Annotated in this window: 110 protein-coding genes, 1 tRNA gene and 1 pseudogene (2 of these 112 running past the window's edge); 50 read left to right on the forward strand and 62 right to left on the reverse strand. The window is 38.5% G+C overall.

Going from position 1 to position 115343, the window contains the following annotated elements:
- From ACOKFG_RS01570 to ACOKFG_RS01590, 5 genes are all read right to left on the reverse strand, one after another.
- Positions 1–301 carry the 5' portion of a DUF1801 domain-containing protein gene (locus ACOKFG_RS01570; RefSeq protein ID WP_298792248.1) on the reverse strand. The gene continues 128 nt to the left of window position 1, outside the view, so the window shows 301 of its 429 coding nt (coding positions 1–301); the start codon lies at positions 299–301; the stop codon falls past the left edge of the window.
- 5 nt (positions 302–306) lie between these two features.
- Positions 307–963, reverse strand: a complete 657-nt coding sequence (locus tag ACOKFG_RS01575) for a hypothetical protein (RefSeq protein ID WP_422861742.1) — start codon at positions 961–963, stop codon at positions 307–309.
- A 47-nt stretch (positions 964–1010) separates the two neighbouring features.
- Positions 1011–1451, reverse strand: a complete 441-nt coding sequence (locus ACOKFG_RS01580) for a GNAT family N-acetyltransferase (protein ID WP_422861743.1) — start codon at positions 1449–1451, stop codon at positions 1011–1013.
- 115 nt (positions 1452–1566) lie between these two features.
- Positions 1567–2277, reverse strand: coding sequence for a metallophosphoesterase family protein (locus ACOKFG_RS01585; protein ID WP_422862176.1), 711 nt, complete (start codon positions 2275–2277; stop codon positions 1567–1569).
- Entirely contained in the window at positions 2278–2547 is a 270-nt protein-coding gene (locus ACOKFG_RS01590; protein WP_422861744.1) for a hypothetical protein, read from the reverse strand.
- Positions 2548–2691: 144 nt separating this feature from the next.
- Here ACOKFG_RS01590 and ACOKFG_RS01595 point away from each other — a divergent pair, with 144 nt between their 5' ends.
- Positions 2692–3441, forward strand: a complete 750-nt coding sequence (locus ACOKFG_RS01595) for an NIPSNAP family protein (RefSeq protein WP_298792255.1) — start codon at positions 2692–2694, stop codon at positions 3439–3441.
- Positions 3442–3826: 385 nt separating this feature from the next.
- Here the strand turns inward: ACOKFG_RS01595 and ACOKFG_RS01600 are convergent, their stop codons facing one another.
- From ACOKFG_RS01600 to ACOKFG_RS01630, 7 genes are all read right to left on the reverse strand, one after another.
- Entirely contained in the window at positions 3827–4900 is a 1074-nt protein-coding gene (locus ACOKFG_RS01600; protein WP_422861745.1) for a hypothetical protein, read from the reverse strand.
- A 311-nt stretch (positions 4901–5211) separates the two neighbouring features.
- Positions 5212–6717, reverse strand: a complete 1506-nt coding sequence (locus tag ACOKFG_RS01605; RefSeq protein ID WP_298792257.1) for a serine hydrolase domain-containing protein — start codon at positions 6715–6717, stop codon at positions 5212–5214.
- Between the two features lie 37 nt (positions 6718–6754).
- Complete coding sequence (locus ACOKFG_RS01610) at positions 6755–7510, reverse strand: hypothetical protein (protein ID WP_298792258.1); 756 nt, start codon at positions 7508–7510, stop codon at positions 6755–6757.
- Between the two features lie 5 nt (positions 7511–7515).
- The gene (locus ACOKFG_RS01615; RefSeq protein WP_298792259.1) at positions 7516–8064 is read right to left on the reverse strand and encodes a hypothetical protein; all 549 of its coding nucleotides are present in this window, start codon (positions 8062–8064) and stop codon (positions 7516–7518) included.
- Positions 8065–8097: 33 nt separating this feature from the next.
- On the reverse strand, positions 8098–8544 hold the full coding sequence (locus ACOKFG_RS01620; RefSeq protein ID WP_298792260.1) for a nuclear transport factor 2 family protein: 447 nt from the start codon (positions 8542–8544) through the stop codon (positions 8098–8100).
- Positions 8545–8806: 262 nt separating this feature from the next.
- Positions 8807–10189 carry an alpha/beta fold hydrolase gene (locus ACOKFG_RS01625; protein WP_298792261.1) on the reverse strand — a complete coding sequence of 461 codons (1383 nt, stop codon included), beginning with the start codon at positions 10187–10189 and terminating at the stop codon, positions 8807–8809.
- A gap of 60 nt (positions 10190–10249) precedes the next feature.
- On the reverse strand, positions 10250–11104 hold the full coding sequence (locus ACOKFG_RS01630; protein ID WP_298792264.1) for a helix-turn-helix domain-containing protein: 855 nt from the start codon (positions 11102–11104) through the stop codon (positions 10250–10252).
- 235 nt (positions 11105–11339) lie between these two features.
- Here ACOKFG_RS01630 and ACOKFG_RS01635 point away from each other — a divergent pair, with 235 nt between their 5' ends.
- The 5 genes from ACOKFG_RS01635 to ACOKFG_RS01655 all read left to right on the forward strand — a co-directional run bounded on the left by ACOKFG_RS01635 (position 11340) and on the right by ACOKFG_RS01655 (position 16449).
- Complete coding sequence (locus tag ACOKFG_RS01635) at positions 11340–12749, forward strand: amidohydrolase family protein (protein WP_298792266.1); 1410 nt, start codon at positions 11340–11342, stop codon at positions 12747–12749.
- Positions 12750–12836: 87 nt separating this feature from the next.
- Complete coding sequence (locus ACOKFG_RS01640) at positions 12837–13895, forward strand: helix-turn-helix domain-containing protein (protein ID WP_298792268.1); 1059 nt, start codon at positions 12837–12839, stop codon at positions 13893–13895.
- A gap of 741 nt (positions 13896–14636) precedes the next feature.
- A complete protein-coding gene (locus ACOKFG_RS01645) occupies positions 14637–15602 on the forward strand; it encodes a fatty acid desaturase family protein (protein ID WP_422861746.1) in 966 nt (321 codons plus the stop codon).
- A gap of 105 nt (positions 15603–15707) precedes the next feature.
- Complete coding sequence (locus tag ACOKFG_RS01650; protein WP_298793534.1) at positions 15708–15902, forward strand: cold shock domain-containing protein; 195 nt, start codon at positions 15708–15710, stop codon at positions 15900–15902.
- A 202-nt stretch (positions 15903–16104) separates the two neighbouring features.
- Complete coding sequence (locus tag ACOKFG_RS01655) at positions 16105–16449, forward strand: hypothetical protein (RefSeq protein WP_299170624.1); 345 nt, start codon at positions 16105–16107, stop codon at positions 16447–16449.
- A gap of 331 nt (positions 16450–16780) precedes the next feature.
- Here ACOKFG_RS01655 and ACOKFG_RS01660 read toward each other — a convergent pair whose 3' ends face one another.
- From ACOKFG_RS01660 to ACOKFG_RS01720, 13 genes are all read right to left on the reverse strand, one after another.
- A complete protein-coding gene (locus ACOKFG_RS01660) occupies positions 16781–17629 on the reverse strand; it encodes a prohibitin family protein (protein ID WP_422861747.1) in 849 nt (282 codons plus the stop codon).
- 700 nt (positions 17630–18329) lie between these two features.
- Complete coding sequence (locus ACOKFG_RS01665; RefSeq protein ID WP_298792276.1) at positions 18330–18896, reverse strand: D-alanyl-D-alanine carboxypeptidase family protein; 567 nt, start codon at positions 18894–18896, stop codon at positions 18330–18332.
- Positions 18897–18981: 85 nt separating this feature from the next.
- The gene (locus tag ACOKFG_RS01670; RefSeq protein WP_298792278.1) at positions 18982–20067 is read right to left on the reverse strand and encodes an alanine/ornithine racemase family PLP-dependent enzyme; all 1086 of its coding nucleotides are present in this window, start codon (positions 20065–20067) and stop codon (positions 18982–18984) included.
- The gene (locus ACOKFG_RS01675) at positions 20064–21143 is read right to left on the reverse strand and encodes a DUF1611 domain-containing protein (protein WP_298792280.1); all 1080 of its coding nucleotides are present in this window, start codon (positions 21141–21143) and stop codon (positions 20064–20066) included. The genes ACOKFG_RS01670 and ACOKFG_RS01675 overlap by 4 nt, the downstream gene beginning before the upstream one ends.
- A 247-nt stretch (positions 21144–21390) precedes the next feature.
- Entirely contained in the window at positions 21391–21723 is a 333-nt protein-coding gene (locus ACOKFG_RS01680) for a cupin (protein WP_298792283.1), read from the reverse strand.
- A 728-nt stretch (positions 21724–22451) separates the two neighbouring features.
- Complete coding sequence (locus ACOKFG_RS01685; RefSeq protein WP_298792285.1) at positions 22452–23012, reverse strand: helix-turn-helix domain-containing protein; 561 nt, start codon at positions 23010–23012, stop codon at positions 22452–22454.
- Between the two features lie 286 nt (positions 23013–23298).
- Positions 23299–24165: a sigma-70 family RNA polymerase sigma factor gene (locus ACOKFG_RS01690; RefSeq protein ID WP_298792286.1), complete on the reverse strand. Its 867-nt coding sequence runs from the start codon at positions 24163–24165 to the stop codon at positions 23299–23301.
- Positions 24166–24181: 16 nt separating this feature from the next.
- Positions 24182–24916 carry an NYN domain-containing protein gene (locus ACOKFG_RS01695; RefSeq protein WP_299487347.1) on the reverse strand — a complete coding sequence of 245 codons (735 nt, stop codon included), beginning with the start codon at positions 24914–24916 and terminating at the stop codon, positions 24182–24184.
- A gap of 4 nt (positions 24917–24920) precedes the next feature.
- A complete protein-coding gene (locus ACOKFG_RS01700) occupies positions 24921–25115 on the reverse strand; it encodes a 30S ribosomal protein S21 (protein WP_298792292.1) in 195 nt (64 codons plus the stop codon).
- 766 nt (positions 25116–25881) lie between these two features.
- Positions 25882–25953 (reverse strand) — tRNA-Arg (locus ACOKFG_RS01705).
- A gap of 40 nt (positions 25954–25993) precedes the next feature.
- Positions 25994–26380 (reverse strand): response regulator, encoded by a 387-nt coding sequence (locus tag ACOKFG_RS01710; protein ID WP_298792294.1) that lies wholly within the window; start codon positions 26378–26380, stop codon positions 25994–25996.
- 93 nt (positions 26381–26473) lie between these two features.
- Positions 26474–26887: a DUF6691 family protein gene (locus ACOKFG_RS01715; RefSeq protein ID WP_298792296.1), complete on the reverse strand. Its 414-nt coding sequence runs from the start codon at positions 26885–26887 to the stop codon at positions 26474–26476.
- Between the two features lies 1 nt (position 26888).
- Positions 26889–27446 carry a YeeE/YedE thiosulfate transporter family protein gene (locus tag ACOKFG_RS01720; RefSeq protein ID WP_298792298.1) on the reverse strand — a complete coding sequence of 186 codons (558 nt, stop codon included), beginning with the start codon at positions 27444–27446 and terminating at the stop codon, positions 26889–26891.
- Positions 27447–27540: 94 nt separating this feature from the next.
- On the opposite strand from ACOKFG_RS01720, the gene ACOKFG_RS01725 reads away from it, so the two are divergent.
- On the forward strand, positions 27541–28419 hold the full coding sequence (locus tag ACOKFG_RS01725; protein ID WP_298792300.1) for a sterol desaturase family protein: 879 nt from the start codon (positions 27541–27543) through the stop codon (positions 28417–28419).
- Here ACOKFG_RS01725 and ACOKFG_RS01730 read toward each other — a convergent pair.
- From ACOKFG_RS01730 to ACOKFG_RS01750, 5 genes are all read right to left on the reverse strand, one after another.
- Positions 28416–28787, reverse strand: coding sequence for a rhodanese-like domain-containing protein (locus ACOKFG_RS01730; protein ID WP_298792302.1), 372 nt, complete (start codon positions 28785–28787; stop codon positions 28416–28418). The two genes, ACOKFG_RS01725 and ACOKFG_RS01730, sit on opposite strands and share 4 nt — an antisense overlap.
- Positions 28788–30197, reverse strand: coding sequence for an MBL fold metallo-hydrolase (locus ACOKFG_RS01735; RefSeq protein ID WP_298792304.1), 1410 nt, complete (start codon positions 30195–30197; stop codon positions 28788–28790).
- 46 nt (positions 30198–30243) lie between these two features.
- Complete coding sequence (locus tag ACOKFG_RS01740) at positions 30244–31977, reverse strand: SulP family inorganic anion transporter (protein ID WP_422861748.1); 1734 nt, start codon at positions 31975–31977, stop codon at positions 30244–30246.
- A gap of 82 nt (positions 31978–32059) precedes the next feature.
- Positions 32060–32947 (reverse strand): sugar phosphate nucleotidyltransferase, encoded by an 888-nt coding sequence (locus ACOKFG_RS01745; RefSeq protein WP_422861749.1) that lies wholly within the window; start codon positions 32945–32947, stop codon positions 32060–32062.
- A 15-nt stretch (positions 32948–32962) separates the two neighbouring features.
- Positions 32963–34042, reverse strand: a complete 1080-nt coding sequence (locus ACOKFG_RS01750; protein ID WP_422861750.1) for a mevalonate kinase family protein — start codon at positions 34040–34042, stop codon at positions 32963–32965.
- A gap of 124 nt (positions 34043–34166) precedes the next feature.
- Between ACOKFG_RS01750 and ACOKFG_RS01755 the strand changes: the two genes are divergently transcribed.
- Entirely contained in the window at positions 34167–35207 is a 1041-nt protein-coding gene (locus ACOKFG_RS01755; protein ID WP_422861751.1) for a substrate-binding domain-containing protein, read from the forward strand.
- A 153-nt stretch (positions 35208–35360) separates the two neighbouring features.
- Positions 35361–35891: a hypothetical protein gene (locus ACOKFG_RS01760; protein WP_422861752.1), complete on the forward strand. Its 531-nt coding sequence runs from the start codon at positions 35361–35363 to the stop codon at positions 35889–35891.
- Positions 35892–35973: 82 nt separating this feature from the next.
- On the opposite strand, the gene ACOKFG_RS01765 is transcribed toward ACOKFG_RS01760, so the two are convergent.
- The 3 genes from ACOKFG_RS01765 to ACOKFG_RS01775 all read right to left on the reverse strand — a co-directional run bounded on the left by ACOKFG_RS01765 (position 35974) and on the right by ACOKFG_RS01775 (position 40674).
- Entirely contained in the window at positions 35974–36459 is a 486-nt protein-coding gene (locus tag ACOKFG_RS01765) for a hypothetical protein (protein ID WP_422861753.1), read from the reverse strand.
- 89 nt (positions 36460–36548) lie between these two features.
- Positions 36549–37913 carry a DUF5689 domain-containing protein gene (locus ACOKFG_RS01770; protein WP_422861754.1) on the reverse strand — a complete coding sequence of 455 codons (1365 nt, stop codon included), beginning with the start codon at positions 37911–37913 and terminating at the stop codon, positions 36549–36551.
- Positions 37914–37944: 31 nt separating this feature from the next.
- Positions 37945–40674 carry a TonB-dependent receptor gene (locus tag ACOKFG_RS01775; RefSeq protein WP_422861755.1) on the reverse strand — a complete coding sequence of 910 codons (2730 nt, stop codon included), beginning with the start codon at positions 40672–40674 and terminating at the stop codon, positions 37945–37947.
- A gap of 107 nt (positions 40675–40781) precedes the next feature.
- On the opposite strand from ACOKFG_RS01775, the gene ACOKFG_RS01780 reads away from it, so the two are divergent.
- Both ACOKFG_RS01780 and ACOKFG_RS01785 read left to right on the forward strand, forming a co-directional pair.
- Positions 40782–41819, forward strand: coding sequence for an endonuclease/exonuclease/phosphatase family protein (locus tag ACOKFG_RS01780; RefSeq protein WP_422861756.1), 1038 nt, complete (start codon positions 40782–40784; stop codon positions 41817–41819).
- A 133-nt stretch (positions 41820–41952) separates the two neighbouring features.
- Entirely contained in the window at positions 41953–42537 is a 585-nt protein-coding gene (locus ACOKFG_RS01785) for a hypothetical protein (protein ID WP_422861757.1), read from the forward strand.
- 123 nt (positions 42538–42660) lie between these two features.
- On the opposite strand, the gene ACOKFG_RS01790 is transcribed toward ACOKFG_RS01785, so the two are convergent.
- The 8 genes from ACOKFG_RS01790 to uvrC form a co-directional block, all read right to left on the reverse strand.
- Positions 42661–43098, reverse strand: a complete 438-nt coding sequence (locus ACOKFG_RS01790; protein WP_299487325.1) for a hypothetical protein — start codon at positions 43096–43098, stop codon at positions 42661–42663.
- Between the two features lie 87 nt (positions 43099–43185).
- Positions 43186–45900 (reverse strand): TonB-dependent receptor domain-containing protein, encoded by a 2715-nt coding sequence (locus ACOKFG_RS01795; RefSeq protein WP_298792327.1) that lies wholly within the window; start codon positions 45898–45900, stop codon positions 43186–43188.
- Between the two features lie 167 nt (positions 45901–46067).
- Positions 46068–47705, reverse strand: coding sequence for a glucose-6-phosphate isomerase (gene pgi, locus ACOKFG_RS01800; protein ID WP_298792329.1), 1638 nt, complete (start codon positions 47703–47705; stop codon positions 46068–46070).
- Between the two features lies 1 nt (position 47706).
- Complete coding sequence (locus tag ACOKFG_RS01805) at positions 47707–48990, reverse strand: peptidoglycan DD-metalloendopeptidase family protein (RefSeq protein ID WP_299170654.1); 1284 nt, start codon at positions 48988–48990, stop codon at positions 47707–47709.
- A 5-nt stretch (positions 48991–48995) separates the two neighbouring features.
- Positions 48996–49958, reverse strand: coding sequence for a tryptophan 2,3-dioxygenase family protein (locus tag ACOKFG_RS01810; protein ID WP_298792333.1), 963 nt, complete (start codon positions 49956–49958; stop codon positions 48996–48998).
- A gap of 5 nt (positions 49959–49963) precedes the next feature.
- Positions 49964–50743 carry a DUF3108 domain-containing protein gene (locus ACOKFG_RS01815; protein ID WP_298792334.1) on the reverse strand — a complete coding sequence of 260 codons (780 nt, stop codon included), beginning with the start codon at positions 50741–50743 and terminating at the stop codon, positions 49964–49966.
- 365 nt (positions 50744–51108) lie between these two features.
- On the reverse strand, positions 51109–53379 hold the full coding sequence (locus tag ACOKFG_RS01820) for a patatin-like phospholipase family protein (protein WP_298792336.1): 2271 nt from the start codon (positions 53377–53379) through the stop codon (positions 51109–51111).
- 3 nt (positions 53380–53382) lie between these two features.
- Positions 53383–55173, reverse strand: a complete 1791-nt coding sequence (uvrC, locus tag ACOKFG_RS01825; protein ID WP_298792338.1) for an excinuclease ABC subunit UvrC — start codon at positions 55171–55173, stop codon at positions 53383–53385.
- Between the two features lie 376 nt (positions 55174–55549).
- On the opposite strand from uvrC, the gene ACOKFG_RS01830 reads away from it, so the two are divergent.
- On the forward strand, positions 55550–56110 hold the full coding sequence (locus ACOKFG_RS01830) for a 5-formyltetrahydrofolate cyclo-ligase (protein WP_422861758.1): 561 nt from the start codon (positions 55550–55552) through the stop codon (positions 56108–56110).
- Here ACOKFG_RS01830 and ACOKFG_RS01835 read toward each other — a convergent pair.
- The 4 genes from ACOKFG_RS01835 to ileS all read right to left on the reverse strand — a co-directional run bounded on the left by ACOKFG_RS01835 (position 56107) and on the right by ileS (position 61210).
- Positions 56107–56742: a lipoprotein signal peptidase gene (locus ACOKFG_RS01835; protein WP_298792342.1), complete on the reverse strand. Its 636-nt coding sequence runs from the start codon at positions 56740–56742 to the stop codon at positions 56107–56109. The genes ACOKFG_RS01830 and ACOKFG_RS01835 overlap by 4 nt on opposite strands.
- Positions 56743–56774: 32 nt before the next feature.
- Entirely contained in the window at positions 56775–57332 is a 558-nt protein-coding gene (locus ACOKFG_RS01840) for a hypothetical protein (RefSeq protein ID WP_299487317.1), read from the reverse strand.
- A gap of 92 nt (positions 57333–57424) precedes the next feature.
- Positions 57425–57808 (reverse strand): TraR/DksA C4-type zinc finger protein, encoded by a 384-nt coding sequence (locus ACOKFG_RS01845; RefSeq protein WP_298792346.1) that lies wholly within the window; start codon positions 57806–57808, stop codon positions 57425–57427.
- A 3-nt stretch (positions 57809–57811) separates the two neighbouring features.
- Positions 57812–61210: an isoleucine--tRNA ligase gene (ileS, locus tag ACOKFG_RS01850; protein WP_422861759.1), complete on the reverse strand. Its 3399-nt coding sequence runs from the start codon at positions 61208–61210 to the stop codon at positions 57812–57814.
- Positions 61211–61391: 181 nt separating this feature from the next.
- Between ileS and ACOKFG_RS01855 the strand changes: the two genes are divergently transcribed.
- Positions 61392–61733: a hypothetical protein gene (locus tag ACOKFG_RS01855; RefSeq protein ID WP_298792350.1), complete on the forward strand. Its 342-nt coding sequence runs from the start codon at positions 61392–61394 to the stop codon at positions 61731–61733.
- 50 nt (positions 61734–61783) lie between these two features.
- On the opposite strand, the gene ACOKFG_RS01860 is transcribed toward ACOKFG_RS01855, so the two are convergent.
- From ACOKFG_RS01860 to ACOKFG_RS01875, 4 genes are all read right to left on the reverse strand, one after another.
- On the reverse strand, positions 61784–64216 hold the full coding sequence (locus tag ACOKFG_RS01860; RefSeq protein ID WP_298792352.1) for a TonB-dependent receptor: 2433 nt from the start codon (positions 64214–64216) through the stop codon (positions 61784–61786).
- Positions 64200–64919 (reverse strand): DNA repair protein RecO, encoded by a 720-nt coding sequence (recO, locus tag ACOKFG_RS01865; RefSeq protein ID WP_298792354.1) that lies wholly within the window; start codon positions 64917–64919, stop codon positions 64200–64202. The genes ACOKFG_RS01860 and recO overlap by 17 nt, the downstream gene beginning before the upstream one ends.
- Before the next feature lie 132 nt (positions 64920–65051).
- On the reverse strand, positions 65052–66395 hold the full coding sequence (gdhA, locus tag ACOKFG_RS01870; protein ID WP_298792356.1) for an NADP-specific glutamate dehydrogenase: 1344 nt from the start codon (positions 66393–66395) through the stop codon (positions 65052–65054).
- A 131-nt stretch (positions 66396–66526) separates the two neighbouring features.
- The gene (locus tag ACOKFG_RS01875; RefSeq protein WP_298792358.1) at positions 66527–67681 is read right to left on the reverse strand and encodes a cystathionine gamma-synthase; all 1155 of its coding nucleotides are present in this window, start codon (positions 67679–67681) and stop codon (positions 66527–66529) included.
- 86 nt (positions 67682–67767) lie between these two features.
- Between ACOKFG_RS01875 and ACOKFG_RS01880 the strand changes: the two genes are divergently transcribed.
- The 6 genes from ACOKFG_RS01880 (at position 67768) to ACOKFG_RS01905 (ending at position 71464) form a co-directional block, all read left to right on the forward strand.
- A complete protein-coding gene (locus ACOKFG_RS01880) occupies positions 67768–68511 on the forward strand; it encodes a DUF3298 and DUF4163 domain-containing protein (protein WP_298792360.1) in 744 nt (247 codons plus the stop codon).
- Between the two features lie 53 nt (positions 68512–68564).
- Positions 68565–68894, forward strand: coding sequence for a helix-turn-helix domain-containing protein (locus ACOKFG_RS01885; protein WP_299170666.1), 330 nt, complete (start codon positions 68565–68567; stop codon positions 68892–68894).
- Between the two features lie 195 nt (positions 68895–69089).
- On the forward strand, positions 69090–69782 hold the full coding sequence (locus tag ACOKFG_RS01890) for an aspartate/glutamate racemase family protein (protein ID WP_298792363.1): 693 nt from the start codon (positions 69090–69092) through the stop codon (positions 69780–69782).
- Between the two features lie 87 nt (positions 69783–69869).
- Positions 69870–70211, forward strand: coding sequence for a hypothetical protein (locus tag ACOKFG_RS01895; RefSeq protein WP_298792365.1), 342 nt, complete (start codon positions 69870–69872; stop codon positions 70209–70211).
- A 9-nt stretch (positions 70212–70220) separates the two neighbouring features.
- Positions 70221–70574, forward strand: a complete 354-nt coding sequence (locus ACOKFG_RS01900) for an ArsC/Spx/MgsR family protein (RefSeq protein WP_298792367.1) — start codon at positions 70221–70223, stop codon at positions 70572–70574.
- The gene (locus ACOKFG_RS01905; RefSeq protein WP_299487305.1) at positions 70571–71464 is read left to right on the forward strand and encodes a DMT family transporter; all 894 of its coding nucleotides are present in this window, start codon (positions 70571–70573) and stop codon (positions 71462–71464) included. Before ACOKFG_RS01900 ends, ACOKFG_RS01905 begins: the two co-directional genes overlap by 4 nt.
- Before the next feature lie 48 nt (positions 71465–71512).
- Here the strand turns inward: ACOKFG_RS01905 and ACOKFG_RS01910 are convergent, their stop codons facing one another.
- Entirely contained in the window at positions 71513–71986 is a 474-nt protein-coding gene (locus tag ACOKFG_RS01910) for an acyl-CoA thioesterase (protein ID WP_298792371.1), read from the reverse strand.
- A 116-nt stretch (positions 71987–72102) separates the two neighbouring features.
- On the opposite strand from ACOKFG_RS01910, the gene ACOKFG_RS01915 reads away from it, so the two are divergent.
- The 6 genes from ACOKFG_RS01915 to ACOKFG_RS01940 all read left to right on the forward strand — a co-directional run bounded on the left by ACOKFG_RS01915 (position 72103) and on the right by ACOKFG_RS01940 (position 76169).
- The gene (locus ACOKFG_RS01915; RefSeq protein ID WP_298792373.1) at positions 72103–73080 is read left to right on the forward strand and encodes a nitronate monooxygenase; all 978 of its coding nucleotides are present in this window, start codon (positions 72103–72105) and stop codon (positions 73078–73080) included.
- 21 nt (positions 73081–73101) lie between these two features.
- Entirely contained in the window at positions 73102–74061 is a 960-nt protein-coding gene (locus ACOKFG_RS01920) for an alpha/beta fold hydrolase (RefSeq protein WP_299487302.1), read from the forward strand.
- A gap of 142 nt (positions 74062–74203) precedes the next feature.
- A complete protein-coding gene (locus tag ACOKFG_RS01925) occupies positions 74204–74683 on the forward strand; it encodes a c-type cytochrome (RefSeq protein WP_298792376.1) in 480 nt (159 codons plus the stop codon).
- 186 nt (positions 74684–74869) lie between these two features.
- On the forward strand, positions 74870–75223 hold the full coding sequence (locus ACOKFG_RS01930; RefSeq protein WP_299487299.1) for a YciI family protein: 354 nt from the start codon (positions 74870–74872) through the stop codon (positions 75221–75223).
- Positions 75224–75231: 8 nt separating this feature from the next.
- Complete coding sequence (locus ACOKFG_RS01935; protein ID WP_298792380.1) at positions 75232–75822, forward strand: DinB family protein; 591 nt, start codon at positions 75232–75234, stop codon at positions 75820–75822.
- An 89-nt stretch (positions 75823–75911) separates the two neighbouring features.
- On the forward strand, positions 75912–76169 hold the full coding sequence (locus ACOKFG_RS01940) for a hypothetical protein (RefSeq protein WP_299487296.1): 258 nt from the start codon (positions 75912–75914) through the stop codon (positions 76167–76169).
- Between the two features lie 9 nt (positions 76170–76178).
- Here ACOKFG_RS01940 and ACOKFG_RS01945 read toward each other — a convergent pair whose 3' ends face one another.
- The 3 genes from ACOKFG_RS01945 to ACOKFG_RS01955 form a co-directional block, all read right to left on the reverse strand.
- A complete protein-coding gene (locus tag ACOKFG_RS01945; RefSeq protein WP_298792384.1) occupies positions 76179–77759 on the reverse strand; it encodes a SulP family inorganic anion transporter in 1581 nt (526 codons plus the stop codon).
- A gap of 126 nt (positions 77760–77885) precedes the next feature.
- On the reverse strand, positions 77886–78320 hold the full coding sequence (locus ACOKFG_RS01950) for a Dabb family protein (RefSeq protein ID WP_298792386.1): 435 nt from the start codon (positions 78318–78320) through the stop codon (positions 77886–77888).
- 116 nt (positions 78321–78436) lie between these two features.
- On the reverse strand, positions 78437–79408 hold the full coding sequence (locus ACOKFG_RS01955) for a phytanoyl-CoA dioxygenase family protein (RefSeq protein ID WP_298792387.1): 972 nt from the start codon (positions 79406–79408) through the stop codon (positions 78437–78439).
- Between the two features lie 147 nt (positions 79409–79555).
- Here ACOKFG_RS01955 and ACOKFG_RS01960 point away from each other — a divergent pair, with 147 nt between their 5' ends.
- Entirely contained in the window at positions 79556–80419 is an 864-nt protein-coding gene (locus ACOKFG_RS01960) for an AraC family transcriptional regulator (RefSeq protein ID WP_298792388.1), read from the forward strand.
- 128 nt (positions 80420–80547) lie between these two features.
- Here the strand turns inward: ACOKFG_RS01960 and ACOKFG_RS01965 are convergent, their stop codons facing one another.
- Positions 80548–81462: a nicotinic acid mononucleotide adenyltransferase gene (locus ACOKFG_RS01965; protein WP_299487290.1), complete on the reverse strand. Its 915-nt coding sequence runs from the start codon at positions 81460–81462 to the stop codon at positions 80548–80550.
- A 124-nt stretch (positions 81463–81586) separates the two neighbouring features.
- Here ACOKFG_RS01965 and ACOKFG_RS01970 point away from each other — a divergent pair, with 124 nt between their 5' ends.
- A complete protein-coding gene (locus ACOKFG_RS01970) occupies positions 81587–82588 on the forward strand; it encodes an NAD(P)H-dependent glycerol-3-phosphate dehydrogenase (RefSeq protein WP_422861760.1) in 1002 nt (333 codons plus the stop codon).
- Positions 82589–82590: 2 nt separating this feature from the next.
- On the opposite strand, the gene ACOKFG_RS01975 is transcribed toward ACOKFG_RS01970, so the two are convergent.
- Entirely contained in the window at positions 82591–83343 is a 753-nt protein-coding gene (locus tag ACOKFG_RS01975; RefSeq protein ID WP_422861761.1) for a LytR/AlgR family response regulator transcription factor, read from the reverse strand.
- Positions 83344–83464: 121 nt separating this feature from the next.
- Between ACOKFG_RS01975 and ACOKFG_RS01980 the strand changes: the two genes are divergently transcribed.
- On the forward strand, positions 83465–84790 hold the full coding sequence (locus ACOKFG_RS01980; RefSeq protein ID WP_422861762.1) for a serine aminopeptidase domain-containing protein: 1326 nt from the start codon (positions 83465–83467) through the stop codon (positions 84788–84790).
- On the opposite strand, the gene ACOKFG_RS01985 is transcribed toward ACOKFG_RS01980, so the two are convergent.
- The 3 genes from ACOKFG_RS01985 to ACOKFG_RS01995 all read right to left on the reverse strand — a co-directional run bounded on the left by ACOKFG_RS01985 (position 84787) and on the right by ACOKFG_RS01995 (position 87207).
- Positions 84787–86454 carry a glycerol-3-phosphate dehydrogenase/oxidase gene (locus tag ACOKFG_RS01985; RefSeq protein ID WP_422861763.1) on the reverse strand — a complete coding sequence of 556 codons (1668 nt, stop codon included), beginning with the start codon at positions 86452–86454 and terminating at the stop codon, positions 84787–84789. The genes ACOKFG_RS01980 and ACOKFG_RS01985 overlap by 4 nt on opposite strands.
- 81 nt (positions 86455–86535) lie before the next feature.
- The gene (locus ACOKFG_RS01990) at positions 86536–86850 is read right to left on the reverse strand and encodes an antibiotic biosynthesis monooxygenase family protein (protein WP_422861764.1); all 315 of its coding nucleotides are present in this window, start codon (positions 86848–86850) and stop codon (positions 86536–86538) included.
- Positions 86851–87207 carry a hypothetical protein gene (locus ACOKFG_RS01995; RefSeq protein WP_299170693.1) on the reverse strand — a complete coding sequence of 119 codons (357 nt, stop codon included), beginning with the start codon at positions 87205–87207 and terminating at the stop codon, positions 86851–86853.
- A gap of 61 nt (positions 87208–87268) precedes the next feature.
- Here ACOKFG_RS01995 and ACOKFG_RS02000 point away from each other — a divergent pair, with 61 nt between their 5' ends.
- The 6 genes from ACOKFG_RS02000 to ACOKFG_RS02025 all read left to right on the forward strand — a co-directional run bounded on the left by ACOKFG_RS02000 (position 87269) and on the right by ACOKFG_RS02025 (position 92099).
- The gene (locus ACOKFG_RS02000; RefSeq protein ID WP_422861765.1) at positions 87269–87781 is read left to right on the forward strand and encodes a CvpA family protein; all 513 of its coding nucleotides are present in this window, start codon (positions 87269–87271) and stop codon (positions 87779–87781) included.
- A 243-nt stretch (positions 87782–88024) separates the two neighbouring features.
- On the forward strand, positions 88025–88549 hold the full coding sequence (locus tag ACOKFG_RS02005) for a CAP domain-containing protein (protein WP_299170696.1): 525 nt from the start codon (positions 88025–88027) through the stop codon (positions 88547–88549).
- 106 nt (positions 88550–88655) lie between these two features.
- Positions 88656–89195: a 3-hydroxyanthranilate 3,4-dioxygenase gene (locus ACOKFG_RS02010; protein WP_422861766.1), complete on the forward strand. Its 540-nt coding sequence runs from the start codon at positions 88656–88658 to the stop codon at positions 89193–89195.
- 2 nt (positions 89196–89197) lie between these two features.
- On the forward strand, positions 89198–89569 hold the full coding sequence (locus ACOKFG_RS02015; protein WP_298792411.1) for a DUF1304 domain-containing protein: 372 nt from the start codon (positions 89198–89200) through the stop codon (positions 89567–89569).
- Between the two features lie 73 nt (positions 89570–89642).
- The gene (locus ACOKFG_RS02020; RefSeq protein ID WP_422861767.1) at positions 89643–91196 is read left to right on the forward strand and encodes an aldehyde dehydrogenase family protein; all 1554 of its coding nucleotides are present in this window, start codon (positions 89643–89645) and stop codon (positions 91194–91196) included.
- A 369-nt stretch (positions 91197–91565) separates the two neighbouring features.
- Complete coding sequence (locus ACOKFG_RS02025; protein ID WP_422861768.1) at positions 91566–92099, forward strand: hypothetical protein; 534 nt, start codon at positions 91566–91568, stop codon at positions 92097–92099.
- Here the strand turns inward: ACOKFG_RS02025 and ACOKFG_RS02030 are convergent.
- Entirely contained in the window at positions 92096–92821 is a 726-nt protein-coding gene (locus ACOKFG_RS02030) for a metallophosphoesterase (protein ID WP_422861769.1), read from the reverse strand. The genes ACOKFG_RS02025 and ACOKFG_RS02030 overlap by 4 nt on opposite strands.
- A gap of 206 nt (positions 92822–93027) precedes the next feature.
- On the opposite strand from ACOKFG_RS02030, the gene ACOKFG_RS02035 reads away from it, so the two are divergent.
- The 3 genes from ACOKFG_RS02035 (at position 93028) to ACOKFG_RS02045 (ending at position 98233) form a co-directional block, all read left to right on the forward strand.
- Positions 93028–96717: a T9SS type A sorting domain-containing protein gene (locus ACOKFG_RS02035; RefSeq protein WP_298792419.1), complete on the forward strand. Its 3690-nt coding sequence runs from the start codon at positions 93028–93030 to the stop codon at positions 96715–96717.
- 96 nt (positions 96718–96813) lie between these two features.
- Positions 96814–97242, forward strand: coding sequence for a hypothetical protein (locus tag ACOKFG_RS02040; protein ID WP_298792421.1), 429 nt, complete (start codon positions 96814–96816; stop codon positions 97240–97242).
- A gap of 46 nt (positions 97243–97288) precedes the next feature.
- Positions 97289–98233, forward strand: a complete 945-nt coding sequence (locus ACOKFG_RS02045; RefSeq protein WP_298792422.1) for a carbohydrate kinase family protein — start codon at positions 97289–97291, stop codon at positions 98231–98233.
- 14 nt (positions 98234–98247) lie between these two features.
- On the opposite strand, the gene ACOKFG_RS02050 is transcribed toward ACOKFG_RS02045, so the two are convergent.
- The 3 genes from ACOKFG_RS02050 to ACOKFG_RS02060 are packed head-to-tail and all read right to left on the reverse strand — an operon-like array spanning position 98248 to position 101024.
- Positions 98248–99384 (reverse strand): ATP-binding protein, encoded by a 1137-nt coding sequence (locus ACOKFG_RS02050; protein WP_298792423.1) that lies wholly within the window; start codon positions 99382–99384, stop codon positions 98248–98250.
- Positions 99381–100142 carry an SDR family NAD(P)-dependent oxidoreductase gene (locus tag ACOKFG_RS02055; protein WP_298792424.1) on the reverse strand — a complete coding sequence of 254 codons (762 nt, stop codon included), beginning with the start codon at positions 100140–100142 and terminating at the stop codon, positions 99381–99383. Before ACOKFG_RS02055 ends, ACOKFG_RS02050 begins: the two co-directional genes overlap by 4 nt.
- Before the next feature lie 9 nt (positions 100143–100151).
- The gene (locus tag ACOKFG_RS02060) at positions 100152–101024 is read right to left on the reverse strand and encodes an aldo/keto reductase (protein WP_298792426.1); all 873 of its coding nucleotides are present in this window, start codon (positions 101022–101024) and stop codon (positions 100152–100154) included.
- Positions 101025–101181: 157 nt separating this feature from the next.
- On the opposite strand from ACOKFG_RS02060, the gene ACOKFG_RS02065 reads away from it, so the two are divergent.
- The 13 genes and pseudogenes from ACOKFG_RS02065 to ACOKFG_RS02125 all read left to right on the forward strand — a co-directional run.
- Positions 101182–102183 (forward strand): AAA family ATPase, encoded by a 1002-nt coding sequence (locus ACOKFG_RS02065; protein WP_298792428.1) that lies wholly within the window; start codon positions 101182–101184, stop codon positions 102181–102183.
- A gap of 70 nt (positions 102184–102253) precedes the next feature.
- Complete coding sequence (locus tag ACOKFG_RS02070) at positions 102254–103120, forward strand: DUF58 domain-containing protein (RefSeq protein WP_298792431.1); 867 nt, start codon at positions 102254–102256, stop codon at positions 103118–103120.
- Positions 103120–104757 (forward strand): BatD family protein, encoded by a 1638-nt coding sequence (locus ACOKFG_RS02075; protein ID WP_298792433.1) that lies wholly within the window; start codon positions 103120–103122, stop codon positions 104755–104757. Before ACOKFG_RS02070 ends, ACOKFG_RS02075 begins: the two co-directional genes overlap by 1 nt.
- On the forward strand, positions 104758–105756 hold the full coding sequence (locus ACOKFG_RS02080; RefSeq protein WP_298792435.1) for a vWA domain-containing protein: 999 nt from the start codon (positions 104758–104760) through the stop codon (positions 105754–105756).
- Positions 105757–105759: 3 nt separating this feature from the next.
- Positions 105760–106805: pseudogene (locus ACOKFG_RS02085) on the forward strand (VWA domain-containing protein).
- 19 nt (positions 106806–106824) lie between these two features.
- Positions 106825–107676 carry a tetratricopeptide repeat protein gene (locus ACOKFG_RS02090; RefSeq protein ID WP_299487262.1) on the forward strand — a complete coding sequence of 284 codons (852 nt, stop codon included), beginning with the start codon at positions 106825–106827 and terminating at the stop codon, positions 107674–107676.
- Entirely contained in the window at positions 107676–109460 is a 1785-nt protein-coding gene (locus tag ACOKFG_RS02095; protein WP_422861771.1) for a BatD family protein, read from the forward strand. Before ACOKFG_RS02090 ends, ACOKFG_RS02095 begins: the two co-directional genes overlap by 1 nt.
- A 2-nt stretch (positions 109461–109462) precedes the next feature.
- On the forward strand, positions 109463–110221 hold the full coding sequence (locus ACOKFG_RS02100) for an SH3 domain-containing protein (protein WP_422861772.1): 759 nt from the start codon (positions 109463–109465) through the stop codon (positions 110219–110221).
- Positions 110222–110313: 92 nt separating this feature from the next.
- Positions 110314–110586: a hypothetical protein gene (locus ACOKFG_RS02105; RefSeq protein ID WP_422861773.1), complete on the forward strand. Its 273-nt coding sequence runs from the start codon at positions 110314–110316 to the stop codon at positions 110584–110586.
- Positions 110587–110665: 79 nt separating this feature from the next.
- Complete coding sequence (locus ACOKFG_RS02110) at positions 110666–112258, forward strand: SulP family inorganic anion transporter (protein WP_422861774.1); 1593 nt, start codon at positions 110666–110668, stop codon at positions 112256–112258.
- 11 nt (positions 112259–112269) lie between these two features.
- The gene (locus ACOKFG_RS02115) at positions 112270–113082 is read left to right on the forward strand and encodes a universal stress protein (RefSeq protein WP_299170731.1); all 813 of its coding nucleotides are present in this window, start codon (positions 112270–112272) and stop codon (positions 113080–113082) included.
- 5 nt (positions 113083–113087) lie between these two features.
- Positions 113088–113714 carry a carbonic anhydrase family protein gene (locus ACOKFG_RS02120; RefSeq protein ID WP_298792448.1) on the forward strand — a complete coding sequence of 209 codons (627 nt, stop codon included), beginning with the start codon at positions 113088–113090 and terminating at the stop codon, positions 113712–113714.
- 111 nt (positions 113715–113825) lie between these two features.
- A protein-coding gene (locus ACOKFG_RS02125; protein WP_422861775.1) for a SulP family inorganic anion transporter crosses the window boundary here: on the forward strand, positions 113826–115343 show its 5' portion. 336 nt of this gene lie beyond the right edge of the window; 1518 of the gene's 1854 nt are visible here — the first part of the coding sequence; the start codon lies at positions 113826–113828; its stop codon lies beyond the right edge, outside the window.

The raw sequence follows: 115343 nt of genomic DNA on the forward strand, positions 1-115343 counted from the left end.
TAAACGTTCTTCCATAGACCATTTTAAATGTGGAAACCAGCATGCTGCTACATTGAAAATAGAACGCATACTGGCTGGGTTTTTTGGCCTTCCAGTCCATTCGAAGCGTACTGCCTTTTGGTGCTATGTAACTAGGTTCGCCCCATTTTAGGGTTTCTTCGAGCTTGGTGATCTCTGGAGTTTCTTGTGCCACTTCCAAGACCAATTGTCGTAGCTTTTTCATTTGCTCCTGTACCGTGTCAGGATAATTTTTAAAAACAGTGGTGACCTCAGGGTTGGAGTGTAACTGGAGGTTCTTCATGAGACCTAATCCATTTCTAGATACGCTACCAATTGGGCAACATCATTTGTATTGCTGATCTTGGTTTTGTGCTCTTTTATAAAGGCTTTGCCCAAACTTTTCTTGTCGCCATACAGTTTTAGTAATTGGTTCAGGTTTTTAAATTGGTTAAGCTCACCATCTTTCTTAATCCAATAATGTTGATATGGTTTGGTTTTGTAACCGCTGGGCAGCGCCAATTCATACATAGTTCCTTGGATAGAAGCTTGTGAAAACGATTGATTGGAAGACGTTTGGGAAGTCTGCCCAAAAGCCCCGACATTTCCTGGATATTTAATATCACATTTATACTGTACATACAAATCATAGTCTGATTGATGCGCCAACTCAACAAACATCTCATTCAACCTAAAAAACTTTCTGCCCTTTATATAAACGGTATCTACTTGAGGTAATTGGGCATCCGCTATGGCCTTTTTGCCTTGGCCATCCTCAAAAACCACCTCTTCGAGGATAGAATGATAATTGAGCAATGCAGCATTCTTTTCCCCTGATTTCATGAGTACAAAGCCTGCGGAAAATTCTGGAAATACATAGTGCGAAAGTTCTATCGTCTTGCTGCTCTGGGCATTTATTGAGCTAAATGCTACGCTTAGCACTAGCGCATAAAAAATAGGTTTCATATTATGGTTTTTGATTGTATGAGGCACTAAGTTACTCAAAACCCGTGTTACATTTCTCCTTGATTTAGTTTTATACGGTACATACCGCTCTCCGATTTTACAAACCCCAATTTGGTATATAAGCGGATGGCGCTTTGCCTATGGTTGCCTGTAAAGAGCAATACCTCGGTTAACCCTTTTTGTTCAGCTATGCTGAGCAGTTCCTCCATAAGTTTACGGCCGAGGCCCTTACCTCGGGCGTTGACATCCACTACCACATCTTCTACCAAACCTTTACTGCCTGAAAGTACGCTGTAAGTAACCATGGAGGCCATCCCTATAATTTGGCTGCCCTCAAGGCAATATACTAAGCTCAACTGGTCTCGTTTTGCCATGATCTTGGCCAAAGGGTTGAGTTGTAGGTCAGGATTTAACTGCTTGAACAGGTTTATCATTTGGTTTTCCATATTAGCGGTCACGTCTTCTGGGGTTAGGAGTTTGATGGTCATTTTTTGACTTTTCTATTCTAAAAATACCACTAATAGATAATAACACCTGGAAGTTTTGAAAAGATTGAGATGTAGATTCTGGCAAATACCTGAAAGGGGCAATGTTATTGCCTGTTTATTCATCCGGTGTCTTTCCCATTTCGTTCAAAATCCCTTCCATTTTTAAATGGGTAATTATAGGTTCCTGGGCCATTCGCACCAGGGTAATATGGTCAAAAGAAAGGGAGTCTGTTGGATTTTGTCCACCTCCCGTTGTGCCCAAAATGGTATAGTTTTGACCATGCCGTTCGCGATATGAAAAGGAATGAAAATGTCCGTTGATCACGGTATAGGAGCGATCGGCCAAGACGGTCTCCAATGGTCCCAAGCCTTTATTGTCTTCACGCATCCATAGCGGTTTATGCATCAACACAAAAGTCCATCTTACGTCTGGATATTTTTGTAAGACCTCGGTAAAGTAGTCCAGTTGAGCTGTGTTCATTCCACCCACTCGGCGCTCCTGCATATGAAAGTATTCGGTTTCCTCGAATTCACCTTCCACTGCTCCGTCAAGCACTTTAATGGCCCCGGCCCGGGCCTTATAGATTTGCAGCATGCGTTCTTCCTCATAATCTTCGGAATCCAACATCAAGAACAGCACATTTTCATACACAAAATGATAGTAACGAGGCCCCAATCGGTTTTTCCAAAACTTGCGCATAACAGGGTTGGTAAGATCGTGATTGCCACCCAAATAAAAGAAAGGCATGTTCAACTTGGCGGTGCGTGCGTCAAAAGAGTCCCATTCTTTGGTGAGTTGTTGGGTGTCTTCGGTTCCACCATCGATTCAATCGCCAACGCTGAGCACAAAAGTCGGATCCAAACGGTTCAATTGGGCCACAGCTGTGCTATAAACACCTTCACGTTCCCCGCCATTAAGATCAGAAATAATCCCAAAGGTGAAATCTTCTTCCTCTAATTCAAATTCATCACTGGTCCAGGGAGTAGGACCTTCGGTAATATCGTGTTCAAATTTAGGTTGGGTAACAGGTTCGGGATTGGTTTTGCAGCCAACCAAGCAAAGCAGTGCAAGGCCAAAGGTCAGAGAAGTTTTCATGTTTGTTTTGGTTTTGGATTGACGTATATAAACCTAGCCAATAAAGCAAGGATATGCAACAAAGAATGAATTGTTTGACCAGAATGGTATTTCGACATCTCGCTATTAATCATTACTTTATTGGACTCAATCAATTTTTTTAGTATGAAAATCCGAATATTCTCTGCCCTCGTCATCGTATTTCTTTGCCTCCAAACCACCTATGCCCAAGAAGAGGTGTATGAGTTCCGAACTTATGAACTCGAATTTTTTAGATCAGCGGATGTGCTGCATAACTATTTTAAGGATGCTTTGATTCCTGCTTTGAACAGGCAAGGCATTGAAAATGTTGGTGCATTTGAAGAAGTCGGTGATGCTTTGCCTAAAAAGATATATTTGCTGATTGCCTATGCCAATATTCAAGCATTTCAAGACAGCCAGGATGCATTGGCCCAAGATACGCAGTACCTAAAGAATGCGCATGATTATTTAGTGGCAGGAGATGATGTTATTCCATATAAGCGCATATCCACAAGTCTTATCCGGTCGTCCACAGGATTTCCAAAAATGGTGAAGCCCAATGATGAGGCAAACCTTTTTGAGCTAAGAATCTATGAAAGTGCCAACGAGGACGCCTTGCGAAGAAAGGTAAAGATGTTTAATGACGCGGAGTTTCCCATTTTTGCGGATGCAGGACTTCCCATGCTATTTTTTGGAGTCAATATTGCAGGGGAGCAGATGCCCTGTCTTACCTATATGCTTGCACTAAAAGATATGGAAGCGCATGCCGAAGGTTGGTCCAAGTTTATTGTGCATCCTGAATGGCTTCGGATCATAAAGGTGGAGGAATATGCCAAATCCATGAACGATATTACCCGTGTTTTTCTTAAACCATTACCTTATTCGAAGCTTTAGGATATGAAGTGTGCTCATGGTTGGTAAAAAGTAGCCCCGGCAAGAATAGGATTTCTGCCTTAGCATCCTAATTTAAAAAGGTTTTCAATGTTGACGATTTGTGAACTTTTTTGGTGATTTTCCCTTAATTCTTGTTGGGATAGTTTCATTTCATCTTCGCTAATTTGACCCAACACAAAGCTCAAGGTGTTTCGTTGTGTCCTTTGGTTCTGTGATTGGATGATCTCCGCATTTTTTTCTTGGTTCCACCCATTGGGGTAATGTGAGCTTGAAATTGTAAAATCTGATATTGCGGCAGGAAGTTACTACAAGTAAAATGTCAGATTTGCATTATCTAAACTTGGATTTAAGCAAAAATTTTATCCATAAACGTAAGGGCGTTGTTCTAATCTATAAACATTAACTCATTCCTTTTAAATGAAATGAATGTTTTTTGTTTAGAGAGTATCGGATAACCAATAAGTCCATCCAAGCTAACATTATAGCTTTTATTCAGGTGCGAGATGTCACCAAATAACGTGGGTGAGTCCTTAAAATCTTTATCCCCAATTTTTATTGTTTTTATCTGTCCTTTTTTGACCGTTTTAGGGTTATCGCCAGCTCCTACTAGCTCTTCGATTATAATGTTAGCAACTTCTTCCTCCAAAGTATTGAACAAGCCTTTGTTTATAAGATTGGATTCAGCACCAGAATCTATGCCTAGCTTTAATTCTTTTCTACCAATCACTGCCGTTATGGTTGGAATGTGTCTTTCCATTTTAAAAGAAACAATTTTTAATTGGCTGTTCGCTAGTTCAACCTTCAAGTACTCTTCAAAATGCTCTGGATCAACAAGTGTTAACATCTGGTTGCCATAATCAAAAAGTATATCATAATTTTTTATCAACTCGTACCCTATAAGTCCATAAATTTCATACTCTAATTCCTCTTCTAAATGACTTAAGTTTAAAGTAATAACCTTTTGATTATTTAATTGAATGCCCACGAAATCGAGTTGTTCCACTTCCTCAATATCCATTCCGTTTATATTTCCGCTTACGCCTGTTGAAGAAGATATGGACCTAGGAGAGGTGCCCTTTATTGACAAGTATTTTGAATTGACAATTACTCTTGGAGCCCCGCTATCCAATAAAAACTTCCTTTTCTTTCCATTTAATAGTACATCGACGGCAATAAGTTTACCTGCCATCTCAAATGGGATTTCGATAACCTTATGAGCACTTCTCTCTATTTTACTTTCTTGCTCTAATCTTTTGACTTCCATTTTAAAAAGATGGAGGTCTTTTAATAAGTTGTTTGCATTAAAAATGAAGATAGCTTCCTTTACTCCCATTTTTTGATACGCTATGCTGTATTTTAGTTTAAGTTCATCCTCAGACCTGATTTGGTCTATTTCTTCATGGGATATTACCGTTTCTCCCATTTGGGAAAGAAGTTTGTTTAATACCAACTTTGCCACACTGCCCTGTTGACCAGCTATTGTAAAGTCGTTCGCGAGCAATGGGATTAACTTATCCGCAGAATTATTATTAATTGATTGAATTGTTTGTTCGATAACTTTTCTGCATTCCGTAATGTCTTGGGCAAAAGTTAATTGAGATAGAATGAACAATACTAGAAAAAAAAGGACCTCATCTCGATATTCGGATTTTTACGTTTTATTTGAACTTGAACATCCCATTATTGTTAATAACAAGCAAATAGAACATAATTCTATTATTTTTTTCATGACATATTTATTTCACCGTTGGGTGTTATGATGAAGGGTTTTTACTCAAACCCTTCTTTAAGAAAAACATCACCTTGATTTACAGCAGCCATAGTCCCTTTAGAATTGGATATAAAAAGAATGTTCTCTCCTCTTAAATTTTTAAATTCAACTCGTATTGATTCATCGTTCGATGATGGGCTAGCAATAGCTTCACTAATGCCCAATTTGGCTTTAATGTTTCCTTTGCCATCTGTTGTTATAATTAAATCCCCAAGATGCTTGTTTCTATAAATTCCTATATAATTGTCAAAATCGTGCATTAAAGTCCAACTGCGCTTGGCCATCCTTTCTTGACCTTTTCTATAACCTGCTTGTAATTCGGCAGCTCTTTCTACAACCTCATTTACTTTATCGGAATATTCTGAAGCAGAATTGATATTGCCCAACATTAAATCATAAATAAAAGACGTAACTAAATCTGAAACGTTATCTCCCAGATGGTTCTCATTGGTTAAAGTAACAACTCCCATCTTTTCTTTAGGCAAGAATGACATATAAGAACGAAAACCATCATAACTACCACCATGATAATTCACAACTTTATCATCAAACAAACCTGTATGCCAGCCTAACCCATAGCCCTCTGACTTGAAAAGATATTTTCTTCCATTGGTTTTAACATTTGGTTTAATAGATGTTTGAATGATTTCTTTTTTAAAAAGAATCTTATTATCTAATGCACCTTCATGTAAATACAACAGCAAGTACTTTTCCATGTCTTGAATAGAAGAAATCATACCACCAGCAGCCTGAAAAGTATCATCATTTTTTTGCGTTGAAACTTCTCTTGGCAGTTCTTCATCATTAATTGATGCATAGGGAATCGCTAAATTCCAGTGTTTCTTTCTAGCTTCTGAAATATTTGCACTTGTATGTTTCATTTTAAGTGGCTTAAATATTTCTTTCTTTAATAAATCCTTCCATGACAAACCAAACTCATCTTTAAGGATTAAATCAAATACATTATATCCAAAGTTATCGTAACGATATTTTTTGTTGCTTCGAGCTTCAGTTTTTACTTCTAAAAGTTTATACATATGCTCGTAATCATATTCTCCAATACTTGCAAACTTCGCAGTCAAGTAAGCGTTTTCAATACCACTGGTGTGGGAAAGTAAATCTCTGATGGTAACGCCCTCAAAAAGAGACCTATCTTTAAAGTCTTTTATAGGTTTATAGTCTACAATTGGCTCGTCTAAATCTATAATACCATCAGCATCTAATTTGGCAGCCAGCAGCCCTACAAATGACTTTGTCATTGAGGCAATGTAATATGACGTTTCTGGAGTTGCTTTGGTTTTTGCTTCAACATTAGAATACCCATAAGATTTCATAAAAAAAGGCTTTCCATCTTTCTGCACCGAAATTGATAGACTTGGTATTTCTTTGATTTTTTGAAGTGTGCTTGTAATAAAGTCATCTATAATCTCCTTTTGATTGTTGTCTTGACTGTAACTATTACTAAACAGTAGTACTGTTAGCAAGCAGGTAATTACTTTTTTCATTTTAAAATTGTTTGTGTTTTTTAATCTATGATTTGCCTTAATAATCCAAATACCATTTATAATTTGTATTTGCATCATAGATTTGGGCATCAAAATGATTTTTAAGTTTGATGTCGAAATAAAACTCTTCCAATCGTTTTTTGCCTTCTACGTAAAAAGTAACTTTTTGCTCCACAAACCCTTGCCCAAGTGGCTTAAAGTTGTCATAAACCACATCCACGGTTTTATCATCATCAGTCGTGTAAATTCTTCGCATACAATAAAAGTTATTGGCATGTAACCAAATTTGGTTCTTTTCATTGCCAATCACATAGACGGCTTGTTCCTTGAATTTGTCTTTGCGAAATGCATTGGTATCATAGCCATACTTTTGCAGTTTATCCAAAGACTCTTCCAATGAAATAAAGTACAGTCCTCCTTTAAAGACTAGATGGGCGGCTGGTTTTGCAATTTTGCTAAAAAGAGTATCCTGTCTAAAATTATATGTAGAATCGTTTCTGTAAATGGTATAAATATTTTCTTTAATATCTCTATCAATTCTAAAATGATAGGGGTAACTAACCGATTCGTACCAAACCGTCGAATCGGTTTGCTGTCCATTTTCATCAAATCGTAAAGTGTGTTGCTTAAAGGTGAAGTTTTTATACCATGAATTATCATTTTTAATCTTCATTGCCCTGAAAAGGTCTTTGGTATTATTAAGCTCAACTTCTTTGTTCTTACAAGATGAAAGTGTATATCCAAAAAGAACTAATAGTAGTAGATTGGCTAAAAAAGGTTTATAGATTTCCATGATTCTTAATTCTTAGGTAAGTATTTTTCCGGTATAGGATTCTCTTCAGATTCTTGGGTAAAATAAATGTTCATGACAACCCATCTTTTACCGGTATACATCAATTGCATGCTATTAATACCTCGCATAAAGGGTTCCGTATCATCTTTACTATTAAAACATTCGTAGGTGGAAAAAACATGAGCTATTTGTCCAAACCGTTCAGTCACTCTGTGCAACTCATTTTCAAAAAATCCGTTTTCCAGCATCCATTTTAATGATTTATCAACATAATCGTCCATAGTTACATATCGTGCACCATAATTGCCATTCTTTCGTTTTCCAGAGGCAATAAATTTTGCTTCTGGATGAAATAAATAGCGAAGCAGCTCATCATTTCTTTGTTGCCCTTTAGGTCCTGAAATGACTTCATACAAAGTTTTAACGGTGCTGTCCAAAGTGGCTACCTTGCTTTTATATTTTTTATCCGCAACCTCATAATCTTCTTTATTGTTTTGCGCTATGGTTATAAAACTCACAGATATTAAAAGGAGGAATGGAATTGATTTCTTCATGTTTGTTTCTTTTGGTAGTTATATGCTCACACATTAGTGTTTCTTATCTTCTCTTTTTTTGAATTCCCAAAACACGTTTATAATTTTCCAGTTCCCATCTTGTTTTACAAGATGAATATTTTCGGTCCATTTAAGTCTCGGGTATCCGGTTTTTAGACTAGCACTAGCCATATCTCCATAGACGATAATGTTTTCGACAATATTTTGTTGATGTTCTATGTCAAATTTTGGCTTCGTTAACATAAGTTCTTTTAATTTCTCTGGCGGAAAATCCTCACTTAACGTACCGTCAGGATTTAGGCCTCTTTTCGCTAGTCTCGGATGCAACGATGCATTCATCGCATCAAAATTGTTTTCAAAAAAATTTTCTATGTAGTTTAAAATTGATTTTTCGATGGCGGTGTTCTCATCCATTGTCAATTGAGCATGAGAATCTATAACAGAAATTAATGCGATGATTATGATAAATACTTTTTTCATTGTTGAGGGTTTAATTTTTCGAATTAATTTTATTAACATTATTGCTGTCGGGTTACAAATACTGATAAACTTTTCTTTTTTCCTGAAAAGATTTGATAGTTTCCAAATTGGAACCTGTGCCCAATTTTAAGGGAGCAGTTTTTAATGAGGCTTAATCAATCAAAAAATAATCAATACATCAAAACTTAACTCCCTTGGGATTGAGCCTTCCCATACAAAATCAAAAAACAAATACAAATACTTTTTTTAAAACTCATCTTCATTAATTGATGAGTTTTTTCATCCACTTTATACTATGTTCAGCTACTCTCGGACTGTATTTTGTTTTTAGAGCCTGATTATATGTACCATTAGTAAGCGCCTTAATATTTTCAGCCATACTGGAGAACTCTAAAAAAACATGATCTGTCTTAGGGATGATCTTGAACGTAGCATTTCCTTTGTTCGCATTTACATTTGATGCTATTAATTTGGCGTATTTGGAATTGATTGCCTGGACATCGTACTCGCCATGCATTACAAATACATTTGTTGAAACGTTGGACCATTCTTTTGGTATATCAACATCCCCTAAGGTTTGCCAAAATGTATAATGTCGAGCGAGATAATATCCCTTTTTTAATCCTTCTACGATGCGTTGATTATTCAAATAATCGCTGTACAAAGGATTATTGATCATCTCTGTATTGGACTTTTTATTCATCATCAAATCGGTGAGAAAAGGAAAACTCTGTTTGGAGTTTTCCGTCACTTGTTCTCTTGTTGACCCAAACAGTATTTGTTGCTCTGTAACAACATCTTTCATGTAATCGTACCATTTTTTGCCCACGGTGCCGAAAACCAATACTCCTTTCGGACTTATTTGCTGCGCCAAAATCGGTGCAATTATTCCACCCATAGAATGTCCGAACAGAAAGACATTGTCAGAATCTATTTTACTGTTCTTCCAGAGATTACTATAGGCAACTGAAAATGCTTTAAGCTCTTGCGGAAAATCAATTTCAGCACACCCAAGTTTACAATCGCTATCTCCTAAACCTGGTTTTTCAACTAAATAAACTGCAAATCCATTTTTTATCCAATCGTTGATTAATTTTTTCATTGGCATAAATGGCTGATACTCTATAGACTGGCAGGTATACCCTTGAAGATAAAACACAACGGGCGGATTTTCTATGCCTTTTGGCCTATATAGTATGGAACGTAGCATATTATCTTTATAACTTACCTCATCATAATCTATATGGACATCAGGGTGTGTCTCCTTAGGTCTCATTAAAGCTTTGCCTTTATAAAATTTGGCTTGTTTATTTTCCAATACCGAGACTTCTACGCCATCACCTGCTCTTAACGGTTTGCTTAAAACTCTGTTTATATCTTCACGGGAGTTGATCTTTATGCCGTTTAGTTCTTGAACTATTGCTCCCGCAGTAATTCCAATTTCATTAAAAGTGCCATCGGGCCTAACTGCAGAAACATACAGGCCTTCTTTGGCTATTTTTTTCTTTTGAGTCTCTGTTAATGGTTTGAACGCAGCACCCAAAAAAGCTCTTCGTTTTAAGTTTTGACACAAAGCTGGATTGCTAGCAAAGAACAAGAGCCCCATTAAAAGGGTTGTCAACCTGGGAACAATAATGTTTTGCACGCTGATGTAGTTTGCGAACAAAAAAAAACTATATGGATATTTTTTTTGGGGTAAAAGTTGCTAATCCAAATAGGGTATAGCTTGTTTTTTTAGCGCTTTTCGCAGGTTTTTTTCATCAGAGAAACCTACTAAGTCGCATGTTTCCCTGAAAGAATAGTCCTTATTTAGCAATTCCTGGGCCTTCTCCAGTCTCAATTTTAAAATGTATTGGTATGGAGATTTATCGTAGTAGGCCTTGAAGGATCTAAGGAAGTGGTATTTGGATAAAAAAACATTTTTTGCTAATTCGTCTATGTTTATCCTTTTGGTGTAATTATCATCAATAAAATCCTTTGCATTGGCAATTCTTCTGTATAATTCAACTTTAGTGGATTTTTTAATAGACGTTAAATTTTTCAATTTTCGTTGTAACTCCAATTGGTCGATGGCTAAGCATTCTATTAGTACTGTATAAAACGAATCAAAATCAATGTCCTTTTTTCGGTTATGATCTTTTATTATATATGGGATGTTTCTGCTTAAAAAATTGCCCAATCTATTTTCCTTAAAAGAAAAAGTGTTTTCTAAAATATTAAAATCTTTTTCAATAAATGGGTTGGTCAATAAATCTTCACAGGATGCATTCCCGAATCTAAATATATCATGTACTAAATGATGTTTAGGAAAAATACAAATACCATCAACTCCATTTTTATCGTCAATTGTTAGGTCAAGGTTTGAGGCTCTATCAACAATGAGGTATTTGTCGATTCCCAGTTTGTACCTATTCCCATTTACTTTATAGTCTTCAATTCCAGAAAGGACTATTTTAACAGATAGGTCATCCGTTTTCTTGGAAAAGCTGGAATGCGTAGAACTGGAACAAATGAACTTTCCATGCTCATTTTTTTCCGAGATATTCTTGAGTCTTATCATTCAAATTATTGAATAGATTGTCTTGAAGTAAGACTATGTTTTTGTTTCAATGTTACATTCTTGAACAAATTCTATATCATTTAGTGCAAGGTAAATTTTCTAAATTATTATAAAATGTCGGGCTTACACTCCTAAGATGTTAATTCGAACGTTTTTTGATTTTATTCGAACCCATTCTTTTGTGAATTGGAATAGCCATTATTTATCATTGTTGAAATTTTAAAATTACACAACATTGAAAATAAAAGGAATAAAGAAGAGATACTGGTCTCTAGTAATTCTTTCTCTGATTTTAATAAGTGCTTTGGTGTCACTTTACGATGGTAAAATTGCACCAAATATTGGCAAGGACTATACCTCACTTGTTCTAAGAAATGTAAATGTCGTTTCAATGAAAGCCAATGAAAAGCAATTACAAGCAAAACAGTTAGTATATATCTTGAATGGAACAATAAAAAATATTGAACCTGATTATGGGCAAACAGTAGAAGCTGATATAGAAATAAGGGGAGAAGGTAAATATTTGATTCCGGGGCTAATTGATGCACATACCCACTTCTTCGATGTAAAAGATTTACCACAATCCATAAGCTATGGAGTAACCAGCGTGAGGGTAATGTCCGGTTTTCCAATGCATCTCCGCTGGAGAGAAAAAATCAACACGGGTGCTATAGTTGGGCCGAGGATGGTAATAAGTACTCCGGCGTTCAACTACGGAAATGACATAGGCCCTTTTCATATAAATGTAGATGAAATTGATATTCATTCCAGAATAAAATCGTACAAAGAAAAGGGGTACGATTTGGTCAAGGTGTATAGCGGATTACAGGAAGGTCATCTCAAAGAAATCCATCTAGCGGCGGAAAAAATCGATATTGATGTAGCAGGTCATATGCCTAACGATTTTGAGGCAGTAGATGCCTTTTTAGGGGGAAAACTGACTTCAATTGAACATATCGAGCCAATTTCGGAAGTCCTTTTTAACAACAAACCTGATTCAGCAAATATTGCCAAATTTTGTAATGAAGTATTGAAAAATAAAATTGCGGTAGTACCAACGATGACGGTAGTTCAAAATAATGTAAGGGTAATAGAGGAGGGAAATCACTTTATTGAAACACATGACAGATTGGTGAACCCATTGGTTAAAAAAATGTTTGTAAACAATAGAGTGAAACGGTTAAAAAATGCCTCAAAAGGATTGCAAAAAGCATTTACAGAGGAAAATGAATTAAACAAGGTAATCTTAAAAGGATTGCATGCAAACAAAGTGACCATTGTTGCAGGAACCGATACTGGTCCCGTTTACACCGTTAATGGACTTTCACTGCTAGAGGAACTGGAGACTTATGTGGAAAATGGATTTAGTAATTATGAAGCTTTGGAAACGGCAACTGCAAATGCTGCAAAATTATTGGGTAAAAAAAAACTAGGACAAATTTCAGAAGGCTATCAAGCAGATTTGGTTCTTTTGAATGAAAACCCTTTGAAAGACATCAAAGCTATTCATGATAGGGAAGGAGTAATTACCAGAAATAAGTATTTCAATGCAGATGAACTCCATAACTTACTTGAAATAGCGCAAGATAAAACGGGTTATTATAGAACTGTTGTTCGTTTGTTGGAAAGTTTGCTATTCTTATGAAGTGATATAATATTTTAATAGTTTGAATGCCTCTATGGTGAATTATTCCTGGATTAATATTTTCGCCACTTAAATTCTGAATGGGTCATGGTTTTTAATGTAGATCAACTTTCTTTATTGTTCATAGCTTTTCAGAGCTTTATGTTCTCCATTATTTTATTTTCAAGTCATAAATCCAAAAGACTTTCCAGCATTCTTTTGGCTAGCTTTCTTCTGGTACTGAGCCTTCAAATGACTTTTTTATTGATATATCGAATGAGGATTGGTTTTGAAGGGCTTCAATCATTTTTATGCGTTTTTGGCTTTTTTTATGGCCCTCTACTTTATGCATATACACAAAGTTTGATATTCAAGGATTTTATCTTAAAGCCTAAAGCATTTCTTCATCTCATTCCTGGAGGGATAATGCAATTCTCCGCCTTGGTGGGGTTTGGACTCTGCAGCAAAGGTGGGTCATTGATGTATATAAGTCTTACTTTTTACACCGTAATGGCAATAAAATCCATAACAAGATACAGGCGGATTGTAAAACAAACCCAATCTCTGGTATCAAGGATTAATTTATCCTGGTTGCAATGGATTCTTGTTGTTTTCACAGTTACTTTCTTGATCGATATATACCAACATTTTTATAGTGCCCTAGAAATAATCAAAGGACTTTCACTTGTGAATTTGTGTCTTTTGGTTTTGATCAATGGCATGTTTTTCCGTGGAATACAACAACCCATTATTTTTCAGGGCATATCCAAGCAAGATGAAATGATCATTGAATCGGATGAAACCAGCAGAGAGGACAATGAAGAAAAAGTGGAAATCATAAAATCTCATATGAACAAGGCCAGACCCTTTCAAAATTCAAGACTGACCCTTCGTGATTTGGCTGAGCAACTTCAAATTCCACCAAAACAGTTATCCCAAATAATAAACAAACAACTTGACCAGAATTTTGTTGACTTCATAAATTCATATCGATTAAACATGGCAACGGAAAGATTGCTAAAACCAAGGGATGACAAAGAGACAATTTTAGAGGTTATGTACGAAGTGGGTTTTAACTCCAAATCATCATTTAATACACTGTTCAAAGCCAAAACGGGTAAAACCCCAACCGAGTTTAAAAAAATGGGGGTCAGATTTGATCTATAAAAAGCTTAAAATGATTAAAAATGAGAACACTGTTTTCTAATATTATTGATTTCGTTTAAACCCTAAAAAGGAGCCTCGGTAAGAATCTAACCTTTTCCCTAGACTTCCAGTTTTAAAAGGCTTTTCAGCGTCATCAAACATGATTTTTTATTTGGTTTTATTCTGAAGCCAATCTAAAGGATTTGGGGGACCTTCTAAAGTGGATGAAATTTGTACTTGAACTGTTCCATAAAAGGTGAATTAACGAAACTACTAAAAGAGACCACATGTTCATCCAATTATATTTTTCAGTTTATTATCTATATTTTATACCATAAAACGTTGAATATCAGTATTTAACATATAATTGGGCAATATTGACCAAATTACAGTTAACTTTGACAAGTTAAAATTCGGAAAGCTCCGATTAATCTTGTCTTCCCAGATTCAATATTCTTTTCCAGCTCTCTCTATTTTTCAGCAATAGTGCAAAAAATATTTTAAAGCCAAACATAGGTTGGCGGCACTGATTTGAACATTCACTTGTATTTGGAATGAATGTATTCTGATTGTCGCTACACTTTTTCAGGCTTGTCCATAATCCCTAAACTACGTTTGTGGATTAGGACCTAAAACGAAATCAATAATATCAAAAATCCAAGATTTTCAGAAAGAACAAACTCTGCTTTTTCAAAAACATTGAGAAACAGGGTCAACCAGTATTTTAAAGCAAACAATAAGAGTAAACATGCGAACAAGAGCATGATTGGCAAGACCATTCTAATGCTAGCAGTATTCTTTGTGCCCCTTATTCTGATAAATATTGGCGTTGTTTCGGCCCCATGGCTGCTTTTTGTCTTATATATAACCAGTGGAATTGGTATGGCCGGAATTGGCATGGGTATTATGCACGATGCCAATCATGGTTCGTACTCCAAAAATCAAAAAGTAAACAAATATCTAGGTTACACCATGAACCTAATAGGTGCGAACGCAACGGTATGGAAAATTCAACATAACGTATTGCACCATACCTATACCAATATAGATGGGGCGGATGATGATATAAATACACCTTTTTTCCTTCGTTTTTCCCCACACGCAAAAAAAAATGGCCTCCATAGGTTTCAACACCTATATATATGGTTTTTTTATGGACTTTCCACAGTTTCTTGGGTAACCGCCAAAGACTTCATAAGATTGGGCCGCTATAGAAAAATGGGGTTCTTAAATAAAAAGAATGAGTTCAGAAATGAGCTTGTCAAAATTATAGGTTGGAAGTTACTATATTATTCCTATGCTTTGATTATACCACTATTAATGGTCCCGATTGCCCCATGGATAATCATTCTTGCCTTTTTTAGTATGCACTTTGTTACAGGGTCACTTATCAGTATTGTATTTCAGGTAGCACATATTATGCCTAGTACAGAATTTCCACTACCTGATGAAGATGGATTAATCGAAGGCGATTGGTTTGCACATCAATTGGCCACTACTACCAATTTTGCGCCTAACAGCAGGTTATTTTCCTGGTTGATAGGGGGGTTGAACTATCAGATAGAGCATCACCTGCTGCCTAATATCTGTCACATCCATTATAAAAAAATATCAGGCATCGTTGCTGATACTGCTATGGAATATGGAATACCCTATAACACAAAGAGAACATTTGCCGGTGCCATTGTGGACCACATTGGAATTTTGCGCAAATTGGGAAAAACGTAGCAGGTTAGAACACCGTAGAGGCCCAATTTAAATATCAAAAGATTAAATAAAATGAATATTATAAAACAAACATTTAATAGAATAGTAAACAATAAATATAAAGTAATGAAAGAAGGAACAGTAAAATTTTTCAATAGTGCCAAAGGGTTTGGTTTTATTAAACCTGCAGATTCAGATGAGGATGTCTTTGTACACCAAAGCGGTCTTATTGATGAGATTCGTGAGAACGATAACGTAAAATTCACTATGGAAAGAGGTCAAAAGGGAATGAACGCGGTAAATGTGGAATTGGTCAAATAGACCCAGTATTTCCAGAATTTTTAAAATGCCATCCTTAGGATGGCATTTTACGTCTTGTTTGTTACTTTCTTAATCAGTAAGCGAAACTAACCATTGATTACTGACAATCTAGATTTGAAAATAAACGTGATATCTGGATGACAAAGGAGTTCTTGAACCTAATTCGCAACAGTTAAACCACCTTTTAAACGACATTAAGATAATGATAAGAACAATGTTGGTTTTTATATCTCTGATTTCATTGGGCATTCCCCTTACCCAACAAACGAGCCAAATAAAAAAAATAGAAGGGGTCTTTCTTGGTCGTGTTGAGAATGGATACTCGTTTTGTGGCAAAGCAGTATTGGGTAAGGAAGAAATAGTTGTTTTCGACAAGGTACTGTCGGTTATACTTGAAAAGTATCCACTACATGAGGATAAATACATTGGAGAAAATTTTATCATCTCATTTATTGAAAGTGTAATGATTTGGGGAGACGGTGCGGAGGAAACATCCACCGTAATACGCTTACAAAAGCTTATACCAGGGCAACACCTTCAAGAGTGATCTTTCATCTTTATAGATAGCATTTTCGGTCCAATAAAGAGTGGATTCCTAGGGGGTTCATTTCTGAGGTAATCAATTCATACATTGAAAAGTATAAACTGCAGAATGGTCAAGAAAACTGAAATAAGAAGAGTGGTTAAACTGAAAGTGCCATTGAGCCAATTGTGTGCTAGTTTGCTCATAAGATTCATTGGAGGATCGGAATAATAATTGTACTGGTATCTTTCAATCATTTGGTGTCTGTAAAATCCCCTAACACTGCCAACAACCAAGTGAATTAAAACAAACATACCAATTATGGATTCTGTATTAAAATACCATGAAATTATTATCATTTGTTTTTAATTGCTTCACCTACTCCAATAAAAGGAATTGCTCCAGCACCCGTTACCTCCGGTAAAATTCCGTTCCATTTTTCTATGGCCTTAAGGTTTGCTTCTATCTTCCTGAGTTCGATAAGGTCCGGTGAAATATTCATTTTTTGTAACCGTAGTGCCTCTGCTTCAGCTGTCGCGGCTGCAATGGTTTGTTCCGCTTCTACCTTTATTCTGTCAAGGTCTCTTTTTGCCTTCAATGCGTTTTGTTCTGCAGTTTGTTTTGCCTCAATCGCATCGGTAAAGGTTTGGGAAAAGCTAAATGAGATAATCGAAAAAGCATCGACCGCAATGTTCGAAGCGAGCAACCTTGAAGTAAGTGCTTCTTGCATTTCGGTGCTAACAGCTGGTCTTTTGGTAATCAATTCTTCGGCAGTATATCTGGCCGATACCGCTTTCATTACCTCTTGAATTGCAGGGTCAATTATACGTTCCTTGAATTGTACACCTATGGTTTGATACACCAAGTTTGCCTTATCGGGTATGATATGATAATTGAGGGCCACGGATAAATCCACATCCTGCAAGTCGGAGGATGAAGAGGCAGCATCTGTCATCGCCTTTTGAATTTTTACGTCCATTAAAATGACGGTTTGTACTATTGGTATTTTAAAATGGATTCCTTCATTCAGCACTTTATCCTGTACAGCACCAAAATTCTGGACAACTCCTCGCTCACCTGCACCAACTTGAACCCATGGCCTAAATGACAACAGCAATACTACCAATACTGCTATGATAATCAGACTTCTCCATTGACCTTTTTTCAATACGTTTTTTATCTCACCCATAGGGTCATTATCCATAGTAATTCGGTTTAACCATAAAGATAGGACGTCCTGTACCCGAGCATTTTATACTAATTAAAGTCAATCTTGCATAAATCACATATCGCCAGAGAGAGATAAGATACCATTGGTCTAGGTTATGTTAATTTTAGAATTTATCGCCCCAGAAAAAAGATGATTCCAGGGAAAGGAAAGTATGGGGTCTTTAGCCTCTTGCGAAAGACTATACTTAATCTAAAATGTGTTTTAAGCTTATCCAAGGTGTTTTAAGAGTGGATAACTGCCACATGGGATTTATTGGCTTTCGAAGGGTGTTTTCAGTAGGCGAACTGGGTCAAAATTCTAGATGTTCAAATAGCTCGTAGCACTCATTCTATCTGTGTTGGTATCGTGTTAAACTTACCTTATTGATGTAACGCTTAGACTATCTTTGCGTCTTATAAGATGTGTAGATAAAGGTGTGTATTATGCCTATCACAAGCAAGTAATAGAGAAGGAATTATGAAGCAGACAAAGAAAGGGCCTCAAGACAACTATAGTAGTATTGACAGGCCATTGACCCGTCACGAGAGCTGGAAAAATCACCGGAGGCATACTGCCTTAAAACTAATACGGTTTTATTAAGAACCAGTAGTATTTAAAGGGGGGCTTTGGCCCTCTTTTTTGTTTCATCGTATAAAGTAATTATTATCGAGCGAACGTCTTTTGGTTCACACATCTAATTTACGGGTCCATAAATGGCATATTCCTTTTCTTTTTTAATGGCCCAAACAACATTACCATAATCAAAATGCCAATATTCTTTTATATCACATACAAAATCTTCTTCTTCAAACAGACCTATAAGCAAGGCCCTATTTTTTTTTGCTTCAAGACTAATACCTGGATGGTAAGGATAACATTTTTTTGAAAGATCAATCTCCAATCCCTTGTTGGTCCCAAAATCCATCACACAATCTTTAATTTTATCATATATTAAAGCATCCACAGCTCCACCTGTAGCATGCATTGACTTTGTTGGAGGAGCGATAAAGTAGCTGATGATCTTTTTAATATCTTCATCAGACCTTTCTGGGTATTTTTTTTTAAGGGAAGCAAATTTAGTCTCCCAAAGAAGACGTTGGTGTTCAAATGACCGCCAAGCAGAACGAATGATCAATATTTTATTTTGCCTATCCAATTGTTTACTGATCCTGTCTACTTTTCTAATGATATCTTCCCTGATGAGGTACTGATAGTCTTCCGAAATAGAAGGTTCAAGAATTAAATTAAGACTAGTTTTCATCAAACTCGTTAGAGGGGAATGATTTTCTCGAATCCAAATGGCGGGAACTAAAAGTTTATGCTGAAGGTCTTTTGTTTCGACCGCTTCACAGTATGCTTGCACATTCATATAGGCCGATTCTATTTTTTGTAATATGCGGAGAGTTAAACGCTCTTAATAATGCACTATAATTCAAGTTGAACGCTACAATATCACCCACTTTTAAACTTGTTTTGGAATTATCCATTAACATATGGTCACTACTAGCGCCCAGCACAGTTATATTTTGCTTTGGAGTGATTCCTGAAATAATAACGTCCTGCGTTCCAATCGCGAGAACGGCCCTATTCATCAAGCCTTTATTCTTAAAACCAGGAATATCGCCGTTCGCATTTTGATATACTTCTCCATAGGGTTGTGATGGTTTTAATTTTGCTTCGATGACCTCGGCCATTAAAGTAAAACTATCGGTAAAAAGTCCTGGTATCGGTTTTCTACGAAGTGCTTCCCTGCCTAAAAAAATAGATTCGCCCAACCGCAAGCTATTTATTCTGCCCTCGTCTTTTGAAGACGTAAACCAGTTGTAATTCGCAGAGTTTCCGCCGGACACCATTGCTAGGGTAATTTTGAATTTTTCTTCCAAACGGATTGCAATCGAAGATAACTCGTTCATTTTGTCTGCATCAGGACTTATTCCGCCAAAGCATGCGAGATTTGTTCCAATACCTATCAATGCCAGACCTTCTAAGTTGAGCACTTCTTTTACATATGCATTCATTTTCGAGGGCATGATTCCTTCACGAAGGTCCCCAAGTTCTACCATCAGGACAACCTTGTGTATGATATGGTTTCTTAAGGCATATTCCGAAAGTTTTTTTAGAACTGCCAATTCAGAATTTAGACTTATGTGCGCATGAATTACTACCTCTTCTACTTGGCTGAGCGCAGGTGTTCTTAATAACAGGTATTGTGCCCGTATACCAGCTTTGCGCATTTTTATGATATTCGAAATTCTAGAGTCTGCAAGAATTTCAATACCATTTTTGACTAAAACATCAGCAATCATTGGATCCCCTCCGATGACTTTGGTAACCCCTATTACATTGATTCCCTTAGTGCCATATAGTATTTTCAGCTGTTGTACATTGTGGGCAATCTTTCCTAAATCAATATCTATTCTGGGAAGATTCAAACCAACACCGACTCTCTTTTTAACTCTGGAAATGTTTTGATCAACTCCTTTATCAGTTTATCGCACCCATGTAGTAGTGCGTCTGTGACAGGTAAATTAAATTCTGATTCATATCGACCTATCATGTGATTCACTTCAACATGGGTCATGTTTTCATGGTTAATGGTTATTGCTATGACCGTTGATTTGGAGAATATCTCTATCATTTCAATCTCGTCCACCAAGTCCAACATTGGAATTTTAGGATAGTCACAATAACTTTTTCGTTTGGGAGGGTGTTGTATAATAATCGCATCTGGCATTGCCCCTCGAAGAATGGCACTTGAAGAAGTGAATGCTGGATGGCTTAAAGCTCCCTGGCCTTCCACAACAATGATATCTGGTTCTTCATGCTCATAAGCATCTAAGATGGCGTTTTCAACTTCTCCAGTGGCAAACCCCGATGTTAATACATCTATGGCCACTCCGTATTTGGAGCCCTGGAGCAAGCCTGTTTGACCAGTGGTCACAAAGACAGCGTTCAGACCTTCATTCCGCAATGCTTCTACTAATAGCAATGCTGTAGTTCTTTTGCCCACTGCACAGTCGGTACCCATTACCGTAATTATCGGAACCTTTACCTCTTGAATACGTCCTGAAAAATTATGGAGATTTTCACGTTTTGGTGGTTTTCTTACATCTTGTATGGTTACACCATATTTAAGCGCTACATTGGTATATTGAATGTTATCGTTAAAAAACTCGGGAAGACCATTAACGATGTTCATCCCACTTTTCATAGCGGTAAAAATGATTTCCTTTTGTTCCTTGTTCAAAAATGGATTGAGCGGAGCGATACCATAGATGAAATATTCAGGAATTGTGCTTAATTCTTCCAAAGCATGCTCAATATTTTCGAAAATGGGGATTCCATTGCTTACACCATCAAGATGTTCGCCTGCATCTTGTCCCGTCTTGGAACTATCTATAATTCCTACAATAGTGTACCTTTCCGATTGCCGAATAAGTCCATTGGCTACTTTACCATCTACACTCCCAAATTCATTCTCGCAATAAACCAATGTATCCGCTTTCATATTTCGTTGTCTTAAGTTTTCTGAATTAGTGGGATTGCATCACAAGATCTCAATTCACTATCAAAATAGACAAGTTCATTTGCCAAAGGGTCATTTTGAATGGTGCAGTAGTAAACTTTGCGTGCATACAATCTTACAATTAGAGATATTGAAGGCCTTACTTTGGCACAGACGACATCTCCTTTTTTGAATCTATTCTCCATTTTATCTTTCCTATAAGGTGATTTTTATTTTTAAAATAGATGACTTATTCACTTTTTATAGTGGTGCAGATCATTTTGAATTTATGATTCGCTTCAATTGAGCTTGTAGAGTGTCCTGGTATGAGTATCGAATCTCCCTTTTGCAAGAAAGTCGAGTTATCATTGATAACAACTTCAGCTTTGCCCTCTATGATATGAATAAATCTCATAAAAGGAGATTTCCCATAAGATTGCACTTTACCATAATCAAATACAAAGGCCTGTATGACACAGTTGGTATTAATTTCTATGTTTTTTACCACTATCGCATTGGAACTATATTGCAATACATCAACCAGATTAAACTTCTTGCATTCTTCAAATTCCCCTCTCTCCATAATCAAGTCGGCCGTTAATGTTCCACTACTCAGCCCTATTTTTGGCGTCCCGTTTTTCCTTTTTGGCAGCTTTCTTCTCTTTTGGGGTACTTGAAGGGGCTGTTTTTCCTGATTTCTTTCTTCCTTCTTTTTCTTTTGACATGGTAGATATTTTGTATTAGATATTGATTATTTTAATAAAACGGCCAATAGCAACATGGCCACTAGCAGAACAAACAATAGAGCACATTTTCTCATTGCTTTAGTTTTTTGTTGGTCATCAATCGATAGGAAATAGAAATGCAAAAGCGGTGGTTACGGGAAGCTCCTATTATCAACTACAGTTATTTGAGTAAAAAAGAGCAGTATTTTTTGGTTCCTGCTCTTTTTTGGGCTTCCAAATAATTTAAAAGCACATATCAACAAACAAAATCAAATTCTCTTTCTCTAATAGGATGTGGGCTATCTTCTGGTAATTACCCTAATTATTTTTTGATTTTGACTAAAATGGGTTTTAAGTTTTTTTCCCATTTATTCTCTACAACGGTTTGCGGACTTCCTTTATCAAATACCGATCTAAAGACATCTTCTAATTTTATGATAATAGTATAAATTGAATTGTTCTTTTCAAATAAATCCATTTACTCCCTGTGTTTTGAATACTAATTGATTGAAATTATGACAGTAGGTAAAGATGCGACAGAACCACGGGGTTTTTGCTATATAAATAGTTGCAAACCTTACATATATCACAGATTCTCCAAATTTTGCTGTCTTTTTCTCTTCATTTTTTTGAAAAAAGAAGGTGTGAGACCAGTGACTTTTTTAAATTGATTTGATAAATGGGATGGACTGCTGTAGTGAAGTTTATACGCAATTTCGGTTAGGTTGAGCTCATCATAGAGCAACAATTCTTTTACTTTTTCAATTTTATGTTTGATGATATAATGTTGTATGGTGATTCCTTTCACTTCAGAAAATGTGTTCGACAAATAGGTGTAGTCATATCCTAGTTTTCCGCTCAAATATCCAGAATAATTGGTTTTCGGAATTTCATCGGTATGATGAATCATTTCGATGATGGCCGTCTTTATCCGATCTATTAAGATGCTCTTGGTGTTGTCCAACAATTCAAGGCCCGATTTAAGAAGGTTTTGCCGGAACAGAATTCGTTTTTCTTGGGTTATATCCCCCATAATTTCAACCATTCCAAGATCTAAGACGGCATAGTTCAGGTCTAGTTTTTGCAGTTCTTGCCCTACCAATATTTTACAACGTTGACTAACCATATATTTAATGTATAATTTCACGTTTTTTGGATTAATCGTTTGGTAGCTCATTAAACAAGTGTTCATAAAAAACAATGAACTTTTATATCTTAAATCCTGGATAGTTAAAAGAGCTTTTCAACTTTAATTAGTGGATTCTGATATCTTCTTGGATATCAGCGATTAAAGTTGAAATTGTTTATTTTAAAGATAGTCAATAAATGGTGTTTTGCAGTATGAACCCATAGTCATTTTTTAACCCTTGGTACAACATGTAAAAGATATGGGAAGGTTAAAAATTGATAAGGCAACTATTCAGAAATAGCGCCTATTCCAAGTATTCCTTAAGGAAATCGCACTTGGAGGACTTCCTCAAACGGGACAATGCCCTAGTTTTGATCTGTCTTATCCGTTCTGTTGTAAGGTCTAGTTGGTAGGCTATTTGCTCCATTCTCATTGTATTGTTGGTTCCAATGCCATAATACTTTTTGATCACGTAAGCCTCACGATCTGAAAGCACATCGAGCAACCCCTCCAATTCTGTCCTTAATGAATCGTTAATAAGACCCGTTTCTGGGTTATTGGCATTGCCAGAACTTAAAACATCATAGAGGTTAAAGTCGTTACCCTCGGTATTCAATGTTTCATCCATTGACATGGGCCACATAGAATGTTTCATACACAGTTGAACCTCGGCAAGGGAAACATCAATTATTTCTGAGATTTCTTCAGCATATGGGAGGCGTTGATGGGTCTGTTCAAAATTGGAGGAAGCTTTGGTAATCTTATTGATCGCGTTTATTTTGTTCAATGGTAGTCTTACCATTCTTGTGGTTTCTGTCAATGCCTGAATTATGCCTTGTCGTATCCACCAAACGGCATAGGAAATGAATTTAAACCCCCGCGTTTCATCAAATCGTTTTGCAGCCCTAATCAATCCGAGATTTCCCTCATTTATTAAATCGAGCAATTTCATACCCCGGCCTTGATATTGTTTGGCGACAGATATAACGAATCTCAAATTGGAATTAACCAACTTTTCAAGGGCCACATTATCTCCTTTTCTTATTAGAATTGCCAATTCAACTTCTTCATCTTCCGTAATCATTGGGATACGGCCTACATCAACCAAGTATCTTTTAAGTGATTCACCTTCCCTATTGGTTACTTGTTTCGCTATTGATAGTGGCCTCATCGTATTTGGTGTTTAATCATGCTAAGCTTCTCACATAAATTAAATTTCCATTGCCTTTTGGATTGTTCCTTTGTCCAATTTCAATCTTTGTAATGGACTTCACCAATGGCGTAAGCTTTCGAAAACCATAGTTCCTTGGATCAAAATTGGGTTGTTTCTTTAATAAAAGTGCGCCTACTTCTCCCAGATATGCCCATCCCTCTTCATCCTCAACATCTGCAATGGTGGCCAATATTAGGTCAACGACCTTTGGTGTAATTCTATCAACCTTGTTCTTTTCATCTTTTGATGATACTGGAGAAGCCCCAACTTCAGTTTTTTGCAAGATTTCAAGATATATGAATTTGTCACAGGCAACAATAAAAGGATTTGGGGTTTTTCTCTCCCCAATACCGAAAACTGTCATCCCTGCTTCCCTTAAGCGTATGGCAAGTCTTGTAAAGTCACTATCACTGGAAACCAAGGTAAATCCATTTACCTTTCCTGAATAGAGAATATCCATGGCATCTATTATCATTGCGCTATCCGTGGCATTTTTTCCAGTGGTATACCCATACTGTTGTATAGGGGTGATTGCATATTTCAACAGCACATCTTTCCATTTTCCTAAGCTGGGTTTTGTCCAATCTCCATAGATTCTTTTAATGCCAGGCTTGCCATATTTAGCAATCTCCTCCAACATCTCTTTTACATATTTCGAGGGAATATTATCACCATCTATCAAGACAGCAAGGTTTAGGTCCTTGTCCATAGCATCAATCCTCCGCTAATCTCAAAAACTTTTCTCGATAGACCGCTCTAGCCACTTTATCCCTATGTAGTTTGGATTTTTTCTTGAACTCTCCAATATCTTTAATTCGTTTCAAACGTTGTGTTTTCTTAAACTTTCTTTTATACCTTTTCAGGGCTCTTTCAATATTCTCGCCAGGAGCTATTTTTGTTATAAGCATATCTATCAATTTTTATTTCGTTCAATTAAAAAACAGTTGTTCATACACAGGACCTATGAACACATAAAAGCACTTTTCTGGTAAAAAGTAGAGCAAAAGCAGTACAACGCCAGCCTTTACGGCATTTGGTTATGAATGTTGAAACTTTCAAAAAATAGCTTGGACCGGGCCCTTTGTGGTGATGGAGAGGGCTCTCTTTTTTATTTCAAGACTGGCTCAATTTTCGTGATAGTCTGCAAGGTTTAGTAAAGAAACGGATATTAATCGAATGAAGCGGTTTTAATTCCCTTTATTATATTTCGATTAAAACTTTAGCCTAGTAAAACGATAACAGGTACCATGATATCCTATATACTAAGGGGACGATAAAATCAACGTTTTTTGGGGCTCATAATATGTAGTGCTTTCACATTTTGAATTCAATTGTTTTTCCAAGTCTTAAACTATGTATTTGCAAATCGAACAGACCTTCCTCTCAATAACCTTCGCAGAAATCTAGTTGGTAGTCAGTATGGAAAGATTCAATATTTTGGAAATTGTTTGGATGAGTACACGATTGGTCAAAGTAACAGTGATAGCAAAAGTATGTCTGGCCATGTGAAAAGTTAAGTTCTTTTGGAGTATATGCAAAATAGGATAGAAAATGTTGAAAATTTGTGAACTGCAATCATTGGTTTCCAATGATGTCATTTGAGTTCGTAAAATCTTAAATGACTTAGAATCAATTAATTTTAATATAGTTGAAGTCCCTTCAAATGTTAAAAAGTAGCCCCGGCAAGAATCGAACTTGCATCTAAAGTTTAGGAAACTTCTATTCTATCCATTGAACTACGGGGCCATTCTAGAAAATGGAAAGCAAAAATATGTTTTTTTAAAAACTATTTGGCAAAAATGATTTCCAAACGATTTCTGGAAAGGGGTTTATCGATATGCCCAGAAACCAATTTGTGTTCTTTGGCAATGGTACGGTCCTTGGCGTTTGAAAAAGCAGAAAGTACGTAGACTTTAGGTAGCTCATGCTCTTTAAACAGGTTTTGTAGGTTTTCCAAAAAGGCCCAGCCGTCCATTCCATCCATTACCAAGTCCAGGAAAATGATATCTGGGAGGTCCTTTTGGTTTTCTACCAGACTAAGGCATGTAGATATACCCTCTTCACCACTGGCGCAGGTTAGAATGTTGAATTCTTCCTCGTATTGCTGTATACAGTATCGCGTAGCAAACTGCGATACCATATCATCATCGATTATACAAACGGTTCTTTGCACGTTCAAATCTTTACAAGCGGGTAAAGCTACTATCTTGGGCTTAAACGGCCAGTCAAATTCGTCGTCTCGTTCAAATATCCGGTCAAGACCTATTTAATGTGGTAATCTATGCTTTAGGATACCATAGACAAACGTTCCCAAAATTGCCGATATCAACACCACCGCTATGGGAAGAAATCCAGCTCCCAATAAGGTGAAAATTGGTCCCGGACATGCCCCTGCCAAAGCCCATCCCAATCCAAATAAGATACCTCCAAATAGATATCTTTTAACGCTTTTTTCTTTGGGAGGAATGTCGATTTGTTCTCCGTAAAAAGACTTGAGGTTGAATCTCTTGATGGATTGAATCAAAATAATGCCAAGCACCAAGGCCGAGCCTATAATACCATACATATGGAAGGAGTCGAACTGAAACATCTCATAGATTCGAAACCACGAAGCTGCCTCCGATTTGAACAATAAAATCCCGAAAAATATCCCTATCAATAAATGTATAAATGTTTTCATCTTAAAAAATCATTGGAAATAAAACATGAACCATGAACAGGCCTCCGATAAAAAACCCAATTACCGCAATTAACGAGGGTAATTGCAAATTGCTGAGTCCGGAAATGGCATGACCGGAGGTACAACCACCCGCATATCGCGCTCCAAAACCGACCAAAAATCCACCAACAATTAAACATATCAGGCCTTTAAAATTTGAAAAAACGGTATTTCCAAAGAGCTCTGTAGGCATATAGGCCGACCCAGCACTTTCTATTCCCAGGGTCTGCAACTTAGTAATAGTATCATCTGCTATAGCAACCGATGTTTCTGGTGATAGAAAATTTGCTGCGATAAATCCTCCGATAACTACTCCCACCACAACGATAAGATTCCAGCGCTGTGACTTCCAATCGAACCGAAAAAAGTCAGCGTGTTTTCCTGCACCACAAATGGTACAGAGCGTTCTTAGATTCGAAGACATCCCGAAACGTTTTCCTGTCATGATCAATATAAACATGACTAGGGCAATCAAAGGACCCGAAACGTACCAGGGCCAGGGTTGATATATCATTTCCATAGTGTAACTCTTGTTTTGATAAAATTAACCCTTTAAACAAAATACGGATACTTTACTGCTTATTTTTGGATGAAAATAGTTCTATCTTTCAATTATGAATGCATATGTAAATGCCCTTTTGGATGGCTTTGGAGGTGCTACCCGTTGGACCTGGAATTCCATATTGTTCGATGTGCCATGGTATACCAATTATTTCTGGGGACTCATTGCCATTTCACTACTGGTTTGGGGGTTGGAAATTCTTTTTCCATGGCGAAAAGAGCAGTCTATTTTTCGAAAGGACTTTTGGTTGGACGCATTTTATATGTTCTTCAATTTCTTCATTTTTGCCATTATTATCAGCGGTTTTTATAAGCTGCTCGAAGTACTTTTCCTAGACCTCGGCATTACTTCCAAAAGCTTGGCCGTTGTTGATCCGTCTTCTTGGCCACAGTGGGCGCAACTCATTGTATTCTTTATCGTGTTGGACTTTGTCCAGTGGTTCACCCATGTTTGTTTGCACAAATTTCCGGTTTTGTGGCAATTTCATAAAATCCATCACAGCGTTAAGGAAATGGGCTTCGCCGCCCATTTAAGATACCATTGGATGGAGAATATTCTGTATAAACCATTAAAGACATTGGGGGTTATGCTTTTAGGCGGTTTTGAACCAGAACAAGCCTACATTGTCCATTTTGCGGCTATCGCCATTGGGCACTTGAACCATGCGAACATTAAATTGACCTGGGGACCACTAAAATATCTACTGAACAATCCTGTGATGCATTTATACCATCATTCGTATACCTTGCCTGAAGGAAAGTATGGTGTCAACTTTGGCATTAGCCTGAGTTTGTGGGACTATCTGTTTAAGACCAATTATATTCCTGAGCAGAGTGGCACCATTCCACTTGGATTTCCAGGTGACCAATCGGTTCCAAAGGGTTTTTGGAGACAACTGATCTATGGGTTCAAGACAAAAAAAGGAGTCTAGTTTTCCCAAGAACCGTAACCGTCAGAATAGTCATAGATGGTCAAGAATCCCATTTCTTTGAGTTTTTCGGAAGCTTTTTTACTCCGTTTGCCCGCTTGGCAATAGATATAAATCGGTTTTTGCCTATCAAAGGAAGTTAGTCCTTTTCTAAAGCTGATAGTGTCCAGGACATTCACGTTCACAGCACCGTCAATATGTCCTTGATCATATTCCTCAGGTCTTCTAACATCTAATAGTTGAATGTCCTCATCCTCCAAAGCAGCCTTGAGTTCGGTCTTTGTAACTATGGTAACTTCAGGGGTCTTTTTTTCTCCACATCCCATGAAAATGAACAAGAAAAAAACGATGGATATATTCTGAAACCTCATCTATTTAAGTGTTGTTGGACAAACAAAATCGGTCACCGGAATGCCTGCTTCTTTAATGGCCTTGAATCCTCCGGCCACATCTACCAGATTATGTATTCCTCTACTTTTCAAAATTGAGGCAGCAATCATACTTCGATATCCCCCTGCACAATGCACATAGAAGGTTTCTTCTCCTGGAAATTCGGATAAGTGGTCATTGAGAAAATCCAATGGTGTGAGTTTGGCATCTTCAATATGCTCGGCACTATATTCCGATTCTTTTCTAACATCGAACACAGGGACCTTAGCCTCCAATTTTTCCTTAAGCACCTCGGCTTTAACGCTTTTTACGGTGTCCACCTCCTTACCAGCGGATTTCCAAGCGGCTATCCCACCATCCAAATAGCCCAATGTTCCATCGAACCCAACTCTGGACAGTCTAGTTATGGTTTCTTCTTCTTTCCCCTCAGGGGCTACCAAAAGAATAGGTTGTTCCACATCGGCGATCAAAGCTCCGACCCACGGTGCAAAACTGCCTCCCAATCCAATAAAAATGGATCTTGGGACATGTCCTTTGGAAAAATCGTCTTGGTGGCGAACATCCAGGACCACGGCCCCTGTTTCATTCGCAGCCGCTTCGAAAGCATCAGGAGATAATGCTTGGGTACCACGTTCCAGCACCGTATCTATATCTTCGTACCCTTCCTTATTCATTTTTACATTCAATGGGAAATACTGTGGCGGAGGTAAGAGTCCATCGGTAACTTCTTTAATAAACTCTTCCCTTGTCATATCAGCCCGGAGGGCGTAGTTTATTTTCTTTTGATTACCCAAAGTATCTACTGTCTCCTTCATCATATTCTTACCGCACGCGGATCCTGCTCCATGAGCTGGATACACGATGACATCATCAGCTAGAGGCATTATTTTATTTCGAAGACTGTCATATAATGTACCAGCCAATTCTTCTTGGGTCATGTCGGCCGCCTTCTGGGCTAAATCTGGTCTCCCTACATCTCCTAAAAAGAGGGTGTCCCCACTAAAAATAGCATAATCTTTTCCAGTTGAATCCTTCAAAAGAAAGGTGGTGCTTTCCATGGTGTGGCCTGGTGTATGCAAAATCTTAATCGTTATTTTGCCCAGTTTGAATTCTTGACCATCCTCAGCAATAATGGCATCGAAAGATGGATTAGCATTGGGACCGAAAATGATTGGAGCACCTGTTTCTTTTGATAAGGTAACATGTCCACTCACAAAATCGGCATGAAAATGGGTCTCGAAGATATATTTAATCTCGGCACCATCACCTTTGGCTCGTTTGATATATGGTTTTACTTCACGTAATGGGTCAATTATGGCCGCTTCGCCTTCACTTTCAATATAATAGGCTCCCTGGGCCAAGCATCCAGTATATATTTGTTCTATTCTCATCTACTCAAAATTTTTGGGTTCAACCACTGCAATCCAAAGGTCAAAGTTACAAATGCTTTGCTTTGGATTGTAATGATATTTTTTCTTGAATTTCATTTCTTTCTCTTTGATCTGTGCAATAAGCAACAGCCTCGAAAGTTCGCACAAAAAGGTTTTCCGTTCCAATGACATTTATCAGTCCACTACTATAAAAAATATCTCGGGTAGGTCCGATAGCTCCAGCCACAAAAAACCGTATGTCCTTGGCGTGCAAATCTTTTATCACCCGGTCCAGCATAACGGCCGCACTGCTATCTATGTAATTTATAGCCTCAGCATTCAAGATTACATATTTAAGTTGGTGCCCTTTTTGGTCGATATGCTCGTACAGTTCTTTTTTGAAGTAATCCTTATTTCCAAAATACAATTGGGCATCAAATCTGAAAATGAGCTTGTCCTCCTCTATCTCCACTTCCTGCGCAAAGCGTTGCACATTCTTAAAATAATCAGACCCTTTGATTCTTCCCAAAATTGCCATATGTGGGTGCGAAGTCCGGTATACCAATAAAAGCAAGGAGAGTAAAACTCCAAGTAAAATTCCTTCAATCAAACCAACGAAAAGTGTCAATATAAAAGTGGTGATCAATAGGAAGAACTCATCTTTTCTATGTTTAAAAAGGACTGTTGGGTATTTCACATCTATCAACCCAAAAACAGAAACAATTATTATCGCACCAAGTACGGCGGAGGGAAGATTATAAAAGAACGGGGTAAGAAACAATAAGGTTACTATGATAATCACAGCACTTATGATTAGACTTACACCTGTTTTAGCTCCGGCCTGATGATTTACAGCAGATCTTGAAAAACTCCCCGAAACGGGAAAGGATTGAAAAAATGACCCTAACAAATTGGATAAACCAAGCGCCCGTAATTCTTGATTGGCGTCAATTTCATATTCGGTATGTTTTTCTTCAACCGATTTTGCAATTGAAATGGATTCCATGTACCCAAAGAGTGCTATTGTTATTGCTATTGGCATCAATTGCCCGATACCTTCAATACTGAAGTTCGGTAGTAGAAATCCAGGAAGCCCACTAGGAATGTCTCCCACGACCTCGATTCCTTTAGTCTCTAATCTAAATACAATAACGGTAGCAATTCCCAGAATTACCAGTAAAAGCGGTGCGGGTATTTTTTTGCTTATTCTTCCAACCAAAAGTATCAATAAGATTGCAGCTACACCTATACCAAGTGTATATGGATTTATCTCATTTAGTTCGATAAAAATATTGGTTATTAGAGTGTATATTTTACTGGATTGTTGAAGTTCTATTCCCAATATATGTTTCAATTGGCCCAGCCCAATTAAAATTGCAGCTGCAGAAGTAAAACCGCTGATAACGGGTTTTGACAAGAAATTGACAAAAAAGCCCATTTTCAGGAACCCCAAAAGAAGTTGCAAACCCCCTATAATGAATGTTAGGAGCAAAACGGCAGAAATGTAATCTTGGATGTTGGAAAGTTGCAATGCTCCTATTCCGGCTGCAACCAAAAGTGAGTCCATAGCCACTGGTCCGACAGCAAGTTGTCTTGACGTTCCGGTAATCGCGTATATAAGCTGAGGCACCAAAGCTGCATAAAGCCCATAAATAGGCGGCATGCCAGCAATCATCGCATATGCCATACCTTGCGGTACCAACATAATCCCTAAAGTGACGCCTGCCGTTAGGTCACTGAACAAATAGGAACGGTCATATTCCTTTATCCATGAAAAAATTGGAAAAAGCTTTTTGAGCATTCAAAGTAACTTTATGTAAAAATAAGGTTCAAAATGGGGAATACGCTATCAAACTATCAAAACTTAAAAAGTTGATAGAAGATTAAAAATTCCAGTCCAATTTGGGATAGTGTTTCTTCAGATACTTTTTTACTTCTTGAATGTCTTCTTTGGAAGTGAGGTCAGGCACATGCTCGGAAAGTGGCAATCCTTCCATAGAGGCAGGGTTATCTTTGAGCATATTCATTAGGGCTGAAGGAAGTTCTTTTTCGTTTCTTACAGGGTGCACCGGACAATCTCTAAGATAGGGATACATGATTTCCCCATCAAACTTAAATATGTTCATGCTCACCCTTAACTTTCCAGAAGCATCCCTGTAATTTTCCACCTCAGTTTCTGATGGTTTCTCAACAATTGAGGTCAATTTGCTATTCATATCTAGTTCAACCAAGGCGAATCTGGCAATTCGTTCTGAAGAAAAACTAAGGGCATCCCTATTATATGCAATAAAGGCATGTAGTGATGTGCTTTCAGATAACAACCTTAACGCCTCCGTTGAATAGAGGTTGTCACTGTTACACACCACATAGCTAGTCGTGTTCAATTCGGGGAACTGTTCCACTGCTTGATAAAGGGCATCTGCCGTGCCAAAGGGTTTTTCGCGCCCTTCAGGAATGTGTTGAACAGCAAAAGATAGCTTCAACCCATGAAAGTCGTTGTCTTTGTCTTTATCTCCATAATAGGCTTTGAAAAGACTTCCATTTGCACCGATAACTATATAGACATTGGTGAACCCAGCTTTTTTGATATTGTACAGTACATAATCCATCATTGGACGGCCATCATTGCCTACACTGATCAAACTTTTGCTTCGCTGATTGGCTTCTTGAATCTCTTTTTCGGAAAGGTTTTTACCTTCTTTCGGCGGTTTCTTCATTCTAGATGATGCTCCACCAGCTAAAACCACTAAACTTGTTGTACGGTTGCCCATGTATCTTTAAGATTTTTATGCTATAATTCGAACGCCTTGATCTACGGAAACTGCATAGGCGTTGTCTGACCTAGCAGCCATCAATGCTTTGACAACTTTATCTTGTTCCCCATCCTTTGCCAACACCACTATACTTCCGCCTCTTCCCGATCCAACTATTTTAGCTCCAAGGGCTCCCGCCTCTAGAGCGGCATTGACCATATCATCTATTTTGGGAACCGTTAAATCCAGATAATCTTTAAGTATATGATGGTGCCTGTTCATCAATTTTCCGATTTCAACCAAATCCAATTCAGGTTTTCTGAATTCAAGAAGCGCTTTTTGAGTAATACTATGGTTGATGATAGCTGCGGAAAAGTAAATTTTCAACTCTTCGGAAATATGGTCCAGGTACTTAGGAATTTCCTCCTCCTTGGTCTTTTCCAATTCGAACTTTGGATATTTTTTCTTAACCTCATCGATTGCCATTCGTGCCTTGGTTTCTAGCTCGCCCAAAACTCCAGTGGTCTGTTTTGGAATTCCAGATTCTGCAACAATCAGCCCAGCTATCGGTTTGTCAAACAACTCATATGAAAGCTCATCCCCGGTTTCCAAATAAATTATATTGCCCATTCCAATGCTGTATTGATCCATCTTTCCACCAGGGTTGCCATGATAGGTCACTTCCGCCTCATAGGCGATCCGGGATAAAAGTTCATTGGTTGCTTCTTGATTGCATCCAAAAGCTTCAATTAAAAACCTGATCCATGCTAATAACAACGCACTTGAACTTGAAGTCCCAGCATTTATGGCAATATTACTGGTAATCTGAATATCGTAACCTGTATCGGGAACACATGCATATTGCTCCAACACCTTAAGTGCCGTAAGTAAGAAATCGCCTTGTTTGGGTTGACCATTATCCGCATCAATACTGAAAATCCTTTGGCGCCCTACATCCGGCATATTGACGACCAATTGATTATCCTTATTTTGTTCTCCAGTAAGGATCATATGTCTGTCAATTGCACAAGCAATTACCGGTAAACCCAAATAATCTTGGTGATCACCAAACAAACAAGTTCTTCCAGGTGCTTTGACTACAATTTTATTCATTCGAGGCTAAAATACGTCCAATCTTTAGCAATATTGTAAGACCGATGACTTTCAAATCGAGGCAAATATAATAAAAATGTTAACGTACACATTTTGAGATTCTCTTTTTATATCTTTGTAAGGCATGAAAAAAAGATATACCATAAAGGATATCGCCAATGCCGCAGGTGTCTCCATAGGAACTGTTGACAGAGTCCTTCACAATCGTGGTAAAGTGTCCCAAAAAGCTTTGGTCAATGTAAATACCGCATTGAAAGAATTTAATTATAAACCCAATCCTATTGCTAGAACGCTTAAAAACAACACGGTATATAGTATAAAAGTGTTTCTCCCCGATGCTTCGAAAGATCCTTTTTGGTTACCCGGTAAGCGTGGGATTGAAGAGGTAATCGATGAATATGCTGCTTTTGATATCGAAATTTCCCTTCATTACTATGATCCTACCAGATCTAAATCTTTTTTGGACATCGGATTTGGTCTTTTGGGTGAGCATATCGATGCCTTTCTTTTTGTTCCATTGTTTGAAAAGGAAAGTGCTCTTCTTTTGGATGAATTAAAGAATAGGAATATCCTGACTGGCACTTTCAACAGTTTTCATGATGGAACCATGGATTTTTATGTGGGTTTAGATCTTTTTATGACGGGTAGGGTTGCCGCCAAACTACTATCCGACACATTAAATGTACCCTCAAAGATCGCTATCGTACATATTGATGAGGAATCGGAAAATGCCGTCCATTTAAGGGAAAAAGAACGGGGTTTTAGACAATTTTTTGATGAAGTAACCGGCTTCGAGGTAATCACATCTACATTAGGAGTGAATGAATTTGAACAAAAGTTCGAATCTTTTATTGAACTTAATTCTGACGTAGCCGCGATATTTGTGTCTACCTCAAAAGCCTATAGGATTGTAGAATCGTTAAACAAAATTGGAGAATCCAGAACTATAGTGGGTTACGACCTTCTTGAAGAAAATGTAAAGGCTCTTCGAGCCGGTGATATCAAATTTTTGATTCATCAATCTCCCAAACTTCAAGCTTCACTAGGTTTGAAAGCATTGGTAGACAAATTTCTTCTGGGAAAACCTTTTTCCAAAGAAAATTTGTTGCCCATTCAAATTATCAATTCTGAGAATGTGTATAGCTACCGTTATTCTTTTGTTTAGTTATTGTACAAATCCCGTTTAGCATGATTCATTATTAAGCTTTCAGCGCAAGGCATTTTATTAATGGGTTTCCATTAACACTTATTGGCAATTCCTTTTTAAACCAGCAAAGGTTTATTCTTTAACTTTGACCCTATCTAAATACAGTACTATATGAAATTTGTTAGACCTCTAGTGTTAATTTGCTTGGTATTGGCAACCTCCGCAACATTTGCACAAAATAAGAAGGATAGAAAAATAATGAACGATGCCAAAAAAGCTAAAAAGACTCTTTTAAAGGCTGATTCGGGACTTGAACGATTCTTTGATAATTCGGCAGGTTATGTCATTTTTCCAAACGTAGGTAAAGGTGGATTTATAATCGGTGGTGCCTCGGGAAATGGGGTAGTTTATGAAGGAGGGACAAGCGTTGGAATGGCTGGCCTCAAAAAATTGAACATCGGATTACAAGCTGGTGGACAGGCTATTATTGAGGTGATTTTCTTTGAAACTTCAGTGGATTTGCAACGCTTTAAGGAAGGAAAGTTTGCTTTTGCCGCGGAAACCTCTGCCGTAGCTTTAAAATCAGGAATTGCTTTTAATGCAAAATATAAAGATGGTGTTGCAGTTTTTGCACTTCCTAAAGCTGGCCTAATGGCCGATGCTTCTGTGGGTGGTCAAAAATTCAGCTACAAGCCGTTTTAAGAGACTATTAGAATCCAAAAAAAGAATCCCAAGAAAGGACTGCCTTCTTGGGATTTTTCTTTTTATCTATATGCTATTTCTATCAGAATTGATAACGAATTCCCAATCCCAGGTCAAAGTCAAAATCACTGCCATAGCCTTCATCTCCAAAACCTATTTCCGGCCTGACATCCAAAGATAACAGCAATGGAATTTTAAAGTTGTATTCGATTCCGATGTCCCCGGCCAATAAAGCAAAGGTACTTGACCCCGCACCATCAACATCTACACTTCCAAATCCAGCACCTGCACCCACATACCAATGGAAAGACCGATCCAAGGGCATTACCCATTGATAAAGACCCACGGCCTTGAAAGCATCATAAGCGTCACCACTTCGAATCCCGAGGGCAAATTCCAACCTATTGTTATCGGAAAGTCCCAATTGATAACTGATTTCACCTCCCAGGGAATCAAAACCATCATCGTCACCAAGGCGAAGTCCTAATGCGTGTTTTGAAATTTGTTGGGCCTCGGCTTGAAAGACCAAAGCAAGTCCAAAAATCAGAGTTAATAGTACATGTTTCATAGTTATAGTTATTAAGTTACTGAAATAATTTACGTACATGTGGAGCTGATTGGATGTTTTGCTAATTGTAGTAAAGCCCAAAATTCCACTTATTCTCGTACACCTGGGGTATAATCTTCTGGTGCGTTTTGAGGTTGTTTTATGGTGCCTGAATCTCCGGTATCATTAAAAATTGTCCATTCCATAAAAGTGAAAACAGGATTCCCTTCAATAACCTCTGGACTCCGAATTGCCCTGCCATCTTCAAATTCATGATTGGTACCCGAGCCATCTTCACCGACCACTCCAAACGAATCAACTACAATCCCGAAAGGGTCTACCAATTCCAAATTGTCATCTCCATTGGAATCCGCCGGACTATTGGTAGATATACCCATGTCCGGCGGAAAACCATACACTAACTCAAATTCAGTAGCATTGGGAGATATAATCAAAGTGCTTTCGGCTTCCACAATAAATCCTGACAAATCAATTGATGAACTTATTTCAGATTTATCGTTGGTATATCGTCTTAGCGTCCATTTGTTAAGGTCTAAAGGTTCAGTAGCAGCGTTATATAATTCTACAAATCGAGCACCGGAATTATTATTCGGGTCTGCCAATTCAGAGATGAAAAATTGTGTTGAGGTAAATTCTGTAATGATTTCAGGGCAACGGTCATTCACAAAATTCATGTCCTCTTTATTTCGGATTACTAATTGGTAATTTTTGCCGTCTTTCTGCAAAACCCCTGTAACGGAACCATTTCCAGATGGTAAAATTTCCTTATAAAAATCAGAAAAACCGCTGTTCAACAATAGTACTTCGTTTTCCTCACAGTCTTTCAATCGCCATTCTGAGTCTTCTCCTTCAACTGCAAAAGGATTACCCAATTCTTCTTCCACAATTTCTAAACTGTCAATCTTAATCAAGGTATTTAAAGTAATGCTATCTAGTTCCGAAATAGATACTTCGGTTGGGCGCAATGCATCGATAGCATCGCAGGTCTTAAAAATATGTTGTCCTACTTTATGCGAGGGCAACCTTCCTACGGAGATGTTTCCAAAGGAAGAAAATGTCCCTCCCAGCTTTAGCGTTTCCTTACTTTTCCCCAGAAACAATCCTTTCAGCTTGATAAAAATTTTGCTCCCGACCTCATAAAAGAGATGCGATTCCCTCAAATCGATTTCCAATTGGATTCCAAAGTCCGGATTGACAGGTTTGTCTTGAACAAAAAGCACATTATAAAAATTCCCGTCTTTATCCGAAGAAATCACATAACCTTCAATTATTAAATCTTCCTGAACCTGTATGGTCTCTCCTTTGAAGTAGGTATCTAATTCCCAAAAACCAATATTTGCCTCTAAATCGGAACTGCAATCCTGTTTTGGAATGTCAAAATCTGAATTTTCAACACAGCTCAACATCATTGTTATCAAAATAAAAGCCCATCTTATCTTCCTATCAATTTGCATGTATTTGTTTTCTCTATTGGGGGTTATTTGGTTAAAAACTAACTGCTAGATTTAAAAAGTAAGTGCGCCCGAATCCATACCAATATTTGGGTCCAAACGAAGGTGTACCACTTAAATTATCCTTGTATAGTTGTCCGTAGTTCCCATTTCTTCCTTGCTCATAACCACCACTTCTGTAGACCTCATCGAATAGATTGTTCACACTAATAAATGCACTTACATATTTTTTGTTGAACAACCATGACTTTCCTCCTACCAAATTGAGCAAATAGAAATCGTCCAGTGGTCGTTGCTTTAGAATGGTCTGCAAATTTTCGTCAGTCGCTTCGGGAAAACGGTCTCCCGTTTCTGGGTCTATAAGAAAACTATTTGTCCGTCTAATAGCAGAAATATCGATATAGCTATTGGATAGATAATTGGAAGTAACTCCCATCCACCAATACTTTGGGCTTCTGTATTCCACACCAACTGCACAGGCTATTTGCGGTCCTTGGGCAAGTTTTAATCCTTTGAGCTTTGCAATTCCCAAGTCTTGAATTCCTTCAACATTAATAAGGTCTTCGTCGGCCGCTGCGGTGTCAAAATTTATCTGAACCGATGGATCGCTGGCAAACACATATTCACCAAAATTGCCAGCTAATGACATTTTTACACTTGATGAAAACTCATATTGCACCCCAAATTCTATCCCCTTATGAAGTTTATCCAATCCCGTGATTACCTCTTGAACAAAATCGGAGCCCAAACCAGAATCCACATAAAAAAAGTTGATATCCGTGGTATTCATAAATCGAGTATAGAAGGCGCTTATTCTACCTGTTAAATCTGGTAACCGAATGTGGTAATTGATGTCTACAGCGGTAACAGACTCATTTAAAATTTCTTGGACAACATCATTATTTTCTCTTGGATTAATAAATATATTTTGGACCGTAGGAGGTCTTTGCACAAACGCTCCTGCTATATTAAACCTGTGTCTTCCGGAAATGAAGTAGGTTACGCCAGTTTTAACCTTTACATTCGAAAAATCCACTGTTTCACTTTTTCCAAAGGAGTTATCCAAAAAGCGTTCGTTTTGAAACATACCATCCCTTTGAGCATTGAAATTGCCAATTGCCGCAGAAACAAATCCATTTATTTTATCATAATCAACCTTTAGCTGCCCAAACCCTTCCCATTCTGATACTTCTAGTAAATAATTGTAGTTAAACTGATCTCCCTCAAATTTTGTAAGGCCCCCGTTCAAATCGTTTTGCGTATTTGAAAATGTATCGATGTCCTCATGAAAATCACTCCCCAATAAATCCTGGATTTGTGCATAGTTTTCAGATTTCAATGTCTGATAATATGCTCCACCTCCAACTTTTATATGTTGACTAATATCAAAATTGAAACTACTCGAGAGCATAATTCTATTGTCTTTGGTTGCATCATCATAAAGTAAATAGGCAGCTTTTTGACCTGCATTTGCATCATATAAAGATTCCCAATCCATTTGTGGGCTAGCTAAAAACCCTTGCCTTGCAAGGTTTGCGTTGTTGAAGTCCGCCCCTATGGAACTGTTTATGTAAAAACTTGGCAAGTATCTATAATAGGTTGGGTCCGCGCTTGGCGCATTATAGTAACCGACCCTGCTTCGTGCAGTGGTTCCCAATTGGTATGCAATTCCTGTATTCCAATTCCAATTTTTAGATTTTAGATAATGGTTGAACAAAAACATGGGCTCAAAAACTTCACGCTCCCTCGTGTTTCTTGTTTTCCCATTTTGTTGCCCCCAATAGGGATTGTATTGGTTGCCCATTAACTCAAAAACCTCCTCGGTGAGGGCAGCTGAACGTCCTCTTCGGTTTTTTGCCAAAACGCTAGTAACAACCAAACTTTGGTTTGGATTTATTTCGTACTCCACCGCTCCGAAGAAAGAATAAGCATCATATAGCGTTCCCGCAACATATCCTGAGTCTGCCCATCTTCTGGAAGCAGAAACAGAATAGGAAATTCCATTATCTTTAACACCCGAATTGTAGGTGGTCATAATTCGACCTGCATAAGTGCGATTTGAAGCTGATCCAGACAACCGGATACCTGGCCTTAAACCTGAAGGTCTTGTATCAATATTTGTGTTCCCTAGAATACCTCCAAATGCTAGCGGATTCTGGTCAAGCGCATGGGTAAATTCTTGATTTCTGGTTACATCGTTAAGTCCGCCCCAATTATTCCATTGAGGTCTACCATTGAATAACTTATTCATTGGAATTCCATTCAGCATTACAAGTCCGTTACGTGAGTCATAACCTCTAACCCTAAAAAAGGCCTGTCCAAAATCAAATGCCGCCCGGCTCAAAAAAATATCGCGTGTTGCTTGCAACAAACCAGAGGACCCCGTGATCGTCTCACCGTCATTTGAAATGTCAGTTTCTGTTAACGTGATAAGGTTATCCGTTTTATCTAAGGTAAAATCTTGGTCTAGATAAATTTCACCCAAATTCAGTGCGTTATTTTCTAAAAAAATGGGAATCCGTTTTGACAGGTAGTCGGAACTCAGAACAATCAGTATCAGTTCTCCTTTTTGCTCGGTTTTAATGTTGAAAATACCATTGTCATCAGTAAAAAACTCCTTTGCCAAACCTTCAATTCGAAGAATAGCATTGCCTATTGGACCTTGGGTGGCTGCATCTTTTACTGCCCCCGAAATTATAATGCTCTGTTGCCCGTAATGTACTATTGGACAGCATAAAAGCACAAAGAACAAAGCTGTTCTCATAAGCTTGAACCGTAGGTTAATTAATAAGACTTTGGGGTTATTGGTTTTCTTTTTTTGTAAGAAAAGTGAACAATCTTACTTATTTTCGAGTAAAAATCCAAATCCGAATGAAATTTTTAACCTACTTCCTCGTGCTTTTCACGCTTCCCCTATTTGCGCAATCTTCCAAAAAGTATAAGCTTAGAACCGTTGCTTTTTATAATGTGGAGAACCTTTTTGATACAGTAAACGACTCCTTGGTCTTTGATGATGAACGCACCCCAGATGGTAGCTATCATTGGACCGAAACGAGATATCTTAAGAAAATTGAACGCATATCCGAAGTAATTGCAAAAATTGGAAAAGACACCTCTAAAACTTCTCCAGATATCATTGGACTCTGTGAATTGGAGAACAAAGGGGTAATACAAGATTTGATTCAACATTCAAATCTCAAACACATCGGGTACGGCATCGTTCACTATGATTCTCCTGACGAACGCGGAATAGATGTGGCCTTGCTTTATAAAAAAAATGTCTATCTGCCAACATCCTTTAATAGCCATCGGCTACTACTGTTCGATGATATGGGGAAGAGGAATTATACTCGCGATCAACTTGTTGTCGGGGGCATGTTGGACGATGAAGAATTTTATTTTTTGGTCAACCATTGGCCTTCTCGAAGAGGAGGCTCAGCCAAAAGTAGACCCAATCGTATTAGGGCCGCTTTGTTGAATAAACGTATAATTGATTCTGTTCAAAGATTAAATGCGGATGCAAAAATCATAAGCATGGGCGATTTTAATGATGACCCGCGAGACGACAGTTTTAAGAAGATTTTAAAGACGACTGGAAGCATCAAAAAGCTGGATAGTACGGCCCTCTTTAATCCCATGGAAAAACTTTATAAAAAAGGAGTCGGTTCCCTCGCTTATCGCGATAAATGGAACTTATTTGACCAATTTTTTATGACACAAAATCTTGTGGAAAAGAGTGAAAAGGATTTTACCTTCTGGAAAGCTGGAGTTTATGCACCATCCTATTTGAAAACCAAAGAGGGAAGATTCAAAGGGTACCCGCTTAGAACTTATTCAGGAGGTAGTTATACTGGAGGTTATAGCGACCACTTTCCGGTATATCTTTTTTTGATCAAGGAAATACAATGAGAATCTCAACTCTGAGGAGCTGGGATTTGTTATAATCAAATAAACAACGTTGGTTTTAATAAGTTTTACCCTAAATTTAACCGTATATAAGTATTTACATTCGAGTTGACTGTATTTGTTTAAAAGTGAGTTAATGAAATATCCATTTATTATACTCTTTCTCAGTATTTCAATCCAAGCGCAAAAGAAAAGTCCTGGAACAGTCTATTTAAGTGATGGTAGAATTTTAAATGGTCTTGTAGAGTTTTCCACTGTTGCTGCAGGCATACAAAAAAAGAACCCAAGAGTGTTTTATTGGGAAAAAGAAGATGCTAAAAAAAAGCAAACCTTCAGATCAGTAAAAGTCGACAGCGTATCCCTAAACAATGAAGTGACTATATACTCTATTCCAGTAGACAAGAAATGTAAAAAGTTATTCTTTAGAGTACTCATTAACGGAAAGTTTCCATTGGTATTTTTTAATATGGTTCATATTGGCGGACCACTTTCTGGTGTTTCTGGAGGTAGGGCTTCCGAATATTGGATTTGGAAAAAAGAAATGAATAAAGCTTTTCCAATGAAAACAACTTATAGTGACCACTCTATAAAATCTTATAAAGGTAAGGCTCGAGATTATATGTACGAATGTCCCAGTTTGGCAAAAGATTATAGCAATAAAGAGTTTAGAAAAATGGATGCTATAGAGCTTTATCGACTATATAACGATTGTGTGAAATAAAAGCGCAGCCGAGCCCTTTTCAAAAAACATCACTCGTTGCTAGTGGTAGTCCGGTGATTGTCTCATTATTGTTAGAAATATAACTTTCAGTTATCCCTATAATCAGTAAGCAGCAAATATTATTTAGTTAAACCATTGTCCCCAAGGTATTCTCAGTAAAATAAGCAAGAGCCCCAGCCCATAGAAAATGGCAATACTTTTGAACTTGGCACTGCTCTCCATTTTTTTCTTATGACGTGACCACCCAATGGTAATCAAGGCAATGGCCAAAATGTTGGTAAATGGATGTTCTACGGCCAACAAACGCGCAGCGGAATTTAATCCCCCCATCCCCAAAGTTTGAATAGCTTTAAGGCCGTTGGCCGAAACAAAGAATACTATTAGCCCAATAATCAACTGTATGTGCGATAAAATCAAGGCAAAGAGGCTTATTCTTAAATCTTTATGCATGGTAAACTCCTTTTTACCTAACCAACCCATTAGGGCATTGAAGACGGCTAAAATCAATAGTAGGAGTACGATATATGCAAAGTATGAGTGAAGGGTGTGTAGAATTTCCATGTGTATAGTTTGAATCTTAAAAATACGGATTTTGCCCATAAAAAAACCCGCCATATGGCGGGTTTTTTAGAATTTATATCCCTAAGCTTAGAAGTTATACCTCATGCTTATGTTCCATGTTCTTCCAAATCCGAAGAACACTTTGTTACTTGTATTCAATCCTCTGAAGGTTTCGTCACCAGGATCTGCAAAAGTATTTGTCAATGATTCCGCGATGTACTCCGTATCGAAGGCATTGTAAACGTTTGCTGCAATACTAATGGCATCGTTTCCACCACCAATATCAAACGTGTAGTATGCTCCAAAATCAACTAAGCTATAGCTTGGCAATCTCAAAGAACCTTGATGGTCCGGAGTATCGAAATCCTCAGCATTGATCTGAGCAAACAATCTAGATGCAGAATAAAGATTGGTGCTTAACTTCAAGTTTTCAACTGGTCTGATGATCATTTCCAAGTTGGTTGTGAACTGCGCTGCATCACCCACTTTTACATTATCCAAATACAAGGTTACATCGGGGTCAATAACATTTCTGTCATCATCCAAAGCTGCTCCTGTGGCGTTTCCACCATATTCCCAGTTACCCATGGAAAGCATCCCTTTAAATTGTACAACCTCAGAAGCTCTATAGCTGGTTTCAAGCTCAAACCCAGAGTGAATTTGCTCAACTCCATTGATGTTTGCTCTACCTTCGTCACCTGCTGGAGTTTCAATACTTAGGTCCTCAAATCTGTCTTTCCAAGAAGTTCTGTAGATATTGATTTTTGCTCTGAAATCTCCTAGGTTGATTCCATAACCTGCTTCAAGACCCAAGATTTTTTCATTGGTCAAATCAGGGTTAAGGTCATTTCTAAAGTTCAAGTAAACAGCATCGAACAATGGCTGCTTAGAGTAGTATCCAGCATTAAAGAAAACATTATGAGCTTCGTTTAGATTAAAGTTAGCCCCACCTTTGATATTTCCTCCAAGTCTGTTTTCAAAATCAGTTTCTTGCATTGGGTCTGAATCCAAGTAATTAAAGTAATCGATACGCTTGAATCCTTGCTGCGAAACACCACCTTGTACAAATGCGGAGACAGTTCCATTGCTATATTCCAATTGGCCGAAAGTTCCTATCCATCTTACAATTCCGTCATTGTAGTAATCAATTTTTTCCTCGTCATCAATATTCTTGAAAATGTTGACAATAGATCCAAAGTCAGAATCAATTGCACCATCTTGTCTTACTGTATGATTTGGGTTATTGATATCATCATCATCAAAGTAACCATCAGCTCCTAAAAGGTTATCTACCCTTCTGTAGTGAATTCCTTTATAGCTTCTAGCATCCAATCCTACATCCCAACTCCATTCGTCGTTGATTTCAGTATGCAAGTTGGCAATAAGGCCAAACCAGTTGTGAGAGTTCATGGACGCTCTTCTGATAATACCATCACCAAAACTAGTTACGATTTGCTCACCATTAGTAGGGGCCAATTGACGTGGATTTCCTCCGTTATCGCCATTATAAAAAGTAACAGATTCTCCACTGTTAAATCTTGAAATCAAATCATAATCAACCAGTCCTGTTTCAGGAATACGATATCTGCTTGAGCTTGCGAAACCAAAACCTGGTCCAACACCTATATCACCTGTTCCACCACCTCTACCAACAGAAGCATAAATTGATGAGGAAAGAGTAGTCTTATCGTTAAACTTATGATCCCAGTTCAAGGAAGCGATTGGTTTATGGTAGAAGTTTCTTCTCCATCCAAATTCCTCTCCATTCAAGAACCCGTGGTTAAAGTTGTAAAGTGCTCCATATTGAACGTGGTCAGCCAAGGTTGCAACGTTAAAAAAGCTTGATGTTCTTTGGTTGTGTACCTGTGGTGCACCGGTTAAAACAAATTGGAAACTGTTCCTATCGTTAGGCTCGTATCCCAATCCAATAAAATAGTTGAAACCTTCGAATTTAGTTCCTTGTACATATCCATCCCCTGCTGTTCTTCCCAATAAGATAGAAGCAGCAAAACCGTTTTCATTTTTTCCTGTATTGTATGAAGCTGTGGTTTTCAAGTATCCATCGTTACCACCTCCGAAGCGAACAGAACCGCCCTCCTCTTTGTCAGTTGATTTGGTAAGAATGTTGATGGTACCACCAACAGAGCTAATAGCCAATTTAGAAGAACCAAGACCTCTTTGTACTTGCATAGCCGTGGTAACATCACTAAGTCCAGCCCAGTTACTCCAGAAAACTCGACCGTTTTCCATGTCGTTCACTGGAATTCCGTTAATCATGATCGCTGTGTTCTGAGAATCAAATCCTCTTACGTTGATCCTACCATCTCCAAATCCACCACCGGTTTTAGTAGCGTAAATTGATGGCGTTGATTTCAATACTTCGGGTAGTTCTTGCGACCCGATTTTTTCTTGAATTTCCGTTGCTGTAATGGTTGAAACGGCAACTGGTGTTTCACGGTCCTTGGCAATATCCAAGATTCCGGTTACAACAACACCTTCAAGTTCTTCTGCATCGGGATTTAAAGTAATAGATCCCAAATCTCCAAAAGAACTGAAAGAGACTCTTTTGGTCACAAATCCGATGTAAGAAACTACTAGGGTTCCTGAATTATCAGAAACCTCTAGGGCAAATTTTCCATCAAAATCTGTTGAAGCTCCATTGTCTGTGCCCTCAAGCACAACACTTGCACCTGGAAGTGGACTTCCTAGATCACCGTCCATAACGGTACCGGAAACCGTTCCTTGCGAAAACATAATTGTAGCACTAAAAAGTGCGACAAGCAATACATACAGTTTTTTCATTCTCAGTAGTGTTTAAGTTATTTGAATAGCATTGCAAAAGTCCCGTTTTTTAACAATCGAAATGTTAATTTAACGTTAAGAAAATCAAATATAACAAATCTCAACAACTCTTTATGTTACTGAAAAACAATGCGTTATGTATATTTTGGGTTTTAAGAAACCTTAAATCATTTCTTAAAAAATTGCAAAAGTCCCAAGGTAGAACTATCATGTTTGCCAATTTCCGAACTTTCTATGTCTTGAAGTATATTTTTGGCAAGCTGCTTCCCTAACTCAACTCCCCATTGATCATAACTGAAAATATTCCAAATAATGCCCTGTACAAAGATTTTGTGCTCATAAAGCGCAATTAAAGAACCTAAGTTCTTAGGGTCCAATTTCTTGATTAAAATGGTATTGGTAGGTTTGTTTCCTTCAAATACCTTGAAAGGGAGTAAGGACGATATTTCATTTTGGTTCAGACCCTGAATTTCAAGTTCAGATTTTACCTCTTTAGGGGTTTTTCCATTCATTAAGGCCTCGGTTTGGGCAAAGAAATTCGCCATAAGTTTATTATGGTGGTCCTTATCTCCATGAAGTGATTCCTTGAACCCAATGAAATCGGCGGGTATCAACTTTGTTCCCTGATGAATCAATTGAAAAAAAGCGTGCTGCGAATTTGTACCGGGTTCTCCCCAAATGATTGTTCCTGTTTCATAGTTGGCTCTATTTCCCGCTCTATCAACGCTTTTACCATTACTCTCCATAATACCTTGCTGCAAATAGGCTGAAAAGCGATGTAAGTATTGGGTATAAGGGATAATCGCTTCTGTTTCTGCTCCAAAGAAGTTATTGTACCAAACACTTAACAATGCCAATGTCACCGGGATATTCTCAGAAAAAGGGGTTTCCTTGAAATGTGTGTCCATTTCATTGGCTCCATCCAAAAGTGCCTCATAATTTGCATAACCTACGGATAGGGCTATACATAGTCCAACGGCGCTCCAAAGCGAAAAACGTCCTCCTACCCAATCCCACATCGGAAAGACATTTTCATCCGCGATTCCGAATTCCTTGATTTTTTGGGTATTTGTTGAAACTGCAACAAAGTGTTTTGCAATATCTGATTGAGATGCATATTTCAAAAACCATTTTTTAATGGTCATTGCATTGCTCAATGTTTCCTGTGTAGTAAAGGTTTTGGATACCACCACAAACAAGGTGGTCTCTGGATTAAGATTCTTTATTACTTCATGCACATGGTCGCCATCTACATTACTGACGAAGTGCATGTTTAAATGATTTTTATAAAATTTAAGAGCTTCGGCCACCATAACAGGACCCAGGTCAGACCCTCCGATACCAATATTTACAACATCGGTAAAAGTTTTGTTCGTGAAACCTTTTTTGTCTCCAGAAATTATGGTTTGAGTGAAAGTTCTTATTTGCTCTCTCACTTCGTAAACCTCGGGAACAATGTTTTTTCCATCAACAAAAACCTCATCTTCTTTTTTAGCTCTCAGCGCGGTATGAAGAACAGCTCTTCCTTCAGTCTGATTGATTGGCTCACCCCCGAAATAGCTGGAAATAGCTTCTTTCAAGCCAATTTCCTCGGCTAAATCCAATAAAAGAGAAAAAGTTTCTTCTGTAATTCGATTTTTGGAGTAATCCACGAAGAAATCCTTCCAAAGCAATGAAAATTTTTGCCCTCTTTCGGTATCAGAAGCAAATAGCTCTCTTAAATGTTTGTCTTTTGTGTTGTTATAATTTTCTAGTAGTTTTTCCCAGCTCTTTGTGTTCGTAGGATTGGTAGTAGGCAATCTCATTCTATTGGTTCAGTGTTATTTGGTTTTCTTGTTCAATGGGAATAGGTGCCATTTCCAAGAATTCTATACAGTCTATTTGGGTTTTTAAAGGATCAATATGAGCCAAATATTCCGTTCGTAAGGAGTCTACAATGGGTTCGGCCGATGGTAGTTTTTCTCTTAGCGGATCTACTTGTCTTCCATGTTTCCAAAACCTATAACATACATGGGGGCCTCCTGTATTTCCCGTCATTCCAACCCAACCGATGACATCTCCTTGTCTTACAAACTCGCCTCGTTTTACCTTTTGCTTTTTCATATGAAGGTATTGGGTACTGTAAGTTCCGTTATGTCTAATCTTAACATACCTTCCGTTTCCACCTTTCCGGGTAGATTCGGTCACCGTACCATCTGCAGTAGCAATTATAGGAGTACCGACTGGAGCAGCATAGTCTGTTCCTTTATGCGGTCTTACTTTATATCCATAATACGCTATTCTCCTTCGTAAATTATATCTGGAGGAAAGTCGATATCCAAATTTTATTGGAGCTCTTAAGAAGGTACTTCTTAAATTGTTGGCATCTTGGTCATAATAATCCAAAATATTCTTAAGAGAATCCGTTACATACGGAAATGCATAGATGGGTGTGCCCTTATGTTCAAAAAGCGCTGCCTTGATAGCCCCACGTCCAGCATAAATGGTATCGTTGATAAAATGCTCGTCGTAGATAATCTTAAACTTGTCTCCTTTTTCCAATCTGAAGAAATCGATGGTCCATGCATAGATTTCAGAAAGGTCTATAGTCACATTATAATCCACACCAAGGTTATCGAGTGTCTCGGATAGATTATTTTCAATTATTCCTGCAACCTCACGCTCCACGGATTTGACCGTTCTCTTTCCTTTGTAAGCAATGGCCGTACTATCTCTAAAATCAAAAACTGTATAGTTGATCTTCCCGTTTTGATAGATAAAAACCTGCGCAGCTTCGGAGGTATCCTTAGATTTTAAAAGTAAATAAGGTTTTCTATCGATGCGTCGAATATCGAAAGTGTCCTTGTATTCTTCTGCGATATGGATTATTTTAGGATAATCCACTTTGTTTTTGAGCATTAGCTCACCAAAGGTTTCCCCTTTTTTTATGGTATCGTAAACAACGTTAAAGTCCTCGAGATTAAACCCAAAATGCTTTACTATTGGCTTTTGTACTGGGTCTTTAGGTTCCAGTTGTTGTACTAATTCTTTTTTTTCCTTGCACGACACCAATACCAACAGTGCCAAGATTGCCCCAAAAAATCTTTGCATTTTATTTACTTATTAGCGGGATTAAAAATATGGTCAACCCATTGTTTTCCCCATGTTTCCAGCTCTTCTTCAGAGTACAAAGTTGGGAAAAATATTATTTTCTGAAAACTCGGGGGTAAAAAGTCTTTCCAATTTGTACCTCCGGTGGCGTCAACTTCCTTATTTTCCTTGGCCAAATACCTGTATGCAGAACCCATATGCATTAGAGGCCAATTTACATTGGCATTCAAATCCAACTCCTTTAATGATTTGATCAATGTTTCATCATTTCTCGAGGCTTCCGGCAATTGAAGATACTTCATGTAGATATTGCTCTGCTTGACCTGGTTGGATATTCGCAATAGCCTTGGAGTATACCGAAACTCAAATTGTTTAAGGGTCAATGTCTTCTCTCCACTCGAAAGATCCGTTGCTCCTTTTTTCCAATAAATATGCTCAAAAAGTTCTTCTATACTATCTTTTTTGGAGAAGTTGTCCCTTTCCGAAAAATGCACCAAATTTTCTAAAGGTGTGGCATAGATCTCAATCATCCGGTATTGTGCTGATTGAAATCCGCTTGCTGGCAATAATGCCATGCGATATCTCAAAAACTGTTCGCGTTCCATCCCCTTTATCATAATTCCAAAGGAAGACGTCAGTGCTTTAAAATAGTTGTTTATTCGATTTGTCTTCTCAATGAAAAAAGCTAGGTCCTGAGATTTATCTTCAACAATCTGTTTTTGCTCGTGCAAAATTAGTTTGAAATACAGTTCCGTAATCTGATGGTACATGATGAAAATCTCCTCATCAGGAAAATGTGTGCGCGGCACTTGAATACTCAATAAAGTATCCAAATGGATATAATCCCAATAGGTAAGGTATCGTTGATACAGGAGTCCGTCGAGGTAAGAGCTTAAATCTTGTCCAGAGTTTTTGTACTTCTCTTCAAGCTTATTGATTTGGGACTCAATTCGCTCATCATTCTTCATTCAAGCTATTTCATTATAATTTTAAACTGGTTTCTTAACCCATTATACGCTTCTAAATCAGCTTTAAGGGATCCTACGGCCAAATCTGCTTTGATTCGAACCGGAATTCTGTTCATATCGTTGGAAACCCACAAAGTAAGGCTTTCTTTTTCTTTAAAAACCCTTCCAGATTGAACTAAGGGCCTAAATTTAAGACATTCTACTTTGCCGAACTTGGTTCGGATGATTTCTTTTCCCAAAAACTTGAGTTGAAACTTAAAAATACCATCGTCATCGAAGAGCATATCCATATCCAGGGACTCTCCTTTTTGTAAATCTTGATAATTGTATTTATTTCTTAATTGATATGCCGCCGAAAGTAGGTCCTGAACTTCATTATGTACTGGAATATCAACTTTTTTCGAATTCTTGTTATCCGTCAACAAGGCCATTTTTTTATTGTAATCAAAATCAATTTCGATATCTTTTGTATAACCACCTTCGTAGGTATTTCTAATGAAGCGATACGGTTTGCCATCATTTTTATCAAAATAGCTTTCGAATCTATTATCTATTTTAAAAAAGATACTGGCAAATCCTGTGGTTTTACCTATACCAACTACGTGGTAGACAGGAATACTATCGATTGAATCACTGCTAAGCTGAAGTGTTGCATAACTGGCGTTTAAAAATCCGTAGTGTATTCGGAACTTCAACCATTCCCCAGCCTTGAATGCAGGGTGGTTATTTTGAGCCATTAACGGCATCATAAGTAGGAGGGCGAATATGGTAACGATTTTTTTCATAATCTATATGTCGGTATAAAATTACTAAAATCACATCTCGAATTCAGTACTTTACATATACTTAACAAATCTTGTTCCAAAATATTATATACAAAAAAAGCCCAGTCTCTGAACTGGGCTTTTCCTAAATAACCAACCAAACTTTAAATTATGAAAAACCAATACTTAAAGTTATAAGGGAACCACCCCTTATGTGAAACAAAGATACATTTTGCCTCTAGAGAAATGTAAGTTTTAACGTACTTTAACTATTTTTTGCCAAATAGTCAACATTTGGCAATTAATTAAGAAAAAATAGGGGATTCCCGCTTTACCTAATCTACATTTACCTCTATAAAACAGGGTTTTTTAGTAGTCCAAAAAAATTAAAACCAATATCCAACACTAAAGAATATGTTGCTATTATCACTTTCTGGAGACCAGGAATAATAGATTTGAACAGGGCCTAAAAAGGATTCTAGCCCATACCCGATACCATACCCTGAAAAGGTGGGTTCGGAAAACCAATCCCCGGTTCTGAAGAGGTCGTCATCGACATTTGCAAAATTGGCACTAAACAAAAAATGGTTCTTGTTGGTAAATTCATAATCCAACCTACCATAGGCTTTCACGTAGCTATTCCCAGGTAGATTTAAAAAATCGTACCCTATAAAGGGTGTAAAATTATTTACGAGATCATTACCGAAACCACCAAGTACAAAGTCGAAAGATGTTACCCCCGAGGTACCCAACTTAAATCCACCTTCAGTTTCCAAATTCAAAGTAAGGTTGTCCACCAGAGAAAATGCTGTTCCTAATTTTGCTTTACCAATCGAGAATTCTTTAAAGTTGTTGTTAAAATCAGAGGAAAGGAGATACAAATGGAAATCGCTATCAAAAAACAGTCCTTTGGTCGGAAAATACTTGTCATCGTAGGTGTCCAAAGTAATCTTTCCGTAAACACTAAAATAACTTGAGTCATCAAAGTATGTTCGTTCTGAGGAGGATAGCTGCAATGCCGCTTCTGGTTCCCCATCAAACTGATTTAGGGTGCGAGTGCTATACCTTAAAAGTTTGTGCTCAGCTCCAACCGTAAAGGCAAATTCTTCCCTGAAAACGGTTTGCAGATAAATTTGATTGGTCCAATCGGTAACATCAAGGTTGATTTCCCTGATGTTGGGGTCGTTGGGAGCATCGAAGTTGGACTGAATGAGTCCAAAGTCCACTTCTTCATCAAAATCAGCGAATCTTGAATTAAAACCAAAACTCCAATAAAAACCCTTGTCAAGATAGTATTGCAAATTATACCTTATATGATCGCCGAGAATAAAATCGAAAGAGGCTACATCATCTTTCAGCAGAAAATTCTTTTTGGTGAGATTGATCAAGGCAGAACTTTTATAAAGGTCATCATAATGTGCTGCCATTTTGATGAACATTTTAGTAGGGTTTTCTTTCAGCTTCAAAATAAGGTCTGTTCCCAATCCATTGGATACCAACTCATATCGAATTGCTTTAAAGTTGCCGGTAGCCGATAGATTGTTAATCCCTTGCTTTAGCTTATTAAATGGGATTTTCTCAGCAAGGTTAAACCGTAGTTTCCCTTTTATATAACCCCGAGTGTATTGATCATTGCCCCTTATGATCAATCGATTTATGGTCAAACTGTCCATCACTTCGATCTTCTTGTGGCTTCGTGCAGTATTATGCTGTTTTTGGGCCACTTTCTTGAGTTCCATGATATTCAATGAAGCTGCTTCCTCTCCAATATCCATAATTTCGTTTCCGCGATCAAAATCGATAACCGAAAAATCATCAATATCGGGCCTAATGTATACATCCGTTTTCTCGGCTTTGACCTTCATATCGTTTACGGTTCTATAATTATTTATTTGAAGTAGAATCTCTGTGGCCGATGAAAGGGATTCGCGAGTTGACAATCCGTGTTGGACATCCACCCCGATTACCAGATCAGCACCAAGAGCCTTAACCTCATCTATGGGATAATTATTTACCACACCCCCATCGATTAAAATTTCGCCTTCAATCTCAGCTGGCTCAAATAGGGAAGGAAAAGTGCCACTTGCCATTATAGCTTCTGGCAGATATCCTGAATCCAGTAAAACTTCTTCCCCGGTTTCCACATTGGTTGCAATGCATAAAAATGGGATAGGAAGTTTATTAAAATCTTGAACGTCCTTTACATGGAAAAGAAGTTTTACCAATTCATTATATATGTTTTGTCCACCAGAAATGGCCTGTGGAAAAGACACATTAAAATTGGTGAAAGGAAGACTAAGCGCATAACGTTCTGAATCTTCCTTTTCATAAAAGGTCTTAGCCCCTCTAGGCACATTATCTTGAATGAGTTGAGAAAACTCAGTCTCCCTAAAAATAGAGTCCAATTCTATTCCTGAATATCCTGAAGCATATAGGGCCCCCACTATAGCACCCATGCTTGTGCCGCCAACATAATCTACCTTTATGCCTGCCTCATCAATAACTTTAAGTGCACCGATATGGGCCAATCCTTTAGCTCCTCCTCCGCTCAGTACCAGTCCCACCTTTAGGTCTTCATTTGTATTTGATGTTTGGCTCCAGCCAAAAACTCCAAATACGATGAATATGCTGCTTACTATTATGCTTTTAAACCTCATGCGTTAGTGGAACGATTTATAGATTTTTTTTGCCTTGGCCATACCTATAGATTCCGCAAGACTCTCAATGGTTGCTTCCTTTATTCGTTTTACCGATTTAAATTGTTGCAAAAGTTGCTCTGCCGTCTTCTTGCCAATCCCCTCTATATTTTCTAATTCAGAATCTATGGCCGCTTTGCTCCTCTTGTTCCGATGGTGGGTTATCCCAAATCGGTGGGCCTCATTTCTTAGTTGTTGGATAATCTTTAGGCTTTCTGATTTTTTATCTAAATATAAGGGAATGGGATCCTCTGGAAAATAGATTTCTTCCAATCTTTTTGCAATTCCTATTATGGCTATTTTGCCCCGAAGCCCTAAAATATCCAAACTTTTTAGTGCTGATGATAGCTGACCTTTCCCTCCGTCTATCACAATAAGTTGCGGTAAAGGTTCATCTTCGTTTAGCAAGCGTTTGTATCTTCTAAAAACCACTTCTTCCATACTTGCAAAGTCGTCAGGACCTTCGACGGTTTTGATATTGAAATGGCGATACTCTTTTTTAGAAGGTTTCCCATTCTTAAAGACTACACAGGCGGCTACTGGATCGCTTCCTTGTATGTTCGAATTATCGAAGCACTCTATATGTGTTGGCTCTGAGGAAAGTCTTAAGTCGGCCTTCATTTGGGCCATAATACGTTTGGTATGCCTATCTGGATCGGTAATTTTTATCTGTTTAAATCGGTCTTGTCTAAAAAATCTGGCGTTGCGCTCAGACAGCTCCAAAATTCTTCTTTTATCTCCTAACTTTGGAAGGGTTATTTTTAAATCCTCTTCCACCATCACCGGAAATTGAAGGTAAATTTCCCTGGACTGGGATTTAAACCGCTGTCTTATCTCGGTTATTGCAAGTTGAAGAAGTTCTTCATTGGTCTCATCCAACTTTTTCTTTATTTCCATGGTATGTGACCTTATTATTGCACCATGGGAAAGTTGCAAAAAATTGACGTAGGCGTGGGTCTCATCCGAAATTATGGTGAATACATCCACATTGTTGATTTTAGGGTTGACCACCGTTGACTTGGCTTGGTAATTTTCTAAAATCTCAATCTTATCTTTTATACGTTGGGCTTTTTCAAATTCCATCTGGTTTGCCAACTCCTTCATTTGTGTCTTGAAGGATTGCAGAGAGCTTTTAAAATTCCCTTTTATAATCTGCCGAATATCCTCAATCTGTTTTTGATAATCCTCCTCACTTTGTAATCCTTCGCAAGGACCTAAACAATTTCCCAAATGAAACTCCAAACAAACTTTGTATTTACCAGCTGCAATTTTCTCTTCGGACAAGTCGTAGTTACAGGTCCGTAAAGGATACAGGCTTCTGACAAGATCTAATAAGGTCCTGACTGTTTTCATGCTGGTGTAAGGGCCATAATATTCGGATCCATCTTTTATCAATTTCCGAGTCGAAAAAACTCTTGGAAAACGTTCTTTCTTTATGCAAATCCATGGATAGGACTTGTCATCTTTAAGCAACACGTTGTAACGTGGCATTAATTTTTTAATCAGATTGTTCTCCAATAAGAGTGCATCCGACTCTGTAGCCACCACAATGTGCTTTATACTATCAATCTTTTTTACAAGTACCCTTGTTTTTCCATATTCCTGTTTCTTATTGAAATATGAGGAAACGCGTTTCTTCAAGTTTTTTGCCTTTCCTACATAAAGAATTTTTCCTTCAGTATCATAAAATTGATAGACTCCGGGATTATTGGGCAGGGCGCTTATTTGAACACTGATGGAAGGAGGTTTGGGCATATAATTTCCAAAAAATTGACGCTTATACAAAGGTATACCTTAATGATAGTGTTTTTTTGTTAAAATTGACCTGAGTTCCCTAAGCTTTGATTGAAGTACGTTTTCGTTTCATAAAGCATCAATCGTCTAGAAAAACATGCTTTTTTGTTAAACTGCTGCTAAAAAAAGTGCATTTCATCGATTAAAAATGCATTTCATAGTAAAATTTCCAATTGTTTTACTTATTTTTAACCGTATAAATACAATTCTATGGAGAACTATATTATCGTTTTGGGAATGTATTTGATCTTGATGCTTTTCTTCAAGATTTTTTTCTCAGTTTCAACTAGAGAGTAAAAAGTTTCCCAAAACAACCCCAAAAAATTTCAACATTTAAATGTTGAAACATGAGCTAAGAATAAAGTATAAAAATCTGAGGGCAGAACTGGAAAGTTCTTACATTTCAGATTTGAGTATTGACTTAACAAATCATGTACTTCAAATCCCTATTTGGGATTTTTTTTATTTCCATATTTTTCTGAGTATTGAACAAAACAAGGAAATTGACACTCTACCCTTGATTACACTTTTACAAGGAAAGGATAAGAATGTGGTTATTCCCAAAGTTAGTGGAGCCGCTTCAATGGAGAGTTACCTGCTTACCGACAATACCGTTCTCAAAAAAAATAAATGGCACATCCCCGAGCCTGTAGACGGAATTCAAATACCTGAAGAAAAAATTGATGTCGTCTTTATTCCACTTTTGGCTTTTGACAAACACGGCAATCGCGTAGGGTATGGCAAGGGATATTATGATACATTCTTAGCCAAGTGCAAACCTGAGACTATAAAAATTGGACTGTCATTATTTGATGCAGAAGACGGTTCTATAGAAACACATGTCAATGATGTAAAACTCGACTATTGTGTTACTCCTAAAAAGGTCTACGAGTTTTAATCTTGGGACTCTTCCTTAGCAGCTTTTGGAAAGGCCTTTTTATTAAACACTATCAAAATACCGACACCTGTGCTTATAGCCGTGTCAGCTATATTGAAAACAGGCTCAAAAAAACGGAACTGATTTCCACCAACAAAAGGCACCCAATCCGGCCATGATGTGTTTATAAGCGGAAAGTAAAGCATATCCACTACCTTCCCATAAAATAGACTTTCGTAGGGCTGATCAGAAAACAATGTGGCTACCTGACCACTACTATGATCAAACAACAATCCATAAAATACTGAGTCGATGATGTTTCCCAATGCTCCTGCAAAAATCAGCGAAACGGCCAAAATCAATGTCTTGGGAGATTGTTTTTTGATAATGTCCCAAAGCCAGTAACCAATCCCAATAATTGCAAAAAGTCTGAAAATAGTCAATATTAACTTTCCGGCGGACTCAGACACTGGAAGTAAATCACTAAGCTTGGTTCCCCAAGCGGCTCCTTCGTTTTCGATGAAAAGAATTTTGAACCAACCGAAAACCTCATGAGATTCCCCAAGAAAAAAATTGGTCTTTACATAGATTTTACTGATCTGATCTATCAACAGGACCAATACGATAATCAATAGGGACTTTTGTAGTTTCATGCCTTTTAAAAGATTGCGCAAAAATATGGATATTATTTTGTTTTCTTTAGATGGATTTCCCCTTCTATTGTATTCAATGTAAATTGGTTATCCCCATCCGGGATGTCCTCTGAAAATATTTTACCATATGTGCTCTTTGCATTTATGTTTCCTGAAGGGGTCGTTAGCAAAATATCTCCTTTTTGGGTGGTTACTTCTACCATTTCATTCACATTGTAGAGGCTGCACCTTCCGTCAGAAAGTTTAACCCTAAGTTTTTTATAGTTTCCGCTTGCATTAAGATTACTGTTTGTTCCAAACACATATACATTTTTGTACTCTGGAAGCGTTACATCCAAAGCAATGGAAATGACCTTGTGAGCACTTAATTTGTCATTCGGGTTGGTGAAATTGGGTTGAAACTTGGTGCTGATTTCCATATTGATTCCCTGTTCCTCAATGGAAACAATCAAATCTTTAGCATACTCTCCTTCAATACTCGCCTCAACAATAACTTCCTTGACTTTGGAGGTGTAAAGATTTACTTGATAACAAAATTCGGAATCTATTTGAATGTACTCCGTTTGCTTATTGACCAATGCTTTTTTCACCAGCTTTTGACTTTGCAACTGTGCAGCCACAAAAAATCCTAGAAAAAAGCACAAGGTTTTCATGAACAAAAAAACGCCCAAGGGCGTTTCATCTATTTTTGCATGTTCTTCGCCTCAATGCTCAAGGTAGCGTGAGGTACAAGTTTTAGACGTTCTTTGTTTATCAACTTGCCGGTAACTCTGCAAATACCATAGGTTTTGTTTTCAATGCGTAGTAGCGCATTTTTTAAATCCCTAATGAACTTTTCTTGACGAATTGCCAACTGGGTATTGGCTTCCTTGCTCATTGTCTCCGAACCTTCTTCAAAAGCCTTGAAAGTTGGCGAGGTATCGTCAGTTCCATTATTTCCATCGTTCATGTAGGAACTTTTCAAAAGCTCTAAATGGCTATTCGCTTTTTCTATTTTTTCTTCAATTAATGCTCTGAACTCCTCTAAATCTTTATCTGAGTATCTTACTTTTAAATCTTGTGCCATTTTTTAATGTTTTTGGATAAACAATTTTGTGTTCACTTCATCGAAGGCAATCGCAATACCTTCTTCTAATTTTTCTTCGAAATTAAGCTCCGCGGTCAACGTTTCCGTTTTAATGTACTCCTCATTGCTCGAAACGGCATTTTCCACAAAGCCATCTTTCAGTATTTTGATGTCGATTTTATCGGTTACCTCAAATCCAGATTCTTTTCTAAGATTTTGGATTCTGTTGACCAACTCTCTAGCAATTCCCTCTTTTCTGAGGTTGTCATCGATGGTTACATCCAACGCAACGGTCAACGCTCCCGATGTTGCCACCAACCAACCTTCAATATCCTGGGAACTGATTTCTACATCAGTTAACTGTAAAATAATACTTTTATTTTTCAATTGAAGCATTAATTCTCCATCACGCTCAATTTTTTGGATATCCTCCTGCTCAAACTGACTTACAGCCGCTGCAATATCTTTCATATCCTTGCCGAACCTTGGGCCTAAAACTTTAAAATTAGGCTTGATTTGCTTCACCAAAATTCCTGAAGCATCGTCTAACAGTTCAATCTCTTTGACGTTGACTTCCGACTTGATCAAAGCAGCAACTGCCTTAATATCTTCCTTTTGGGCATCATCTAATACCGGAATCATGATTTTCTGTAGTGGCTGACGCACTTTTATTTTCTCCTTTTGACGGATAGACAAAACTAGCGAAGACACTTTTTGCGCCAATTGCATTTTGCGTTCCAACTTTCTATCGACCATTTCTGGGTCAAAAGTTGGGAATTTGGCCAAATGCACACTTTCAAAACCTTCTTTCTGGGTGATAGCATCCAAATCCTTGTACAATCGCTCCATAAAAAAAGGTGCAATTGGTGCAGAAAGTTTTGCAACAGTAATCAAAGAAGTATACAACGTCTGATAGGCCGAAATTTTATCTTGCTGATAATCTCCTTTCCAGAAGCGTCTCCTGCTCAAACGCACGTACCAGTTGCTTAAATTTTCTTGAACATAGTCGGAAATCATTCTTGCCGCCTTCGTTGCTTCATAATCTGCATAAGCTTTATCAACTCTTTCAATCAAGGAGTTTAATTCGGATAAAATCCACTGATCGATCTCTGGTCTTTCCTTTAATGGAATGTCTTCTTCAGCGTATGTAAATTCATCTATATTGGCATATAAAACCAAGAAAGAATAGGTATTGTAAAGGGTGCCGAAAAATTTACGTTTTACCTCAACAATTCCCTCAATATCAAACTTAAGGTTGTCCCAAGGATTGGCATTGGAAATCATATACCAACGAGTGGCATCGGCGCCATGCTTGGGGAGCACTTCGAACGGATCTACGGCATTGCCCAAGCGTTTGGACATTTTCTTGCCCTCTTTATCCAAAACAAGTCCGTTCGAAACAACATTTTTATAGGAAACAGTATTAAATACCATGGTAGCTATAGCATGTAAGGTATAGAACCATCCTCTTGTTTGATCAACACCTTCTGCAATAAAATTTGCAGGAAAGGAAGCTCCATTATCTATCAACTCCTTGTTTTCAAATGGATAATGCCATTGGGCATAGGGCATGGAACCACTATCAAACCAAACATCAATAAGATCTGATTCGCGTTTCATGGGTTGCCCAGAAGCGGACACTAAAGTAATCCCATCAACAATATTCTTATGCAAGTCAATTTTATCATAATTAGACTCGCTCATGTCTCCAACCACAAAATCCTCAAAAACATCCTTATCCAAGACTCCTGCGGTAACAGCTTTTGCCATTTCTGATTTCAATTCTTCAACAGAACCAATAATCATCTCTTCCTTTCCGTCGGTTGTGCGCCAAATCGGTAAAGGGATGCCCCAGTAACGGGAACGCGATAGGTTCCAATCATTGGCATTGGCCAGCCAATTTCCAAAACGACCTTCGCCGGTAGCTTTTGGTTTCCAATTGATGCTCTGATTCAATTCGAACATACGTTCTTTAACGTCCGTTACCTTTATGAACCAGGAATCCAATGGGTAGTATAAGATAGGTTTATCAGTACGCCAGCAATTAGGATAACTGTGCACATACTTTTCAACCTTAAAAGCTTTGTTTTCTATTTTTAACTTGATGGCAATCTCAACATCCACAGATTTTTCAGGAGCCTCACCATCATCATAATATTCATTTTTTACATATTTACCACCGAACTCTTTAAGCTCTGGTCTAAATCTTCCCTGCAAATCCACTAGAGGTACTGGATTATTGTTTTCATCCAAAACCAGCATGGGTGGAACTTCAGGTTTTGCCTGCTTGGCAACGAAGGCATCATCTGCACCAAAGGTAGGTGCGGTATGTACAATCCCTGTACCGTCTTCAGTGGTCACAAAATCTCCTGCGATAACACGAAAGGCGTTTTCAGGGTTTTGATAGGGCAGTACATAATCAATCAGTTGCTCGTATTTAATTCCAAGCAAATCTTCTCCTTTGCATTCTGTTGCTACAAGGAATGGTATCTTCTTGTTTTCTTTTGAAAAACTGGAAAGTACCGAGACATCATCTGTCTCTTCATACTTCCCTCCAAATTGCTTTCCAACTAAATTCTTGGCAAGGATTACGTGAACAGGTTCAAAAGTATATTGGTTATATGTGGCAACGACTACGTAGTCAATTTTTGAACCGACGGTTAAGGCTGTGTTACTTGGAAGTGTCCAAGGAGTAGTGGTCCAAGCCAGAAAATGTAAATGGTCAAATCTTTCTAAAAACTCAGGCACAGTATTTTCAACCACCTTGAACTGAGCAGTCACCGTAGTATCCGTTACATCTTGGTAGGTGCCCGGTTGGTTTAATTCATGTGAGCTCAAACCTGTTCCGGCCTTTGGCGAATAGGGCTGAATTGTATATCCTTTATACAAAAGTCCTTTGTCGTAAATCTGCTTGAGCAACCACCAAACAGATTCCATGTATTTGGACTTGTAGGTAATATACGGGTCATCCATATCCACCCAATATCCAACCTTCTCCGTCATTTCATTCCAGACATCTGTATAACGCATTACTGCTTTTTTACAGGCTGCATTGTACTCCTCTACGGAAATCTTTTTACCAATATCTTCTTTAGTAATACCCAATTCCTTTTCAACTCCAATTTCAATGGGTAGTCCATGGGTATCCCATCCGGCCTTGCGTTTTACCTGATATCCCTTCATGGTCTTGTACCTAGGGAAAATATCCTTTATGGTACGGGCCATTACATGGTGAATCCCGGGCATACCGTTTGCCGAAGGTGGGCCTTCATAAAACACATAACTTTCTCCTCCTTCTCGCGTAGAGACACTCTTTTCAAAAATCTGGTTGTTTTTCCAGAAGTCAAGAATCTCTTCCGATACTTTGGGCAAGTCCAATCCTTTATATTCCGCAAACTTCATATCTACTGCTACTTCTTCTAGATTTCCAAGTTTGCAAAATTATAAATTTAGATGGAATAATCCCCCTGTAAACAAGGTATTTGCGACTTCGCAACACACTTGGTCGAAATGTAAAATCACAAAACTGATGCTTTCCGTTAAAATCCATATCTTACCAGCTCTAACACTAAACCATTTTATAATGAAAAGAGTATTTATCGTTGCTGTAGCATTGTGTTTTTCAATGTCGGCAACTATTTCTTGCAAAGAAGCGGCCAACAAGGCCAAGGATGCCACTGAAGAAGCGGAAAAATCACTTGAAGAGGCGGGAGATGATATGAAAGAAGCGGCAAATGATGCCATGGATGCGGTTAAAGAGGCCGGAGAAGATGCAAAAGAAGCTGGAGAACAAGCATTGGATAGCATCAAGAAAGCTGGAGAAGATGCCATGGACAAGGCCAAAGAAATGGGAGAAGATGCAAAGGATGCAGTTAAAGAAACTGCAGATGACCTTAAAAAAGCTGCTGACGAACTAGATCATTAAATTCAGCTAACCGATTTAAAGAGGCTTGGAAAATTCCAAGCCTTTTTTTGTTAAAAACTATATCCCAATCCCAAAATAAGGTTGGCTCCAGGAGCTGCTATTCCAGATGAATAGGTTCTATACCTTTGGTTGGTAATATTTTCAAGGTTTACAGTCGCCTTAAAGGCATTGGATATTTGATATTGTGATCTAAAATTCAAGGTGTACCATGATGGAGAAAATGGGTTTCCATTCGTATCTATATCATAGATATAATCTTTGCTTCTTTCCGAGAGTGCCAAATCGCTATAGCTGATTTCACCATTGTAATTTAAGAACAGGTCGGTTTTCAATTTCTGATTTTGCCAAATCACATGAAAATCTCCAAAAGTTGGAGCAGCATGTCTTGCAGGGGTGTCCTCTCCACTATCATCTTCCTCAGTGCCTTCGGTAATGGTAAGGTTGGATGTCAGTGACCAGTTTTCATCCAAAAAGGCTTCTAATCCCAATTCAAAACCGTATACATAGGCCTTTGCCGCATTTTGGATGGCCTGCACATTGCTCAACTCTCCGTTATATAAAATTTCCCTATCCCCATTGAAGGTAAAGTCCCTTCGTACCAGTGCATCGACCAGATACGTATAAAAGGTAGCTCCTTTCAGTACCACTTTATCATTGAAATTTTTACGAATCCCTATTTCTCCGTTATATGCGTATTCGGGTTCTAATTCTGGGTTTGGAACTACAACAGAACCGGGTTCTGAGTCGAAAACCTTACCAATATCATCAATATTCGGCGCTCTAAATCCTGTGGACCCATTCAGTGTAATTTGAAGGTCTGCTCTCGGAAACCAACTGAATCCTAGACTCCCCGTGAATGCTCCGGTTATGAGGTCTGCCTCATCAAAAGGAAATGGAAAAAAAGTTTGGTCGAACTGGGCATCCACCCAAACCTGGCTATATCTGGCGCCCGACAATAGTGTGAAATTCGGTTTTAATTTATACTCTCCATTAATGTATCCGGCAAAAGTTTGCCACGTTGCGCCATCGGGGTATCGTGAAGCAGCTTCGCTTACTTGGTTGGTTTCGATATTAGTTTGAATTCCTTCAGAGTTTACTTTGTTAAAAATATACTCAGCTCCATAGTACAGACGCAAGTCCCCAATTTTCTTATTCTCAAAGTCAAGATTGATGGAAAGTGCATTTACTTTATCAACGGTGGTAAATCGGTCAGGGTCTTGAAACAATCTTTCATTTCTACTTTCCTCAAAATGTTGGTAAGCAGTGGTCAGTTTTACACCATCATAAAATTTATTCTTCCCCTGTTTAGTAAGTTGGAAGTTTCCCATCATCCACTTTTGGGGACCATAAAACCATTCCGCGGACCTTAGTCCATCGCCAGAAGCGTTTGGACGAATCAATCTATCATATCTTGAAAAATCCGAAGTTTCGGAATAATACAACCCTAAATCATAGTTCCAGGTGCTGTTCGGGCGATAGGTAAATTTTTGAAGAAAATTAATTTGATCATAACCAGATGAAATTTGTTTTCTAGGGTCATTGTTGGTCATCAAAACATCTACTCCATTTTCTCTTACCACATAGTTGTTTCGCAAATAGGAATCGGGGCCATTCTTTCCCATAGTCAGATTGTCAAAATCGTTATAGCTGAAACTGGTATAGGAAGCCCATTTTTGTTGCCCAAAATTAAAATCGACATGCGCTGTGTTTTCCTTATTGGCAGATGCAAATCTATAGTTTACGTTTCCGGAAAATGTGAGACTATCCGTAAATGAAAAGCGTGGTTTTTGGGTGAAAAAATTCATCACACCCCCAATGGCATCACTACCATAAATTACGGACCCCGGACCAAAAATCACCTCGGTATTTTTTACAGTGAATGGATCTATGGAAATAACATTTTGAACATTTCCTCCTCTAAATATGGCATTGTTCATCCGCACACCATCAACCGAAAGCAATAATCTATTTGTTGCAAAACCCCTTATCATTGGGCTGCCTCCTCCCAATTGACTTTTTTGCACAAAGACTTTTCCACTATTTTGCAAAAGGTCAGCCGAGGTTTGCGGGTTTGTAAATGCAATGGAACGTGCATCAATGGATTCGATTTTCTGCGGAACATCCTTTTTTTGTTGTTCCCATTTGGAAACGGACATTACAACCTCTTGCAATTCCTCAGGCTTAAGGTCAAGATAAACACGATTGCCTTTTCGACCTATCTGCGCTTTTGTGGTATTATAGGTCTCATAGCTGATATGTCGGAATGTAATGCGCTCATTCCTGGAAAAAACATCCAATTCACTGGTTCCTTCAACATTGGTGACAGCCGTCTTGGATTTATCTTTATTGTAGATGGCCATATTGGCAATAGGTGTCCCTGTAGTGGCATCCAAAACCATTATTTCTTGGGCAGAAATGGTTGCGCAAGCCAACAAAAAAAGGAGGGTAAAGCCTATGGTTCGCATACTACTGAAAAACTGCATTTAAAACAGCCAAGGACTTGGGTTTTCTGAATCCGTGCAAATGTAGTTCAAAATACAGAATAACATTCTTTAGGAGTTCTTGTCTTTGTGGCTTGTTCATTCGTACTGTTGGAAGTGCATCAAAATTTATGCCCAAAAGCTTCCTGAAGTCATCTAAATCTTCTCCCTGAATCAGGGGGTTCAACGAGGGGGTTCCAAAAAAGCCCCCTTCCAAAAGGTCAAAATAAGATTGGTCTTGAAATGAGGTGTCGGGATAGAAACCAAGATACTTGGTCAAATTCAGCAAAAACAAGGTATGAAAATTTGGGTTGGACGGATGTACATCCAGCCAATATAGAGCATATTCCAAATAGTTAAACAAGCCTTCATTCTGTTCTTCTTCCTGTATACTATTGCCCAACATTTCTGCTAAAAAAAGGACCATGCTGTTCTTGGCAATGTCGGTATGTATTGTTTTATAAGGCACCGAGACCTTGGCTTCGCGCATGCTTTCAAGTGTGCCCTTGTTTTTATGTGTGGCCGTGATTTCCAATTGCATCAAAGGAAGAAAATAAGCGGGTTTCAATTTTCCTTTTTTGGAAGACAAAACTCCCTTGAGCAAATAAGATTTTATTCCATCCGATACCGTAAGTGCTTTAACTATAAGGCTGGTATCTCCGTATTTAAGAGAAGAAAACACTATGGCTTTGGTTGTTACTTGCATAAAATAGTATAGCCCTTTGTAAAAACACCTCTAAAGTCCCTTCAATGGGACATTAAATGGTTGATGAAGATAAAAAAAGTGGACGATTGTAAACCAATCGCCCACTTAATCATTTGGATATTTGGTGTAAGTTTAAATTACCCCCTGTGCCAGCATAGCATCTGCAACTTTTACAAAACCTGCAATATTGGCTCCTTTAACGTAATTGCAATAACCATCTTCTTCTTTTCCAAATTCTATACAGGAATCGTGGATATCTTCCATAATACCTTTTAATCTGTCATCCACTTCTTCGCGTGTCCAACTGATTCGAAGTGAGTTTTGAGACATTTCCAACCCTGAAGTAGCAACACCACCTGCATTGGAAGCCTTTCCTGGTGCAAATAGTATTCTAGATTCATGGAAGGCATGGATAGCTTCTGGTGTTGAAGGCATATTTGCTCCTTCTGCCACGGCGATACAACCATTTTTAATTAAGGTAGTTGCGTCATCACCATCTAGTTCGTTTTGGGTAGCACAAGGAAGGGCTACATCACATGCAACTTCCCATGGTGTTTTTCCTTTGTGAAACTTGGCGGATGGATATTTATCGGCATATTCCGAAATCCTACCTCTTCTGTTGTTTTTCAAATCCATGACAAAGGCCAGTTTTTCCTCATCTATTCCGTCTTGATCATAGATGTAACCGCCAGAATCAGAAAGCGTCAATACCTTTCCTCCTAAGTGCATCACTTTTTCGGCAGCATACTGAGCAACATTTCCTGAACCTGAAATCACAACATTTTTATCTTTGAATGATTTACCTTGGGTCTTTAACATGCTATCCGCAAAATAAACGGTACCATATCCAGTAGCTTCCGGACGAATCAATGATCCACCCCACGAGCGTCCTTTTCCGGTCAATACCCCGGTAAACTCATTTCTGATTTTTTTGTACATCCCAAATAGGAATCCGATTTCTCTGGCACCAACACCAATATCTCCAGCCGGAACATCCGTATTTGGACCTATGTGCCTGTTCAATTCCAACATGAAAGCATGGCAAAAACGCATTACCTCATCGTCAGATTTTCCTTTGGGGTCAAAATCGGAACCTCCTTTACCTCCACCCATTGGCAATGTTGTCAAACTATTTTTGAAAACTTGCTCAAATGCCAAGAACTTCAATACACTGGCATTTACTGTAGGATGAAAACGAAGTCCACCTTTATATGGTCCAATTGCAGAGTTCATTTGAATACGATATCCACGGTTTACGTGAATCTCACCTTGGTCATCTACCCAAGCAACTCTGAACGAAATTAATCGCTCTGGCTCAACCATCCTTAAAAGGATATTTTTTCCGTGGTAGATGTCATGTTTTACAATGTAAGGAATAACGGTTTCCGCTACCTCCTGTACCGCCTGGATGAATTCAGGTTCATGGCCATTTCTGGCAATGATCTCATCCATAAATGCTTTGATTTTTGCTTCCATAAAACGGATTACTGATTTAATGACCCCAGTTTCTTAATAGGGGTCAATTTTATTGAATTAGGAATTAGACGGCAAAATTATGGTATTTACATAATTTAAAGCCTTGTTTTTTAAAAATTTTTCAAAAACAATTAAGAGATAGCTTGTTCTAAATCGGCTATTAAATCATCGACATCCTCGATTCCTACGCTAAGTCGAATAAGGGAATCGACTACTCCGCTTTTTTCACGTTCTTCTTTCGGGATACTCGCATGGGTCATACTGGCTGGATGACCGGCCAAACTTTCTACGCCCCCTAAAGATTCAGCGAGGGTAAATACTTCTAATTTCTCTACAATTTTAATGGCTTCTTCATAACTACTGCCCTCGGGAACAAAAGAAATCATTCCCCCGAAATCATCCATTTGAGCCTTGGCCACATCATGGTTCGGGTGGGTATCAAATCCTGGCCAGTATACTTTTTCGATTTTCGGATGATTTGCCAAGTACTCAGCAATAGCTTTACCATTATCACAATGCCGCTGCATACGCACATGCAAGGTTTTGATTCCCCGGAGGGTCAAGAAACTATCCATGGGACCACAAACGGCACCACTGGCATTTTGAATGAAATACAGTTGGTCTGCCAAATCTTTATCCCTCACAACCAAAGCCCCAACAACAACATCACTGTGCCCACCTAGATATTTGGTGGCCGAATGCATGACAATGTCAGCTCCCAAATCCAAAGGACGTTGCAAATAAGGCGTTGCAAAAGTATTGTCAACAGCTAAAAGTAAATCATGTTTTTTAGCCAAGTCCGAAACGGCCTTTACATCGATTACATTCATCATTGGGTTGGTCGGCGTTTCCACCCAAATCAGTTTGGTTTTGTCATTGATATGTCTTTCTATGGCATCAATGCTTTGCATTCCAACAAAGTGGAATGAGATCCCATATTTTTCAAAAACTTGCTTGAAAAGACGATAACTGCCACCATATAAATCATTGGTAGACACTACCTCATCACCAGGGTTCAACAATTTTATAACGGCGTCCATTGCCGATAGTCCGCTGGCAAATGCAAGTCCATAAGTTCCATTCTCAATACTCGCCAACGAATTTTCCAAAGCTGTTCGAGTAGGATTGGCACTCCTTGAATATTCAAAACCTTTATGGCCTCCTGGAGTGGACTGCGCATAGGTCGAGGTTTGATAAATTGGTGGCATAACAGCTCCATAAGCTTTATCTGGATGTTGCCCTCCGTGAATGGTTTTACTGTTGAATTTCAAATCTTTTTTACTCATTTCGTCTAAATCTGGCTACAAATGTATTGTTATCTTTTGGAGTAATCAATGATGTCTTATTTTTGAATACCCTAAAACCTCATCTTGTGAAAAAAACGTTTTACCTACTCCTGTTATTTCTGCCCCTCCTTGGTTGCGAAAATGGCGATAAACTTACTTTTGAGCCGATACATCTATCTAATGAGGCCTGTGAAGGTTGTCCTAAAATAAATATAGATATTCCCAAAGCTTTGGACGAGGCTATCTTATCCAACCGAATAAATACGGCTTTGGAAGAGGAAATCATCTTGCTTTTATCATTCGATGAAGATCAAGAAATTAGCTCTATTGACGATGCCATCGCTTCCTTTACCAATAGTTTTAAAGAGTTGAAGTCAAAATTCCCAGATGAAACGGTAGGTTGGGAGGCCAGTGTTGAAAGTGACATCTCGTTTGAGGATAACGCCCTACTTACCCTTGAGTTCGATGCATATTCTTTTACAGGCGGGGCACATGGCTATGGTTCCACTACTTTTTTGAATTTTGATAAGCGAAAAGCTGTTGAACTTGAAAATTGGGAGCTCTTTGAAGATTTGGAAGGTTTTTTAAAATTTGCCGAAATTAAATTCCGAATTCAAGAAGATATTCCACAAGATGATAACATCAACGCCACCGGGTTTATGTTTGAAAGAGATGCCTTTCATCTATCAGAGAGTATAGGCTATACCGAAAAGGGCATTACATTATTGTACAATCAATATGAAGTGGCTTCTTATGCCGATGGCCCCATAAATTTGACCATCCCCTACGCAGAGGCAAACAAATATCTAAAGCGAAAGGTGAAACTTTAAAAGCGAGTATTAAATTCTAAAATATAAGTTAAAACATATCTATATTTTTAGATATGTCTATATTTACATATATTTGCAATATGGATATTGTTGAAATTAGTAAAGTATTGTCAAATAAAACCCGAGTAAATATTTTAAAATGGCTGAAAAATCCAGAAGTTAATTTTCCGCCGCACCAAGATATTGATCATTTTGATGATGGAGTCTGTGTCGGATACATTCAAGATAAAACAGAACTCTCACAATCTACTATTTCAACATATTTAAACTCCATGCAAAATGCCGATTTGGTAATTCCGACCCGGCATGGAAAATGGACCTATTATAAAAGAAATGAAAAAGTAATCAAAGCTTATGTGGATAGCTTAAAAAAGGATTTATAATTTTTTTGCCCCACATATCGATATTTAGCGAAATGTAAATTTGAAAACATGGAAAATTGTATCAATTGTAACTGTATCGACGAAGTTTTAGCATCTGAAAGGACTAAGAACAATTTAATTAAACGAATAACAAACTTTCTGGAAACCTTCACCATAGAAGGTGCAGAGCATATGTCAAAAACTAAATAAAAAACTATGAAAACCATTGGATTAATAGGTGGAATGAGTTGGGAATCCTCCAAAATATACTATCAACATATCAATGAAATGGTTCGTGAAAAGTTGGGTGGTTCCCACTCGGCTAAGAGCATTCTTTCTTCTGTTGATTTTGATGAAATTGAACGTCATTCCTTCTCCAACGATTGGAGTAAAATTGGAGACATCATGGCCTCTTACTCCAAAAATTTGGAAAAGGCTGGAGCGGAAGTAGTTATTCTTTGCACCAATACCATTCATTTGGTAAGTGATTCAATTACCAATGCAGTGGACATTCCTTTTTTACATATTGCCAATGCAACAGGGGAGGCAATTCAGGCAAAAGGACTAAAAAAAGTGGCCCTTTTGGGCACCAAATTCACTATGCAGAAAGATTTTTATACCAAAATACTGGAAGATCAATATGGATTGGAAGTTTTGGTTCCGAACAACGAGGATATGGATAAACTTCAGGATATGATCTATAACCAATTGGTAAAAGGTGTATTTACTGAAGAGGCTAAGAACACTTGCCTAAAAATCATTAAAAAGTTGGAGGACCAAGGCGCAGAAGGGGCCATTTTGGGTTGCACGGAATTACCCATTTTGATTCCAGCCCATGAAGTCGAAATCCCAACATTTGATACTGCAAAAATACATGCACTAAAAGCGGTGGAATTTGCACTTTCTTGAAAATAAATCAACCAAAATCCATGCTGCTTTCTTACTTAAAATAGGTTTATTTTGCAATCTGGAATGTAAACCATAAAAGCTATACAAATGCAACGCTTTAACCTAAACAATAAGACATTCTTGCTTCTTGAAAATTCTGAAAACGGAAAAGTTAATTCAGATACGATTTTTAGGTACCAACAAGAAGGCGATCTTGTTACAGCAGAATATGATGGAGGTCCTATTCGATATGGGAAAATAATTGCGCAACTCGATGGAGACAAATTGCAAATGTTGTATCAATGCTTAACTGTGGAAGGTGAATTAAAAGCAGGGAAAGCAAATGCGCAAATTCGAGTTGATGAAAACAAGAAAATCCACCTACATTTGGATTGGAAATGGTTAGGAGACTCATCAAAAAAAGGAACCTCCGAATACATTGAAAACTAATCAAAACCAATGAAAAAAATCTATCATTTGGGTAGTTGCTCTACCTGTCAACGCATTCTAAAAGAATTGGAACCCTTAACCGGGGTGGAGTTACAAGAAATAAAAACGATGTCCATTACTTCGGAGCAATTGGAAGAAATGAAGACTCTTGCTGGAAGTTATGAAGATTTGTTCAGCAGACGCGCCATGCTTTTTCGTCAAAGAGGATTACATGAGCAACAGCTATCTGAAGACGATTATCGAAATTTAATATTGGAACATTATACCTTTTTAAAAAGACCTGTAACGATAATAAATGACCAGATTTTCGTTGGAAATTCAAAAAAAGTTGTTGAAGCCGCAAAAGCGGCATTACACCCATGAGTAAACGCACCCTAGCCATACTTGCCGCACTTGGCGCCACAACCATTTATGCCATAAACCATACAGTGGCCAAAGGTGTAATGCCTACTTACGTTAAACCTTTTGGGTTTATTTTATTACGCGTGGTAGGCGCTGCTATTCTTTTTTGGGGTATTTCTCTTTTTGGACCTAAAGAGAAAATTGAAAAAAAAGACTGGGGTCGGGTATTGGTATGTGCCATATTGGGCATGGTAATTAATATGCTTGCTTTTTTTAAAGGCTTGCAATTATCCACTCCAATCAACAGTTCGGTGCTTATCACTATTACACCCATTTTTGTGGTGGCACTTTCCGCTTTCTTTTTGAAAGAGAAGATCACTTTGAACAAAGGATTTGGTATTTTTTTAGGTTTTGTTGGAGCAGTTGCCTTGATTTTATTCGGGGCAGAGATTCGGCAAGATGCTCCCAATATTCCGCTGGGCAACTTCTTGTTCATTGTAAATGGATTAGCTTACGGAGGTTATTTGATAGTAGTCAAAAAGTTGATTGAAAAATACCATCCCTTCACCTTAATGAAGTGGCTGTTCACCATTGCCGTTATCATTAATCTTCCAATTACATTACCCTCCGCCATGGAAATTCAATGGTCCAGCATGCCTTTATGGGTATATGGCTCCATAGCTTTTGTCATCATCGGCACCACCTTTTTTACCTATCTTTTTAATGTGTTTGCATTGACACAACTTAAAGCTTCTACCGTCGGGGCCTTTATCTATTTGCAGCCCTTGTTGGGAATTTTAGTTGCAATTATCTCTGGAAAGGACCATTTGACAACGGTCAAAATTTTGGCCACAGCTTTAGTATTGTTAGGGGTATACTTGGCTAGTAAAAAACCAAAGCCAAGTTCCTAGATTTAATTTAGTTGGTTTGGTCACACGCCTATCCAAGGGCTAGAACAATTACAAATCCACCGGAATTTGAACGTGCTTACGGGTATCTGCTTTTGTCAAAACTTTAAAGTCTTCTGTGGTTTCCATTTTATGAAAAGCATCCAAGAACACCTGTGGTAAATCTGTCAGTTTGCGTTCCTTTAGGTCCATCCAAGCTCCCATCATTTCGCATCTTGCAAAGTTTTTGCCCTCACTGTTGTAAAAGTCATGTTGGAATTCAAAGAACATCCCGTCCTTGCTCATTCCTTTAAAGCCCAAGGAGACCTTTACCGGTTTTCCAGGAAACACTTCTTTGAAGTAGTACATGTGCTCATAAAAAACCACTGGACCAATATTATAATGTGCCATGGACTTTTGGTTAAATCCCAACTGACCTAAATAGGCCATCCGGGTGTGACTCATAAAATTGATGTAGGCTGAATTAGCTAAGTGACGGTTAGCATCTAAATCACTCCATCTAATCTCAAATTCTTTAAAAAACATTGGCTGTTCATTTGTTATGCATGCATAATAATTGTAAAATTACCATAGTTTTGAGAATAGAACCTATTCGAGTGCAATAATTAATCTATTTTTAAAGACACTTTAACAAATTACCCATGAGCGAAAAAGCCGAATTCATCAAAGATCTTTCCTTACCAGCAATAGCAGCCCCAATGTTTCTCATTTCAGGGCCCAAATTGGTCATAGAATGTTGTAAAAATGGAATTGTGGGAACCTTTCCAGCACTTAATCAAAGAACTAGTGAAGGTTTTGAGGAATGGCTTATCGAAATCAAATCAGAATTGGAAAAATTTGAAAAGGAAACGGGCAAAAAGCCAGCTCCTTTTGGGGTTAACCTCATTGTACACCCAACTAATCCAAGGCTGGAAGCAGATGTAAAACTTTGTATGAAACACAAAGTTCCCTTGGTAATTACCTCGCTTGGTGCGGTGAGCATGGTTGTTGATGCCATTCATAGTTACGGTGGACTGGTTTTTCATGATATCATCAAAAAAAGGCATGCAGAGAAAGCTTCAGAAGCTGGTGTTGACGGACTTATTTTAGTTTCTGCAGGTGCAGGCGGTCACGGTGGTAATCTGAATCCAATGAGCTTGATAGCCGAGGTCAAAAAGATTTTTTCGAAGACCATATTACTTTCTGGCTGTATCAGTACTGGAAGGGATATCGCCTCAGCAATGCAAATGGGAGCAGATTTGGCCTATATGGGAACACGATTTATAAATACCGAGGAGAGCAAAGCTCCTGAAGAATATCGAAAAATGATAATTGAAGCCGGTGCCAATGACATCGTATATACTGCGGCAATTTCAGGGGTGCACGCCAACTTTTTGGCATCAAGTTTACAAGCAGCCGGAATTACTGAAGAAGACCTCAAAAAGGAACATAAGGTTGACTTTGGAAAAGAACTGGATACAGAAGTAAAAGCTTGGAAAACCATTTGGTCAGCGGGGCAAGGTGTTACAACCATTGAAAACGTAATGCCTGTTTCGGAATTGGTCGATACGCTAAAATCTGAATTTAAAGAGGCAATCGAAGAGCAAACAAAATTACTTGCAGTTTTTCCGAAAGAGTAAAATAATCGTATTCTTTTATAAATGCCACTGATTCCATCAAACTACACTCCTCCATTATTTTATAGAAATGGACATTTATCCACAATGTATTACGGGCTTTTCAGAAGGGTTGTGGGTCCAGAACAATCCCGGGAAAGGTTAACGCTATCCGATGGTGATTTTCTTGACTTGGATTGGAGTAAATCCGATGCATCTACCAAAAAATTGGTAGTACTTCTGCATGGTCTTGAAGGTGATGCCCAACGACCGTATATCACCGGAAGTGCAAAACTCTTTAATACAAACGGCTTTGATGCTTGTGCAGTAAATTTCAGGAGCTGTAGTGGTGAACCCAATAGTTTATATCGATCATATCATTCTGGCGCCACGGAGGATTTGGTTGACGTTATAAACCACATCTTGTCAACAAAGAAGTATTCAGAAATCTACCTTAAGGGATTCAGTTTAGGCGGCAACCTTGCTCTTAAATACCTGGGCGAAGGCAATCGAATTCCAAAGGAAATAAAAGCTGCAGCGGCCATTTCAGTTCCTTGCAGTTTGAAAGATTCATGTGACCAGCTTCTTTCAAATCAAAATGTGCTATATGCCAAAAGATTCAAAAAACATTTAATCTCCAAATTACGACAGAAGCAATTCTTATTTCCTGATTTAATCCCAGATGCTGACATCAGGGCGATACGAACATTAAAAGATTTTGATGATATCTACACCAGTAGAGCCCATCACTTTAAGGATGCCCTAGATTATTATAACAAATGCAGCTCACTACAATTCTTATCGAAAATTGATGTTCCAAGCCTGATTATCAATGCCAAGAACGATTCGTTTTTGGGAAAGGATTGCTTCCCAATCGATGAGGCCGAGAAAAATGATAACCTTCATCTAGAAATTCCCAAATACGGAGGGCATGTTGGGTTTTGGGGTAAAAACAACATAACTTACACGGAAAGAAGGGCCCTGGATTTTTTCAATGCCAACTAAATTTGAAACATTTGTTTTGAATGGTTCAACGAAAAGGTTTTCGCTTCATAAATCTGCTACGAACGCTCTGTATCGTCCATTTTACTGCTAATATTTCGCTATATTAGTGCCCTTAGTTTAGCTACAATCAAATTTATTATCCATGAGAAAACTGGTACTGTTCTTAACCCTTGGGGTCTTCATTGCAAGCTGCGGTGGAAAAAAAGAAGAAAAGAAAGATGGCTTTGAAGTAAGTCGAACCAAAAAAGAAGACAAAAAAGCTCAGTCCAAAGAAGGTGTTCCGGTGGACTTGGACAATAACGGCGTAGGACCAATAAAAGATTTGGAATTTCCATCTGATATAGATTCGGAAATGGCGGCCCGTGGCGAAGCCACTTTCAGTTCCATTTGTATAGCCTGCCATATGGTTGATCAACGCATGATAGGTCCGGCTATGAAAGGTGTTTATGAAAGACGCAGTCCGGCTTGGGTCATGAATATGATTCTTAATCCAGATGGAATGCTAAAAGAGGACCCTATAGCCAAGGCATTGCTCAAAGAATATAACAATGCTATTATGCTCAATCAAAATTTGACTGAAGAAGAAGCTCGTGACGTTGCAGAGTATTTGCGTACCCTGTAAAAGCGAAAAGTGTTTTATATCGTGCTGTTATCTTTTTTCAGATGACAGCATTTTTTGTTTATTCCGATCTCATTTTAATCGAATAAGTGTTAAAAACGACATTGAATAAGAAATGGTTGAGTTTCAACCGTTATTTTTATCTTGTGATGATTATTGAACATCAACCCATTGCTAAACTTTAAACGAATGAGATTATTTCTTTTTTTGCTTTTGCTTCCATGCTTTGCCCTCTCGCAGGAAGACACAAAAAAGCAATCCCATTTTATTGCATTATATACAATCGGAGAGCATTGGGATATGGAGAAACAGCCTCATGAACAGGAGTATTTCAAGGAGCATTCCGGTTTCTTGTCCAAACTACGCAAGGAGAAAAAAATTGCAATGGGAGCTCGCTATTCCGATACTGGAATGATAATCATATCTGCAGACGATCTTGATGCGGCCAAAGCTATGTTGTTTCAAGATGTTGCGCTGCAAGAAAAACTTTTCACAGTAGAAATCCACCCATTTAATGCCTTTTACAAAGGTTGTTTAGAATAACTATTTATATGAAAAAAAGCATACTTTTTAGTCTTACGCTCATTTTTACTTTTAGCATGCACGCACAAAACGAAGAACTTCCCTACCATCAAATTCCAGAATATCCAGAGAATTATAGTCCTGGTAATGTGGTTGCCAGAATGATTGATGGGCTTGGATTTCGTTATCATTGGGCCACTAAGGGACTCACAGAAAAAGATTTGACCTATAAACCTTCAGAAGACGGAAGAAACATCATGGAAACACTGTTCCATATCTATGGAATGTCGGAAATGATAAAAAATGCCCCAACGGCAACCCCCAACGTTCGTCCAATGGATATTTCCGAACTTACCTATGAAGATTTGCGAAAGGGAACCTTAAAAAACCTTCAAGCAGCAAGCCAAGCAATGGCCGATAAAAATGCCGCTGATTTTGAAGATTTTAAGGTCATTTTTCAGCGTGGGGAAAAGCAAACTCCATATCCTTATTGGAATATGTTGAACGGTATGCTATCAGATTGCATTTATCATACAGGGCAAATCACCTTGCTAAGACGCGCTTCCGGAAACCCCATCAATCCTAACATCAGTGTTTTCAATGGAAGGCTGAGGGAATAGCCACGAGTACTTTCCTGTTTATGTAACAAAAGGTTATTTTAGGATACCTATTATTAAAAGGTTTTAATATGGGCTCCGCAAGTCAACCAATGTTAGTTGTTAAAGCAAATCGTGCTTTACTTCGCAAAAGACGAAGTTATAGTGACATTCGGGAGGCTTATGAAGGATATACAAAGGAGACGCAACTACATTTTAGGGAACTTACACCTTTTGAGCAAAAAAAAGTACGGGACAAGATTATTGCTCAGGCCAAAAAAGACCGCTTACAGGAAATACGAAATTACCTTGGTGCTTTTTTACTTTTATGCCTCTTAGTTTTTGTGGGGTATTTGATTTTTTTCAGCTAAGTAATATTTCTATTTCACCTTATCAACTACCACCTTGTAGGTTGGGTCTTCAAGAACATTGACTTCAATAATGTCTTCCGCATTTTTCAATAGAAGAATACAGTCCTTGCTCAAATGTCTTAGGTGTACTTTTTTACCGGCTTTGGCATAGCGCTCGGTAATCTTGTTCAGAGCCTCAATACCAGACATATCGGCAACCCGACTTTCTTGAAAATCAATGATTACTTCTGTAGGATCGTTTTGCACATCAAATTTCTCAGCAAACAAGGTTGTGGAACCAAAAAATAATGGGCCGTAGATTTCGTAATGCTTTACCCCATTTTCATCAACATGCTTTCTGGCGCGTATGCGTTTGGCGTTTTCCCAAGAATAGGCTAATGCAGAAATAATAACTCCTAACAAAACAGCCACCGCTAAATTATGGGTCACTGCGGTAATCAAAGTCACTAAAACCATTACAATTACATCAGAATTGGGCATTTTTCTAAAGGTCTTAAAGCTTGCCCATTCAAATGTTCCAATGGCAACCATAAACATTAACCCCACCAAGGCTGCCATGGGTAACTGTTCAATTAAACTGCTTCCGAACATAATAAATACCAAAAGCATTATGGCTGCTGTAATACCTGAAAGTCGCGCTCGTGCTCCTGAGGAAGTGTTGATCAAACTCTGCCCGATCATCGCACAACCTCCCATTCCCGATAGAAATCCTGAAAGGATGTTAGCCGTTCCTTGTGCAACACATTCCTTGTTTCCACTACCGCGTGTTTCAGTAATTTCATCAATAATGTTGAGTGTCAATAGACTTTCAATTAGTCCAACTCCTGCAACAATCCCAGCATAAGGTAGTATTATTAGAAAAGTTTCCAATGTAAATGGAATATTGGGTATAGACAACGGTGGAAAACCTCCTTTTATACTCTCTCCTTCTTGCATCGTATCCGCTACCGTCAAGGTATCAATTCCAAAGCCAAGAACAATTGCGGAAACCACAACTATCGCCAACAGAGAGGAAGGAATCGCCTTTGTTAATTTTGGAAAGCCCCATATGATGACCATAGTTAAAAGAGTCAATCCCAACATAATATATAAAGATGACCCGGATAGTAATTCCCCGGTTCCTTTTTCGTAGAAATTCGGGAATTGCGCCATGAAAATAATGATTGCCAAACCGTTAACGAACCCAAACATAACAGGATGTGGTACAAGGCGGATAAACTTACCCAAGCGCAACACTCCAGCCAAGATTTGGATTATCCCAGCAATGATTACCGTTGCGAAAACATAGTTAAGAATGGTAGTGGGTTCTATTCCGGGAAAGGTGTTTTTTAGCTCTAGAATCAACCCAACAAAGATAACGGCAACAGCACCAGTTGCCCCGGAAATCATTCCTGGACGACCTCCTAAAATTGAGGTAACCAAAGCCAAGACAAACGCAGCATACAATCCAGTTAACGGAGAAAATCCAGGGATTAATGCAAAGGCGATGGCCTCGGGCACCAATGCCAGCGCAACGGTCAATCCGGATAATACTTCAGTACGATAATTTACTTTCTGCGAAAAATCAAAAAGATTCAAGTACTTTTTCATGGCTTCTTGTTTGAAGCGGGCAAAAATAACACTATTACCCAGATAACCTGCATCTTACCATCCGATTTAGGGTTTTGGCAAGGATTGCTCCGATAAATTGTGTTTTTCCAAAAGAAAACTAAACTCCTACTCGGGATTTGTCCAATAGTCAACCACAAATACCTTTTCCACATGTGGCCCTAAACTAGCCACAAATTCTTGATGTTTTGGGTGCGGCGAATAGATACTGTCCCGATCTTCTTCGGACTTAAAAGTAAGCATATAGCAATGCGTAAAGTTTTGATGAAAGTCTTCAGGACTATCATTCAACCCCCATTCAAAATCTTGTATTTCAGGAATGTGAGTGGGTAGTTCGATAAAACTTCTATTTAGTTTTTCAACCTGTTCCTCGCTAGTGTCATCATTGAATTTGAAAATTACAACATGCCTTAATAGTTTTTCTTTTTTTTGCACCATATCCATTTCTTCAACTTTTGGTTCTTTCTTGTTTGATTCTCCGCAGGAAGTCAACAAAAAACTTGCTAAAACTAATGCGATCATTGCAGTGGTAATTGTTCTCATAATTCTATTATTTCTATTTGATTTGATTTTATAGTATGTCATTATTTTAAAATTTGTATAGTAGTACTGATATTGGCGAACATTGTGTTTGTTTAAGTTTGACCAACGTTTAAAAATTACCACTTTTTTAGTCCTAGTAATTTCTCTCCTAATTCTGTAAGCTCAGCTGTTTCATACTTGTCCCGCTCCCAATTTCTGGGATCCCCGGGAAAAGCATATCCTTCAGGAGCAATCCTATTTTTCCATGAGTTCACCCTCCATTGTTTCAATTCGTCATTATGCTCTTCTGCCGGCATCATAGAAATATATTGGGCAATACGCACTTTATTTCCTGACTTGTTGGGACGAATACCATGTGGTTGGGTACTGTTAAAAATCAAGAGATCCCCGGCTTCCATTTTGACTTTTACGATTTTATCTTCTAAACCTGTTGTGTCCGGTTGAAAATGATCGCGGTCATCAGGCTGGGTCAATTTCCAAGAGTCATAGTTTCGGTATAGCCATGGAATACATTGAAATCCTCCCATATTTTCATCGGTTTGGTCAGCAAGTGCCAACACACCTTGTACGTTTTGAGGGCGGGTTTCCGGGTCATAATCCCAATGAATAAATCCTTTCTTTTCCACTCCAGGTTTCAACGGAAAGTTCAGGTTTGCCCGATCTATGGTTACCCAAAGTTTTTCAGTTCCCCAAACATCAACAAAGGCATCGTACACCCTTTGCATTTGTCTGTTGTTCCATAAATGTTGATGGTTATATACCTCAACCATTCCTGTTCCCGTAAGCTCTTTCATCTTCATTTCAGCCCTTGGTGGTGCATACCAAGTTTCAGGGTTATTTGGGTCTTTTTCATCAAACTCCCAAATGAAGTCTGCCGTTGCATGGGCCTGTTCTCTTGTTATAGCATTCTTTATTACTATGTATCCGTTATGGATCCAGAAATTCCAATCTTCTTCGGAAAGTATCCTCAGATTTTCTCCATTGGACCTATCGTTCAATTTGATTTTGCTGCTTGTTGCCGTGGAAGGATTTCCAGGAATCTCTTCATGAGCCTTATTGGCCATCTCCAATTTTGCTTCTTGCTTCATGATTCTACTTTTTTATTTAGCTTCTAATTTCGATAGAATAAAACTAGCACGAACCTTAGCTGACTTCAACCCTCATATTGATATATATTTGAACCATATTGATATTTTATATATAATTCATAAATTTAATAGGTATTAAAGTGAAAATTGAAGATACAACTTGAAACCATAGCGCCGAATACCAAGAGCCCTTTCCGGCTTTTGCACCTTCCTAGATTGAACCATCTTTTTTATTGGCATTTTCATCCCGAATATGAATTGGTCTACATCGAAGGAGCGAGCGCAACCCGACATGTTGGCGATAATATTTCAAATTTTATTGAGAGTGACTTGGTTTTTATCGGATCAAACATTCCACATCTAAATTTCGATTATGGCGTGCAAACCGATTATATTAAAGAAGTCTTGCACATAAAACCTTCTTTCAGGGAACATATGCTGCTCAACATTCCCGAGCTTGAATCCGTCCTTCGTCTTTTTGAAACATCGAAGCATGGTATTGTGTTCACAGGAGAAACCAAAAAGCATATTGGAGAGCAATTAAAAAAACTTCATGAGCTCTCTCCTTTTGATTTGTTTATAGCTTCTATTCAGATATTGAAGGAACTGGCCAATAGTTCGGAGTATTTTTTATTACATGAACGTCCTTTTGTGAATCGATTCAGAAAAAAAGAACAAGATCGCCTCAGAAGCATACACGAATTTGTGGATAAGAATTATCAGCGGAGAATTGCGGTCAACGAAGTTGCCCAAATATGCAGCTTGGGCAAAGAAGCTTTTTGTCGGTATTTTAAAAAGACCACAGGGAATACCTTTACCACCTTCCTGAACCAATATCGAATAAGTCAGGCCAAGAGACTTTTGTTAATGGGGAAAAATGTTAGTGAGACCTGCTATGATTGTGGCTTTGAAAGTCTTTCATATTTCAACAGAACTTTTAAAAAAGTAAGTGGAGAAAATCCTTCGGATTTTAAAAAGCAGCATTTGGCACATCTTAAAAGAAAGATATAACAGGTAATTAGCTCTATTTACATCTTCTATAAAAAAAGAACCGCCCCAAGTTGAGGTACTTGAAGCGATTCTTAACTAAATAACCAACCAAAAAACTTGTATACGTAGTCGAGGACGTTTTTTTATCCTTACATTTTTCTTTGTCGAGATACGTTCATTATAGAATTTTTAACTTTTGAACGTTTTTTACCCGTTGTTTTTCCTGTTTTCAAATATCGAATGTATCCCCTTCCGTTGAACTCATAAATCGTCTCGCTGGCTACATGGTACAATTCAATAGTACTATCATCAATAACGTAAAGCTCAAAATAATCATTGCCCAAAAAATCGTAATCCAATGTTAAAGTTTTAAGCGAGGCGTCATTGGCTACATCGAAGACTTCAAAATTACCCTCATAATCCCAAACCAAATTAGCGAGGGATGTACCCGGCCCATCCACAGATGATCTAAAACTTTCATCAGAAAAGAACTGGAGATGGTTTTCCTCATCAAAATCGTTTACGGCACCTACTTCACTTGTAAAAGTTTTTCCCCAAGCTTCATATTCCTGCAAGAAATAATGGATGTTGTCATAGAAAACCATATCATAATCAAAGTTATTCCTATCATAACCGCGAAGTACGTAGGAGGTATTGGACCTAGAATCATATAATTCCAAAGTAGTATTGTTTATTGCATATACGTCCAACAACCATAATCCATCTACATCATGGTCAATCTCAACTATACCATTTAAGGTAGCGTAGGAACCTACATCTATTCCCAGTCCGTTTCCGGTTTTCCCGATTCCCACCATATTGTTATTGGCATAAACCACACCACGATCAAACGAAACGGTAAATGCCCGTTGTAAATATGGAACTTCTCCATTTCCTTTAGTTGCGTTGATATCTATATACCACAAATCATACGATTCCAATACCAAGGCGGTATTTATGGGTGATGCTTCAATAAAGTCATCCTCAAACACAACTTCTGTGTAACAAGAGCTGACCAATAATCCTGTAAATAATATTCCGAATAGTAGTTTTCCAATTCTCATAATTTCAGCTTTTTGATTCATATGGTAAAGACCAAGCATTATGCCAAAATTCATAATATTCTATTAATCAACATTTTACATTCTAAAAATTAGATTGTTTAGCTTTATGCCATAATTTTTATTGATGATTCAAAAACCTCGATTTGGTGTATTGGGAGGCGGTAGCTGGGGAACGGCTATTGTTAAAATGTTATCCGAAAACTTGGAAAGTGTTGCCTGGTACATGCGAAGTGTGTATGTTATAGAGCACCTAAAAAATGAAGGCCATAATCCAAATTATATCAGCTCCGCGGAGTTTGATGTATCCAAACTTCAATTGAGCAATGATATCAATGAGGTGGTTGACCAATGCGATGTGCTGATTTTTGCCATTCCATCGGCTTTTTTAGAAGGTGAACTCAAAAAACTTACCGCTTCCCTGAGTGGGAAAATCATTTTTTCTGCTATTAAGGGAATTGTTCCAGAAAGCGGATTGATTGTAGGGGAACATTTTCATGATGTTTACCAAATCCCTTTTGAAAATATTGGTGTAATCACTGGTCCATGCCATGCAGAAGAGGTGGCATTGGAACGTTTATCATACCTGACCATTGCCTGCGCTGATTCAGTGAAAGCAGAAATGCTGGCAACCAAGTTGCAAAGTCATTATATCCGAACAAAAATTTCAGATGATATCATAGGAACGGAATATGCCGCAATGCTCAAAAACATCTATGCCATTGCCGCAGGAATTGCGCATGGTCTTCGATATGGAGACAATTTTCAAAGTGTTTTAATGAGCAATGCCATACGTGAAATGAAACGATTTATTGGGAAGGTGTATAAAATGAAACGCAACATCAACAATTCTGCCTATTTAGGTGATTTGTTAGTTACCGGTTATTCGACTTTTAGTAGAAACCGTATGTTCGGAAATATGATTGGTAGAGGCTACACCGTGAAAAGTGCCATGATGGAAATGAATATGGTGGCTGAAGGGTATTATGCAACAAAGAGTGCTTTCCTGATAAACGAAAAAAATAAAAAGAAGTCCAAATTGCCCATTATCATAGCCGTGTATCAAATTCTTTATCAAGAGAAAAATCCAAAAAAAGTATTCAAAAAGCTTACAGAGAAGCTGGATTGAGGTTAGTTCAACAAAACCTCATCACTGATACTCTTCCCGCGTGGAATTGAATTGTCATGAATATCTATGGTCATCGCATCATAAGATTTAATATGTGCCTTGTTCACAATATACGATTTGTGGACTCTTCGGAAATTATCAGGCAAAGCTTCTAAAGCTGCTTTTACACTTCCATAACTAGTAATCTTTGATTTATCGGCCAAATGATACGTTACATAATTTCCAAGACCTTCCACAAAAAGAATGTTTTCAAAAGGCACTCTATGGGTTTTTCGATTGGACCGAATCTCTAAAATTTCCGTCTCCAAGTTTTCATTTTTTTCATGTTCAATGGCCCATAACTGAAATAATTTTGCCCCAAGAACCAATAAGGCTGTTGTGTTTATCAAAATAATCGACCTGACCAACATCATAATACTGAACAAACCAGCACTTGAATCATTCAACAACAGCTCTTCATAAAATAGATGGATAAAAACCCGCTGTAACACCCCGCCAATAAGCATAGTCATGGCATACCCTGCAAAAAATTCCTTGAACTTTCGCTTCAGCAAAAATCGGGGCAATAAAAAGTAAATGGTAAAATAGACTGCCAGTATCCGAATGGGCAATAAAACAAACTCCAAATAAAAAGATGCCAAATAACCTCCTTCACCAACCCAAATCAAGCCAAAAAGCACATAATACAGCACCCAGAAAATGGCATGGGTTGCAACTCTGGAATTAAATAGGTAAAAATTATTGGTGGATTTCACGCGCTGTAAATTTCAAGTCATTGTCAAAGCCTCATTCGCATAAAAAATGGCTGTCTTCGTATAAATCATCCAGTATCTAAAAATAGGCAATCTAATTTTAAAGAAAACTTAAATCATCAATATGAAATCAAAAAACGGACTATTCGTGCTAAGTATCCTTGTTCTATTTTCATCCCTTACCGTAAGTGGTCAAATTTTAGGCAGACGAAGCTCATGGGAGGCCAAAATTAAGGGACCTGAAGGTGCACTTCCAGGTTCCAAAATCATAGAGGTGCAGGCTAGTTCGCCACTTGGAAATGCAGGCTTCCAAGCCAACGACATAATAATAGAAGTAAATGGAATTTCAATCTCTGATGGGGAGGCATGGAGCGAAGTGTCCTATGGTTTAAGGGCAAATACCTCAACCAGAATCAAAGCTGTTCGAAATGCTGAAGTGGTTGAAGCCACAGTTCAGTTTAATCCATTGGAAAAGGAAAGCCATCCTGGATTGGATACTTATTATGAAGAAATCACAAGCCCTTATGGCATAACACAACGCATCATCATTACAAAGCCAAAAAAATCCGGAAAACAGCCTGCTATTGTATTGATCGGAGGGTTGAGCTGCTCCAGTATCGAAACGTATCCTGGAAGAAAAGGAAATTGGGTACAGACCATTAAGGATTTGGTCGAAAAATCAGGTATGGTGGTCATGCGTATAGAAAAACCAGGTGTCGGCGATAGTGAAGGAGATTGCGGTCAGTCTGATTTTAAAACGGATATTGAAGGTTTCCGAACTGCCATCAAAAAACTGAAAACAAAGCCTTATGTGGATACATCTAAAATCATTGTTTATGGATCAAGTATGGGAAGTGCCCTTGCCCCACTATTTGCGAATGAATTTGATTTGGCTGGAGTGATTTCAGACGGTACTTTTTTCAAAACCTGGTATGAACATATGCTGGAAATAGAGCGCCGTTTGCTTCAATTTCAAGGAAATACCGAATCTGAAATTGTTAAGAAAATGAATAAGTACTATATCCCTTTGTATTATGGTATGCTCATTCAAAAAAAGACCTATCAGGAGGTGGTAGATGCATACCCAGCCTTGGATGAGTTTAACTACCATTCGGCAGCTCATATGTATGGCCGGCCTGTGACCTATTATCAACAATTACAAGATTTTGATTTGGCCGGGCAATGGGAAAAACTACAAGTTCCAGTAAGGATTTTACGCGGAACCAATGATTGGATCATGTCCTCTTTCGATAACAAAATGATAATCGATGTTTTGGAGCGAAATGGCCATGAAGACCATCTCCTCTATGAATATCCCGGATTAGATCATTGGAATACCATTCATGAAAGTCCAAAAAATTCTTTTGAGGGAAAACCAGGTAAATGGGACGAAGGCACTATCAATCTTATTATTGAATGGGCTCAAGAAATGACGGGCTTAAAGTCTTAAGCCCGTTCCAATGAAAAATTTGAATGAGAATCCAATTGGTTTAAAAGGTTCTCTTTGAAGGATTGAATTTGAGCGTCATCATAGCCATAGGCTACCTTGAATTCCTCCAGTACTGGACTCATAAAATTTCTGACGCTATCAATATCAAAATACAATCTTCCCGTACGCCGGATGAAGAAATCCATGGGATTTAGCACCATTTCATTGGCAATACCAAATTGAGTTTCAGCACATATCATGCGAACATGTACATCCTCATGCTTTAAATTGGAATAGGTTTCTAAAATCTCATCGGTTTGTTTACCATAAGTGGTTACCAAATACCAGGCATCGTGTTCGGTAAATCCATCTGCTTTGATTTGTTCAAAAACTTGGGCAATATATTTTTTGACCTGTTTGAACTTTTTAAAGTCACTTCCACAAAGTGGAATTTTATCAGTAACGCAAGGTTCCACCTCGATTTCATGGTCCTCCTCCATTTTTTTTGCAATCCGACTTACTACGCGTTCGGCCATTTTTCGGTAGCCGGTCAACTTCCCGCCAGCTATACTTACCAATCCGGAATCAGAAGTAAAAATTTCATCTTTACGTGATAATTCGGATGCTGATTTCCCTTCCTCATGAATTAACGGACGCAGTCCAGCCCACGAAGAGATTATATCATCCATTTCGAGATTGATAGAAGGAAACATATTATTCACAGCTGAAATCAAGTAAATAGCATCGGCCAAATCAACGTCAATATTGTCTTTATCTGTATTGTAATTGGTATCGGTTGTACCAACATAAGTAACCTTTCCTCTTGGGATTGCAAACATCATTCTCCCATCGGGGACATCAAAATAGACTGATTGTTGTACAGGAAGTTTTTCCTTCGGAAATACCAAATGTGCTCCCTTAGTCAAGTGTAATCGTTTACCTTTTTTGGACTTGTTTATGCTCCGAAGTTCATCTACCCATGGTCCCGCAGCGCTTATCACATATTTGGATTTAATCTGAAAATCACCTCCCAAAGCTTCATCCATTACCTTGACTCCGGCTACTTTTTCTTCTTCATAAATAAAATCAACAACCTTGGCATAGTTCAGTGCTTCTGCTCCAAACTGAAGACTAGTTTTAATATTTTCAATAGTAAGTCTAGCATCGTCGGTTCTATATTCTGCATAATAGCCCGCCCCGTTCAGAATCCTTTTCGGTAAAAGGGGTTCCAGTTTCAGAGCTTCTTTTTTCTCCAACATTTGGCGTTTGTCATCCCCGGTCACCTGGGCAAGAATGTCGTAAACTTTTAAGCCAATTGAAGTCAGCCATTTACCATATGAGCCTCCTTCAATCAAGGGAAGCAACATTTTTTCGGGCAGTACCAAATGAGGTGCCAATTTATGCACTATTGCCCTTTCGGAACCTACTTCCTTAACCAACCAAAAATCGAATTGTTTTAGATATCGAAGTCCTCCATGAATCAATTTAGTTGATTTACTGCTGGTTCCGGATGCAAAATCCCCCTTTTCCAATAAGGCAACCTTCATGCCTCTGGAAGCAGCGTCCAAGGCAATTCCTCCCCCAGTGATACCTCCTCCAATGATTATCAAATCGAAGTCTTCCTTCGAAAGTTTTTCAATGGTTTTCTTTCTATCTAAATTGGAAAATCTGGTGTTCTCTTTCATAGCTATTCAATTCTGCGATCGCAAAGGAAAAAGATAGGCAAAAACCCTGTGAGTGATGGTGTTAATGGAATTAAGTTTGTATTAATTTTTCTTGGTAAACTCATATTCCCTTTCCACAACGCAAATGCGAACCTTGTACCAAGAATACCAATCCTGGATTCCCCTCTTTTGGGCAATTTGATGGTCCATATTTGCCTTCCAATTGGCAATGGCCTCAAGGCTTTCCCAATAACTTATGGTGATTCCCAGTTCGTCGCGGGCACTTTCAAAATGTATAAATCCCGGTTGCTCTTTGGCTAAATTTTCCATATCAACGGCCATTTGACCATATCCATTATCGCCATCGGTACGGGTGTTGGTAAAGATTACAGCATAATAGGGTTTTTGTAGCTCCATTTACATAATGTATTGCTTTTCCAAAAAATAGTTCACCAGTGCTTCTTTCATTAACACCGTTTGTTCTCCTGCCTTAAGTGGAGGTAATTGCTCCTTTATCTTATAATGTGGCCAGCCATCATCATCAAAAAAATCAAAATCATAATACCCATAGGGTTCAAGTAGTCTGCAGATTGCAATATGCATTAGATTGACCTTCTCATCTTTTTTAAAGCTCCTATGAAGTTTTCCCAATTCCTGGACTCCTACCAAATAGATGATTCCGTCTAAATCCAAAGGATCGCCATCGGAAAATTGTGCGGATAATTTTTCAACCAAAAGCGTCCATCGCTCTTTAAGTTTATCGTCCCTGGACATACTCATTTTTAGAAGTTCCAAAGGTACAAATCAATATCCTATATTTGTTCAAAACAGGGGTATGGAGTTTTTGGATATTGTTATCGGTGTTCTTTTGGTATGGGGACTTTACAAGGGTCTTAAAAATGGTCTTTTTGTAGAAATCGCCTCCTTGGTTGCTCTCATTGCCGGTATTTACGGAGCCATCCATTTTTCGTACATCACTGGGGATTACATCGCAGACCAAATGGATTGGAGTGCATCCTATATTAACATAACTGCGTTTCTTATCACCTTTTTTGCAATTGTACTGTTGGTTCATTTTGCAGGCAAGTTTTTGACCAAGATCGCAGACTTTGCAATGCTAGGATTATTAAATAAGATTGCCGGAGGTATTTTTGGAGCATTAAAAGTTGCCATTATTGTTGGTGCTCTACTTGTTTTTTTTGAAAGACTGACATCTTCTTTCAGTTTTATAAATGAGGAAACCAAGAAAGAATCCATTTTTTATGAGCCCGTTAAAGAAATCGGCGCTTTTGTTTTTGATTTTGTTCTTAAGGAGAAAAAAGAAAATTTGCATTCGGAAGAAGAGTAACCCTTCTCATGAGCATTGAAGATAGTTAGTAACGTCTTCACTGCACTATATGAACTGCATGCTTTTCCCGATGAATGGGATTCGATACATCGTGCTTTTTGGTATTTTATGGGGGTTTAGTGCAACTCATCGGATTAATTGATCCTCCTATGGAAGAATTATTGTCAACGCAATTTCCTCCTCTAGCTTAGGCCCTTAGAACACATGGGATTAGAGAACAAATCCCAGCGATTGCCCCCGAAAATGAAAAAAATATATTACGCTTTTATAGCCGCGGCTTCCGTGGTTGTGCTCAGTACATGCAGCAAATCTTCAGAAGTTGAAGAGCAAACCGATCTTTCAGGTTCATTTCCTGGTAATGAAAAAGTGATTATCGACGCTTCAAAAATGGAAGAGGAGGTTCTTGATATGGTCAATGAACATCGATTATCTATAGGTGCTTCAACCTTGATTTCCAGTCCTTCATCTTATAAATATGCCAAAGACCACAACGCTTACATGATTTCCAAAAACAAACTGAGCCATGACAATTTTGCCCAGCGAGCTTCAGGAATTGCCTCAGAAATCAGTGCGGTTGAAATCGCGGAAAATGTAGCAAGGTTTTATACCACTGCAGAATTGGTGGTTGACGGATGGTTGAACAGCAGCTCACATAAAGAAACCCTGGAAAAACCCTTTACGCATACTACATTGAGTGTGCAATTGGACAAAGATGGACGCCCATACTTTACCCAAATATTTATAAAGGTAGAACCGGACAACCCATAAAACAGTTGTTATAATTGGTGCTAAAAAAGACCTGCAAATTGCAGGTCTTTTTTGTTAAGGTGTATGTTGCAAAAAGTTTTTATACCTTTCACAAAATCATTGTGAAATGGCTATACAGTCCCCATTTAATCTTAATAAGTGGATAGAGGAAAATAGAGATACGCTGAAACCTCCAGTTGGTAATCGAAATCTTTATAAAGATGCAGGTGATTACATTGTGATGATTGTAGCTGGACCCAACGCACGAAAGGACTACCACTACAATGAAACCGAAGAACTCTTTTACCAATTGGAAGGTACCATTGAGGTACATATTCAGGAAGATGGTCAAAAAAAAACCATGCAATTGGGTCCAGGCGATATGTACCTTCACCCAGCCAAAGTTCCTCATTCACCAGTGCGCCATGAAGGATCTATTGGTTTAGTTGTGGAACGAAAAAGGGCAGAGATGAATGTGGATGACGGTTTGCTTTGGTTTTGTGATAACTGTAACCATAAATTGTATGAGGCCTATTTTACCCTCAACGATATTGAGAAAGATTTTTTAGGACATTTCGAGCATTTTTATGCTTCCGAAGAGCTCCGTACCTGTAATAATTGCGGCACTACCATGCCCGTTGATGAACGTTTTATAGCAAAAGATTGATTATGCTTATAGCCGGAAAATTCTTCATTGCACTAGTTGCAATCTTGCATCTCTATTTTTTGTGGTTAGAGATGTTTGCTTGGACCACCAAAGCCAAAAAAGTATTTCGCTCCCTACCTGAGCATCTTTTTGAGCCCACCAAAACATTGGCTGCAAACCAAGGCCTTTATAATGGTTTTTTATCAGCCGGACTCATTTGGTCTCTATTGATTACAAACCAAGAATGGCAATTATACGTTGCCTTGTTTTTTTTAGGGTGCGTTGCAGTGGCGGGAATATTTGGAGCGCTTACCGCTTCCAAAAAAATATTCACTGTTCAAGCACTGCCCGCACTAATCGGAATTGCGCTTTTGCTTTTATCGCATTTCCTTTAAAAACTTGGTTTCACTCTCTCGTATTATTTGTAGTTTTGAAAAAATATAACAATTCACGCTTAAAAAGTTATAAATGTCAAAAATTGCAACGGCTTTTGGAATGGCCGAAGCCCTAAAGCAACTTGGGCTAACAGAAGTAAACAATGGAACTTCAACCGGTTCAGAAAACTTTGGTTCAGGTGAGGTAATCGAATCGTATTCACCGGTTGATGGTGACCTCATCGGAAAGGTAAAAACCACTTCCAAAGCAGACTATGAAAAAGTTATGGATGCTGCGACCTCAGCCTTTTCAGAATGGCGTTTGGTTCCTGCTCCACAAAGAGGAGAAATTGTCAGACAATTTGGAGATAAACTTCGTGAGCTGAAAGAACCTTTGGGAAAATTGGTTTCCTATGAAATGGGAAAATCCTATCAAGAAGGTTTGGGAGAGGTTCAAGAGATGATAGACATCTGTGATTTCGCAGTAGGGCTTTCAAGACAGTTGCACGGGCTGACCATGCATTCTGAAAGACCTGGCCATAGAATGTATGAGCAATATCATCCATTAGGTGTTGTTGGTATCATATCGGCCTTTAACTTTCCTGTTGCGGTTTGGGCTTGGAATACAGCTCTTGCCTGGATATGTGGCGATGTCTGCGTATGGAAACCCTCTGAAAAAACTCCAATGTGCGGCATAGCTTGCCAGAACATTATTGCAGATATTTTAAAGAAAAATAATTTACCAGAAGGAATTTCTTGTCTTATCAATGGCGACTATAAGGTTGGGGAATATATGACCAACGATAAAAGAATTCCTTTAGTTTCAGCTACCGGGTCTATTCGTATGGGAAAAATTGTAGCCCAGGCAGTAGCCGCACGATTAGGAAAATCACTTTTGGAGCTTGGTGGAAACAATGCCATTATTGTCACCCCTGAAGCCGATATCAAAATGACTGTTATTGGAGCAGTTTTTGGGGCCGTAGGTACGGCAGGTCAGCGTTGCACCTCTACACGAAGACTGATTATTCATGAATCAATCTATGACCAAGTGAAGACTGCCATTACGGATGCCTACAAGCAGCTTCGTATCGGAAACCCTTTGGATGAGAACAATCATGTTGGGCCACTTATAGATACGGATGCGGTTAATATGTACACCAAAGCTCTGGAGGAAGCCAAAAAAGAAGGCGGAAACATCTTGGTTGAAGGTGGAGTACTTACGGGTGAAGGCTACCAAAGCGGTTGCTATGTGAAACCGGCAATAGTTGAAGCTTCAAACTCTTTTGAAATTGTTCAAGAAGAAACTTTCGCTCCAATTTTATACTTGCTAAAATATTCAGGTGAAGTTGAGAGTGCCATTGCTCAACAAAATGGTGTTGTGCAAGGTCTTTCTTCTGCAATCATGACTAATAACTTAAGGGAGGCTGAGCGCTTTTTATCTGCTTCCGGAAGTGATTGTGGAATTGCCAACGTAAACATTGGTACCTCAGGAGCTGAAATAGGAGGAGCATTTGGAGGTGAAAAAGAAACCGGCGGAGGTCGTGAAAGTGGATCCGATGCTTGGAAAGTTTATATGAGAAGACAGACAAACACAATCAATTATACTACCGAGCTTCCCTTGGCACAGGGAATAAAGTTTGATCTATAAAAAAGAAAATCCGCCTATTTTCGACGAACTTGGAAAATAGGCGGTTCTTATAAAACCAACTTAACTAACTCAAACTTTAAAAAAATTAAACCCTACTTCAATGCCGGAACTTCGTCGGGAGAAATAGGGTTCCTTACCTAATATATACCTCAAATTTCCGCATAATTTTCCTGCTCCAATACAAGGATGGTATCACTGGTCTAAAAAATTGTATGATTGGTTCTTTTTTGTTCGTCATTAGTTGATGTGCATTGTTGGATTCTGACCGATATCTTCGTAAGCAACTCACATTCTTTGGGTTAAACTCCTCTTTTTTAGCATTTTTTTAATACTTTGTGGGTGCAGATAACTTACACTAACCCCATAATAATGGATTTTGAGCATATAAATGTTTGGTACTGGGCCCTAGTAGTTTTAGTAGGACTCATGGGTGGAATTATTGGTTCCTATTGGGGCAAAGCCAAAAGTTCATCTGATAAAGAGATGGAGCTATTGCAAAGTGAGAACGAGACCCTCAAAGGGCAGTTGGAAGCATGTCAAAAAGAACAATCCCAAGTAATCACTCCACCAAAAGTTGAAACACCATCGGCCTTAACTGAAAACAAATTCAATGCGACCGCGGCCAAAGAGGCTTTCGGAAAAAAGATAAAAGAAAACGACCTTACTCTAGTTGAAGGAATTGGCCCGAAAATCCAAGGATTGTTTCACGGTCAAGGTATTAAGACTTGGAAAGCACTATCTGAAACTTCCACTGTAAAGTGTCAAGAATTGTTGACTTCAGCCGGTAAAAGATACCGGATACATGACCCCGCCTCATGGCCCATGCAAGCGAAAATGGCCTACAAAGGACAGTGGGAAGAATTGGCCAAATGGCAAATAAAGCACAAGTCAGGAAAGTTTTAGTTCCTTCCCCTTTCTCCTGGATAAAAGATGTGAACTGGGTCGCTTTGCCAAAATTGTTTCGTTTCTACATCCATCATCGTAAGCTGACCCTTAAAGGCAGTTCCCGTATCGACATTCCACACATTTGCACCTCTTAAAGGGGTAGCGATTGTTTTCTTTGAAATTGGAGTGTGGCCAATAAAAATCTCTTTATAATGAGTTAACCTTTTGGGGAAATTAGGGTCTTCACGTTTTAATTGAGGGTCTAATGCTCTAGCCAGTTCCCACAATGTGCGGTCCCAATAGAAGAGCTGGTCAAAATATTCAAAATCAACCCCTTTTAAATTGGTATATCCTGCATGAAGGTAAAGTCTGTTGTCGTCATCTAAAAAATAGTTTTTCAATCCAGCATAGAAGTCAAGATGGGGTTTCCAGTTTTCTCTTCCAGCTTCGAGATAAGAATCACGTGTTGCCGTACCTCCATGGGCAAGCCATTGCGGATTCTCTTCCTTCGTCAATAACCAATGTCTGCAGAGTTCATCATGGTTTCCTCTAATAAAGGTGCAATTGTGGGTTTTATTCAAACCGATCAAAAAATCTACTGTTTCCACGGCCGTGCTCCAGCCATCAACATAATCTCCCAGAAAAATCAAGTGGTCTTCGCTATTTACATCAGCTCTCTCTATGAGCTGCATCAATGCCCTCAATCCCGAATGGATATCTCCCACAACCAATGTCCGCATGACGAAATTTTTGGCAATGATACATAACAAAAAAATTGACCGCTAAAATTTGACGTAAAGTTTTTATTAATGATATCCTTAAAAAACCATTAATACGTTTTAAGTTTCCATTAACAAGGTATTTCATCGATTCTATACAGAATTATTTAACACGTATATTGATTTTTGTTATATTACTATGCTAATTTATTTTTAATCAGAACTATATGAAAAAACCTCTACTCACTAAACCATTGTACTTTTTATTGGGCGCACTTTTTCTCCTTACTTCAGGAGTCAATGCCCAACAATTGAAAAAGACTCATGATGATGCTCCACAAAAAGGTCATGACCTTTATAAGAAATCAAAAATTTATGATAGTAAAAAAGGTCCTGTCGGAGTAAAACCTCAAGCCGTGGGAGATCGCGCACTAGACCGTCTGGAATATGAGTTCCGACAAGTGCAAAACCCTTTCACCAAAACAATTCCACAAGGCATTCTTGACAGAGAAGCCGAGTTTTCAGGAAAAATAGATTCTACCGACATTCAATCCCAAATGTCAAAAACATATGGGGGCGAAGCGTCTAAAAAAAGGTTCTTTTATTTTAGAAACAGAGGGCCCGCAAACGTTGGGGGAAGAACCCGTGCACTTGCCATTGACATGCGCAATGAAAATACCATACTTGCTGGTGGGGTTTCAGGCGGATTATGGCGCTCTACCAACTCCGGTGAAACTTGGAGAAGAGTAACGCGCAAAAGACAATCGCCTAGCATAACTTCCATTGTTCAGGATCCAAGAAAATACCGTCAAAATATTTGGTATTATGCTTCGGGTGAACGATATGGGAATTCTGCAGGTGCACCTGGTGCCTTCTACCAAGGTTCGGGTATTTACAAGTCGTATAACAACGGACGAAGTTGGTTCAGAATGCGCAACACTTCGGACAACGACGTCACTTCTTTCTCTTCCTTTGATTTGATCAATAGTCTAGCCGTTCATCCTGCGAACGGACATGTATATGCCGCTACTTTTGATGGTCTCTTCCGTTCAAAAAATGGCGCAAGATCCTTTGACGAAGTTTTACCAAGTGGATTCGATAGTCAAACAGAAGTTATTATTACCCCTGGAGGAACAATCTATGCAACAGCTGATATTTTTGCTGGTGAAAATGCAGGATTTTTTACCTCCCAAGACGGGGACACATGGACCAACATTACGCCGGAAGGTTTGTTTCCGTCATTTGGAAGAACAGTGATGGCCTATGACCCATCAGATGAGAATAGAGTATATTTCTTTTCTTATGATGCAAGCAATGCCGGAGAAGCCTTTCTCTGGAGATACCAGGCGGATGCCGAAACTCCGGAAGAGCAATGGGTAGATCTTACAGCCAATCTTCCAACAACTATTGGAGGTCGCGCTGGAAACCTAAATCTTCAAGGTGCTTATAACATGATAATTAAGGTACATCCCACCAATCCTGATTTGATATTTTTGGGAGGAACCAACCTTTATAGATCTACGACTGGGTTTACAACACCTACCGGGTTTGATAGCTGGATCGGTGGTTACACGATTTTCGCCGATAGTTTCGCGCTTTATCCGAACCATCACCCTGATCAGCATAATTTGGTCTTTTTACCATCAAATCCTAACAAAGCGATTTCAGCCAATGATGGTGGAGTTCAAGTTACTGAGGATATCAGCATAACCACCGAACCGGTAAGTTGGACCTCATTGAACAACGGATACATAACAACCCAACCTTACGCAATATCCATAGATCCAGAAGGAAATAGTCAAGATGTACTCGCAGGGTTCCAGGATAATGGAACTTGGTTTACAGATTCCACGAATGGAAGTGATCCTTGGGAAGAAGATTTTGGTGGTGATGGTTCATTTAATGCCATTGCTGATGGAGGGCGTACCCGATATGTTTCTGCTCAATTTGGAGTGGTGTTCCGTTTCAACTTTGACGAAGCCGGTGAATTTGTGTCGTTTACAAGAGTCCAACCAGCCGGAGCTTCCGGATTTGATTTTGTAGCTCCTTTCATTCTGGACCCCAACAACGACAACATTATGTATATGCCGGCAGGGGATAGAATGTGGAGAAATAATGACCTAGATGGAATTCCACTGTTCTCCAATGCTCCAACCTCTGTAAATTGGGTTGAGCAAGGGCAGACTGCAACGCCAGATGGATCGGTTATTTCCGGTTTGGACGTTTCCAGGTTTCCGGTAGCGAACAGATTGTATTACGGGACATCTTCGGGAATGATATTCAAAATTGAAAATGCTAATATTGATGATCAACCCGCAGTAGATATTTCATCAGGAAAAGGTCTTCCAGAAGGGAACATCAACCAAATATATGTGGATCCCAATAACTCCGATATGGTAGTTGCGGTATTCTCTAATTATGGAATCCAAAGTATTTTTATGAGTAGAAATGCCGGTGAGACCTGGCAAAGTATTAGCGGTAACTTGGAAGAAAATAAGGATGGGTCAGGTAATGGACCATCGGTACGTTGGTTCGCCATTAGCGGAAACAATAATATCTATTTTGCTGGAACAAGTACCGGTCTTTACGCGTCATTCTATTTGAATGGTGATCGCACACGCTGGTATCGTGAGCCTGCAATAGTTGGAAATGTGGTGGTTCCTCAAGTACGAACTCGTGAAGATGGGTTTATTGCTGTTGCGGCCCATGGAAATGGAATCTACAATGCCAAGTTCTATGCATCACGTTCTCCAGAATCCAAATTGAGTGTTGCTTATTTGTTGGAAGACATGGTTCTTCCATTAAGCAGTCCCGATAAAGAGGTCAATGTAAAAGACCTATTTGTGAATTCAAGAGGAAGACCAATTTCCGTGGAATTGACCAATTCAAATCCTGATTTGGTCACTGCGATTTTGGAAGATGATGTTATAAAGTTATCCTTTGCACCTGGAACGGAAGGTTCTGCAGCAATCGGACTTATCGCTACTTCTGGAAGAGAGCAAGTCTCCGAAGGCTTTACGGTTACCCTTACAGAGTTTCCGATTTACGAGCAAAATGATGTAGCCGTGAACAGTAGTCCTTCCCAACTGATTCCTGATTTTGGAGGAGCATTGTTACAAACGGCAGATGATTTTATCGTTCCTGAAGGAAGTCAATGGACAGTAAATAACATCCTAGCATTCGGTGGTGCAAACAACAGTCCACTTTTAACCAGCGCTTCCGTGGCAATTTTTACCGATAACGGTGGAGCTCCCGGAGAGCTTGTTTATACTAGCGGAGCAGTAGTGCCAACATCTGACCCCAACAATCCGAATCTAAGTATAGACCTTCCCGAGGAGGTGGTATTGCAAGCAGGAACTTATTGGTTGTCTGTTTATGCCAATTTGGATTTCTTACCTGATGCGACCCAATGGTTCTGGTCTACTCAGGCCGGGTTGATTGGAAATGAATCTTCATTTAGGGATACGGCGGACCTGTTCGGAACTGGAGCAGTGGATTGGACCGCGAGGAGCCTTGTGTTTGGTGGAGGACCTGAAGATCAAATATTCCAGATTTTTGGAACCGTTGACAGTGCTTCAACCGGAGATACAGCTGTGGAAATAGCACCTTCGGGAGTAGCTGGAGAAACTGCAGGAGACACCACGCCGCAAAATTTGGCAACGGTTGAGCCTGAAATTGTGACCGCTGTCTGGCCTAATCCTTCGGCAGACCAATTCTCATTTGCTGTTAAGAATAGTACAGATTCAAAACTAAGTACCCAAATCTTTAATATTTTAGGTCAAAAAGTATTTGAACAAACAGAAGTTGACAGTTCAGAGCCATTTGTTTGGAATGCATCTAACAGCCCTGCAGGTGTTTATTTCGTTAAAATAATCGGAACTAATACCAATACTGATTTTAAGATAGTTAAGAAGTAATCTTTTATACATTGACAAAAAGGCGCGATTAAATCGCGCCTTTTTTATAACATCCATATACTATTCTTTTTACGTATATCCCTTAAAACAAGACATATGAAACCCCTCATCTTTTTATTGCTTTTCGCTTTAGGAAATTCATGTGACAAATCAAATGTTGTTGCTCTAGAGGAAAATGCTCAAAATGAAGAAACCGTTCAAAACGAAGAGATAGAAATCGACCAGCAGTTACTTGGCCCAAACGAAGTTATTTTCAAAGTCAAAATGATTGGTGAAATGGAAAGTAACAAAGAAATCTGTGGGTCTTCCAAGCAATATGTTACTACTGTGGAAATCATAGATATCGTAAAATCCGGAGGTAGTTTGAATCAAAAACTTTCAAACAAACAACAATTGACTGTTGCCTTTCTTTTTAATCCGGAAGGTTTAGATAAAGACATGGTTTTAGAGGCAAAAGCAAAAGAATCTTTATGCACGGATACCTCAACCTATTTTACCATTATTGGTCATAAAATTTTGGAGTAGCACCTTTTTTCTCCTTACATTAGAAAGCTTAATCTTCAATTCTGGGATGAAAAAAGTATTTTGTGTAGGGGAGCTATTGATTGATTTTGTAGCGGAAAAACAAGGAAACGACCTTTCAAAAGCTATTACTTTTACAAAAAAAGCAGGCGGTGCTCCTGCCAATGTAGCCTGCGCCATTTCAAAACTTGGTGGCAAAAGTTTCTTTATCGGCAGTGTTGGCAACGATCCTTTTGGTAATTTTTTATTGAATGTCCTTAAAGATCAGAGGGTGGATATTTCCATGGCCCAAACCTTTGAAACCTTTACCACTTTGGCTTTTGTCTCTTTGGCAGAGGATGGGGAACGTGACTTTGTGTTTAGTCGGGGTGCCGATAAGGAATTGACCTACGACCCAGCCCTTCGCAAAAATTTTCATGGAAATTTGATGCACCTTGGAGCGGCCACGGCCCTACTTGGAGGCAGTTTGGAGATGACCTATGGCAAATACCTGTTTGATGCCCTGACCAAGGAAATGTTTATCAGCTTTGATCCCAATTTTAGACAAGATCTTTGGAAGGATAATGAACAGAAGTTCATTAAAAAATGTATGCCTTTTATTGAAAAATCGCACCTATGTAAATTCAGCTTGGAGGAAGCACAGATTTTATCTGGAAAAGAGGATGTGTATCAAGCTTGTAATGTACTGCACGATGTTGGAGCAAGAATCATTGCAGTTACATTGGGCAAAGAAGGTACTCTTTTAAGTATAGGAGCAAATCAAACCATGATTCCCAGTATTCCAGTTAAACCTGTGGACACAACAGGTGCAGGTGACGCATTTATAGGTTGTCTACTCTACCAGATAGCCAACCTTGACAATTTTGAACAGATTTTTGAAAGCACGGACATTCTTTTAAAAATGGTCGAAATAGCCAACAAAGCAGGGGCAATTACCACCACAAATTATGGGGCCATCATAGCGCTACCAAACAAAGCGGAACTTGGATTATAACTTTCTAAGTTGAATTAATTATACCTTACTTTTCTAAGTATTCTCAATGATTCTTTTAAGGATTGGTAAACCATCTTATTATGGGCCTTTAAGATAGCCCTCGCCGACTCCATTTGTTCCTTTGCTTCCTCAAAACCGTTCAAATAACATATAAGATACGTGGCAGGTAAATGAGTAAGGTCATCCGCTTCGGTTTTATTCAGGGCAATCTTGTTTTTTAATTTTTGCAGTAGTGAATTGTTGGAATTCAGTACATGGTACAAGGTCTTCTTATCGTATTGAGGAGGGTCAAAGACCAGTTTGCTATTGATGCTATATTTTCCATTCTCTGAAAATGTGATCACCATTTCTTCCAATGGGTAATACCTCTGCTGTGTCCCAAGTCCCAACTGCACAAATTCCATCATGCTAAAGGAATCTTCATTATAGGTGATTGTGATTTCATCAAGGGCTGAATAAAACAGTTTCACCTGTTCATTGATTAGCTCAATATCGACCCGAGAGTAATAGGTTTTGTTCTTTGCAACTTTTTTGTTTCCTGCCCAGCAAACCACAAATTGTTCTTTAAAAACCTTGTAGTCACGGGTCAAATCAGCATGTCGCGTATTAATAAAGTTGATTACGGCATCTAGAGTTAACTCAATATTGTTTCGGGCATGTTGCTCTATTATTGCAACGGCTTCTGAATTAATATCTTTTAACTCAATATCGAATGCCTTGGGAAGACTTATACTCCCTTCTCTAAAAAACACTGCACCGCCATAGTACTTCCATATATTTTTCCGTAGTGCGCAAACCTTTCCATTCGATTTAATAGTGACCAAGCCAACCACCTTTCCTTCAGGCAGATGAGGAAAGGGAATATTCTCATAAGAAATTATTGGAGGGTTATCCAAGTAAGCATTTACCAAGTTTTGAATCTTGCTGTCATCAAAGAAATCAACCCCAACAATTTCATTATCGGCATCTTCCACTCCTACAACAATGAAGGAGTTGTTTTTGGGGTTACTATTGGCTAAGGCACAAACATGTTTTAAAAATTTGGCCTTACCTTCTTTTTCACCAATGGAAATAAAACGCTTTTTGTCATAAAAACTGTTCTCGTCATTATGAGCCAAAAGATTTTTGACCAATAGGCGTTTGTTGATCATAATTCTTTCTTCACAATAGTACTACTCGCTTGGGCGGTAGGCATTACCACCAAATCTGCAATATTGACATGATAAGGTCTAGAAATGGCAAAATGAATGATTTCTGCAATGTCTTGAGGCTTCAATGGTTGATATCCCTTATAAACCTTATCTGCTTTATTTGAATCTCCTTTAAAGCGAACATCACTAAATTCTGTTTCCACCAAACCTGGGTTTATTGCGCCTACCCGGATGCCATGTTCGTTTAAATCCAAACGCATGCCCTGGTTAATAGCATCTACAGCATGTTTGCTTGCACAATATACGTTGCCTTTGGGATAAACTTCCTTCCCAGCGGTTGAACCAATATTGATAATATGGCCCGTCTTTCGTTCCACCATTTGAGGCAAAATTGCATTGGATACATATAGCAACCCTTTCACATTAATGTCTAGCATAGCATCCCAATCGTCAGTACTTCCCTGATCTATATAATCCAACCCATGGGCGTTTCCAGCATTGTTAATCAAGATATCTATTTGCGAAAAGTCCTCAGGAAGTGACTCGGCGGCTTTGTGAACTGCTTCCTTGTCACGAACATCAAAGTTTAAACTGTGAACCGATGTTGTCTTGCCTAGCTCATCTTTTAAGGCATCAAGCCTATCCTGTCTTCTGCCACAAATGACTAAATTAAATCCCTGCTTCGCCAACAGTTGTGCTGTCGCCTTTCCGATGCCACTCGTAGCACCTGTAATGAATGCTGTTTTTTTCTCTTCCATATGATATTTTTATGGCACGCTATTTCCTTGACTTGCCTCCAAAAGTTCAAACCAATCTTGTAGGTCCAAATCAATCTTTATTGCTTTAGCAGATAGTTCAATTCTGTCTTTATTAGTGGTTCCAATTACGGGGTGCACCCTAGATGGGTGTTTTAATATCCAAGCCAACAGCAGTTGACTTTCCTCTACATCGTACTTTTCGCAAAGTTCTGTCAATTTTGCTTTGATTCGTTTGGTTTGCTCACTGTCCTCCCTATAAACACTCCCTAACGGACTCCAGGCCATGGTCATTCTTTTCCTAGATATACAATCATCAAAAGTGCCATTATACATAGGAGTATCATGGGTCAATGAAAACTCAACTTGATTGGCCGATACCGGAATTGTGTTTTCCAACATTGCAATCTGTGATGGGGTAAAATTGGAAACTCCGAATTCCTTTATTTTACCATCACCCTTTAATTGGGTTATTGCTTCGGCAATTTCATCAGGCTGCATTAAAGGGCTTGGCCTATGCAAAAGCAGAAGGTCCAAATATTCTGTATGTAGTTTCTTTAAAGATTCCTCAACCGACCAAGTAATATAATCCTTGCTGTATTCATAATGTTTCACCCGGTTTTTCCTCCCTGATGTCATTTGAATACCGCATTTGCTAATAATTTGAATATTCTCCCTCTGAACACCGCTTTCGCCAAAGGCTTCACCAAAATCCGCTTCGGTAGTATAATCTCCATAAATATCGGCATGGTCAAAGGTGGTGATTCCGTTTGAAATACAATGACCCATCAGGTCGATTATTTGATTTTTGGAAAGTTTCTTGCCCCAACTTCCCCAAGTCATAGCCCCGGCTATAATTCTTGAATAATTATTCGTATGTTGCATAAAGAATGAAATTATAAAATTAAACCCTTAAATCCTTCATAAAACTAGGGGTTCAGCGTTTTTTTTAACCATTAATTAACAGGTGGATTTTAAATTAATTTTCATTTTGCACTTCTTAGAAAAACACTGACATTAACACTTTACAATTATTATTTGTATGGAAGAAAACACTACTATTGATATTAGTGCTGTGAATGAAAAAATTGCTAAGGAAAGTGCTTTTATTGACCTCCTTACACACGAGATGAACAAGGCCATTGTAGGCCAAAAACATATGGTAGAACGCTTACTAATAGGGCTTTTGGGAAAAGGCCACATATTATTGGAAGGTGTTCCCGGGCTTGCAAAGACCTTGGCCATTAATACCTTGGCAAAAGCGGTAAAAGGCGATTTTAGTAGAATTCAATTTACTCCTGATTTGCTTCCAGCGGATGTGGTGGGAACCTTGATTTATAACATGAAGGAGAATGACTTTTCCATTAAAAAGGGTCCTATTTTCGCAAATTTCGTATTAGCAGATGAGATTAACCGAGCGCCTGCAAAAGTGCAATCCGCACTCCTTGAGGCAATGCAGGAAAAACAAGTTACCATTGGCGATGAGACTTTTAAGTTAGAGGCTCCATTCTTGGTAATGGCGACGCAAAACCCTGTTGAGCAAGAAGGAACCTATCCACTGCCCGAAGCTCAAGTGGACCGTTTTATGCTTAAAACTGTAATTGATTATCCAAAACTGAATGAAGAGCAGTTGATCATCAGACAAAATTTAAGTGGGTCAAACGAGCCAGTAAAACCTGTAATTACGCTAAAGCAAATTTTAAGTGCCCAAGAAGCGGTTCAGGATGTTTACATGGACGAAAAAATTGAAAAATATATTTTGGATCTGGTATTTGCTACCCGTTATCCAGAAAAATACAATCTTGAAAGTTTAAAACCCCTTATCAGTTTTGGTGCATCTCCAAGAGGGAGCATCAATTTGGCCAATGCTTCAAAATGCTATGCATTTATAAAAAGAAGAGGATATGTTGTTCCGGAAGACGTCAGAGCGGTAGTTCATGATGTGCTAAGGCATCGTATTGGGATAACCTATGAAGCCGAAGCTGAGAATATCACTTCCGAAGAGATAATAAATAAGATTGTAAACGAGGTAGAAGTACCTTAGGGTTCAACATTTCTTGTTAGGGCTGACCAGCTAAAAACTGTGACAAGAACGCCATATTTCTTTGAACCAAATGGATACAAAAGAGCTACTTAAGAAGGTACGTAAAATCGAGATAAAGACGAGACGTCTCTCTGACCATATTTTTGGTGGAGAATACCACTCTACCTTTAAAGGTAGGGGTATGACCTTCAGTGAGGTTCGCCAATATCAGTTTGGTGATGATGTTAGAAGTATCGACTGGAACGTTACCGCCCGCTACAACGAACCTTATGTAAAAGTTTTTGAAGAAGAACGCGAGCTCACCATGATGTTGATGGCTGATGTAAGTGGATCAGAGCTCTTCGGAACCTCAAACCAATTTAAAAAAGAAGTCATTACCGAAATCTCGGCCACCTTGGCTTTTTCAGCCATGCAGAATAATGACAAAGTAGGTTTAATCTTGTTTTCTGATGAAGTTGAACTCTTTATTCCTCCTAAAAAAGGAAAAAGTCATGTGCTACGAATCATACGCGAACTTTTAGAGTTTTCTCCAAAAAGCAGTGAGACCAATATTGCGGAAGCCTTAAAGTTCTTGACCAATGTAATGAAGAAAAAGGCCATTGTCTTTGTGCTTTCTGATTTTATAGCCGATGATTATGACAATACCCTTCGTATTGTGGGAAATAAACACGATGTAACGGGTATCAGGATATTTGACGAGCGAGAGGAGTCCATTCCGAATTTAGGAATGGTTCAAATGCAGGATGCGGAGACCGGATTACTTCAATTAGTGAACACCCGCTCTAAAAAAGTGCGCAATGCCTACGGAAAATTTCACCAGGAAAAAGTGGACTACTTTCAGGATTCTTTTACAAAATCGGGTTCAGGAGTCATCAACTGTAGAGTGGACGAAAGCTACGTAAAAAAATTGTTGGGTTATTTTAAACGAAGGGGGTAATGAGCGTGCAAGGTTTAAAATACAACTTGGTAATTGTAGCAGCAATATTGCTCCTGCCCTTCCTTGGATTTTCGCAAGATGGTTCTAAAGTGTCAGCAAAAGTTGATACCACTTCCATTAAAATAGGAGAACAAATTCGATATACGGTAACTGTTGAAACAGATTCTCTGAACATTGTCCATTTCCCAGAAGGACAAACCTTCTCTCCGTTAGAAACGGTGGAGGCGATCATGAAGGATACCGTGAAAAATCAAAATAAAGTTATTCTTCAAAAAGTATACGCCCTAACACAATTTGATAGTGGCGCTTACACCATACCTCCACAACGTATTGCCATAAACGAACAGCCATTTTTAACAGATTCATTCCAGATTAAGGTTGCCGATGTGGTGGTCGACACCACTAAGCAGAAAATGTTCGACATCAAACCTCTGATTCAGGTTGAAAAAAGCTATGCTAAAATATGGATGTGGATTCTTTTTATTCTCTTAGGACTTCTTATTGTAGGCGGACTGGTCTATTGGTTCTTTTTAAGAAAGAAGCCGTTGACTGAAGAAGAAAAAGAAGCTTTGCTACCTCCATACGACCGCGCATTGTTAGAACTAAAGCGTTTGGAAAACTCCAGATATCTCATCCAAGATGAGTACAAAAAATACTATTCAGAGCTTACTGATATTGTTCGCTCCTATTTGGAAGAAGATGTACATGTTTCCGCCATGGAAAGTACTACAGGGCAGTTAATTGCCAAGCTAGAAATGCTTAAAGATGCCGGTGAGCTCAAATTGGAAGATGATACCATAGTCCAATTCCAAAAAATACTCGAAACAGCTGATTTGGTCAAATTTGCCAAATCAAAACCGCCGACCTCAACTGCGGAGGAAGATAGAAAACTGGTGGAACAGATTGTGGTAAAAACCCATGATGCACTTCCTGAGCCAACGGAAGAAGAATTAATGCTTACGGAGGAGTACCTGGAAGAATTGGCCAAGAAAAAGCAACGAAAAAAAATCTATTGGGCTGCTGCCATCTTTGTTGGAATTTTGTTTTTAGGAGGGGCGTTTTCAATTGCCTACTACGGATTCAAGGAAGTTAAGGATACTGTTATTGGACACCCAACCAAGGAGCTATTGGAGGGCGAATGGGTGACAAGTTCATACGGTTATCCACCTATAGATTTAGAAACTCCCGATGTTCTCGTAAGGCAAGAGTTGGAAATACCTCAACAGATTTTGGACAGCATCCAGGACATGCAAACTTTTACTTACGGAAGCTATATTCAGCATTTGTCCATTAGCAGCACTTCGGTGATGTTTAAAAACAATCAAGGAGACCCAGATTTTGAAGGAGCTGTCGGTTCCGCTCTCGGTATTTTTGAGCAAGTGGGTATTAGGAATATAATAACCAAGCAAGAGGAATTCACCACCAAATCAGGAGTTGCCGGGCTTAAAATGTTTGGTTCTGGGAATTTTAAAAATCCAGCAACACAAAAGTCGAAAAGATTAAAATACAATATTCTCTTGTTCGGAGGAAAAGGATTTATCCAACAAATAGCCTTGACTTGGGAGGATGGAGATGAATATGCAGAGGAAATAGTGACAAGAATATTAAGTACGTTGGACGTAAAAACGCAGGTATAAATGTTTGAAAATGTAGAATTCGCAAATCCACAGTTTTTTTGGTTGCTCCTGTTGCTCCCATTGGCTTTGCTATGGTATTTTTTCAAACGAAAAGAAGAAATTCCTTCGCTAAAAATATCGAGCATAAAAGGATTTACAGTTGGTAGTTTGGCTTCCAAGCTTAAACCGCTGCTATTTGTGTTGCGCCTATTGGCCTTGGCCGCTATAATAACCGCTTTAGCCAGACCGCAAACTGAAGATATTTCAACCCGAACAAAAACCACCAAGGGAATCGATATTGTAATGGCCATCGATGTCTCATCAAGTATGCTGGCCAGAGATTTAAAGCCCAACAGACTTTCAGCATTAAAAGATGTGGCAGGGGATTTCATCAAACAACGCCCCAATGACCGTATCGGATTGGTGGGGTACGCTGGAGAAAGCTATACGAAAACTCCGATTACAAGTGATAAGTCAATTGTATTAAGTGCCCTGCGAGAAATCTCATATGGAGAATTGGAGGATGGCACCGCTATTGGAATGGGATTGGCCACTTCTGTAAACCGATTAAAAGAGAGCAAAGCTATTAGTAAAGTAATTATTCTATTGACGGATGGTGTGAACAATTCAGGCTTTATTGAACCTTCGACCGCGGCGGATCTGGCTGTTGAGTTCGGAATCAAAACCTATACAATAGGGCTTGGAACCAATGGAAATGCATTATCGCCAGTGGCTTATAATAGAGATGGCACTTTCAGATATGGAATGCGCCAGGTTGAAATTGATGAAAAATTGCTCAAGGAAATCGCCAAAGATACTGGCGGAAAGTACTTTCGGGCAACCGACAATGAAAAGTTGGAAGAAATTTATGATGAAATCAACAAACTCGAAAAAACCGAGATTGAAGAATTCAAATATTATAAGTATGAGGAAAAGTTTAGACCCCTGATTTTGCTGGCAGGAATTTTGTTGTTGTTAGAATGGGGACTGCGAAACTCAATCTTTAAAAGTTTTATTTAGTATATGATTCAGCTTGACGAAAAGGCATATTTCTATCTTTTAGCTATCATCCCGGTGATGGCCCTGGCTTTTTTCTTCTTCAGGTCTGGAAAAAAAAGACGCAACGCCAATTTGCTGATACCAAATTATTGCGAAGATTAGCTCCCAATAAATCTATTTTCAAGCCAGCATTGAAATTGATTTTCCTTTTATTGGGTCTTACATTTCTTATTTTGGGATTGGTAAATCCTAAAATTGGGACAAAACTGGAGACCGTCAAACGTGAAGGTGTTGACATTGTATTTGCCGTAGACGTTTCCAAAAGTATGTTGGCCGAGGATATTGCACCAAATCGATTGGAAAAAGCAAAAAGATTGGTCTCAGAGATCATAAATCAATTGGCCAGTGACCGAATTGGGATTATCGCCTATGCAGGTCAGGCATATCCACAGTTGCCTATTACAACAGATTATGGTGCCGCCAAAATGTTCTTACAAGGCATGAACACTAATATGCTATCATCACAAGGAACTGCAATCAATGCTGCCATTGACCTTGCCAGCACTTATTATGATGATGCCGAGCAAACCAATCGAGTGCTGTTCATTGTATCTGACGGAGAAGACCATTCGGAAAGTTCCACTCTTGATGCTGTTGAATATGCCACCCAAAATGGGATTCGAGTTTTTACTATTGGTGTTGGCAAACCTAAGGGAGCACCTATCCCCATTAAAAGAAATGGTGTAGTTGAAAGTTTGAAGAAAGACAACCAAGGAGAAGTGGTAATCACGCGTCTTAATGAAACCATACTATCCGAAATAGCCAGCGAAGGTAACGGTGAATATATTGATGGAACCAATACCGAAAAAGCGGTTGAGTATATTAAAGAACAGTTGAACCAAATGGACAAAAAAGAATTCGAGGCCAAGCAATTTGCCGAATACAAGGACCAATTTCAGTGGTTCTTGGGCATAGGTCTTTTATTTTTATTTTTGGATATTTTCCTTTTGGACAGAAAAACGAAATGGTTGAAAAAGCTAAATCTTTTTAATGAACATGATGATGCATAAGATAAGATTATTGTTTGCCATGCTCATTTGTACTGTAGTAGTGACACATGCGCAAGATGATGAGGCTGCTAAAAAAGCTCAGAAAGCATTAAGGAACTCTACCGACCTAACCTGGGAAGCTAACAAAGAGCTTACAGCAAATGATTTTCCCACAGCCGAATCAGATTACCGTAAGGCTATATCAAAAAGTGATGAGAATACTGTAGCCCCATTTAATCTTGGAACTGCTTATTACAATAGAGAAAGTTATGGTGAAGCTTTTGGTCGGTTTAAGCAAACTGGTGAAAAGACAAAGGAGAAACCGCAAAAACATAAGGCCTTTCACAACATGGGCAACGTACTCATGAAAAAGAAGGACTATCAACAGGCAGTGGATGCATATAAGGAAGCCTTGCGAAACAATCCAAATGATGATGAGACCCGTTATAATTTAGCATTGGCCAAAAAGATGTTGGAAAAACAGCAGGACGAGCAAAACAACCAAGATCAAGATAATAAGGACAATCAGGATCAACAAGATCAAAAGGACAAAAACCAAGATCAGAATAACGAAGGCGATAACGATAAGGACAAGGAGGGTGATCAAGATGATAAGGAAAACAAGGATAAAGGCGATGAAGGTGATAATGGAGAAAATAAGCCTGAAGAAAATAAAGAAGGTGATGGAGATGAAAAGAAAGAACAAGAAAAAAAGCCCAATGAAGGTGATCAGCCTGAAGAGCAAAAACAACAACCCAGACCAAATCAGCTTTCAAAACAGCAGATTCAAAATCTGTTAGAAGCAATGCAGAACGAGGAAAAGAAAGTCCAGGAAAAAATGGAAGCTAGAAAGGTCCGTGGCAAAAAAGTAAAAAACGAGAAAGATTGGTGATGTATAAGTCTTGGGGCAAATTTTTAATACTTATTCAAGTGTTCCTCTATTTAGGAACTCATGCGTATGCCCAAGAAGCAGAGGTTTCGTTTGAAATGAAACTGAGCAAGGAAAAACTGGGCATCAACGAACGTCTTCGGGTAGAATTTACGATGAACAAGGATGGGGATAATTTTAATCCCCCGCCGTTTCAAGGTTTTAAGGTGGTCATGGGACCATCACAATCCATAAGCTCATCATGGATCAACGGAAAACGGAGTTTTTCAAAATCATATTCCTATATCCTTGTGCCCACTGCCCGTGGGAAGTTCTCAATCAAACAGGCCACCATTGAGATTGACGGCGAGACCTATAAAACCTTGCCCAAAACTGTAGAAGTCACTGCAGCTGTGGATAAACCAAATGATTCCAAAACAGTAGATGATGTCGCCGATGAAAATCTTCATTTAGTTGCTGAAGTTTCCAAATCCAATCCTTATTTGAACGAAGCAGTAACTGTTGTATACAAACTATACGTTAGTCCGGATATTAGCGTGACGAACTATCGCCCCCTGGATAATCCTAAATACAACAATTTCTGGAGCCAAGATATTCCAGTCACCAAACATACAGCACAAAATGGCACTTATAAAGGAAAGCCCTATCGTTATGTAGTATTGAAAAGGGTTGTACTCTACCCGCAAAAATCAGGAAGCCTAGAGTTGGAACCACTTTCCTTGGAAATTTTTGTGGACGTTCCCACAAACCGACGTGACTTTTTTGGTGGTCGGATTTATAAGCAGGCTAGCAAAACAGTTTCCGCTGGAAGAAGAACATTACAGGTAAAAACATTGCCAGAAGCTGGAAAACCAGCAAATTTTGGAGGCGCCGTTGGTGATTTCGAATTTTCTGTTTCCGCAAGTAAAAAGCAACTGAATGCCTCAGAATCATTGCAGGCTAAAGTAGAAGTAACAGGAAAAGGAAACCTTAAACTTTTCCAGTTGCCAGAACCTGAATTGCCCAGTGCCCTTGAGGTATATGAGCCAGAGTATGATGAAAAGGTTCGAACTCTCAGTACCGGCATGGAAGGTAAGGTGACAAACAATTATACCATTGTTCCCGCATATCGGGGGAAATATCCGATTCCAAGTATCTCTTTTAGTTATTTCAATCCGAAGAGTAAAAAATACGTAACCCTCGAATCTGAAGAAATCAACATTGAGGTCTTAGAGGGTCCTGTTAGTTCCACCTCAGATAATAGTGTAGTTTCCAATACCAATCAAAAATTTGTAGTTCCCACCGGAAAGCAGTTTCATTTTATTAAAATCAGACCCAATCTCACCAAGATTGGAACTAATTACTTCTTTGGTTCAAACAAGTTCTATCTTTTACTGTTCGCTCCATTATTGCTTATTCCAATAGCGGTTTTTTCATTCAAGAAAAGGGAAGCTATCGCGAGCGACGTGGCAGGGAATAAAATAAAAAGAGCCAACAAGCTTGCAAGAAAGTATCTTTCTACTGCAAAGAAAGAATTGGGCAACAAGGAGGCATTTTACGTAGCTCTGGAAAAGGGCCTTCATAACTACCTGAAAGCGAAATTGAAAATTGAAACTTCCGAATTCAGTAAGGAGAAAATCACTGATATCCTGACACAAAAAGGCGTAGCCTTATCTGATCTTGAAGGCTTTATCAGTTTGCTCAAAAGCTGTGAAATGGCACGTTATAGTCCATTTTCAGATGTACAGATGCAGAACGATTACGAAAAGGCGAGTGAGGTGATTTCTAAAATGGACAAACATTTATGAATATGAAAAAATTGGTCATCCTGGTTTGTTTTTTCTCATTCTATATTGGGACATCACAGAACACCGCGCTATTCAATCGTGCTACCGAGCAATATAATAAAGGTGAATATTCAAAATCCATAGAAGGCTACGAGAAAATTCTTGAGAACGGAGAGCATTCCGCCGAGCTGTATTTTAACCTTGGAAACTGCCATTACAAGTTAAATGCCATTGGACCCAGTATTTACTATTATGAAAAGGCACTTCTGCTAAAACCAAACGATAGCGAAATACTCAACAATCTAAGCTACGCACAAAATATGCGACTTGATGCTGTTGAAAAGATGCCCAAAACGGAACTCGGACAAGCCTACGAAAGCTTGGTCAATTTCTTATCGTTTGACCAATGGTCGTATGTAGCAATTTTATTGATTAGTCTATTTGTGTTGGCTTATCTCGCTTATTTCTTTTTGCGTTACGCTACCCATAAGCGAATTGCTTTTACAACAGGCATTTTTTCACTGATTCTAGGTGGAATTTGTGTTTTGCTCGCCTATTTACAATATCAAGATTTCAAAAATGATAACCCTGCAATCGTTTTTAGTAAAGAAATCAGGGTAACTTCTGAACCTAATGCCAACAGTGAAGCTGTCTTTACATTGCACGAAGGCACCAAGGTAAATGTTTTGGAGCGCTTCAATAATTGGAACAAAGTCCGAATTGCTGACGGACAAACGGGTTGGATGCTTGAAGAAAATCTTAGATTGTTGAAGAATTTTTAAAATTTATTTAACAGAAAGATCATTGTTTAAACTTATTTTAGCTAAAAAGAGCCCATTTGCTTAAGACTATTGCTCATCCATTAATTTGCTTTATGCTAATATTTTCCATATTGGCTCCCTCTGTATTGCCTTTATTGGACAGAGATTGCGAGTTAATGGCTTATGTGGATACTCCTGAGGAAAAGAAGGGTAAAGAAAAAGAAACCGAAAAAAAGTTTGACGAGAAGAATTTATTCCTCGATCAAATTTCCTCTTTGGACGGAACTCTTGACTCAAATAAGAGTACCAGTGATACAGGATATCGCTTCTCCGTATTAGAATTTCACTCCGAAATTCTGGTCCCTCCTCCTCGAAAATTGGTTTAACCACCATACTTTTTATTAAATCAATTTTCAATTGTCTCCGACCTAAAAACTAAGTAGGGGGCGCAACTTATTTATTATCATGTTTAAGTATATAAAAAACGACTTGCCAGCAAGTATCGTAGTATTCTTTGTGGCGTTACCATTATGTTTAGGAATAGCCTTGGCTAGTGGTGCTCCCCTGTTTTCAGGACTTATTGCGGGTATTGTTGGAGGAATTATCGTAGGGGCGCTCAGTGGGTCCCAAATCGGTGTTAGTGGACCAGCTGCCGGTTTGGCCGCGATTGTTTTAACAGCCATAGGAACCCTTGGTGGTTTTGAAAATTTTTTGGTGGCCGTTGTTCTTGGGGGACTGATCCAAATAGTTTTCAGCATATTAAAAGCTGGTGTAATCGCATATTACTTTCCATCCTCTGTGATTAAAGGAATGCTAACAGGAATCGGAATTATTATCATTCTAAAACAGATTCCACATTTCTTTGGATATAGTGCAAATCCAGAAGGGGATTTTGCCTTTTTTCAGGTAGATGGTGAGAACACCTTTAGTGAAATCATAAACGCACTTAATTTTATTAGCCCTGGGGCAACAATCATTGCTGTTGTCGCCTTACTCATCCTAATATTATGGGATAGAGTGCTAAGTAAAAAAGCCAAAATATTTCAATTGGTACAGGGTCCGTTAGTGGCAGTTGTGCTGGGTATTGTGTATTTTTTGTTCACCCAAGATAACTCTGTATGGGGTATAAGCAAAGACTTACTGGTGAGCGTACCCGTTCCGGAAAGTGTGGAATCTTTAGGTAATCTGTTAAGCTTTCCAAATTTTGCAGTAATAGGTCGTTCAGAAATATGGGTGACAGCATTCACCATAGCCTTGGTAGCAAGTTTGGAAACGTTATTATGTGTCGAAGCCACCGACAAATTAGATCCTTTTAAAAGAACGACTCCGACAAACAAGGAATTATTGGCGCAAGGGGTAGGTAATAGTATTTCAGGTTTATTGGGAGGACTTCCAGTAACCCAAGTAATTGTAAGAAGTTCAGCGAACATCCAATCTGGTGGAAGAACAAAAGCTTCCGCCATTATTCATGGTTTCTTCCTTTTGATCTCAGTATTGTTGATTCCCAGATTGCTGAATATGATTCCTCTTTCTGTTTTGGCTTCAATTCTACTAATTGTAGGTTATAAATTAGCTAAACCAGCTTTGTTCAAAAAAATGTACAAGTTGGGCTGGAAGCAATTTATCCCTTTTACGGTTACCGTTTTTGGTATTGTTTTTACCGATCTTCTAATAGGAATAGGGTTAGGTCTAATGGTAGGTATTGTGGTGATTTTATTGAAGAGCTACCAAAATTCACATTTCCTTCATATCGAGGATAAAAGTAATGGCAAGCACAAAATCAAAATGACCTTGGCCGAAGAAGTAACCTTCTTTAACAAAGGAGCTATTCTTAAGGAACTAGACAGCCTTCCTAATGACACCTACCTAGAACTAAATGTTTTTAATACCAGGTATCTGGACAATGATATCATAGAAATACTTGAAGATTTCGCCTTAAAAGCTAAGCAACGAAATATAGACATTCAATTAGTTTCGGAACGAGGTATAGAGGAAAATCCAGCTAGTTACATCGAGTTCTTCAGAACCCGACCAAAACCAAATCCAAGTTTAAATTAAAATAATAAATCATGGAAAATAAAAATTATAGAATATTGGTGCTCTCAGATTTGAGAAAAACAAGCAAAACCATTTTGAAAAATACCGCCAGTTTGGCAAAAATGATCGGTGGAGAAATTGCATTGCTGCATGTAAAGCAACCATTGGGTGTTGTAAAGCAGGACAATCAGTTATCTGCGGTAAGATCTATCAACGATACCTATAAGTCAACTAAAAACCAAATTAAAGGTTTGGTAAGTCCAATTATGGAAGACCAAGGGGTAAGCATTGACACCTCTTTTAAGGTTGGGAATGTCAAGGATGAAGTCAATAAAAAAATAAAAGAATTCGGTCCGGACATCATTGTTTTGGGTCAAAGAAAATCCTCTCCATTAAATTTTTTGGGGAACAACATCACAAAACATGTCTTAACGACTTTTGATGGACTGGTGATGATTGCATCTCATGAGCAAGTTTTCAGAAATAACCAAGAGCTCTCCTTAGGAACACTCAACGGTTCCTCTGATTTGATGAAAACAGACTTATTGGAGAAACTAATGAAGCAAAGTTCAAAACCCTTAAAGTCGTTTAAAATCAAACACGGTAAAAACGAGCTTGCACAAGAAGAACAAACTGACCAACCGGTGGTCGAGTATGTCTTTGAACCTCAAGACGATGCTTTGGAGAACATGTCCAACTACCTTGCCAGAACAAACGTAGATCTTTTGTTCATGGATTTGAATGATACGTCGAATATCAATGTTAAAAATGTAATTGGTAAATTTAATGTACCTTTTGTTTTAGCAGGAAAGCACAAAGCAAAATTTGATAACTCATTAAACTGAAAACTATGAATGCACATACTAAAGAAACTCAGGCGGCTATATCTCCGCAGAACGCTCTTGAACTTTTAAAAGAGGGCAACAGGCGGTTTGTAGAAAAAAATCAAGCTGATCGTGATTTATTGGTTCAGGTAGAACAAACCGCTTCTGGGCAGTATCCTTTTGCGACCATATTGAGTTGTATTGATTCTAGGGTTTCCGCAGAATTGATTTTTGACCAAGGAGTTGGTGATATTTTCAGTGCAAGAGTTGCTGGCAATATTGTCAATGAGGATATTTTGGGCAGTATGGAATTTGCTTGCAAGTTGGCAGGAACTAAGATTGTAGTTGTCCTTGGGCATACCGCTTGTGGTGCCGTTAAAGGGGCATGTGATGATGCTAAAATGGGAAATCTTACCGAATTGCTTAGCAAAATAAGACCTGCGGTAAATGCCATTACAGAGCCATCGGATGCTTCTGAGCGAACATCAAAAAACATCAGTTTTGTCAATACCGTAGCCGAGAAGAATGTGCAAATGACAATTGATAACATTAGAACCCAAAGTCCAGTTCTCAAGGAAATGGAAGACAATGGTGAAATTCTGATTGTAGGTGGTATGTATGATATTTCCAACGGAAAAGTACATTATATGTAAGCTTTAGAACATAATACATACAAATTAAGGCCAGTGTTTAACATTTCATTGGCCTTTTTTAGTTTTTTAAAATTAGTATCTTAACTGTTCTACAATAAATAAACCAGCATCATGTTCAAACACTTTAGAGGAGATTTATTCGGTGGTATCACCGCCGGTATCGTTGCATTGCCATTGGCACTTGCATTCGGTGTAAGCTCAGGACTTGGCCCTAGTGCCGGGCTCTATGGAGCTATTTTCATTAGCTTCTTTGCCGCTCTTTTTGGTGGAACCAACACTCAGATTTCTGGACCTACAGCCCCTATGACTGCTGTAAGTATGGTAATTATAGCTGGTATTTTAGCCGTCCACGATGGAGATGTTGGTAAAGCACTTCCCATTATCTTAGCCGTATTCCTTTTAGCGGGATTGATGCAAATTGGATTGGGCCTTATTGGACTCGGAAAATATATAAAATATATTCCCTATCCTGTAGTTTCAGGATTCATGACTGCAATCGGGGTTATCATTTTAGTAACGCAAATTTTACCCGCGGTCGGTTATTATCCAAAAGAAGATGAAGAATATGTTAGCCAATTTAAAGCTGCAGCTGAGGAAGAAATCTTAGAAAACATTCTTAGAGAGGAAGCTGGAGAAGGAATTTTGGTGCTGGAAGATTTTGAAGAAACTATTCGAAGGGCCAATAAAATTACTCCTGCTGACATGCAAAAGGAAGCAAAAACCCTTGCAGCTAAAGATGCTTCTGGAGTTTTGGGCACCTTTAAGGTCCTTGGACGCGCAGTTAAAAACATCATCTGGTTGGAACTTGCCCTTGCTTTGGCCACCATTATTATCATTTATGGATTCAAAAGAATAACGACCGCTGTCCCCAGCACTTTGGTTGCTTTAATTGTAGTTTCAGGAGTCGCTGTTGGATTTGGATTGGATTACCGTCCAATTGAAAAAATCCCAGAGGGACTTCCTATTCCACAACTTGGAATATTTACCGAGTTTAAACTCTCCGCAATAACACCATACATTTTTACAGCTCTAACACTATCTCTCTTAGGTGCGATTGATTCATTATTAACTTCTGTCGTAGCTGATAATATGACACAAACCAAGCACAAACCGAATAAGGAATTGGTAGGTCAGGGTATTGGAAACACTATAGCTGCAGTTTTCGGTGGAATTCCTGGTGCAGGAGCTACCATTAGAACCGTAGTGAATATCAATTCAGGAGGAAAGACCCGCTTATCTGGTATGATTGCCGGTATACTTTTGCTTGTGATTCTGCTAGCTCTAGGACCCATTGCTTCGCAGATTCCAGCGGCAGTTTTAGCTGGAATTTTGGTAACCGTTGGTATTGGAGTTATGGATTATAAAGGTTTAAAAGCTATCCCACATCTGCCTAAAGATATCAGTCTTGGACCTCTTAAATTGAGTTCTGAGGTCATCATTATGCTGACTGTGTTAGTACTTTCATCTATTTGGAACCTGGTATATGCAGTAGGAATTGGTTTGATAATTGCATCTTTAATGTTCATGAAAAAAATCGGAGATCTTACCGCTACAAGATCAAATGTAAAACCACTTAAAGAACAGCCATGGGCCGATGAGAAAAACTTCCCGGCAAAACTGAAGGAGGAA

It is taken from the genome of Flagellimonas rhodophyticola (assembly GCF_049332665.1).
Taxonomy (GTDB): Bacteria; Bacteroidota; Bacteroidia; order Flavobacteriales; family Flavobacteriaceae; genus Flagellimonas.

Coding starts and splice junctions, on each gene's coding strand:
- ACOKFG_RS01575 (WP_422861742.1), bottom strand. CDS start 963: ATGAAACCTATTTTTTATGCGCTAGTGCTAAGCGTAGCATTTAGCTCA.
- ACOKFG_RS01580 (WP_422861743.1), bottom strand. CDS start 1,451: ATGACCATCAAACTCCTAACCCCAGAAGACGTGACCGCTAATATGGAA.
- ACOKFG_RS01590 (WP_422861744.1), bottom strand. CDS start 2,547: ATGAAAACTTCTCTGACCTTTGGCCTTGCACTGCTTTGCTTGGTTGGC.
- ACOKFG_RS01595 (WP_298792255.1), top strand. CDS start 2,692: ATGAAAATCCGAATATTCTCTGCCCTCGTCATCGTATTTCTTTGCCTC.
- ACOKFG_RS01605 (WP_298792257.1), bottom strand. CDS start 6,717: ATGAAAAAAGTAATTACCTGCTTGCTAACAGTACTACTGTTTAGTAAT.
- ACOKFG_RS01610 (WP_298792258.1), bottom strand. CDS start 7,510: ATGGAAATCTATAAACCTTTTTTAGCCAATCTACTACTATTAGTTCTT.
- ACOKFG_RS01615 (WP_298792259.1), bottom strand. CDS start 8,064: ATGAAGAAATCAATTCCATTCCTCCTTTTAATATCTGTGAGTTTTATA.
- ACOKFG_RS01620 (WP_298792260.1), bottom strand. CDS start 8,544: ATGAAAAAAGTATTTATCATAATCATCGCATTAATTTCTGTTATAGAT.
- ACOKFG_RS01630 (WP_298792264.1), bottom strand. CDS start 11,104: ATGATAAGACTCAAGAATATCTCGGAAAAAAATGAGCATGGAAAGTTC.
- ACOKFG_RS01640 (WP_298792268.1), top strand. CDS start 12,837: ATGGTTTTTAATGTAGATCAACTTTCTTTATTGTTCATAGCTTTTCAG.
- ACOKFG_RS01645 (WP_422861746.1), top strand. CDS start 14,637: ATGATTGGCAAGACCATTCTAATGCTAGCAGTATTCTTTGTGCCCCTT.
- ACOKFG_RS01650 (WP_298793534.1), top strand. CDS start 15,708: ATGAAAGAAGGAACAGTAAAATTTTTCAATAGTGCCAAAGGGTTTGGT.
- ACOKFG_RS01655 (WP_299170624.1), top strand. CDS start 16,105: ATGATAAGAACAATGTTGGTTTTTATATCTCTGATTTCATTGGGCATT.
- ACOKFG_RS01660 (WP_422861747.1), bottom strand. CDS start 17,629: ATGGATAATGACCCTATGGGTGAGATAAAAAACGTATTGAAAAAAGGT.
- ACOKFG_RS01665 (WP_298792276.1), bottom strand. CDS start 18,896: ATGAAAACTAGTCTTAATTTAATTCTTGAACCTTCTATTTCGGAAGAC.
- ACOKFG_RS01675 (WP_298792280.1), bottom strand. CDS start 21,143: ATGAAAGCGGATACATTGGTTTATTGCGAGAATGAATTTGGGAGTGTA.
- ACOKFG_RS01680 (WP_298792283.1), bottom strand. CDS start 21,723: ATGGAGAGAGGGGAATTTGAAGAATGCAAGAAGTTTAATCTGGTTGAT.
- ACOKFG_RS01690 (WP_298792286.1), bottom strand. CDS start 24,165: ATGAGGCCACTATCAATAGCGAAACAAGTAACCAATAGGGAAGGTGAA.
- ACOKFG_RS01695 (WP_299487347.1), bottom strand. CDS start 24,916: ATGGACAAGGACCTAAACCTTGCTGTCTTGATAGATGGTGATAATATT.
- ACOKFG_RS01700 (WP_298792292.1), bottom strand. CDS start 25,115: ATGCTTATAACAAAAATAGCTCCTGGCGAGAATATTGAAAGAGCCCTG.
- ACOKFG_RS01715 (WP_298792296.1), bottom strand. CDS start 26,887: ATGAAAACATTTATACATTTATTGATAGGGATATTTTTCGGGATTTTA.
- ACOKFG_RS01720 (WP_298792298.1), bottom strand. CDS start 27,446: ATGGAAATGATATATCAACCCTGGCCCTGGTACGTTTCGGGTCCTTTG.
- ACOKFG_RS01725 (WP_298792300.1), top strand. CDS start 27,541: ATGAATGCATATGTAAATGCCCTTTTGGATGGCTTTGGAGGTGCTACC.
- ACOKFG_RS01730 (WP_298792302.1), bottom strand. CDS start 28,787: ATGAGGTTTCAGAATATATCCATCGTTTTTTTCTTGTTCATTTTCATG.
- ACOKFG_RS01735 (WP_298792304.1), bottom strand. CDS start 30,197: ATGAGAATAGAACAAATATATACTGGATGCTTGGCCCAGGGAGCCTAT.
- ACOKFG_RS01740 (WP_422861748.1), bottom strand. CDS start 31,977: ATGCTCAAAAAGCTTTTTCCAATTTTTTCATGGATAAAGGAATATGAC.
- ACOKFG_RS01745 (WP_422861749.1), bottom strand. CDS start 32,947: ATGGGCAACCGTACAACAAGTTTAGTGGTTTTAGCTGGTGGAGCATCA.
- ACOKFG_RS01750 (WP_422861750.1), bottom strand. CDS start 34,042: ATGAATAAAATTGTAGTCAAAGCACCTGGAAGAACTTGTTTGTTTGGT.
- ACOKFG_RS01755 (WP_422861751.1), top strand. CDS start 34,167: ATGAAAAAAAGATATACCATAAAGGATATCGCCAATGCCGCAGGTGTC.
- ACOKFG_RS01760 (WP_422861752.1), top strand. CDS start 35,361: ATGAAATTTGTTAGACCTCTAGTGTTAATTTGCTTGGTATTGGCAACC.
- ACOKFG_RS01765 (WP_422861753.1), bottom strand. CDS start 36,459: ATGAAACATGTACTATTAACTCTGATTTTTGGACTTGCTTTGGTCTTT.
- ACOKFG_RS01770 (WP_422861754.1), bottom strand. CDS start 37,913: ATGCAAATTGATAGGAAGATAAGATGGGCTTTTATTTTGATAACAATG.
- ACOKFG_RS01775 (WP_422861755.1), bottom strand. CDS start 40,674: ATGAGAACAGCTTTGTTCTTTGTGCTTTTATGCTGTCCAATAGTACAT.
- ACOKFG_RS01780 (WP_422861756.1), top strand. CDS start 40,782: ATGAAATTTTTAACCTACTTCCTCGTGCTTTTCACGCTTCCCCTATTT.
- ACOKFG_RS01785 (WP_422861757.1), top strand. CDS start 41,953: ATGAAATATCCATTTATTATACTCTTTCTCAGTATTTCAATCCAAGCG.
- ACOKFG_RS01790 (WP_299487325.1), bottom strand. CDS start 43,098: ATGGAAATTCTACACACCCTTCACTCATACTTTGCATATATCGTACTC.
- ACOKFG_RS01795 (WP_298792327.1), bottom strand. CDS start 45,900: ATGAAAAAACTGTATGTATTGCTTGTCGCACTTTTTAGTGCTACAATT.
- pgi (WP_298792329.1), bottom strand. CDS start 47,705: ATGAGATTGCCTACTACCAATCCTACGAACACAAAGAGCTGGGAAAAA.
- ACOKFG_RS01805 (WP_299170654.1), bottom strand. CDS start 48,990: ATGCAAAGATTTTTTGGGGCAATCTTGGCACTGTTGGTATTGGTGTCG.
- ACOKFG_RS01810 (WP_298792333.1), bottom strand. CDS start 49,958: ATGAAGAATGATGAGCGAATTGAGTCCCAAATCAATAAGCTTGAAGAG.
- ACOKFG_RS01815 (WP_298792334.1), bottom strand. CDS start 50,743: ATGAAAAAAATCGTTACCATATTCGCCCTCCTACTTATGATGCCGTTA.
- ACOKFG_RS01820 (WP_298792336.1), bottom strand. CDS start 53,379: ATGAGGTTTAAAAGCATAATAGTAAGCAGCATATTCATCGTATTTGGA.
- uvrC (WP_298792338.1), bottom strand. CDS start 55,173: ATGCCCAAACCTCCTTCCATCAGTGTTCAAATAAGCGCCCTGCCCAAT.
- ACOKFG_RS01830 (WP_422861758.1), top strand. CDS start 55,550: ATGTTGAAACATGAGCTAAGAATAAAGTATAAAAATCTGAGGGCAGAA.
- ACOKFG_RS01835 (WP_298792342.1), bottom strand. CDS start 56,742: ATGAAACTACAAAAGTCCCTATTGATTATCGTATTGGTCCTGTTGATA.
- ACOKFG_RS01845 (WP_298792346.1), bottom strand. CDS start 57,808: ATGGCACAAGATTTAAAAGTAAGATACTCAGATAAAGATTTAGAGGAG.
- ileS (WP_422861759.1), bottom strand. CDS start 61,210: ATGAAGTTTGCGGAATATAAAGGATTGGACTTGCCCAAAGTATCGGAA.
- ACOKFG_RS01855 (WP_298792350.1), top strand. CDS start 61,392: ATGAAAAGAGTATTTATCGTTGCTGTAGCATTGTGTTTTTCAATGTCG.
- ACOKFG_RS01860 (WP_298792352.1), bottom strand. CDS start 64,216: ATGCAGTTTTTCAGTAGTATGCGAACCATAGGCTTTACCCTCCTTTTT.
- recO (WP_298792354.1), bottom strand. CDS start 64,919: ATGCAAGTAACAACCAAAGCCATAGTGTTTTCTTCTCTTAAATACGGA.
- gdhA (WP_298792356.1), bottom strand. CDS start 66,395: ATGGAAGCAAAAATCAAAGCATTTATGGATGAGATCATTGCCAGAAAT.
- ACOKFG_RS01875 (WP_298792358.1), bottom strand. CDS start 67,681: ATGAGTAAAAAAGATTTGAAATTCAACAGTAAAACCATTCACGGAGGG.
- ACOKFG_RS01885 (WP_299170666.1), top strand. CDS start 68,565: ATGTCTATATTTACATATATTTGCAATATGGATATTGTTGAAATTAGT.
- ACOKFG_RS01890 (WP_298792363.1), top strand. CDS start 69,090: ATGAAAACCATTGGATTAATAGGTGGAATGAGTTGGGAATCCTCCAAA.
- ACOKFG_RS01895 (WP_298792365.1), top strand. CDS start 69,870: ATGCAACGCTTTAACCTAAACAATAAGACATTCTTGCTTCTTGAAAAT.
- ACOKFG_RS01900 (WP_298792367.1), top strand. CDS start 70,221: ATGAAAAAAATCTATCATTTGGGTAGTTGCTCTACCTGTCAACGCATT.
- ACOKFG_RS01905 (WP_299487305.1), top strand. CDS start 70,571: ATGAGTAAACGCACCCTAGCCATACTTGCCGCACTTGGCGCCACAACC.
- ACOKFG_RS01910 (WP_298792371.1), bottom strand. CDS start 71,986: ATGTTTTTTAAAGAATTTGAGATTAGATGGAGTGATTTAGATGCTAAC.
- ACOKFG_RS01915 (WP_298792373.1), top strand. CDS start 72,103: ATGAGCGAAAAAGCCGAATTCATCAAAGATCTTTCCTTACCAGCAATA.
- ACOKFG_RS01920 (WP_299487302.1), top strand. CDS start 73,102: ATGCCACTGATTCCATCAAACTACACTCCTCCATTATTTTATAGAAAT.
- ACOKFG_RS01925 (WP_298792376.1), top strand. CDS start 74,204: ATGAGAAAACTGGTACTGTTCTTAACCCTTGGGGTCTTCATTGCAAGC.
- ACOKFG_RS01930 (WP_299487299.1), top strand. CDS start 74,870: ATGAGATTATTTCTTTTTTTGCTTTTGCTTCCATGCTTTGCCCTCTCG.
- ACOKFG_RS01935 (WP_298792380.1), top strand. CDS start 75,232: ATGAAAAAAAGCATACTTTTTAGTCTTACGCTCATTTTTACTTTTAGC.
- ACOKFG_RS01940 (WP_299487296.1), top strand. CDS start 75,912: ATGTTAGTTGTTAAAGCAAATCGTGCTTTACTTCGCAAAAGACGAAGT.
- ACOKFG_RS01945 (WP_298792384.1), bottom strand. CDS start 77,759: ATGAAAAAGTACTTGAATCTTTTTGATTTTTCGCAGAAAGTAAATTAT.
- ACOKFG_RS01950 (WP_298792386.1), bottom strand. CDS start 78,320: ATGAGAACAATTACCACTGCAATGATCGCATTAGTTTTAGCAAGTTTT.
- ACOKFG_RS01955 (WP_298792387.1), bottom strand. CDS start 79,408: ATGAAGCAAGAAGCAAAATTGGAGATGGCCAATAAGGCTCATGAAGAG.
- ACOKFG_RS01965 (WP_299487290.1), bottom strand. CDS start 81,462: ATGAGAATTGGAAAACTACTATTCGGAATATTATTTACAGGATTATTG.
- ACOKFG_RS01970 (WP_422861760.1), top strand. CDS start 81,587: ATGATTCAAAAACCTCGATTTGGTGTATTGGGAGGCGGTAGCTGGGGA.
- ACOKFG_RS01980 (WP_422861762.1), top strand. CDS start 83,465: ATGAAATCAAAAAACGGACTATTCGTGCTAAGTATCCTTGTTCTATTT.
- ACOKFG_RS01985 (WP_422861763.1), bottom strand. CDS start 86,454: ATGAAAGAGAACACCAGATTTTCCAATTTAGATAGAAAGAAAACCATT.
- ACOKFG_RS01990 (WP_422861764.1), bottom strand. CDS start 86,850: ATGGAGCTACAAAAACCCTATTATGCTGTAATCTTTACCAACACCCGT.
- ACOKFG_RS01995 (WP_299170693.1), bottom strand. CDS start 87,207: ATGTCCAGGGACGATAAACTTAAAGAGCGATGGACGCTTTTGGTTGAA.
- ACOKFG_RS02000 (WP_422861765.1), top strand. CDS start 87,269: ATGGAGTTTTTGGATATTGTTATCGGTGTTCTTTTGGTATGGGGACTT.
- ACOKFG_RS02005 (WP_299170696.1), top strand. CDS start 88,025: ATGAAAAAAATATATTACGCTTTTATAGCCGCGGCTTCCGTGGTTGTG.
- ACOKFG_RS02010 (WP_422861766.1), top strand. CDS start 88,656: ATGGCTATACAGTCCCCATTTAATCTTAATAAGTGGATAGAGGAAAAT.
- ACOKFG_RS02015 (WP_298792411.1), top strand. CDS start 89,198: ATGCTTATAGCCGGAAAATTCTTCATTGCACTAGTTGCAATCTTGCAT.
- ACOKFG_RS02020 (WP_422861767.1), top strand. CDS start 89,643: ATGTCAAAAATTGCAACGGCTTTTGGAATGGCCGAAGCCCTAAAGCAA.
- ACOKFG_RS02025 (WP_422861768.1), top strand. CDS start 91,566: ATGGATTTTGAGCATATAAATGTTTGGTACTGGGCCCTAGTAGTTTTA.
- ACOKFG_RS02030 (WP_422861769.1), bottom strand. CDS start 92,821: ATGCGGACATTGGTTGTGGGAGATATCCATTCGGGATTGAGGGCATTG.
- ACOKFG_RS02035 (WP_298792419.1), top strand. CDS start 93,028: ATGAAAAAACCTCTACTCACTAAACCATTGTACTTTTTATTGGGCGCA.
- ACOKFG_RS02040 (WP_298792421.1), top strand. CDS start 96,814: ATGAAACCCCTCATCTTTTTATTGCTTTTCGCTTTAGGAAATTCATGT.
- ACOKFG_RS02045 (WP_298792422.1), top strand. CDS start 97,289: ATGAAAAAAGTATTTTGTGTAGGGGAGCTATTGATTGATTTTGTAGCG.
- ACOKFG_RS02050 (WP_298792423.1), bottom strand. CDS start 99,384: ATGATCAACAAACGCCTATTGGTCAAAAATCTTTTGGCTCATAATGAC.
- ACOKFG_RS02055 (WP_298792424.1), bottom strand. CDS start 100,142: ATGGAAGAGAAAAAAACAGCATTCATTACAGGTGCTACGAGTGGCATC.
- ACOKFG_RS02060 (WP_298792426.1), bottom strand. CDS start 101,024: ATGCAACATACGAATAATTATTCAAGAATTATAGCCGGGGCTATGACT.
- ACOKFG_RS02065 (WP_298792428.1), top strand. CDS start 101,182: ATGGAAGAAAACACTACTATTGATATTAGTGCTGTGAATGAAAAAATT.
- ACOKFG_RS02070 (WP_298792431.1), top strand. CDS start 102,254: ATGGATACAAAAGAGCTACTTAAGAAGGTACGTAAAATCGAGATAAAG.
- ACOKFG_RS02075 (WP_298792433.1), top strand. CDS start 103,120: ATGAGCGTGCAAGGTTTAAAATACAACTTGGTAATTGTAGCAGCAATA.
- ACOKFG_RS02080 (WP_298792435.1), top strand. CDS start 104,758: ATGTTTGAAAATGTAGAATTCGCAAATCCACAGTTTTTTTGGTTGCTC.
- ACOKFG_RS02090 (WP_299487262.1), top strand. CDS start 106,825: ATGCTCATTTGTACTGTAGTAGTGACACATGCGCAAGATGATGAGGCT.
- ACOKFG_RS02095 (WP_422861771.1), top strand. CDS start 107,676: ATGTATAAGTCTTGGGGCAAATTTTTAATACTTATTCAAGTGTTCCTC.
- ACOKFG_RS02100 (WP_422861772.1), top strand. CDS start 109,463: ATGAAAAAATTGGTCATCCTGGTTTGTTTTTTCTCATTCTATATTGGG.
- ACOKFG_RS02105 (WP_422861773.1), top strand. CDS start 110,314: ATGCTAATATTTTCCATATTGGCTCCCTCTGTATTGCCTTTATTGGAC.
- ACOKFG_RS02110 (WP_422861774.1), top strand. CDS start 110,666: ATGTTTAAGTATATAAAAAACGACTTGCCAGCAAGTATCGTAGTATTC.
- ACOKFG_RS02115 (WP_299170731.1), top strand. CDS start 112,270: ATGGAAAATAAAAATTATAGAATATTGGTGCTCTCAGATTTGAGAAAA.
- ACOKFG_RS02120 (WP_298792448.1), top strand. CDS start 113,088: ATGAATGCACATACTAAAGAAACTCAGGCGGCTATATCTCCGCAGAAC.